The sequence below is a fragment of the Paenibacillus sp. J23TS9 genome, assembly GCF_018403225.1.
GTDB lineage: Bacteria > Bacillota > Bacilli > Paenibacillales > Paenibacillaceae > Paenibacillus_AQ.
This window is the reverse complement of record NZ_BOSG01000002.1, coordinates 1-115343: the sequence shown is the minus strand read 5'-3', so window position 1 is coordinate 115343 and position 115343 is coordinate 1. Positions and strand designations below refer to the sequence as shown.

Here is a 115343-nt window from a genome sequence, read left to right as displayed (position 1 = left end):
CATTTTCATTAAGGATTTTTCTAATTGCCCCGTATATTCAGCTTTGAACCGCGGCAGCTGGAATTCACCGGATGCATGGTCAAACCGTCCCTGCCAGGATGATGGATCCTGAAGGATCTGTTCCATCAGGATGTCCGGCGATTGCCCCTTAGCGGGGAGTACAATCAGCATGTTCAAACGCCCATCACCGTAAGGAAGGCGGATGGCCTGTGCTTTGGGTGTTTCTTTATATTCGAACATGCCGCCTTGCATCATCATAGGAATCTTTTGAACGGAGCCGTCTGGCCGGGTAAAGGAGCCTTCCCGGGTATTCTGCGGATTAAAGGGGGTTTGCCAGGCGCCATTAAAATAGACTGCATTCAGTAATATAGCCAGCGTTGAGGGATCGGGTACTTGATCGAGAATGGAAGGGATCTTGCCATTGGTATGCTTGTTAACCCATCCGTTGATCTCTTTCAGCGTTTTTTCCTTTTGAAAATCGACTGCCTGAATTTCGGCGTGATAGCTGTTTTGAGCCGATTGCATAAATATGTCCTTGATCTCCAAGCCACTGCGGTACCAGATGGAGTTGGCTGTGTTCAAGCGGACGCCTGAGCCGGCATCCTCCAGAAGCGTCTGTAGCGTACGCCCGGAGGCGTTTACCTGTTCCTTGCTGAAGCCTTCCAGTCCGAGTGTGTGAGCCATTTCTTTGGAAGTTTTCCCGCTGCTGCCGTTATAAGCTAACACTAAAGCGGTAAAAATACTGTAGGGTGAGAGGATGATGTTTTCTCCACTCTCCGCGGATTGTGCCAGTTCATGGTGGAGCTGAAGGCCAAACTTATTTTGTGCTTGAATGATAGCAGGATCAAGCTTGTCCGCGATCCGCTTCCGTTCATCCTGGGAGAGAACGGGTATATTTTTTTCATTGGCGGAAGAGCCCAGCCAAGGGCCGGAGCAGGCAGATATCAGCAGCAGCGAAGTGCAAAGCAGGATGGATTTGTACCCTCTTTTGGCAGTCATGATCATTCACGCCTCCTGTCTTTTCACATGATATTCATAGACGCTTCCAGATAATAGGATGTTGCACTTCGAAAATCCAAACCTGATTTGATTCTACCTGAACAGGAACGGTATAATGAAGATAGAAGTCAACTAAACTGACCAATTTTTAACTTTTACTCACAGCAAGGAGTTGTACGACTTATGCCCAAAACACCCCGTCGACATCAAGACGATTTGGCATCATTGTTTTCGCTCGCCTTCAGTTCCCTCAGTCAGGAGCTTCACCAGCGGCTGAATGAGCTTGGATTCGGAGACATCCGGCCTATGCACGGTTTTCTGTTCCAGGGGCTGATTCCGGACGGGGCCACGGCAAAAACGTTGGTTGATCTTTTGGGTATATCCAAGCAGGCGGTAAGCCAGATGCTGGACTACCTGGAGGATCGCGGTTATGTAATAAGAAAGCCCCATCCCTCGGACGGGAGAGGCAAGCTGGTTGTGCTTACAGAGCGTGGTTGGGCACTGATCAAAGCCAAGGAAGGTATTTATACGAAAATCGAACACCGGTGGGGAGAGATCATAGGTCCTGACCACTTGAATATGATACGTTCTGATTTGAAACAGATTATTCAAAGCATAAGCGAAGGGGATCTGTCGCAAAAGCTGCGGCCAACGTGGTAGACCAATCCTCTACGTACCCTTATCCATTTATATTTTTATAATCTTAAAAAAGGATCGAATAACACATGGAACCTTCCTTAATCTTAAAAGCATTGTCCAATGAGACACGCCGCCAGATTTTGTTCTGGCTGAAACATCCGGAAGACTACTTCGATGAAACGCCTTATCTGGAGCAGGGACTCACGCTTAAAATCGGTGCCTGTGTGAGTGATATACAGGAACAATCCGGAATGGCCCAATCCGTTGTCTCCAGTTATTTATTAATGATGCAGAAGGCGGGACTGCTGGAAGCAGAACGGGTGGGCAAATGGACCTTTTACCGGCGGAACGAGAAAACGATTCAGGACTTTGCCGAATATATTCGAAACGAACTGTAGGAAAAATGCTCATCTGACTTTGCAGCATACCGGGAATATGATGAACTTGAAAAAGGAGGAAACTCCTTTTTTTTGCGTCTTAATATTTACATATCTAGATAATTAGATGTATAATGGCGAAGGTTAAACGCTGATCATCATTTAAACATGGAAGGAGGGCAAGTAAGGACGAGATATGGTTTGCTGTTCTAACAAATCTAAATATATAGATATATAAATATGAAATGATATAGATACAGATTGGAGAGAGAGTTCCATGAAAAAAAACAGCCCGCTGCTTATCATCATTCTGGCTTTGGGGGTATTCGGCATCATCACGACCGAGATGGGAATCGTAGGTGTTTTACCGCAGATAACACAAAAATTCAATATCTCAACTGCGCAGGCGGGACTTCTGGTGAGTGTTTTTGCTCTGGTTGTTGCCGTTTCAGGCCCCTTTGTAACGCTGCTCGCCTCCGGAATGAACAGGAAGGTTATCTTAAGCCTGTCGGTTCTTATATTCGCAATGTCCAATATCTTTTATGCCCTGACCGGCCGGTTTGAGGTGTTGATGGTCTTTCGCATTATTCCCGCCATTTTCCATCCGGTCTTTTTCTCGATTGCGCTTGTCACGGCGGCACAGCTTGTTTCACCGGAAAAAAGCGGCCAGGCGGTGACAAAGGTTTTTGCCGGCATCACCGTTGGTTTTGCGTTCGGCGTTCCGCTGACTTCCTATCTGGCGGAGCAGATTTCGTTGGAGGCGGCTTTTCTCTTCGCAGCTGCCGTGAACGCGATCGCCTTCGCGGGGATTCTGATCCTGCTGCCATCGATGCCGGTCCAGGAGAAAATGTCTTACGGCAAGCAGCTTGGCATCCTGCGGAAGCCTGCCGTGTGGCTGAATATTGCTGCGGTTTCCTGCATTTTCGCGGCGATGTTTTCGGTTTACAGCTACTTTGCTGAATATCTTGGACAAGTTACGCATATGAGCGGTTCATGGATCAGCGTGATGCTGATGGTATTTGGCGTGATTATGATTGTCGGCAACTTCCTGTTCGGCGGCTCGCTGCAAAAGAATATGATCAGAACCGTTGTGGCTTTCCCGCTGCTCTATCTCGTCATCTACCTGCTTATTTATGCGCTGGGCACTTCTTTTGTCCCGATGCTGTTCGTGGTATTTCTATGGGGAATGATTCATTCCGGAGGTCTCATTGTCAGCCAAACCTGGCTTATGACAGAGGTGAATGAGGCGCCGGAGTTTGGCAACAGCCTGTTCGTATCCTTTTCAAATCTTGGCATTACGCTGGGATCATCCCTCGGCGGCTGGATCATTTCCCGGCTTGGCATCCACCAGCTGATCTGGGGCGGAATGCTATTTGCAGCGCTGGCCTTCGTGTTGATTCTGGTCAAGTTGAAAATATACACCACCAGTATGGGGCAGGTTCATCATCATTAACTTATTTTCTCCAGGAAATTAGGGTGTCTACGTGCCACTTTTATCTCAGGAGATGAGTCAGAGCGATCATGGTAAGCAGACCAAAAATGAATGAAAAGGTGGAAGCCCGCTCATTGCCATCACCATGGCTTTCGGGAATGAGTTCTTTATAGACAACGAACAGCATGGCGCCTGCCGCGAAGGCGAGACCGTAAGGAACAATGGCGCTGAAGCTTTCGGTAAACTCCAGTCCGACCCAGCAGGCTGCAAGCTCCAGTATACCGGTAAGCGTAGCCAAAAGCAGGGCGGTACGCCTGCGTAATCCATGGGTAATGAGAAACAATGCCGTCAGGAATCCTTCGGGTATATTTTGCAGACCGATGCTTAAAGCGACGATTGTACCGAGTTCCTGATTGCTGCTTCCATAGCTGACTCCTACGGATAATCCTTCCGGCAAATTATGAAGCGCCATCGCGGAGAGGAACAGCAGAGAGCTAGTCCGGCTATTGTCAATATCCTGGGCCGAATGCTTTAAATCCTGATGGGGAATCAGCAGCTCCAGAAGGGTAAGGATAACCGTTCCCAGCAGCGTGCCGATCGTGAGAATCCATAGGTTGGACAATTTTAACGCTGACGGGATCAGGCCATAAGTCGAAGCGGCGACCATAATGCCTGCCGTAAACGCGAGCAGAATGTCTCTCCCCCGGTGTGTCACGTTGGAGAACATCAGCGCCGGCAGGGCACCTAGTGCTGTGCATATCGAGGTGGCCAAGCTTCCAAGTATAATAGTGTTCATGGGTCCTCCTGTTAAAAAGAAATCGGCGCATCACGAATCCTGTTTGTACCAAAATATGTTCAAGCTCTGCTCACTATTCGCAAAACTATTCCCAAGAGGTTTAATCGGTATATGGCCGGACCTTGATTTACGAGTAAATGCAAAAAGGACCGCCCTTCAGCCTGGCTGGCTGAAGAGCGGTCCTTTTTCGCTTATTTTTTCTTGATTTTAATGCTTTCGATCTTCACCGTTTCCGTTGGTTTGCTTTGCTCGCCTGTGTCAGGGTTTGTTTCAACCGGTGTTGCGGCAATTTTCTTCACGACGTCCATTCCATCCGTTACTTTACCAAAGATGGTGTAGTTTGGCTGCTGATTCAGTGAGGTGCTGTCTTCACCTGTGCAGATGAAGAACTGGCTGCCGTTCGTATTCGCTCCGGCATTGGCCATGGCTACGATGCCTGGCTCATATTTGTAGCTTGTTTTCTCATCCTCGAAGGTATATCCCGGACCGCCAGCACCGGTTCCCGTCGGGTCGCCAGTTTGAACCATGAACGATTCAATAATGCGGTGGAATATCACATCATCGTAGAAGCCTTCCTTAGACAAGAATACGAAGTTGTTAACCGTCTTCGGGGCGTCTTTGGCGAAGAGCTCAATGGTGAACGAGCCTTTGGATGTCTTGACCTCAGCCTCGTAGGTCTTGCTTGTGTCAATCTCCATCTTCGGCGCGCTTGTCCAGCTTTTGGCCTCCGCCGACTTTTCTTCTTTTTTGCCGCAGCCGCCGAGCGCGAGCGCAGCTACGATCATGATCATGAGTGGAAGGTAAGCTTTTTTGAATTTCATGAAATCCATGTTCACTCCTTTATGCAATCTTATCCCATCATATCGATTTTCCGCAGTAAAATCTAGCTTGTGTCAGAAACAGCCCCGGCATACGATTCAGGGACGGGCTTTTCCGAATCTATTGAAACTTCTCGCGGCCAAACACGTTTAAAAGGTAATGCATGTAAAAATTGACGTGGAGGGGATGCGGATGTTTGAAGCGGCGAATGCTCGTCTGACTGAACTGAAGGAGAGCATGAGAAATAAAGAGAGATGGGGGAAGCGTCTTCAGGAGCTGGAAGCCGAGCTCAATCAACGTGAGCAGGAAGCGGATGGATGGAAGAAGCGTCTGGCGGATGAAGAGAAAGATGTGGATCGCTTAACCGGAACCTCCTTATCCGGGCTATTCTTCGGTCTGATCGGCAAAAAGGAAGAGAAGCTGGAGCGTGAGCAGCTGGAGGTACTGGAGGCAAAAGCCAAGTATGATGCGGCGGTACGTGCTGTTGAAGATATAAGAAAGCAATGCGGGGAAACGCAGAAGCTGCTTCAGGATGTACGCTATTCGGATATAGAATATGAGCGTATTTTGCAGGAAAAGGAAAGAATTATACTGCAGCAGAACGGTGAATTGGCAGAGCTTTCGGAGCAGCAGACAGATCTGGCGATACAATTAAAAGAGATGCAGGAAGCGGTACAGGCCGGTCATTACGTGCTTCATGATCTGGAAGAAGCGAGAGACCACCTTCATTCAGCACGTAACTGGGGTACCTATGACATGCTTGGCGGGGGAATGATATCGACGCATATCAAGCATAACAATATAGATGAAGCAATGGATTACATCCATGACGCGGAGGCCAGCCTGCGCAGGTTCGGAAAAGAGCTGCAGGATGTGCAGCAAAGTCTTTCCATAGAGATCGACATCGGAAACTTCCTTCGTTTCTCAGACTACTTTTTTGACGGCTTTATTTCCGATTGGATGGTGCAGGGCCGGATCAACGAGACTCTTTCGAAGGTGGAAGATAAGCTGGATGCAGTCAAACAGATGGTCAGGCAGCTGGAGAAGGAGTACCGGATGATGGAATCGCGTCTGACGGATATAAAGCGAAGATATGAATTGATCATTGAGCGCGCAGAGTGATGTCCTCCTAAATCATGGAAATGATACTTTAGCCGCATGACCCAGCCAGGATCGGGCTTTATAATTAATTCTTAATACCTAACCACATGGGATGAACCGAACAATTATCGAAAGGAGCTGAGGTTTTATGAGTTTTTTTGACAAGCTGAAGTCAGGCGTGGCCGAAGCGGGCAACAAGGCCAAGATTGCGGTGGAAGTAAACCGTCTCAAGATGCAGAATTCCAGCAAGCAAAAGGAGATTGAGCAGGAATACCAGCATATCGGCAAAATGGTGTTTGATTCGCTGGAGCGGGAGAGCATGTGCAGCCCCGAGCAGCTGCAGCCGATGGTTGATCGGATTGTGCAGCTTCAGGACGAGATTCAGCTGAACCTGCATCAAATCAATGTCATTGCAGATGAGAAGAAATGCACCTGCGGCCATACGGTTCCGGTTGCTGCGAGATTTTGTCCGGAATGCGGACATCAGTTTATCGAGATTGAAAAACAGGAGGGGGATGTGTAGTGCAGCAATTTTCCGTGGTTTTGCAGGAGACTAGAAAATGGTTTCAGTCCTTCAGACTGTACGGCGTGCTGGCTCCATTCGAGCTTCACCTGTTGTTTGGGGCCCTGGGGATCCAGTTCTTGCATGAACTGCTGTACGCCATTCTCCCGTACTCCTCCCACCATGCACTGAATGTCATTTTTGTGACGATTCCGCTGCTTCTGATCGCTCTTTACGCGTTTTGGATCGGAGCGTGGATGACGCTGGTGTCCGGAAATGTCAAATACCTGCCGTATGCGCTATGGATCAACGCCTTTGTTATTTTGTTCCCATTCAATAACATCGGACTTGGCGGTTTGGTCGGCGCATTGGTTTACGTAGGTCTTGGATATGTTTTGTTTAGATATACGGCTTCCGCTTATGCTAATGTCAACCACTCCGGACGTGAGACACATAGATTTTAAGCTTTAATCCATAACCAACATACATAATGTAGCGTGCATAAAAAAGCCGGGAAGACAGTCTTCCCGGCTTTTGTTCATTTATATTGAATCAGTGCTGCCTCATCCAAACAGTCATTTCACCACGGGAGCGGTTGCTCCAGGCAAAGTAAGGGATCGCCGTTAGCGGTACGTTCTCCCTGCAGAAGCCTTGTGTAGTGTAGAGTAATTGGTCATCGCCTGATGGGTAGACGCTGCGCGTTCCGATACCAGTTAATATGGAGACACCACCCAAGAGATGCTCAGCGAATTGGACATGAAACCGGGCATCACTTGGAATGGTGATATCCTGAAGGTTAGCTCCGTTATCCTCTTCTTCTAAGCAGTAAATGACCGGACCCCGCTGAAGGGCAACCTTGCCGGCATTGGCTCTGAGCTGAGGGTGGGCATGAATATGTTCTACTGGCATATCCAAATTTAACTCGATGCGATCACCGGTTTGCCATTCCCTGCGAAGTTTGACATATCCATTTTCGTGATTGGAGGCGTTGGCAGGCACGTTGTTTACGCGGATTTCGGCCTGTTTGCACCAACTTGGAATGCGAACGGCTACTGTAAACTCGATCTGTTCTGCTGATGTCACTTCTATAGTGACTTGACCGTCCCACGGATAGTTTGTTTGCTGCGACAATCGGACTTGCTTCCCACTCAGGGTCGCATCTAGCGTACTTCCTATATATTGATGGACATATATTTCCTGGTCATCGTCTTGATGGGAGTAGATGTACTGGCCTAATGAGGCAAGAAGCCGGGCAATATTAGGCGGACAGCATGCGCAGCCAAACCACGGCTGCCTTGTGACCTTGACTGAATTCATATCGTTGCGGAAATCGGCTGCTTGGGGCCATACCTCCAATGGATTTACATAAAAATAGCTTTTACCATCCAGTGAAATGCCGCTAAGAACGCCGTTGAAAAGGGCGAGTTCAATAACGTCGGCGTACTGCCGATCTTTTTCGATTTGCAGCATACGATGCCCCCAGAACATCAGTCCGATAGCAGCGCATGTCTCCGTATAAGCCCGGTCATTCGGCAGGTCGAAGGGAATCGTAAAACGTTCCTCATATGCAGACGAGCCGATGCCGCCAGTGACATACATTTTACGGTGAACCGTATCTCTCCAGAGCTCCTTACAAGCATTCATCAGCTCCTCGTCGCTGTATTCCGCTGCCAAATCCGCCATAGCACTATACAGATAGACAGCTCTAACGGAATGGCCTTCCGCCGTTTGCTGCTGGCGAACGGGCAGATGTGCCTGAAAGTAATCATAAATGCGTTTCTTTTGATTTGGCTTGTCTCTGGAAAGATCACCGGCTTCAATTCTTTCCTGGGCTTCGAGATCGAAGAAGTGGGGCTGCTGACCGCGCTCATCGACGAAGAACTTGCTTAATTCCATATAAGCTTTATTACCTGTAGCATGTGCCAGCTTGACCAGTGCGAGTTCAATTTCGGGGTGACCATCATATCCGCGCTTCTGCCCTTCTTCCTTGCCGAAAACTTCGGCAATATAGTCAGCATACCGGCTCATAATATCGAGAAACTTCGTTTTGCCTGTGGCCTCATAATAGGAGACCGCTGCTTCCATCAAATGGCCGGCACAATAGAGCTCATGATTATCGCGAAGATTTGTCCAGCGCTTACCCGGTTCCTTTACCGTATAGTACGTGTTGAGGTATCCATCAGGCTGCTGCGCGCGTTCCAGCAGGTCGATTACTTCGTCGGCAATTTGAACCAGCTGCGGATCTTGCGTGACCGAGAGGACAAAGCCGACAGTCTCCAGCCATTTGCCGAGATCGCTGTCTTGAAATACCATCCCGTAATATTCGCCATCTGCTTCTTTGGCAGCGAGGCGGAAATTTTCAATCGTGTGACTTGGTTCGGCGTCTGGTATGTTATCGTTTAGAGCATCCCACTGGTAAGGAACGACTGTCTCAATCACACCCAGCTGTCTAGGTGACCAGAAGGTGTCATGAATACGCACTTGCTTGATCGATGCGGGCAGCATGGACTGCTTTAAAAGAGGGCTTGTTCTTTCCATAAGTAACGATCTTCCCTTCGATTTTGGAGTTATTCACCTTTTAATCCCGATAGAGTTACGCCTTTGATAAAGAAATCCTGAGCAAGCAGGAAAATGATGATGAGCGGAATAATCGTAATGACGGTGCCTGCCATTAGCACAGGCCAATCCGTGGAATACATGCCCTGCATGGAAGCGAGACCGAGAGGAAGCGTCATTTTATTCTGCGTGTTGATATAAACGAGAGGAGCCAAAAAATCATTCCAGGAACCCATGAAGACAAATACGCCCAGTGTGGCCATGGCGGGTTTGGATAGCGGAACAAAAATTCGCCAATACATTCCGAATGGTGTACAGCCGTCCATTTTTGCGGCATCCTCCAAGGCTGAGGGGACCGTCAAAAAGAACTGCCTAAGCAGAAATGTACCGAAAGCGGACACGAGTGCAGGAAGAATTAGTGACCAGTGGGTATCGACCAGATTGTAGTGCCTCATGACGATAAAATTCGGTATCATCATGACCTGCGCTGGTACCATCATCGTAGCCAAATATAGCCCAAAGAGTGGATCGCGACCTCTAAAGCGCAGCCGAGAGAACACAAATCCGGCCAGGGAGCTTGTAATCAGCTGCGCGATCACGATAATAATCGTAATTTTGAGACTGTTCAAAAAGTAGATGCTGAATGGAAAACGGTCTGAAATATGCAAATAATTGACCCAGCGGATTTCTTGGCCAAACAGCTTCGGCGGGAACACAAACACTTCGCTCAGCTGCTTTAGGGACGTGCTGACCGTCCATAGAAAGGGTAAGATCATGGTCACCGCTCCGGCCAATAACACCAGGTGAGCGGTGATGTTCAGCACGGTCTGCTTTTTCATCGTTCTGCCCCCTCTTAATAAGCGCTCCGTTTTTTCTGATACCAGAACTGGATAACCGTTACGATAAACATCATGAAGAACAGCACATAGGCCATCGCGCTCGCATAACCCATATTGAAATATTTAAAGGCATTTTCATACAGATAATGGACGATGACCGAGGTAGAACGGGCCGGACCGCCCTGAGTCATTAAGAAGACGGTATCGAACACTTGAAATGAGCCGATAAAGGACATTACGGTGACAAAGAAAGTGGTTGGAGAAAGCAGCGGCACGGTGACATACCAAAACTTATGATGCCATCTGGCCCCGTCCAGCTCCGCGGCCTCATAGTAACTTTCGGAAATCCCCTGCAGGCCGGCCAGAAAGATTAGCATATTGAAACCGACATTTTTCCAGATACTTGTTAGAATGACAGCCGGCATGGCCCAAGAGGTGCTGGTTAGCCAATTCGGACCTGCAATGCCAAGCATGCCAAGAAAGTAGTTGAGCAGGCCATACTCCGGGTTGTATATAAACTGCCATACGACGGCTACGGCTACCATGGAAGAGACAACCGGGAGAAAATAGGCGGCCCTGTAAAACTTCTTGAAACGGATATCACGGTCCAGCGCAACAGCTAGCAGCAGGGAAATGACCATGCCGAGAGGAACGGAAACACCGGCAAAGTAGATCGTGTTCCAAAATACCTTGATAAATGTTTCATCCTTGACCAGGTTGGCATAGTTATCCACGCCTACCCATTTGACCGGTGACAGCATATCCCAGGATGTGAAGCTGAGCATGAAGGAGCCAAGTACAGGAATCAGCGTGAAGGCCAAGAATCCTAAAATATTCGGCAGCAGGAGCAGCAGCGCCCATGCGCCGTCTTTTTGAAACCATTTACGGAGTGTGGAGGTTAAGCCGGCTTGTTTGGCTGCAGCGTATATTGCTTCATTGCCTGCCAGACCGGAGTGATTCTCGGTATTCATAGGATCACCTCTCATAGTTTGGAGCCTCTGATTATCGCTACAATTTCATACCATTCTTTTTATTTGGCGAGCTCTTTGTTGGAGCGGTTTTCTATGTTTTTCAGCGTGTCGTCGACGCTTTGGCCGGAATACCACAGCTTATCCGTTTCTTCTGTGATAATGTCATTAACTATGTTTTTAGTGATCATCGGAAAAGGATAGACTTCGGCGTTTGAGAAGTAAGGGAGCAGCTCTTTAAAGCCCGCCGGGTGAACCTTATCATTAAACCATTTATTGACGCCTTCTTCGGTATACAGCGACTTGCGGTTGGGCATCCATAATCCCTCTTTGATGTTGGAGATTTGGTACTCCTCTGAGGATAAGAATTTCAGCAGCTCCCAAGCTTCTTCAGGATGGGCTGTTTTAGCTGAAGCAGCATGAACATGCGCTTGCCCCGTCGTTTTGGCATCCTTAAATGTAGGCAAAGCGGCTACGCCAACAGGGAAGCCCATCGTAGCAAGCTCTTGAAGCGCCCAGGAGCCGTCTGCCACCATGGCGACCTTACCGGTCTGCAGCATCTGATTTGCCTTCATACCCACGCTCTCCAGCGTCTTGGCTGTAGGGGATGCGCCGTCTTTAACTCTAAGATCGAGAATATTTTGCATGACCTGTTTAACTTCAGGAGTGTTGATATTCATTTTTGAGTAGTCATTGCTGAACAACATGCCTCCGTTGGACAATATCTCAGAGGTGCCTACATAGAAATTTTCAAATCCGAATGCGCCGTATTGTACGACCTTGCTGCCATCTTTAACCGTAAGCCTCTTGGCTGTATCGACAAATTGATCCCATGTCCACGCTTTAGCCGGGTCACTCGGGGGATAAGCCATTCCAGTTTTGTCAAATACATCCTTGTTATAGTAAAGTACAGGGGAAACGATACAGCTGCTCACACCGAAGATTTTTCCGTCGATGTTCATGATTTGAGCGGAGGAAGGAATGAAATCGTCGAGCGACATATCCTTTTCGAAGTTATCCGTCAAATCCAGGAGTACATTCCGTTTCTGGAATGACCGGTATTCGGTCGCTCCAAGAAAGAAGACATCCGGGGCAGCGTTTCCGGCCAGCATAGTCAGCAATTTTTGCGGATATTGTGTGTTGGGCACAGGCTGGTAGTCCACTTTGATGTTTGGATGCTCCTGCATAAAATGTTCCAAGCCCTTTTTGACGGATTGGGTTTCCAGGGGGCTTGCTTCCCAGCCCATAAACTTCAAAGTAACGACTTCCCCGGCATTTTCTTGAGACGGCGTAGTACCTGCATTTGAGTTCGAGCAAGCAGTAAATAGGAGCGAGCTTAGTATCATGGTCGAAACAATACGTAGCTTTTTCATCCCGATAGACCCTCCTTCACAAGTTAAAGTACCTGACCAATACGCTTCGCAAAGAGACTATAATTGCGTTTACAAAAAATATATTAGCATCTGATATACGGGTTGTAAGTAGCGGTTAAGCCACATTAGGTGGACAGATTCGATATATATAAAAGCGCTGTCAAAATTCAGTGTTTTCTGACATGATGATAGATTTGAGTGGAATTCCAGATAATCATGGAGAGAGGGGAGGGACCGGATGTACTACTTGAAGGCGAATATTGAAAAGCCTGTGGAATTTGTGTCCGGGGGAGTGTTTGTGTCCAACATTCCCTGGGCGCATAGCGAGAGAGTTTTGGACTCTTTTGAAATTATTATCGGGATCAGTAAGTGCCTCTATATTTCACAAGGAAATACGGAGTACGAGGTCAGGTCCGGCGATGTGCTATTGCTGCTACCTGGAGAGATTCATCAGGGGTATCGAATGTGCGAGAGCGGAGTATCCTTCTTTTGGTTTCATTTCATTACAGACGGAGACTATGAATTGTTGGATGACGAGCAGCTGGCAGGTGAGCTGTCCAAGCTTAACAAGCCGGACTCGACCAAGTATTTTTCAGAAGTATGTATTCCGCTTTATTATGCACCGTCCTCTGTAGAGCGGGTAAACATCCTATTTCAGCAGCTGCAGCATGTGGTTAATTCACATTACTATACGCAGCAAGCGGCTTGCTACATCACGACGTCTCTCTTGATTGAATTGTCGGAGCAAATGATAACCGATTATTACAATTCATCCAAGCTGCCTGAGGGCGACAAGATTATATCCGAAATGATTGAATGGATACGGATTCATATGAAGGAGGAGATTTCCGTTTCCGATGTGGCGGATAAGTTCCTGTACAACAAAGATTATTTGTCTCGATTTTTCAAGAAGAAGACAGGCTACCATCTGCAGGAATACATACATCTGATGAAAATGTCCAAGGCAAAGGATTTGTTGACCCGCAGCTCAATGAGCATAAGGAGCATAGCGGAGTTTGTAGGCTTTCATGACGAGAAATATTTTATGAGACTGTTTAAAAAATATGAAAATATGACTCCAACCGAGTACCGGCATGCCTTTTATAAAATCCATATGAACGACCATTGACAGGTGGACAATTTCGTATTTTTCATGGACGAACTCGATACCGTGTAGGAAAAGATTAGGGCAAAGAAATAGGAGGGCTTTCGCCCTCCATGTTCTCTACTCTGCGGATCAGTCCTTCCATTCCACACGGCGGAGCAAACCATGCTTCATCAGTGCTAACACAAAATCCGTATAATAGGCTTTGCGAACGATGGCACCATATTCGTGGTTTTTGTAAATATAGAAAAGCGCATCCGTGTAGATATCATTATCTTCAAAGTAGCGTCGTATTTCTTTTAGACGACCCAGATAGGGATCTTCCTGAAGCAGGTGAATCCGAAACTCGACATCCTCTTCATTAATGGTCTCCGTTATGATAGCAACATCCTCGTTGCAGCGATAGGTCAGCATGCTGGCGCCTCCATTTCGATGAATTGACATATTCCCCACTTACTTCATTTATCACATTAAATAACGTAAATATACATAGCCGCTAGCTAGAATAACGGACAAAATCATAATGGGAAAACCATATTTCATAAATGTCGTGAATTTCAGCGTATATCCCTCTTTGGCCGCCATGCCGGCAACGATCAGATTCGCGCTGGCACCAATCAGTGTACCGTTTCCGCCGAGGCATGCACCAAGCGCGAGACTCCACCATAAGGGCTCCAGATTGCTTACGCCCATGCTACCCATATCCTGAATCATTGGAATCATCGTTGCAACAAACGGGATGTTGTCGATGAAGGCGGAGGCGATCGCGCTCAGCCATAGAATCAGCATGGAGGTCGAGGTCACATTGCCTCCGGTGAGCGCAACCGCCTTTTCAGCCAGTGTGGCGATCACTCCCGTTTCGATGAGGCCGCCTACGAGTATGAACAATCCAATAAAGAAGAAAATCGTAGGCCACTCTACCTTGGCGAATGCTTCCTCAAGCATATGCTCTCCGGTCAGCAGCAGAAGCAGGAAAGCTCCAGCCAGAGCCACCGTGGCGGATTCAATGTGAACGAGCTGATGGATGAAGAATCCGAAAATCGTAAGTCCAAGTACGGTCAGGCACTTGGTCAGCAGCTTACGGTCTGTCAAAAGCTCCTTCTCGTCCAGATCCATAATGCTCTGCATCAGCTCAGGCGTTGTTTTGATCTGTTTGCGGAAGAGAAAAATGAAAATCGGGATCAGAAGGGCAAGGATAACCAGCGCAATTGGCATCAGGTTTTGAATGAAGGCCATAAACGTTAATTCCTTGACGGCACTGCCGATCATAATGTTCGGCGGATCGCCAATCAAGGTTGCTGTACCGCCGACATTGGAAGCAATAATTTGCGTGATCAGAAACGGGATCGGATTGACCCGCAGTTGGCGTGTAATACTAAAGGTAACGGGCACCATCAGCAGTACAGTGGTTACATTGTCCAGAAATGCAGACCCAACCGCAGTGAGCAGCATGAGGACAAGCAGGATGGCCAGCGGCCGCCCCTTGGCTTTTTTTGCGGCCCAGATGGCGACAAACTTGAATAGTCCCGTTTCCGCCGTGATGTTGACAATGATCATCATCCCGATCAAGAGACCGAGTGTATTGAAATCGATATGATGGATAGCTTTTTCCTGGCTTACAATTCCGAGAATCACCATCAGCGCCCCGCCAATCATGGCGACGATCGTGCGGTGGATTTTCTCCGAAATAATCAGTGCATAAGCAATTAAAAAGATAGCAATAGCCAAAATCGTTTGTTGTTCCATAATTTCCTCCCCGTAATGTTCTTCGTTGCGGTCCGTCATGTCATTAGATTTAGCATTATATCAAGTTCTAATTCCTCCTTTAATTCCAGGAGAAGCTTGCCACATGCGGACCTCAAGAAGGACGAGAAGGCAAAAAAAGACAAAAGGAGCCCGCACGTGGCAGGCTCCTCCGAATGTTGTCTATGCGATTTGAAATAACTTGCCCCAATGTGAAAGGGGAACATGAAAAATGGTTTACAATAATTATAAAGTGTTCACACCGACTTGTAAAGGATAGTCGAACTCTAACGGGAAAGGAGACGGATATGAACAAAAAGTGGTGGAAAGAAAGCGTAGTGTACCAAATTTATCCGATCAGCTTCATGGATGCGAATGGCGACGGAATTGGTGATTTGCGGGGAATCATGTCGAAGCTGGATTATCTGAAGGAGCTTGGTGTAGATGTACTTTGGATTTGTCCCATCTACAAATCGCCGAATCATGATAACGGCTATGACATCTGTGATTACCAGGACATCATGAAGGAATTCGGAACGATGGATGATTTTGATCGGCTGCTTAGAGAAGCGCATATGCGCGGCCTGAAAATCATGATGGACCTGGTGTTAAATCATACCTCGGACGAGCATCCGTGGTTTATTGAATCGCGGGCTTCGGAGGACAATCCGAAACGGGATTTTTATATTTGGCGCAAGGGCAAAAACGGTGGACCCCCGAACAACTGGGAATCCTACTTCAGCGGCTCCGTCTGGCAGTATGACGAAACGACGGATGAATATTACCTTCATCTCTACTCCAAGCATCAGCCTGATCTGAACTGGGAAAATGAGAAGGTCATCGACAGCATGCATGAGATGGTGGAATGGTGGTTGAAAAAAGGGGTCGACGGCTTCCGTTTTGACGCGATAGCTCATATCGTGAAGGCTGTAGGGCTGCCGGATGGAGAGAATCCGAACCATCTGCCGACGGTACGCGCTTATGAGCTGTTTTCCAATCTGGAAAACGTGCATACCCTGCTAAACAATCTCTATGAGCGTGTCTTATTCCATTACGATATCATGACTGTGGGTGAAACCTCCGGCCTTGGCCCGGAGCAGGCGCTCAGCTATGTGGGCGACACCCGTAATGAGCTGAACATGGTGTTCCAATTTGAGCATATGCAGCTGGATGCGGCATCCGGGGGTTCGGGAAAATGGAATATGCGTCCATGGAATTTGCTTGAGCTGAAGAAGGTCATGAGCAATTGGCAGACGGTTCTGCATGACCAGGGATGGAATGCCAACTACTGGTGCAACCATGATCAGCCGCGTTCGGTTTCACGTTTTGGGGATGACAATAAATATCGTGTGGAGTCGGCAAAAATGCTGGGGACCTTCATTCATATGCTTGAGGGAACGCCGTATATTTATCAGGGCGAAGAAATTGGGATGACGAACATTGCCTTTCAGTCCATCGATGATTACCGGGATGTGGAGACGCTCAATTTCTATGAGGAACAAATGAACCAAGGCGTTCCGGAAGAGCAGATCATGGAGGTCATTTGGAAAAAAAGCAGGGATAATGCCAGAACGCCGATGCAGTGGAACAAGAGCGAAGAAGCAGGCTTTACAAAAGGTACCCCTTGGATCAGAGTGAATTCGAACTATCCGTTGATCAACGTGGAGGATGCCTTGAAGGATCCGGATTCCATTTACTATTATTACAAGAAGCTGATTGCCCTGCGCAAGGAGCATGAAGTCATTGTGTATGGGAAATATGAGCTCCTGCTTCCGCTGGACACTCAAATCTATGCCTTTACCCGTACCCTCGGAGATGTTTGCCTGCTGGTTATACTCAACTTTTTTGGAGAGGAGCCGGAGTTGAACCTCCCGAGCAGCCTGCATCTTGCATCGAAAGAGCTGTTGATCTCCAATTATCCTGTCAAAGGCGATGATGATCTCAGTAAAACGGCCCGGCTTCGCCCTTATGAATCCAGGGTGTACATGCTGAAAGCATAAAGGCTTGACAGGAGTTAAAAATATTGTTAAATTTACCTCATCCTAAACCAAGGGAGAGATTTTGATGACGGTGGTAGTTCTTAACTAATCAAATTCCATAACAGATCGCAGGAAAGACACAGGGTAAGTATGCCTATGAAGGCAGCTTTATTTTCTTATGTCCTTTCCAGCAGATTCAAAAAGCATGGCTGCATTTTACGATATGGCCTGTGCTAATTTGCTCTGCACGATCTTGGAAATAGTTAAGAACACGCGAAGCATCAAACGGCACCTTGGCTGCTGTTTCTTTCTTTGTTAACTCTAAGGCATCTTCTTCGGCTGAAGTCCGAAAACGATGGCCTTTTGAAAACCGTGCTCTTGCAGCACGGTTTTTTTGCGTTTAACAAAGGGATTGAAACTTGCAGGAGCACAGGGGACAGGGAATCGCGTATGCATTCTTTGTCCCTTTTTTGCGTTTTTTTGCACATGAAAAGAAAAAAAGGAGGTTCATGAAACTCATGGACAACATAACGATGAGCATGCTGGAGTATGACAAATTAAAGGAGAGGCTGCTTGAATACGCAGTATCTTACGCAGGCAGGAAGCATATTGAGGACCTGGTGCCGGGAAGCCACCTGAGGGCCATAGAATCCGCACTTCTGGAAACCGCGGAAGCCAAGGCTCTCCTGGATAAGGGAGCAAGCGTACCGCTGCCTTCACTTGAGGGCATTGAGCATATCACCTCGCTGCTGCATACGGGGTATCTGTTCTCAGAGCAGGATTTCGCGGCCGTGCAGATCTTCTTACACAGCTGCAGCCAGCTTAGAAAGTATATGGCCGGGAAAAGGGAGATTGCACCAACGGTCAGCAGCTACGCATCATCTATGGAGGAGCTGCCGCGCCTGAAGAGTGAGATTGAGCGCTGTATCCGGTTTGGCAAAGTGGATGATCAGGCCAGCAAGCAGCTGGAGAAGGTCCGCAAAAAAATTGCCGTTATCAAGGAGCGGATTCAGAAAAAAATGAGCGCGATCCTGTCGCGGCACGGCTCGATTCTGCAGGAGCATCTGGTCAGTGTGCGCGGCGGACGTTATGTCGTACCGGTGAAGAGGGAATACCACAAGCAAATCAAGGGAGCGGTGCTCGATCAATCGACCAGTGGCCAGACGGTATTTGTCGAGCCGGAGGAAATATCCCTGCTTCAAACGGAGCTCGGCATGCTGGAGGCTGATGAGGCGCGGGAGGAAGGTGTGGTGCTGAGCATGCTGACAGGCATGCTGGAAGCATCAAGTAACGAACTTCAGCTGAACATCGACATTACGGGAAACTATGATTTTATATTTGCCAAAGCCAAATACGGACGCTCCATTGGGGGTAGGTCTGTTCAATTAAACGCTGATGGACTGATCCGGCTCCGCGGTGCGAAGCATCCTCTGATGCTGAAAACGATGGTGCCGCTTTATCTGGAAATGGGGAAAGGTTACCGTTCCCTGATTATTACCGGACCCAATACCGGCGGCAAAACCGTAGCGTTAAAAACGCTCGGGCTGCTGACGCTGATGGTTCAGTCGGGGTTGCTCGTGCCTGTGGAAGACGGGAGCATATTCGCCGTATTCGGCAATGTCATGACAGCGATTGGGGACGGCCAGAGCATAGAGCAGTCGCTCAGCACATTTTCAGCCCAAATCCGCAGATTGATCGCTATGGTGGATGCTGCTGACCGGTCTACGCTGCTTCTTATTGATGAGCTTGCGGCAGGTACGGATCCGGGTGAGGGAATGTCCCTTTCCATCGCAATTCTCGAGGAGCTTAACGGGCGTGGTGCGATGATGATGGTGACGACCCATTTTAACGAGCTGAAGGGCTTTGCTTCCCGCACCCCGGGCTTTCAGAATGCGCGAATGGAATTCGATGTCGACACACTGGAGCCCATGTACCGCTTGACGATCGGCGAATCGGGCCAAAGCTATGCGATTGAAATTGCCACGAAGCTGGGCATGCCTTCCGGAATTATCGGACGGTCACGGCATATTTTGCAGAGTCATAAGCCGCAGCTGGCTGTAGCGATGCCGGAGATTGCTCCTGAACTAGGCATGCGCTCGGATGAACCACAGGAGGAAGCCGAACCGCTGGATCATGCCGGACTAAGACATCCGAATTCCGGAGGGAAGAACAATGATCGCCAATCTGAAAACGGGAAAAGGAAGAATTCTCTGAAAGACGGCATGGAATCTGAGCCAGAGAATAATCCCAAGAAAGCCAGGTTTGAGATTGGAGATGCGGTATATGTCAGCTCCGTGGGCCGGGTTGGCATCATCTATCAAGAGGAAGATGCGAAAGGCATGGTCGGCGTAATGATTCAGAAGCAGAAGCTGAAGATCAACCGGAAACGGCTGAAGCCGTATATTGAAAAAGGGAACCTATATCCTGACGATTACGACTTCGACATTATCTTTGAGAGCAAGGAGAACCGCAAGAAGAGCAAATTGATGCAGCGGAAGCATGTGGAGGGGCTGAGCATCATCCGTAACCCGGACGATAACTAGATACAAGAAAAGCAGGGAGGCATCTGGATACAGACTGTTTCTCTGCCTTTTAAAAATTGCGTTTATAGCCGGATTAAAGCGGTTGAATTCTGATGGAGCGGGTAAAGAAAAGATAAGAATTCCTATATCTTGCGCCATAGTGTATCGAATAGAGAATTCCAATGCGACTTGAGCTTATTTACTAATCATCGATTTTTAAAACATTTTTAGATATATAGGCTTAATTAAAGGCAGATGGAGGGAAATCAATGTATGAAACCCGAAGAAATGGACCGTAAGCTGGAGCCAGTCATTCAAAGGTTGTCAGAGCAGGATGTACTGAGCCCATACAACGATGCTACCAGTGACAGAATTCATGAGAGCAAGGAAAAAATGCAGCAGTGGACCAAAGAGGATTATCTGAATTCGCAGCAAAAGGTGGACCGCATTAATCAGGAATTAACGGAAGCGATCAGGGGAGGAGAATCGCCGGAGAGCCCGCGGGTTCAGGATATTATCCGTCAGCACTATGAATCCATGACGCAGTATTATACGCCTACGGCTGATGTATACCGGGGGCTTGGAGAGCTTTATGTCGAGCAGCCCGAATATAAGAAGCTGTTTGATTCGTATCATCCCCGCCTTGCGCGTTTCCTTTGTGAGGCGATGAGGTTCTTTGCTGATCATAAACTGAAATGAAGCGTATGCATAAAAAAAGAAGGCCTTCTGACTGCAGCAGAAGACCAATCCATTGAAGGAATTAGAAAAATATTACATTTTTTCACTGATGATTTGGGCAAACTGCTCCAGAAACTGGCGCTCATCATGATCGAAACGTCCCTTAAGCGGACTATCGATATCGAGCACACCGAGCAGCTGCTCATTTTTTATGAGCGGAATGACGATTTCGCTGTTGGACGCCGCATCACAGGCAATATGTCCTGGAAAATCATGCACGTCATCGACAACGAGCGTTCTGCGCTCTGCTGCTGCTGTACCGCACACGCCGCGGCTCATTGGAATACGGATACAGGCAGGAAGGCCTTGAAAAGGACCCAATACCAGCTCGTGTCCGTCGTAGAGATAAAAGCCGACCCAGTTAATATCCGGCAGGAAGCTGTTCAGCAGCGCTGAAGCATTAGCCAGATTGGCGATGGAGCTGGGTTCATCGTGAATGAGAGATTTCAGTTGTTCCAGAACGGTTGTGAACTGCTCGCCCCGGTTTCCTTCATAAGGAAGTGCTTGAAACATCATACTCCACCCTTTCTTTTAACCGATGGTTAATTATTAAAGATAGTATACAGGATTATCGCCTGCGTCAAGCAAAAGATGTGCCCTTCATGTGGAACGCGGAGGGAGGAAAGATTGTTTCCTAATCCTAGAACCAGGGTAAACAAAGGGTGACGAGCAAAGACGAAGGCTAGAAGGTAAGCCATCACGGGAGGGAGAGAGGCAGCATGCGTGCAGATATGCAAAACTTATTTATGGGAATCCATATGCTTTACCATGCCCACACAAAGGATTTGACTGTGAGGGATATGGAGCCGGAACTGGAGCGTCACGGATACAAGGTTGGTGAGCGTGAAGTGAAAAAGGAGCTTGAGCACCTGACTGAACTGAATTTCCTGACCGCGCACGGTGACGAGTACAGCCTGACGGGAACCGGGATTGAGGAGTTCAAGGATATCCAGGTCATGCTGAAGGAGCTGTGCGGTGAGGTACTGGAACCCGTGGAGCAAAGCGAGAAGGAAAGAACGGAAGCCTGATCCAATACGGCATGCCATTTGACATCTTAGAAGGAGCGTAAAGTTATGATAAAAAGGATAGTAATGACGGGTTTGGTTGCAAACATAAGTCTTAATCCGCAGGCGTTCGCTTCCGGTACGGCGGTGTCAGGAGCCAAACAAGCAGCACACGGAACCTGGTACTGGCTAGTATACAGCGCGGCGATTCTTTTGTTCGGCTTTACCATCTATATCATGTCAGGGGCACGGATGAAGCGGCGGGTGAACATGCTGAGGGTTGCCCTCCAGACAGAACTCGATATGGTTAACAGTCTCTTGTCCGAGAAGTATTCATCGGATTTGACCGAACCAAGAGCAGGACATCTACAGGAAAGCCGTATCCAGCAGTTGAATGAGCTGAAGTCCAGGCTGTTGGCAGATCTTAAAGAGCTGAATCGCAGTAACGTTTCCGTATTTAATCTGGTAGCCCTAAGCAGCATCGCCAAACGTTTCACTGCAGAGAAAAGATCGATCCGGGCGCAGCTTCAGGCGCAGAATGGATGAGCGCCGTAATCCGATTCATAATCATATACAATGAATAACCCCCATGGAAAGCTGAAAGAAGCTTCTGCCCAGGGGGTTATTTTTTCTTGAGCGAATATATCTGGATAACTAAGTATTGGGCGCCTCCGTCAGGCTGAGACCGACAAACTCTGCCTCTTCCTGCCATAACCGCTCGGGGATAGGCTCAATCGAATTTACAGGGCTGCTCCGGCAAGAAAGGGCTTCTCGCATAAACTCCTTTACCGATTGCTTATACAGACCGGGATTGGTGTCAATGGCAAAGCCATGGGCTGCCCCTTCGATCAATAGCAGCTGCTTAAGGCCGGATTTGGCCTCGTATAGATCCTCACTCATTTCTGGCGGGATATAATGATCCCCCGTGCCGTGTATGAACATAGCAGGAATGCTGCTGCCTTTTACAGAGCGGATGGGACTCACCTGTTCAAGCATAAAACCTGCTTTCCTGCGCATTTTTGCATTTACTAATGGAAGGAAAAGAGCTGCCGGAAGATGGTTCAGCCGCTGTATCTGATGGTGCATAAGACGTGTCAGATCCGAATAAGGACAATCAGCTATAACAAATTTAACCACGGGATCGGGAAGTGACAAATATTCCAGTATCGTGCCACCGCCAAGGGAAACCCCGTGCAGTCCGATAATGCAGTTATGGCCGTAGGTGCTGGTTATATATCCGAGCCATGCTGCTACATCATGCTTTTCATGATAGCCGTAAGTTGTATACTTGCCTTCGCTTTTCCCGTGACGGCGCTGATCAATCAGCAGCAGATTAAAGTCTTCCTCAAGGAACATTTCCATGAAGGGGATCGATGCGGGCAGAGAAGTGGTATATCCATGCACGAGGATCATCCATTTTGCCGAGGTCTGTTTTGCCTTGACCACAACTCCGTTCAGACGAAGAGCATCATGGCTCGTAATCTGCACTTCTTCTTTCGGCAGCGGTTCATAGAATTCCCGAAGGCGGGCTCCTGCCCGTTCCAGCGCTTCAAAGGTCTGCTGGTGGTTTAAGCCCTTCATTTGCGTCATTTGTACGAAAGCGTATTGGGTAATACCTGCGGCCGCAAGCGCGGCAGCCGCCACAATAAGGACGGGAATCCACCAATCCATTTCCATTCAACCCCCAAGCTGATGCAAATTCAATAGCGCTTAGTATATACAGGAATATCCAGATTTAACCGCCATTCTTGCGCCTTGATCCGAATGTTTGAATAAATTCCGACGAATGCGGAGGAGGCACCCAAAGCGGGTGAGAACCGCTCCCTATTGTATAGCCTTTCAAAGAGTAAGATGCTAGAATAAAGTAGAAGAGAAGTGCTTTGTCACTGACCATAGAGAAAGAACTAAAGAGATTATGCCAAGGCGCCTCAAACTTTAGTTCGAAGAAAGGAGAGGGCTCGCAATCTATGAAAACGAAGAAAAAGCCGGTGAATAAGGCGGCACAGATGAAAGCCCAGCGGGAACAGCAGGAAAAGCGCATGAAGAGGGTCATTTGGATCACGGCTGCATGCATTGTGGTGCTTGTTGTGCTGCTGCTGGTTATTAAGCCCAATTCGGCCAAGGGAGACTTTGACTACAGCGCACTGCCTGTGATGGGCAATCCGGACGCACCGGTCAAAATTGTGGAGATGGGCGATTACAAATGTCCAAGCTGCCAGTACTTTACGCAGGAAATTTCTCCGCAGCTGCAGAAGGATTACATTGATACGGGTAAGGTTGCCCTGTATTTCATGAATTATCTCATTATCAGTCCGGACGCGGATTCCAATACCGCTGCTCTGGCTGCGCAATCCGTGTTCCATCAGAACAAGGATGAGTTCTGGAAGTATTATGATGCGATCTACAAAAATCAGGGTGATGAGAGCACCGAGTGGGCAACACCGGATTTCCTGGTCAATCTCGCCAAAACTGAAAATATCAACGTCGATTATGACAAGCTTCGCAAGGATATCGATGAAGGAACCTATCAAAAAGAAGTCGACAGCCACAACGAAACAGCGAAAAGCCTGCATGTCATGAGCACGCCGACCTTGTTCGTCAATGGGGAGAAGGCTCCGGAAAAGGCCTCCATGGACTACACCGAGTTGAAGCCGTACATTGAGAAAAAATTGGCTGATCAAAATACAAAGTAAAGATGTAAGGATAAGATCCTGAATAAAAAGGAGTTTTAAGCGATGGAAGGCAATCGTTTCTTGGCGTCTATTCGCCCGTATGCCCTATACATGGCATGGATTGTATCCATCGTGGCTGTGGGCGGAAGCTTGTACTTAAGCGAAATCATGCATTATGAGCCCTGCAAGCTGTGCTGGCTTCAGCGGATTTTTATGTATCCGCAGGTTATCCTGCTGGGGATCGCAAGCTACAAGAACGACCGAAAAATCATTCCCTACGCCATGACACTCAGTATTATTGGGGGCTTCATCTCCATTTATCATTATGCAGAGCAGAAAATACCGGCTCTTGCCAAGGCACTTCCATGTACGGTTGGCATACCCTGCGACTTTGATTACCTGAATTGGTTCGGATTCATTACGATCCCGCTTTTGGCACTGATTGCTTTCATACTTATTGTTTGTCTGCTCATCGCCGGACGCGAAACAGTGGAGGAAGTTCAAGAAGCATAATGTTCTTTAAAGCGCTTGTCCCGGTACATGCCAAGCTTACGGCTGAATGGGACAAGCGCTTTTTTCATGAGATATCGGAAGCGGCTTGATCATAGGATGCACCCGGGTGTACAGTGAATGTAATTTTGTTTGGTTAGAAGAGGAGGAGTGAACATCATGCCGTACAAATGCGGAGGAGAGATTCCGAGGCTTGCGGGAGACCGCGTTAAGCTGCGCCCCCTAGCTTTGAATGATGCGTTGCTCATGTTCGAATGCTGGTCCGACCCTGAAGTGCGCCTCTATTCGGATCTTCCCGAGATGCAGGATGCGGCCGCGGCAGCTGAAATGATCCAGATTCTTAATAGTCTGTCCCTGACCGAAGAGGGTCTCAGATGGGGCATTGAAGCAGAGGACGGCACGCTGATCGGCAGCTGTGGCATGAACTGGTGGCAGTTGGAGGGAGCTTACCGTGGGGAGATTGGCTGCGAACTGGCCCGGCCATACTGGGGAAAGGGATATATGCGCGAAGCGGTGAAGGTTATCCTTGGCTATTCTTTTGACATGATGGGGCTAAACCGTCTTGAAGCGCTGACCGATCCCCGCAATGTACGTGCCGGCCGGCTCTTTGAATCCCTCGGTTTTAAGCTGGAAGGAATGCTGAGACAATATAGGCATACGGACAGCGGTTTCGTAGATGCCAACCTGCATGCGCTGCTGCGTGATGAATGGGAAGCTTCTGACAGATCATGAAAGCTGCAGTTGTTTTAGGAGGAAGAGAATGATCATTGCCTATCAACAAGGAACATCACAACTGCATCGCACGGACCCGCTTAGCAAGCTGGTATTGCTGTTTTGCATTGCGCTGCTGACCATGAGGCTGCAATCCTCGCTGGGCCAGGCGCTGCTGCTGGGAATCGTTTTGCTGATGGCCCGCTGGGCCGGCAGAATGCCATGGAAAAAACAGGCGAAAGCACTTGCTTTACTGGCGGGCTTCGCAGTTCCTTATTTTCTGGTGACCCTGTTAACTGTGCCGGGTGAGCATGTGATGATGCAATGGGGGCCAATGCGTCTGACACAGGAAGCCTTCGATACGGCCGGCTCGGTCACGCTCCGTATGTTCACCGTGTTTTTATCCTCATACGTATTTATGTTCACGACGGATCCGCGTGATATGGTGATATCGTTAACTAGACGGCTGCGGATTCCTTACCGCTTCGCTTTTGGTTTGTCGATGGCGCTGACGTTTCTCCCGCTGCTTGAAGAGGAAGGCAAAAGCATTTCTGCAGCCCATCAGGTAAGAGGCCATGGGAAGGCCGCCGGCATCCGGGGCAGAGTGGAGTGGTGGCGAACTTTCACATCGGCAGTGATGCATAATGCGGTAAGAAGGATTCAACAGACTGCGGGTGCGATGGAAGCCAAAGGCTTCGGGGCCTTTCCGGATCGGACGTTTTTACGGGAAAGCATGCCTATACGAAAAGGCCAATGGCTTGCATGGATCGCTGTATTGTTAACTGCAGGAATGTGGTGGTATATCCATATTGTTAACCTTTAATATGAATATTAGTTGACGGTTATAACTTGAGAATGCAAAATAACAGGGAGAGCTTTAGCGGATATGAAGGAGCAGCTCAGCTGCTTTCTTCTGCGTAAAAGCTCATCCTTTTTTTAATGTTTAGGAGTTGACATGAGATGGAAACCTCATCACAATCTAAGAGACGTTACCCTACCTTCACCACACTGGATATTGTGCTTATGGCTATGCTGGCTACAGCCAATGCTGTCATGACTTTTTATTTGTCCTATATCAATAAAATGCTGAACAGCCTGGGCGGCCCTGTAGCAACATCAACCATCGTCGGTTTGTACATGGTATACGGCCTGCTCGCATATTACATTATACGCAAGCCCGGTACGGCAGCCATTACATATGGAATCGGCGGAGCCATCCAGTGCTTTGTAGGGAATACTTATGGGATTGCCGCCGCGATCGTGGCGGCGCTGTGCTACATGGTTGTGGCGGAAGCTGTATTCGCGCTTGCACGCTATAAACGCTGGGGCACGGGCATGATGATGCTCGCCGGAGGAGTCATGGTTCCTTTGTGGTTCCTGTGCGCAGCCAATATGTTTGGTTATACGGCGTGGAGCGGGCAGGTGCTTGCCCTTACGCTGGTCATGCGTCTCTTAAGCGGTATCGTACTTTGCGGTTTACTGACCAAGGTGCTCGGAGACATGCTGCAGCGAAGCGGACTCCTGCGGCGGTTTGCCATTGGAGGAAAGAGAGCAGAGCATGCAAAAGGTATCCATTAAATGTTCAAATCTATCATATTATTACGATGACGAGCGGGAACCGGCGCTGCAAGGGCTGTCACTGACCATTCCGGAAGGGGAATGGACGGCGGTTATCGGCCCGGGCGGCAGCGGCAAATCCACGTTGTGCCAGCTGCTGAGCGGATATTTGCCGCGAAGCGGCGGTGGCACAAGAGAAGGTAACCTTGAAATGGCCGGGCTTGATCCGGCCATGGCTGAAATTGCGGACATTGCGCAGCTATGCGGGCTTGTCTTCCAGGACCCTGATGCCCAGCTGGTACAGGGGACACCCCAGGATGAAGCGGCCTTTGGCCCGGAGAATCTGCGGGTGCCTCCGCCGGAGATCGAGCGGCGGGTAGAGGAGGTGCTGGCGGCGGTGAATCTGGAAGAACGCCGCCATTCCCCGGTGCGCGAGCTGTCCGGCGGACAGCGCCAGCGCACGGCCATCGCCGCGGTTCTGGCGCTGCGCCCCCGCATCGTCGTGTTCGACGATGCGTCGGCAAGCCTTGATCCCGCGGCGCAGGAGCAGTTCGTGCAGCTTTGCCGCAAGCTGCACGAGGAGGGCCGGACGCTGATTACCGCGTCCGGCCGGTTCGACGATGCCGCGCGCTCCGCAGGGCGCGTCATCGTCCTGGATGGCGGCCGTGTCCTATTGGACGGGCCGCCGCTGGAACTGCTGCGCACGAGCCGGGACCGGCTTGCGCAGCTTGGGCTGCTGCCCCCATGGGAGGGGGCAGTCCTTCCTGCGGGTCCCCGCCACAAGGCGGACCCGCCTGCGCCGGCGGCGTCTGCACATATGACGCCGCCCCGGGCTGCCGCTGATTCCGGCAGCCTCCTCAAGGTCGACCGGCTGAGCTATGCCTATGCCGGCGGTTCACCGGCGCTTCACGAAGTCAGCTTCTCCATGAAGCCGGGCGAGTGGGGCATCATTACCGGTGAGAACGGCTCAGGCAAAACAACGCTGACCCGTCTTTTGATGGGACTGCTTCCGGTGCCGCCGGGAGCAGTTTATTGGGAAGACAAGGATATGGCCGCATGGCGTGTCCAGCAGCGGGCGGAAAGAATCGGTTATGTTTTTCAGCAGCCGGAGCATCAATTCGTCGCCCATACGGTGTGGGATGAGCTGGTGTATGGTCTCGGACGGAAGAATGGCCGCGTTAAAGTGCTGGATTCCGGGGAGCGCGAAGCAGCGGAAGCACTGCTTCAGACCGCAGGGCTCGGGGAACGGCGTACCGTATCTCCATACCTGCTCAGCCAGGGGGAGAAGAAGCTGCTCAGCATCATCGGCCAATTTATTCATCCGAAGGCGCTCTATATTTTGGATGAGCCGACCTCCGGCATTGATTACGGCGCAGCAGCCAAGGTCCTGCAGCTCTGCCGCGAGAAGACGGCGGCGGGTTCGGCTGTACTGATGATCACACATGATCCCGCCTTGGTAGAAGGTGAAGCAGCATTTATGCTGAAGCTTCATCTCCGGGCGGCGGCTGATTACATGAGACTTGAGAAAAAGGAATACTTCCGCCCTTAAGTCCCGCCTCGTCATTCAAGAAAGGAATCAAATATCTGTGAATCCTGGTGTTAATCATCCTCAGCGCAAATTTATTCTGATCGGAATTTTGGTTTCAACCTTCCTGTCGGCTATCGAAGGAACGGTAACGGGTCCGGCTGGACCCGCGATCATCAGCAGCTTTGGAGGTATGAAGCTGCTGAGCTGGATTTTTACGGCATTTTTGCTGACCATGGCTGTTTCAACCCCGGTTTTCGGGAAAATCAGCGATTTATATGGCCGTAAGCCAGTATTTCAGATCGGTTCGCTGCTGTTCGTGATTGGCTCGCTGCTATGCAGCTTTTCGCAGAACATGGAGCAGTTAATTATATTTCGGGCCATTCAGGGGATTGGCGCAGGTGCCATCGTGCCGGTGACCTTTACGATCATCGGAGATGTATACCGAATTGAGGAACGTGCCAAAATCCAGGGCATGATCAGCTCGGTATGGGGGATTTCCTCGCTGATCGGACCGCTGGTTGGCGGTTATTTTGTTGACTATCTGAACTGGCGCTGGATTTTTGGCTTTAATGTTCCGTTTGGCTTCATCTCCATGTGGCTTATTGCCCGCTATTTTCATGAAAGCCGTGAGAAACGGGAGAAAACACAAATCGATGTGGCCGGAGCGGCGACTTTCACGATTGGTATGACGGCGCTGCTGTTTGCCTTGGCAACAGGCGGACAATATTTCAGCTGGAGCTCACCGATGCTGATCGGCTGCTTCATTCTGGCGGTCGTGCTTCTGGTTGCTTTTATCTTCATCGAGAACCGTGCTGCTGAGCCGATGCTGCCTCTGAAACTATTTCGCATCCGCGACATCTCGGTGTCGACAGTGGCAAGCATTCTGACCAGCGCCCTGCTGATCGGTCTGACCACGTATACGCCGCTTTGGATTCAGGGAGTCATGGGCAAAAATGCGACGATGTCCGGCCTGACGATGGCACCGATGTCGATCGGATGGCTTTTCGGCTCTGTGTTCGGAAGCCGGCTTATCCTGACTGCGGGTTCCCGTAAGACCACCGTAATCGGACTTGCCGGTATAGTGATCGGCGCTGCCGGGCTCGCCTTTATTACGGGCTCGACGCCGCATTATATTCTGCTGATCTATACCTTTATCTACGGAGTGGGATTTGGTTATTCGACGACCGTGTTCACGATCATCGCCCAATCCTCCGTCGGCTATTCACTGAGAGGAGCTTCTACGGCGCTCAATACCTTTGTGCGTTCCTTGGGCCAGACGATCGGTGTTGCCGTGTTCGGAACCTTCATCAACCTCAGCATTGCGAACCGGATTGCCCGTCAGCCGGGGCTTGAGGATGTAAAGCAGGAGGAAGTGAACCAGCTGTTGACCCCGGAAGGAAGCGCCAGCATGCCGCAGGAGCTGTGGAACCAGCTGAAGCAGATTCTGGAGGGAAGCATTCATTCGTTATATGTGGTGATGGCAGTCATCGCGGTCATCAGCCTCATTTCTGTCTTGGCGCTGCGTAATACAGTGCCTGCGTCCGAAGAAGAGGAACTGGCAGAAAAGGCTTAGCCCGTACCCGCGGGATTTTGAACAAAAAGGACACCCCGGTTTTCGATAACCGTGAGGGTGTCCTTTTTTTGTTACCGACTATTCACTTCCGCAGGGAAGGCGTCAGCCTTTCTGCCTGCATCCCCAGTTTTTTCAGCAAATCAATCAGCTCGGCCTTTTCCTCATCGCTCAAACCGCTGAAGGCATGATGAATCCGTTCGGTATATTTGGGATATAAATCGTTCATCAATGCCTCGCCGACCGGTGTCAGCTCCGCATAAATCACGCGGCGGTCGTTTGGGCAGGGACGGCGGTGGATATATCCGCGCTCCTCAAGCCTGTCAATCACATAGGTGACATTGCCGCTCTGCAGCAGAAGCTTGGAGCCGATCTGCTGGATCGGCTGTGAGCCTTTGTAATAGAGTACCTCCATGACCGCAAAGGCGGTTGGGTTAAAGCCTTCGATTTTACTGTTGATGACGGCATGCTCGTTGATGCTTTTGAAGCTTTTGGCGAACACCCGGTACAGGTGCAGAGACAACTGGGCATCACGTTCCTGTGGATGAATCATGATTATTCCCGCCTTTATATTCATTTACTGCTGCCGTGTTAAGAATGTTGGATTCATGCCGTATATTTGAGATGGAATTGATAATCCCCATATTTGTATCCTTATCATAGCGCTTGGCCTATATGAAAAACATGTGATTTGTCACATTCCATCGGCTTTGAAAAATTAAAATTTGTAGTAAATTTCATCCCGGGGGTTGAAGATTCAATCGGTCTCGGGGCTGATGGAAGAAAAGCTCATTTTTTTTACGATATAAGAAAGAAAAAGCTTGAAGGAGTGGCCGGAAATGTCGGGAAACACCGTAAGAAATAAGGAAGCTCTGATGCGTAACCGCCCGTATATGATGCTGATGGGAGCCCAGCTGATTTCAGACCTGGGAGATTGGCTGCTGATGCTTGCCTTGATTACGATGGTAGGCTTAAGGATGAATGCAACGCCATGGGAAATTACGATGATTTCGCTGTGCATGGCAGTACCTATGATGCTCGGGGGACCTTTCGGCGGCTATCTTAGCGATAGGGTGAACCGCAAGCTCTTGATGATGATCTCGGATGTAGCCCGGTTTGCCATTGTCGGGGCACTGCTGTTCGCAGATTCCCTGTGGCAAATCTATATCATTCTTGTCTTGAAAGGGATGATGGCGGTCTTATTTTCGCCAGCAAAAAGTGGTAAAGTGAAAGAACTGGTTCCATCCTCTCAAATGAATCAGGCTGTGTCGATCAGCTCGGGGATTGAACAAGTTACGAAAATTATCGGCCCTGCTCTTGGTGGTGTGCTTGTAACGTTGATCGGAATCAAATTTTGCTTTGTATTGGATGCGTTGTCTTATCTGCTGTCCGCTGTACTGCTGCTGGGCGTTCCAGGGCATGCGAAGTCAGCAGGGGAGGAAAAGACGGAGGCGCTGAAAACGGATGAAAAGATCTCCTTTTGGAAAGAGATGGGGGCGGGTGTGCAGCTGATCGGAAGCATACCGATCCTTGCGGCCAGCGTGGTGACTATTTTCATGATGCTGATGGTCGTTACGATTGCCGACTCGCAGGTCGTCGTCCTGTTCCGTGGAATTCCGGGCGTTTCTGAAAATCTGCTGGGCTGGTGCATGGGGGCAAGCGGTTTGGGTACGCTGGTGGCTGCACTCATTGCAGGTAAAAGCAAATGGAATCCACTCGCCAAGATTGGACTTGGAACAGCCATCACCGGTGTTGTATTCGGCTTGGCTGCGGTTGTCGTTACCCTGGCCGGTGCAAGCAGCTGGACATATGCCGTATTGTTTGCTTCCTTCTTCTTCGCGGGATTTGGTGCAGGCTGGACTTATATTCCGTTCTCGGCCTTACTGCAGCAGCGGACACCGGTATCGTTAACCGGACGTGTATTTGGTGCAGTCAACAGTTTGAACAGTACAGCGGTCATCCTCGGACCTGTTATCGGTGGTGCGCTGGTGACCTCCTATGGAGCGGTGCCTGCGTTCATCATTTCAGGCTCATTGACGGCTATAATCGGGCTCTTACTGCTTGCCGGACGACGCGTGATTGAACGCAAGGATGAGCTTGCAGCTGCATCCGTTGCTGCACGGGTACAAGGGCGGGCAGCCACCGGGGTTTAGTCAACCGGCGCGGAACTTATTATTTTGATCTAATGGCAGGGGTGTTGGAATGGAAGCGGGAAGCAGCGAAGCAGCACTGTTGGACGTATTTATTGAAGAAGCGGGGTACGAGGAAGGTCATCCGCGTATCCGTGATATCGCATTTCAGGTTCATGCCGGAGAGCTCTTAGGGCTGATTGGCCCGAATGGAGCCGGAAAGAGCACCACGATCAAGACGCTGCTCGGCCTGCTGAAACATGCAAAGGCCCGTGTTTCCTTGGGTGGCAGCTCCAAAAGGTATGCCTATGTTCCGGAGCAGCCGGTTTTTCATGATGATTTAACGCTATGGGAGCATATGGATCTGGCAGCAGCCGTGTATGGCCTGGATTATGAGTCCTTTAGCCGGGATGCGGACAGGCTTCTTCGCCAGTTTGGCATGGAAGAGGTTAAGAATGATCTTCCTGGCGGGTTCTCCAAGGGAATGAAGCAGAAAATGATGCTAATGCTCGGTTTCTTAAGCAAGCCGGATGTATATATCGTAGACGAGCCTTTCATCGGACTGGATCCACGCGCGACTAAAGATTTTTTGAGGCTTCTGGACGAAGAGCGCAGCCGCGGCGCAGCTGTACTGATGTCAACGCATGTGCTGGACACGGCAGAAAAAATTTGCGACAGGTTCGTTATGATTTCCTTCGGAAAGACGGTTGTAGAAGGGACGCTTGCGGATATCCGCGAAAGCGCCGGACTTCCCGGGGCATCGCTGTTTGACTGCTTCGATTCGCTTGCATGAGGAGTGAATACCAGGGCAACGGCGGATAACAGAAGGAAAGGACGAAGATATGAGCGGCCGAAAGAATGAAGGATATCTATTTCCAAATCCAGCAAGCCTGTTCAGGCGGAGACTGAAGAGCCACTTTAAAGAAGTAGCGGCTGTTCTGCGTTCGGTAGCCGACGATTGGACAGTGTTCCTGTACATACTCATACCTGGATTGCTTCTGGGTGGCAGGCTCTATTATGGTCTATGGAAGGAGCCGCTACCGGATTGGTCCGGACAGCTTCCATTTACGTTAGTGCCGGTGCTGCTCATGCTTATTGCTTCCATCGGGGGCATTCTTCTGCTGGTTCGGGAGGGGGATGTGCTGTTTGTAGTACAGCGGCAGGCTTGGCTTCAAGGAATCATGCTCCGTGGCAGCCTGTATAGCATGGCTTCGGCAGCAATAAAAACGGCTGTCTGTTATCTGCTTCTGCTTCCGTTTTTGATCAGACAGTTTCATGAAGATAGCTTGTTTGCCGTATGTTTGCTTTTCTTTACCCTTGCTTTTGAATGGGTTCTGATGTGGTCCAAACATCTGATCAGAGTCCAGACGGGCGGATGGCGTAGACGCTTGCTGTATGTTCCGTTCGTCTTAATTCCGGCAATTCTGTATGTAATATGCAGCTTGATTTTTAGAGCGCATCCTATTTTTCTTGGTTTTGGGGCGATGATCTTGGTTGCTGTAAGCCTGCTCCTCATCCAAGTAAGACTCCGTCTCCGGGGGACATTCATGAATGATGTGCAGGAGGATTTGGCCAAACGGACAAACTTGACGAGCCTTGTTTTGAGTCAGGCTGTGGACAAACCGCGCCGGATCCGCAGGAAAACCTGGATATTTCGCCGATCCCGGCCTGTATTCCGTTCTGTAAGGACTTCCAAGAGAATGGCAGGTGCGATGATCAAAGCCTTAGTGCGTCATCCGGGGCAGAGAAAGCTCTATCTGCAATTCGCGGCCGTTAGCACGATGGTTCTCCTGCTGCCTATTCCATTAGGGATTAAGGCCATGGTGTTCGTTGCACTTGAGGCGCTGCTGGTTTATTGGCTATTTCTGCAATGGTTCAACTTCCGGGAGGACGCTTTTGTTTCACTGCTGCCATGGCCGGATGATAAGAGCCTTCAGGCTGGGATTCTGGCGGTCCGGACACTGCTGCTTCCGTTCGCGGTCTGGACATCGGCCATTTTACTGTTTACTGGAGTAACCCTCTGGCTTGCAATTATTGGCTTCATCCCCCTAGCCGCTGTCATTGGATGGACTGTTCCTCAGGTTATGCGCCTGTTCATGCTGAATAAAGAATATTAAAAGAAGGCCCGGATTTCACTCGTGAAATCCGGGCCTTCAATATAAGCGTCATATTAACTATCAGTTGGATGGGACATTTGCGCCGCATGCATACCGGCCGTATAGCCCGTGGAAAAGGCTGCCGTGATATTGTATCCTCCGGTATAGCCGTGAATATCCAGAATCTCTCCACAGAAAAAGAGACCCGGCATCAGCTTCGACTCCATCGTTTTCGGGTTGATTTCCTTCAGATTGACACCGCCTCCGGTGACAAAAGCTTCCTCGATCGATTTGGTACCGGTGACATGAATAACGAACTTCTTCAGCACATCCACAAAGGTGGACCACTGCTGCTTTGGCAGATGGGCGAAAGTGGCGTCGCCGTCCAGCTCGGCCCGGTTCATGAGCAGCGGCAGCATACGTTCCGGAACGGTGCCCTTGAGCACGTTTTTGATGGCCTTCTTGGGCTCATCAGCCAGCTTTTCACGCAAAATGCGTTCCAGTTCATGAGGAGGCGTATCGGGAAATAAATCCACTGCCATTTCCACTTCATTGACCTTGAATTTATTTTTCACCTGACGGATAAACTGGCTGCACCGCAGGGCAATTGGGCCGGAGAGCCCGAAATGGGTAAATATCATATCTCCGCGGTGTCCAATGATCTTCTTGCCTTTCGGATTCCATACTGACAGCTCGACATCACGAAGAGACAAGCCCTGAAGCTCTTTGGCTGCGATCCAGCTTTCACGGGATACGATGGGCACCTCGGTAGGATATAACTCCGTAATGGTATGTCCAGCGGCTTGTGCCCACGGATAACCGTCACCAGTCGATCCTGTATGGGGCACCGATTTGCCGCCCGTGGCGAGAATAACACCGGATGAGCGGTATGCTGCTCCAGATGCAAGCTTTATGCCTGAGGCCTGTCCATGTTCATAAAGCACTTCCGCTACAGGAGTATCCGTTTTGATCTGCACGCCAAGCCTCCGGACTTCTCCCACGAGCGTGTTAACCACACTGGCTGCCTTATCGGATACTGGGAACATTCTGCCGTTGTCCTCTTCCTTCAGAGCAATACCCAAGCCTTCAAAAAAACTCATGATATCACGATTGTTAAAATGCTGAAAAGCACTGTATAAAAAACGGCCGTTGCCTGGAATGTGGGCAATCAGCTCCTCGGTTTCTTTGGCATTGGTCACATTGCAGCGGCCGCCTCCCGAGATGCCGAGCTTGCGACCAAGCTTGCTTCCCTTATCCAGAAGCAGGACCGAGGCGCCGTTTTTGGCTGCTGCGATGCAGGCCATGAGACCCGCAGATCCGCCTCCAACGACAATGACATCATATTCTTTCACGTTTTTCTCTCCTTCTAACCGATGACCCCCGTATCCGCGTTTTAATTGTACCTTTTTAGGATATATCAGGGTATATTGTAATATAGTGTAGGCTGTGATTTAATCAACATGTACATCACTTTTTTACAGTTAATTTATTTTTGTCGCTATTTCCTGCAGAATCAGATATGCCCAAGTGTCATCCAAGTGAATGGATCTGTATAGGCTGCCCGGATGGGGAGGAGGGACTTGCGATTATTATTGCGCTGAAAAATATTATAACACAGGTGCTCATGGCGGGTTCATTTGCGTTTTTGTTCCCGCTTAGTCTGGATAAGTATGTCCGCGCGCTCAGGCGAAAGAGGAAGCTCGATCCTACAGGCTTCGAATTTGTTATCATTATATCCAGTGCTTTGAGCATTTTGCTGTGCTCGGTGTTTTCCACCTCGCTGTTTCATCTGATTCCCCTTAATCTAGGCATATTGCCGCTATTTATCGGCATGCTCTATGGAGGATACAAAAGCGGACTTCCTTTGGCAGGAATGTACCTGCTATGTGATTATTTTTTAAACGAACGATGGTCTTTATCCGGACTCTTTTTGCATACCGGTTTGCCGTTATACCCCTTGCTTGTTCTAATGTCCCCTCAATTTAGGAAGGGAACGCTCACTGATAAAGTCAATAAGCTGTGGATGTGTCTCCTACCCGCCATGCTCCTCATCACTGCATCCCCTATTATTGAAGATCCTAATTTAAGCTTTTCCGATACGGGCTCTTTGCTTTTAATTTTGTTTTATATCATGGTAAGCGTTTTTGCTGGCGGCGCACTCATTTATGTAATTGAATTTGCTTTAGAGAAGCTGCTGCTGAAGGAACAGATCAAGGGCATCTCCGAAAAGTACCTCCGCGAGGAAGAGAAGCTCCAGCAAGTGATGGATGTGGCGCCCCTGTGCATGGTATCCGTAGATAACAGCGGTAATGTTACCAGCATTAACGAAATGATGATGAATTTATTCAAAAGCCGGGAGCCTGAGCTGACCAAAAATGATATTCTCGGGCATCCGCTGAGCCCATTTGTCGATATGATGGAGAAGGATTATATCAGCTACCGGATTGCTCAAGCCTTGAAAGGCATCAAGATGAATAATGAGCTGATAAGGATTGGTTCGCAGATCCACTATACGAGTACCTCGCCGCTTACGAACGGTTATACCGGTGAAATACTTGGAGCGGTTCTGGTCATTCAGGATATCACTGAGCTGGAAAGACTGCGGAGCGAACTGGGGAATGTGGAAAGGCTCAGCCTGGTCGGACAGATGGCAGCCAGCATCACGCATGAAATCCGTAACCCGATGGCTGTGGTGCGCGGTTTTCTTCAGCTGATGAAGGAAAAGAGTCCGGAATCGCTTGACCATTATTACCGGATTGTCATGGAGGAGCTGGATCGCGCGAACGGCATCATCAATGACTTTCTATCCCTTGCTCAAAACCGGATATCCGAAAAAGAGCAGTGGCATCTGCACCAGATTATCAATGATCTCAGCCCACTGCTGTGGGCGGATGCGAATTTGCGTGGACAAACCATTGAGTTGATGCTGGATGAGCGTGTGCCGAAGCTGAATTTGAACGCCAAGGAAATCAAGCAGCTGCTGCTGAATCTCGCCCGTAACGGAATGGAGGCGATGGAAGAGAAGGGGAAGCTTATCCTGCAAACATGTCTTGTAGAGAAGGAGCAAATCGTGGAACTGATCGTTATGGATACGGGCGTGGGGATGTCCAAAAGCCGCCTGGAGCGGCTGTTTGAACCCTTTTTTACGACCAAAGCCAAAGGGACGGGGCTGGGTCTTGCCCTATGTCTCAGTATCGTGGAGCGGCATGGCGGCAAGATAAAGGTTGAATCGGAGGAAGGTCAAGGTACAACGTTTATCATTCGGCTTCCGTTAGCCGATTCCTGAGTCAGCGCGTGCTGCAGAGTTTCCCGTTCCATTGATGTCTCTTGATTTCAGGGTTTATGAAGGTATAATATTATCTGTACGCAGTATAAAATGAACTAAAGACGGATTGCTTTAGCTCAATTTATAATATTTGATATTTTGCAGATTAGGAGTGATAAGAAATGTCTATGTCTTTTGACAGATATATGAAGGATATGATTCAACCGATGCGAGATGAGCTTACGAGTCTCGGGATCAAGGAGCTCAGAACTCCAGAGGAAGTAGAAACGCATCTGTTGGATGCTCCAGGCACCACCCTGGTAGTTGTCAACTCGGTATGCGGATGTGCAGCTGGACAATGCCGTCCTGGTGTTTCCCTGGCATTGCAAAATGATTTGGTGCCTGACAATCTGTTCACAGTATTCGCCGGACAGGACAAAGAAGCTACGGCAAAAGCCAGAGAATATTTTGCACCGTATCCTCCGTCTTCTCCTTCCATCGCAGTACTGAAGGATGGGGAGCTTGTTCATTTCATTGAACGTCATCAGATCGAAGATCGTTCGGCTCAAGAAATTGCCGAGGATCTAACTGAAGCGTTTGACCGTGTGTGCCGTTAATAGGCACAGCACGTTACATAATGCCCCGTATAATCGGATAACCGATCTATGCGGGGTTTTCTGTTTAAGTAATGGTAGAGAGCCTTGAAGGGCAATCTAATTTCATATATAAGCCAAGTATCATGAGAAGAGGTGTTTTGGATGAGCCTGCAAGAAGAAATTATTGCAGCCTTGGGCGTAAAGCCGGTCATTGATGAAGAGGCAGAGGTTAGAAAAAGAGTGGACTTCCTGAAATCCTACGTGAAGAATGCCGGGGCAAAGGGACTTCTGATCGCTATAAGCGGGGGTCTTGATAGTGCTGTCGTTGCAGGTTTATGCAAACGGGCAACGGATGAATTGACAAAGGAAAACGGCGATGAATTTATGACGCTGGGGGTTTACCAGCCCTACGGCACGCAGGACGATATCGAACATAGCTACGCCGTGGCCAAAGCCTTTGATCTGAAGCATACTGCCGAGACCAATATCGAGGATACCGTAACCGAGATTGCGCTCGAAGTCGAGCAGGGGCTTAAGCACATGGGGGTGCACCGTCATATTACGCCGCAGGGCAAAGGCAATGTCAAAGCCAGAACCCGAATGGTGATGCAGTATGCACTTGCTTTTGAATTGAATCTGCTGGTGGTGGGTACGGATCATGCTTCCGAGGCGATTACCGGCTTCTACACCAAGTGGGGTGACGGTGCCGTTGACATCACACCGATGAGCACCTTGAACAAACGTCAGGTCCGCCAATTGGCAAGATACCTGGGTGTTCCGAAGGAAATCCTGGACAAGGCACCAACCGCGGGGCTTTGGGAGGGACAGACCGACGAGAAGGAGCTGGGCATCTCCTATGATGAGAACAGCGACTACCTCGAGGGTAAAGAAGTCGACGCAGCCACGAAGGAACGTCTGGAAAGCTACTACAAGCGAACAGCGCATAAGCGGAATTCGATTCCGGGGATATAGAAAATGAATAAACGGGCAGTCAAGGGTTCAACCTTGCTGCCCGTTTTTAGTTTGTGAACAAGTAACAACAGCGATGGAGCAATATCTGACCGCGCAGCGTCTGCAAGAGAATGAAAGGTAGTCCTTGCGTTTAGGCCATCCCTTTGGAAGAACCGGAGACCTGCGGCAATGCTGGCTCTTTTTTCAGGCTCAGGATCAGCCATACGCAGTGCAGAAGCAGGATCACCAGGATGACATAATCCCATACGGAGACAGAACGGCCGTCCTGGCCGAGAAACTGGATCAAGTTATGTATAAAGTGGTAGATAATTAATGGAATGATATTTTTATTCTTAACGATGAGTAAGGCTAGGGCAGCACCTGTGAGCAGAGCGTAGACAAGCTGTACGATAGTGTCCTCGGCGCTTTGTCCGGACAGTATGTTAAGGACATGCGTGACTGAGAACAGCAGGCTGGAGGCGACGATTGCGGCAGTGATGCTCTTTTTCCGAAGAAGAATGTGCAGGATCAGTCCCCGGTATACCGTTTCTTCCACGAAACCGACCATCAGGGTAAAGAAAACAAAGAACAGGGCTTCTTGAAGCGTAAAGCTTCTAAATCCATTGAAAGCAATGCAAATCAGCGTGAGCACGAGCGGTAGATAATAGATCCAGTTCTGCCGGGGAATCTCGGTGAGCGGCCGGAAGCCGTAGCGTCCCCAGCTCTTCTTCAAGGTTACATAAAGAATCAGCACAATGGAAATCGGGATAAAGGCAATCAGAACAGGCGCAGTGTAGCTCAATTCCTTGATGGTGGCATACGCTCCGGCGATGAACATCGCAACGAGGATAAGCAGCTCAATGATGACAACGCTTAAAACGGGACGCCTTTCCGTAAATGGGATCTTGCTAAGGTTTGTTTGCGTGGCCGGTACCTTCATGATTAAGATCAGCTCCTTTAATTAATTGCTCAACATATTCTTTTTCCATCTGAAAAAAACGCTTGCCGTACGATAACACCGATACTCTGTAGTAATGCTTCTGCGGGTCCGGAATCTCAGCCAGCTCACCTGCAACAATCTGCTCGACTGCCTGCAGACGGCCGATTTCCTGGTTCAGCTTGTGATGGTATTCGGTAAGGCGTTGGATCCGGGCTGCTTCATCCAGATAATCGTAAAAAAAGACTCTTACTAAAAATTCGTTGCGGCTGAGCGTAAGCGGTGCACCAAGCCATTCCATAAAGGTGTTCTTGCCTTCAGGCAGGAGGGAGTAGATTTTTTTGTTCTTGCTGCTGTCTTCCTCTTCGGTAACGGATACCCATGCCTTGTCAGTAAGGCGTTTTAGCGCGGGGTATAAACTGCCAAAGCTGGCCTTGTAAAACATGCCGATGGACAGGTCGATGGTCTTTTTCATGTCATAGCCACTCATGCTACCTTCCATCAGCAGCCCTAAAAGGATGTATTCAAGCATTGGATCCACCTCGTATGTATCGATTTGATATATCGTTTCGATGTATAATATAACGAATGAATATAAAATGGTCAATACTATTTTTACAAATATTTCTTCCGATCCCAGATCGAAATATTATAGACATCACTCGCATCACGGGATTTCTCCTGCTACAATAAGGTTTGAATGTTTGGAAGGATGGTGTGGTGCATTGATTCACGGAATCGGGCATGATGTGCTGGAAATCAAACGGCTTTCGCTCCTGTTGAGCGGGCAGCTCGGGTATCGGTTTATGGAACGGGTGCTCACGGAGAAAGAGCGGGAGGAAGCCAGAAAAAGAGGCGGAAAGCTGACTGAATTCGTAGCCGGCCGTTTTGCCGCCAAAGAATCGATTTCCAAGGCTTTCGGCTGCGGAATCGGCAGTATCATCGGCTTTGGCGACATGGAGATTTTGCCGGATTCCTTGGGCAGGCCCATTGCCGTCCTAAGCTCGGGAGCATGGGAACGCCTTAAGCTTCCAGGTGAACCGGAGTATATTATACATTTGACCATATCTCACCAGACTGAGCTGGCTTCAGCGTTTGCAGTCATTGAAAGAATCGTTAAATAGCTTACAGAGAGAAAGCCGGAAGGATTTGAAAGAGCCTTATGAATCAAACAGAGCAAAAAAAGTTTTTTAGCCAGCATTTGCTGGAATGGTATATGCGTAATAAAAGAGATCTGCCGTGGCGCCGTCACCGCAATCCATACTATATTTGGGTATCAGAAATCATGCTGCAGCAGACACGTGTGGATACTGTTATTCCTTATTTTCATCGATTTATTGAAAGGTTCCCAACCGTCGAGGATTTGGCGGATGCACCAGAGCAGGATGTGCTGAAGTGCTGGGAAGGCCTCGGATATTATTCACGTGCGCGAAATCTTCAGGCAGCGGCCAAACAGGTGAAGGAGCTTCATGGCGGACAAGTACCGGATGACAAGCAATCGGTATTTGCCTTGAAGGGGGTTGGCCCATATACGGCTGGGGCAGTGCTGAGCATCGCATTCAACAAGCCTGAGCCGGCGGTGGACGGCAATGTCATGCGGGTATTGTCACGCTACTTTCTGATTGAAGAAGACATCATGAAGGGAAGTACCCGGTCATTTATGGAGGGGCTGGTCGTAGAGCTTATCCCTGAGGGCCGCGCTTCCGATTTCAATCAGGCGCTGATGGAGCTTGGAGCGCTGGTGTGCACGCCGAAATCGCCGCACTGCCTGACTTGCCCGGTAATGGAGCACTGTTCCGCCCGGCTCGAAGGAGTCGAGGAATCGCTGCCGGTGAAGACCAAAGCAAAGCCGCCGCGTCCTGAATTTCGGGTGGTGGCTCTGGTGGAAGGATCGGGAGAGCATGCGGGCAAAGTACTGATCCGCCAGCGTCCGCAAGAAGGCCTGCTGGCCCGGATGTGGGAGCTTCCGCATGTGCAGGTTCCGCAAAGCCGAAGCGGCCGGCTGCCGGATGAACCGGCGATGGATATCCTGGCAGGCGCGCTGCTGGAAGAAGGAATCACAGCGAGACCAACGGGATATATGATGGATGCCGAGCATACATTCAGCCATATTCATTGGAATCTGCAGGTTTACAGCTGCCGTGAAGAGGAGCTTCCTTTAGTGGCGGAGACAAAGGCGGTCTATACACTGGAGCATGAGGTGAAGGATGATGGACCCATCCATCGCTGGATTCTTGAAGAGGATATGGCCCGGTATGCCTTCCCGAATGTGTTTCTAAAAATCATCCGTGAGTACTTTAATGGGAAGCAGACCGCTGAATAAGATCATGAACATGAAAAAAGAACCGTCCAATATGGACGGTTCTCTTTGTTCTGCCGAGCCTTACGCTCAGAAAATCACCTTACGGTTGAACGATTCCCTGGTAACGTTTGCTGACAGCATCCCAGTTTACAACGTTCCAGAAAGCAGCGATGTAATCAGGGCGTTTGTTTTGATATTTGAGGTAGTAAGCATGCTCCCATACGTCAAGGCCCAGAACCGCAGTTTGGCCGTCCATGATTGGGTTGTCTTGGTTAGGTGTGCTGGTAACAGCCAGCTTGCCGTCTTTGTTCACAACGAGCCAAGCCCAGCCGCTGCCGAAACGGGTAGTAGCCGCTTTGGCGAAGTCTTCTTTAAATTTATCGAGACCGCCAAGATCACTGTCGATAGCTTGTGCCAGCAGGCCGCTTGGTGCGCCGCCGCCGTTTGGTCCGATGATTTCCCAGAAAAGGGAGTGGTTCGCATGTCCGCCACCGTTGTTGCGAACGGCTGTACGGATGCCTTCAGGCACGCTGTCGAGGTTCGACAGAAGCTCGTCGAGGCTTTTATTTTGCAGTTCAGGAGCGCTTTCCAAAGCTGCATTCAAATTGGTTACATACGTGTTATGGTGACGATCGTGGTGGATCTCCATTGTCTGTGCGTCGATATGAGGCTCGAGCGCATTGTTAGGGTAAGGAAGTGCTGGTAATTGAAATGCCATGATAAATACCTCCTGTAAATGTTTTTTTAAAGGAGTTTTTGCTGGGCAAAAGCATCCTTTTTGACCGGATTATGTAGCAGTAATGCATCCAAATACAATTAAACCGTATTTTTTCAATTAAATCAACATTTATGTTTATAAAGTCAACCTAGGTCTGTACGGTCTTACATAATCCGTATTATCCATTACCCTTTCCCCGAGTTTTTATGCGTCCAAAAATCACCATTATATGGTTATTTGACTGATATTACAATGAAAACGCTTGCTATAAAGCGCTTTCAAAAGAAAATGCGTGTTTTTTAAAGAAAACTATGGTTTAATGAATGATAAAGAAGGAATTTAACGGTTTTTGTCGTAATATTTATTCTGGATTATAATGAGAGCGTCTAGCGACGAGCTTTCGCAGAAGACAGACCGCTTAAAGCGGAAGTTTTCCTTGCGATATAAGGATGAGAACTTTTCGAAGCATATAATTTCTTATATTTTAAGGGGAGCTTGATCTTCCAAGGATCCAAACAAGCTGACGAAAAAGGGAGATTTAAGACATGCATGTTCGTTCCTTTCAGTTAAGTGATTGTTCCAGTGTCACTGAGTTGATGCAGGTTGCCTTGTCCGAAGAGTGTTACCGGAATACGATGGGACCGTTCTCCAGGCAGCTTTCCTGGGATTCGGAATTGATTATGGTTGCAGAGGAAGACGATGAAATTGTGGGGGCCTTGATCGGAACGATCGAGCACAACCACGGCTGTTACTACAGGATTGCCGTTCATCCCGACTACCGCCGCCAAGGAATTGGCAAAGCATTGGTCGCGGCTATGGAACAGCGTTTCCAGGTTCGCAAGGTGAGCCGTATTATGATTGCCGGAGATGAGCATAACAAAGCCGCTCTGCCGCTTTACGAAGCGATGGGCTACGGCGCTAACAAGATTTTGGAAGCCTTTCAAAAGCTTAGTATTATTAGTCCCCAGCACTAATACGTATGCAGTAACAAATGGACCCAAGTTGATACAAATTATAAACTTCTTGCCGGTCTCAATCAAATGAACACATACAAAATCATAGAAACTTCTAAGATGGACAAGCTATCATTATTGTCAAAAAACAATATTTTCTATATTGAGCATATCTTTACTGCCGTTGCAAAACTGCGAAAGATATGCTTTTCTGTATATAAGGGGATTTTTTTATAAATGAGGTGTAGGATGAATCAAGTTCAACAGCATGAACCCGGACGCTCGGGGACACTTCCGGCAGACAAGCCGGTGACCGAGCCGAAACAGCGCAGTCTTTCCTCCGAGGTGTGGGACTGGGCTAAAACGATCGTCATCGCTTTTGTAATCATGATGCTGCTTAATTTATTTGTCTTCAATCTGTCGATGGTCAAGGGGCAATCCATGCAGCCAACGCTGTACGAGAAGGAAAGGCTGTTTATTGATAAAATCGTGTATGATTTCAAATCGCCCAGCAGGGGCGAAATTGTTGTGCTGCGCGATCCGAGCGATGGACCGGATAAAAAGGAATTTCTGGTCAAACGGGTTATCGGCATTCCCGGTGATATTGTCGAAGTGAAGGATCACAAGCTCTATGTGAACGGTCAGATGCAGGTCGAGCCTTATACGGAAGTGGAGATCCAAGATCCGGATTTTGGACCGCTCAAGTTGGACAAGGATCACTACTTTGTAATGGGAGATAACCGGCATGCGGGCGCCAGCAAGGACAGCCGCTCTTTTGGCAGTGTTACCGCCAAAGCTATTGTCGGCAGGGCAGAATTCATTTTCTGGCCGGTATCCCAGATTAAAGGCTTATAACAAACGTTATCAAGGCTGAAAAGGAGGCGCGAGCTTTTTGACAAACATGAAAAACTCCGCTTATGCTCCTCCGACTTCCCCTTGGGAGCAGCTGAAGCGTGAAATTAAAGAGGCTACGGCGAGTTTTGGCATTGACGAAATCGGCTTTGCCTCCGCAGATCCCTTTGTATCATTGAAAGCCATATTGCAAAATCACCGTGAACTCGGTTATGAGTCCGGCTTTGAAGAACCTGATCTGGATAAACGTGTTACCCCCGCACTACCTTCCGCGGAGCCCGCCTCTCTCATATCTATCGCTGTCGCCTATTCTTCCAAAATGACTGATGCTCCCAAAAATGAGCCGGGCAAGTATCGGGGCGTTTTGTCGCGCTCATCATGGGGCAAGGACTATCATCAGGTACTGCGCGAGGCGATGGGCAAGCTGGAGGCTTTTATCCGGGAGAGGGTGCCTGAGGCTGTGCTGGAGAGCATGGTGGATACAGGCGCGCTTGTAGACCGGGCTGTTGCGGAACGTGCCGGTATCGGCTTTAGCGGAAAAAACTGCTGCATCATTTCTCCGAAATGGGGCTCCTGGATCTTTCTTGGGGAAATGGTAACGAATATTCCTTTTCCTCCAGATACGCCGGTGACGGAGGATTGCGGGGACTGTACGCTATGCATTGACGCTTGTCCAACAGGGGCTCTGGTAGGACCCGGGCAGCTGAATGCCCAGCGCTGTATCTCCTTCCTGACGCAGACGAAAGGCTTCCTTACGGATGAGATTATGCGCAAGATCGGCAACCGTTTGTACGGCTGCGATACCTGTCAGGTGATCTGTCCGAAAAATAAGGGGAAGCACTGGACGCATCATGAGGATTTACTGCCAGACCCGGATAAGGACAGACCGCTTCTGCTGCCGATTCTGGATCTAAGCAACCGTGAATTTAAGGAGAAGTTCGGGGAAAGCGCCGCCGCATGGCGGGGCAGAAAACCAATCCAGCGCAATGCGGTGATTGCGCTCGGAAATTACAAGGATACATCTGCGGTGCCCAAACTGGGTGAGGTACTGCTGAAAGACCCACGGCCGGAGCTGCGGGGAACCGCAGCCTGGTCGCTGGGACGCATAGGAGGCGAAGAGGCATTGAACATCATGAATAAAGCCATAGCTGAAGAGCAGGACGAGAAGGTCAGAGAAATGCTCGGGGAAGCGAAGGAACAACTTCAATCGCAAACGAAAGCGAACACAGCAGAAACGGTAAGCGAAGCACCAGGATTTTCACCTACTCTCAGCGGAGAGCCGGAAACGATTTATTACGATGAAATGCAGTCCAAGATTGGACCGTTAACATTATGCTCCACAGATAAAGGGCTCTGCCTGATCGAGTTCGGCAGCTTTAGCGTGAAGGAAGCTGTCCTGCAAAAATGGTCCCGCACCTGGTGCGGCGGTGGTGAATTCGAACATGACGACGGTCGTCTTGCTGAGGCCAAACGGCAGCTCGGAGAATACTTCGCCGGGCAGCGCACGGAGTTTGATCTGGCGCTGGATTTGCGCGGAACACCTTTTCAGCTTCAGGTTTGGACGACTCTTGCCGATATTCCATATGGAGAGATCCGTTCTTACGGAGTTGTAGCGGAAGAGATCAAGAGACCGAAAGCCATCAGAGCGGTCGCCGGAGCCATTAATAAAAATCCGGTTCCGGTCATCATTCCCTGCCACCGGGTACTTGAAAGCGACGGAAGCCTGACAGGCTTCCGTGGAGGTCTTGAAACCAAGCGCCTGCTTCTGAGCCTGGAGGGTTCACTTCCCGAAAGAAATACGCGGATTGAAGAGTAAAGCGGTGAAGAGCTGTCCGGCTTTCGCATCAGCCGCTGAAAATCGGGGGAAGAATCATGAGGTATATAAGCATTGACAACGTAGAGCCCGGACAATTCTTAGGCAAAACCATATATTCCGGCAACGGTACTGTGCTCTTGTCTGCAGGCGTCCAGCTGACGGTGTACATGATCAACACATTAAACCGGATTGGCGTCACGATGGTATATATTCAGGATCCGCTGTTTGACGATGTGGATACGGATGACATGCTCAGCGAGGCGACCAAGCAGGGGATCATTCAAGAGATGTACAACGCTTTTGAGGTGGTGCGTTCCGGAAAGGACTGGAACATCCAATTGATTGGAAGCAGTGTAGAGAGTCTTTTGGAAGATGTGATGAGCAACAAGGAAATGCTGGTTCAGCTGACTGATATACGGACGACAGACAACAGTGAGTACATTCATGCGATGAATGTTTGTCTGCTGTCTGCTGTGATGGGTATCAATATGGGGCTTAATTACCAGCAGCTGAAGGAACTTGCAACAGGTGCGCTGATGCATGATATCGGGAAAAGCGGCATGAGTGAAGAAGATGATATTTTACCCGGACTCAAATCCCATCATACGTGGAGAGGGTTCGAAAAGCTTAAGAATAAAAGAGATTTTAGTCTCTTGGTTGCCCATGTGGCCTTGCAGCATCACGAACGGATCGATGGCTTGGGCCTTCCGCGTGGACTGACAGGTGATGAGATTCATCTGTATGCCAAAATCGTATCGGCCGCGGACACGTATGACCGGCTGATCCATCCGTTACTTCCGAAATCAAAAAACCTGCTGCCGCATGAGGCCTGTGAGGAAATGATGGCCATGTCGGAGAAGCAGCTGGATTACGAGGTATTGATACAGTTCAACCGGATGGTTTCGATCTATCCCAACGGAGCTGCCGTCCGGCTGTCAACCAAAGAAACGGGCGTTGTTGTGAATCAGCATCGCGGTCTTCCGGGCCGTCCGGTGGTAAGAATCGTACGCGGCGAGGCAAGCCATCTTGACGTCAAGGAGCTGGATTTGGCGCAGGAAACTACCGTTTTTATAGAGGCTGTTTTAATGTAGAAATCCATTTGCTAGCCACACGGGTACATGCTATGATAGTTTCGTGTTGCTAAGCACACAAAGTATTGATCTATAAATATGAGGTGGCGGAAAATGCAATATGTCATTCCTGTGGTTACGCTGATTGTCGGCTTAATCGGCGGTTTTTTTATCGGCGTGTTTTATTTGCGCAAGCAAATGGAGAAAATGCAAAGTGATCCACAAATGCTGCAAAAAATGGCCAAACAGATGGGGTATAATTTGAATGGTCGCCAAATGCAAAAAGCCCAGCAAATGATGAAAAACCAGCAGAATACGGGTAAAAAAGGGCAAGGCGGCGGCAAACGCAAGTAAGGTAAGGATATTTCAATAATAGAAATCAGTAGGTCACGAGAGGAGGACGTGCCGTGGCTGGCGTTAAAGATTACGCAAATACCAAGGTTCAGCAAAATCGTGAACAAGTCGAGCATCATATAGAGCAGATATTGAAATTGATCGGAGAGGATACGCAGCGGGAAGGACTTCTGGAAACTCCTGCGCGTGTTGCCCGGATGTATGAGGAAATTTTTGCGGGATATGAGGTGGACCCAAGGGATGTACTGGGCGTTACCTTTGATGAAAATCATGAAGAGCTGGTTATTGTCAAGGATATCGTTTATTACAGCCAATGCGAACATCATATGGCGCCTTTCTTCGGTAAGGTCCATATCGGCTACATCCCAAGCGGCAAAATTGCCGGTCTCAGCAAGCTGGCTCGTCTGGTCGAAGCAGTGACCCGCCGTTTGCAGGTTCAGGAGCGAATTACATCGCAAATCGCCGACATTATGGTCGACGTTCTGGAGCCTCACGGTGTTATGGTTGTTGTGGAGGGTGAGCATCTGTGCATGTGCGCCCGTGGTGTGAAGAAGCCGGGAAGCAAAACGGTAACTTCCGGAGTACGAGGCATTTTCCGCGAGGATCCTGCGTCCAGAGCTGAATTTCTGTCTTTAATTAAAGGTTGATCGGTATAGAAGAGGCATCCCTGGAGGGTTGATATCAACCCTCCAGGGATGCCTCTTTTTTGTGTCCCGAATCACGGTTTGCTTTTCACCAACGGCGCATTATCAATGTCCTTCTGTTCCGCCAGCTTCACGTTGCCCAGAAAGGTTGAAACTCGGCGCAGATACTCACGGGGATGCTCGCGGAAAATAAGTTCATGGTGGCTGCCTTTGACAATCCATACATCGGAGTAGGGATTCGTCTGGTTAGCTGCCAATTTTTCAGCGATTGGGTAAGGAGCCTTTTCATCCTCTGTACCATGCACAAAAAAGATCGGGAATGGATAATCCTCCTTTTTGACCTGCTGATACGGAATTTGATGCAGGCTGGTTCCGTTCAGCACGGGAAATAGCAGCTCTAATATTTCGAGCGACGGATGCCGCGGCAAATCGATTTGGTTTTTGATATTATGATACAGCGTATCCGGTTCCAGCAGGAAGCTGCTGTCCAGAATCATTGCGTCGACATCTTTCGTCTGCAGTCCAGCTTGAAGAGCTGTGCCTGCTCCCATGGAGAATCCCCATACCACAATCTGTTTAGCGCCCCGCTTTTTGGCCAGCTCAATCGCTCCGAGCAGCTGCTGTGACTCCACCTTGCCGCCCGTGGCCACCGCCTTGCTGTTCTGTGATGCAAACCCGTAATCAAACATGATTACGTTGAAATTCATCCGGTGGGCATAATGGGCCAAATCATACATCGGAATCCATGTTTCCTCACGATTGGCACCATATCCATGACTGAATACAATCGTTTTCTTTGACCCGGCAGAGGGAATGTACCAGCCCTGAATCATCCGACTACCGTCAAGCGCGGGGAAAGTGACATTCTCATAAGACATATGCTTGGCTTGCATCGGATTGGAATAGAGCGGAGCCACTGTCGGATTTGAGAGCACCCAGGCGATATACGCATGCAGCGCGATGAAACAGAAGATCAGAAAGAACAGAACCGATAGCAGTAAAGCTACCAGTATATGCTTAACGCGTATGAGCCGCGGAGTCAGCGGTATGGGTGTTTCAGTCAGGGGGCGAGATATTTGGGCGTCATTTCGTGTTGCCATGTTCATGCTTGCCCCTCCTTTAAGGATTACTATTATAGTTTAGCTTCTAAGCAACGAATGGGAAACAGATAAAATTTTACTCTATATCCTATGCTGTGGGACGCCTAAAGTCAATCAGCCTGGCCTATTTGTTATTGAATTGTAATAGAGGGCTGGTTTAGCCTTCTCTATATGAACAGATTTTGCGAAAAAGTAGACTTTAGACGCTGAATTTCTTATAATTATTGTAACCATGTTTCATGTGGTGAAACATTAGGAGGGGCGGGAGCAAGGAATGGAAGACCGCAAATTGACCGTACGCGCCGTCGAGCGCGCACTTGATATATTGATGTGTTTTACCAGGAACAGTGAGCTTGGACTGACTGAAATTGCCGGGCAGATCCACCTTCATAAAAGCACGGTGCATCGTCTGATGACGACGCTTGAAGAGAGAGGTTTCGTGATCCGGGATGCGGCAACGGAAAAGTACCGCTTGGGTCTGAAAGTCTGGGAGTTGTCGACTCATCTGTCCAAGAGCGATGATCCTGCCGTGCTGCTCCTTCCGGCGATGGAACGACTGCGTGACCGGCTTGGAGAGACAGTGAGCCTGTATTTGCGGGACGGAAAGGACCGTCTGCGGATTCAGGCAGTTCAGAGCAACCAGGCGATCCGTCGTGTGGCTCAGGTCGGAGCAAGACTTCCCTTGTATGTAGGCGCATCCAGCAAGGTGCTGGTAGCCTTTGCCACACAGGAGGACCAGCAGGAGCTGTTTCAGGATCCCGAGTGGCCGGATATGTCTGACCCGGATGCATATCTCCAGATGCTGGAGGAGATTCGTGAACAGGGCTACGCTACGAGCTTTGAGGAGCGTGAACCGGGCGCGGCCGCGGTGGCCGTGCCAATCGTGAACAGAAGCGGGGTTGTCGCTGCTGCTTTGTCCGTATCCGGGCCTGTCGGGCGGATTTCAACCGATACGCTCCATGAATTTGCGCCTGTGCTGAAGGAAGCTGCCCGTGAGATGGGCATGATGATATAAACGAATGAAGCCCGCTAAGCCGTGAAGTACGGCTTAGCGGGCTTTATTTTCAACATACTCGGTGCACTGCAAAGAAACGAGGTGGTCTCCCCGCATACTGTCTGGAGCCAGAACTATCTTTCAATATTTTCTTCAAACCAGCGCACGATATGACTGAGGCGTCTGGTGCGAAGATGAGGGTTGCCGCTTCTGGACAGATTATGGTCTGCGCCCGGGAAGCGGATCAATTGAGTTTTCTTACCGAGCCGCTTCAAGGCAACAAACATTTGCTCACCCTGCTCAATAGGACAGCGCATGTCCTGCTCGCCATGGAGAATGAGGAGCGGTGTGTTTACATTTTTCACATAGGCCAGAGGTGAATGCTTCCACAGCTTTTCAAGATCATCCCATGCGTTACCCCAGATTTGATCCTCGGTGAAGTGATATCCGATATCGCTTACGCCGTAGAACGAAAGCCAATTCGAGATAGAACGCTGAGTGACAGCAGCCTGGAAGCGGTCCGTATGTCCAACGATCCAGTTGGTCATAAAGCCGCCGTAGCTGCCCCCGGTTACGCCCAGACGGGAGCCGTCCACATACGTGTAGGTTTCCAGCACATAGTCCGTGAAATCCATTAGATCCTGATAATCGCGTCCGCCGTAGTCTCCACGAACCGTGTTGACATGGTCCTGGCCGTAGCCGTGTCCGCCGCGCGGATTCGTATAGAATACAGCAAAGCCCGCTGCGGCAAGCAGCTGGAATTCATGCATGAACGTATGACCGTACATGACCTGCGGACCGCCGTGGATTTCGAGAACGCCAGGGACCTTGGAGCCTTCCTGGAAGCCGGTTGGCTTCATGATCCATCCCTGCATCGGCCAGCCGTCGCCAGCCCGGAATTGGAACTCCTCCGGCTCGCTGAGCTCAAGCTCGCTCCAAAGCTCTTGATTGCACTCGGTCAGGCGGGTTTCCGTACCGCTGGCCAGCTCCATCCGGAACAGATCCCCTGGATGCAACGGATCAGCTGCTGCGAATATTAAACCGCCATTTGGCGTCAGGGCGAATTGGTAGATTTCGCGGTCACCGCCGGCAATGATCTCAAAGTCCGAGCCATTCAGGGCAAAGCGAGCGATTTCCACACGGCCATTTTGGCTGACCTGGATATAAACGGACTGTTTATCCTGGCTGTATACAGGCGGTGTTCCGGCACCGGAGCGCATGTCGCTGACGCAGCTGTGGCCGATCTGAATGTCCAGATCCGTGTAGAGGGCTCGGTATTCGCCGCCAACGGCCGGAATGAGATAGATGCGGGTCAGTGTGGCATAACCGCAGGACATATCGTCAGCGAGCATCAGAATAGACTGGCCGTCAGGTGTGTAGCCGACATATCCGATGCTGATTTTACCGTCTGTAAGCTGGCGGGCTGCGCTGCCTTCGCGGTCGGTAACGTACAAATCGTTCGTTGGTCTAAGATCAGGGTCGGTAATATCCTCGGTAGGAAGCTCCGCTGTATAAGCAATTTGGGCACCGTCAGGCGACCAAGCGAAGGAGCCGACATCAAATGCTCCCGAAGTAATCTGTTTGCTGCTTTTTGCCGCGATATCAAAAACGAATAAATGAGTTCTGCGGCTGCCCATCAGGCCGGTTCCGTCAGCTTTATAGCGGATACGGTCGATAATTTTCTCTTCAGGCAGTTTTGGTTCATCTTTGGCTGCGTTTGTCTCTTCTATTTCATCAGGCGCTTCCGCCTTAAGCAGCAGGGCTGTTCCATCAGGCGACCACTTGTATGCGCTTACGCCGTGTTTAAGCTCGGTAACGGCCTGTGCTTCACCACCATGTGCAGGCAGCAGCCATACTTGGCGAGCGTCACCCTTTTTACGGAGAAAAGCGAGGTGCGAACCGTCCGGAGACCACTGCGGGGTTCCATCCTGCTCACCTGCGGTAAATGGAACATCACCGCTGCCATCCGGATGAATCAGACGGATCTGGGTTATATATCCGCCATGCTTGGTGTTGACTGATTTGAGTATGTACGCAGTCGCACCGTTTTCAGGAGAAACTGCCGGGTCACTAACCCATTGCATACGATGCAGATCCTCGGCTGTCATCACGCGTTTTTCACTCATTGAAATAGACCTCCCATAGAAAAAATAAACAATAGCTTGTGTTCATTATCCCAGAGACTGGATGGTAAATCCATCCCGAGCGGATGAAGCCGGGGGTATAAAGCGTTATTTATTCTTTATTTACGCTTCTGAATCCAGGCGGCAATATCAGAGATGAGTTCAGAAGATACATTGGAGGGCTTCACATATTCTGCTCCGGTAGAAATACCATCATAGTTTGCAAGCAGATGGTTCATATGCGGATAAGATTTGAATTCGACGCCGCTGCGGTCTTTCAGAGCGCTTTCCCACTGTGTAAATTGTTTCATTGTTACCTGCCAGTCATTTTCTCCCTGAAGGATCAGCATCGGTGTATGCTGCTTTTGTGCGAGAGCGGTTGGCTTGTAGTTCTTCTGCTCAAACCACCAGTAGGCAGGGGAGAGCGGGAAATTCTCAGGCATATGGTCCACCGTATACTGCGGATCATTAACAAGATTGGCAATGCCGGTCCAGACAGCTGCCTGCTGTTCATATGGAGTCGTGTCCTGGCCCAATTCTTTGATGCGTGCCACCAGCTCCTGCTGCTGTTCGATCAGGGTATCCGTAAAACTCGAACCCGGGCCGGAGAGCAGAATGGCGCCGGCAATATCATGATCCTGATCGGCATCGATAATTAGCGGCATGACAAAGCCGCCTTGGCTGTGACCGGCAACAAAGACATGCTCCGCGTCTATCTTCAGTGATTGTTTCAGCAGTTTGACTGCGGATATGGCGTCGTTCACGGTTTCCTTTTTCAGCGTTAACTTGGGATCACCTGCGATCTTAAACGTATGCTCATACGTCACCTTGTCATAGCGCAGGACTGCAATCCCTTTTGCAGCCAGGCCAACGGCCAAATCTCGGAGCGGCTTGGCGGCTCCGATAGAGCTGTCGCGGTCCTGAGGGCCGGAACCGTGAACAAGGACGACCGCAGGGAACGGACCATCGCCTAGAGGCAAGGTCAGGGTACCTGGCAGTGCGAGGTCCCCAGTTCCAATACGTATCTCTTGTTCGGTATAGACTGCAGGATTGTCATACGCAGGCTTTTGGTATCCTGCGGCGCTGGCAGGGGTGATAAGCATATCATCCACCAATCCGCTGGTGCTCAGCCGGAGTGTGATGTTCAGAGGGATCTGGCCCATTTGCACGGAGTAGTTTACGTTATGATGAACTGCGTTGTCTTGTTCCGTTTTGAGAGTCTTGCCAGATTCAGCTTTGCCGTACAACTGCTCATAATTGCTCCACAGCATATTCAGAGCTTGCACCGGCAGGGCTTTTTTGAGCGTAGGGCTCATATCATCAGCGGCTTTCGTGCCATTGCCGGCTTGGAGCTCCTTGAAGAAGGAATCTGCCTTGTTATCTGAATCGGGTGAATCACTCAAGCTGCCACTGCTGGCTGAGGCTTCCCCAAATATGCCGGGTAGAAAAGCCGCGGGGACCAATGTTCTTCCAGCAACGAGGCGGACGGAGCCGCCTACCTGTACGGTTTTGCCGTTGAGTACGCCTTGATTCCCGCCCGGAGTAATAACCAGTGTCTGGTCGCCCTTATTCAGCGTGATGGTATGAGCAGACTGATCCCACTGAATCTGTACATTAAGCTTTTCGGCAATGTCACGTACGGGGGTATAGGATGTTTCCTCCTGGGAGTCCGAAGCTGCAGCAACTGCTGGTATGGAGAGGGCAAGAACGAGAGAAGCAGCTGCCGCCTTGTTGATTTTTGAAGGCTTTTTCATGATATAAAATCCTCCTCGAGAGACGTTTAAGGTCTCTTTTATTTTTCCTATCCTGCAACTTCACTTCAGGGAAAGTATATTACCCTGCAAAAAAGCCAACGGCAGTGATCACAAGCAACGTAATTACAAATACCATCCAGGCCGTAGGACGGGCGAAGTTCACTGTCCAGCCGATCCCCATCCGTTTTTCTACAAACAGGGCCGGGTCACCGGGATTAAAATAGATGAAGCCCAGCTTCCAGAAGCGGTCATCGCCGAAGGCGGAGGTGCCCGTACTCAATGGATGCCCGATGCGACGGCCTCCCTGGCCTGTGGTAAAGGAGAGGATCAAAGCCATAACGACGATCAGAGAGGGCATCAGCAGCGTAACTAGCAATACGATGCTTGCATGCAGTTCAAATATCATATTCAGCTGGACAAACGAAAGCAGAAGCACCATCATCATGGCGGCCACTGCGCAGAACATGGACCATCTGAGACGGAAGACGGCATTCCGCTGAACCGATTGTTCCGGGTGATCCGGATTGATCTGCTGTTTGCTTTTGAGAATCATCCGGTTGATGAATATAAAGAGGGCAATCATGACCAGCTGCATCAGGTTGGGTCCCAGCACGGTCCGGATGGACTTGGCGGCGGAACGGGTCACCTCACCCTGCCAATCGAACTTCATGGGAAGATTGGCAGGGAAACGGTCGTAATATACGAGCGCCAGAATGGTACTGATCAGCATAACGCCAAGATGAAGCACATACCATTTGTTTGAAATCGTCATTTTGCGGCTGCGGAATTTCGTATCAATCGCAATTTTGCCAGTTTTCAATGTGGCCGGAGGCAAGGATGATTTCACTTTTTTCATCTTCAGATAATATGTCAGATTGATAACTGCGGAACAAACGATCACTACAGTGATATATGACGACAGGACGTATGCCAGGCCTTTTTCGTCAGTTCCCAGCAGGACGAGCAGGCATGCCAGAAGCAGCAGGGTATAGAGGATGCCGCTGATCCAGGCGTATTGCTTCCGCATCTGGCGGAGCTGCGGACTGTGGTACATCTCCTCGCTGACCGATATGCCGAAGCTAACCGTTTCCCTGCTGAGAAATGGCATGGCAATCATTGTGATGGAGATGGGGATGAACATGACAACAGTCATTAAAGCGGATATCCAGAACATTACGCATTCTCCTTTTCACCGTGTAAAATGTCATCATAAAGCGATTCTACGATTTGGAGCAGGCGCTCTTTGTCCATGCTCCGGCAGATGGACTCAGCGATCATCGGTCTGAGCTGTTCGGCCTGCTTTTGTTCATACTCGGGGGTTATGCCAGGCATGCCCTCCGGATTAACAACGACTCCTTTTTGCCGGTGTATTTGAATAAAACCTTCCTGCTTCAGCAATGTGTAAGCCTTGTTAATGGTATGCAGGTTGACGCCGATATCCGAAGCCAGGCTCCGCACGGAGGGCAGGTCTTCTCCCGGCTTGAGTTCACCGCCGGCAATGCCTTCAATTATCTGGTTCATCAGCTGCGTATATATGGGGAGATCTGACTGCATATCCAGACGGATGATCATAGGACGGTCCTTCTTTCAGCAATAAATTTTAATGATTGATCTGTTATACTACAAATATAACAGATAGAACGATATCATGTAAATAGACAAAAGATGCGCGTACATAAAAAAAGAGCGACTGCCAAATGCAGACGCTCTTTTACAATATGAATCTTATGGGTGGAAGGGGGGCCACTCATAAGGAGGGATATGTGCGCTTCATCTTTTCGTTAACGCTTTTGATTTAATTTCTCCGTAAGAACCTCTTTGAAGGTCAATGGCTTATCGATGGAGTTATCCTTCTTCTGCACTGCAGTGACCTGGGGTCTTGGATAGGCATGGTGAAAGGGCATCATTTGCGGAACGTTCATCAATTTCTCTCCTCCTCTTGCAGGTCCTCTAATTCTTCGTCCTTAAAGCTTATGTATGCAGTAGCGTGATCTTGTTGATCGGCTCTTATTTTCTTTACCCGCCTCATTCTTTTCTTAAACGGAATATCTGGATTTTGGGAGAATGGTCATGTGATTTTAGGGCTGATGGATGAGTATAGGACCGAAGATCCAGCTCCGGAAAAAAGGATATTGCTACGACACTTTATGTCATACCGCATGCCATATAATGGTCATGTAACCAGGAACAATTATTGAAATGAGGTTGAAAAAACAATGGCAAAAACCAAAAGAGGACGTATTCTCTGGAGTCTCCCATCCAGAGGCCGAGGAACATGTCCCGTTTGTGACAGTAAACGGATCAAGCTGCTGTATACGCGTACCACTACGGACGGTTCATCGCTCAAGGTATGCAAGAAATGTTTTAATGCCGTTCAAGAGAGAGTCGATGCTGCGACAGTTTATGGTAAAGACTGAAGGTCCGGTACCGGAGCCAAGTTCCAGCATGAGCTGGTAAGTATCGGGTGTAAAAAAATGGCTTGAATCCCAAGGCCTGCAGATGCTTCAATAGAAGCTGCAGGGTTCCAAGTACGATAGGAGGGCGGCCGACATATGAGCAACATGCATAGAATTCACTGGTTTGACCAGCGGATCAGGGAAGGGCATTATCCGAGCAGCAAGGATATTGCCCTCCAGTTTGAAATATCCAGGAGGCAGGCGCAGCGGGATATCGAGTACCTGGCGGTCTCCCTGCGGGCTCCGCTTCTCTACATAGCCAAGCACCGCGGTTACTGCTACGAAGATAAAACATATGTGCTGCCGCATTTATATATGACGGAAGAAGAGAAGGAAGTACTGAAGTTTTTGGCGCGGAAATACGGCCAGTTCAGCAGTGATCACCCATCCAGTGTTCAACGGGTCGCGCATCTGCTCAGCAGGTTTACAGGAGAGGAAAAACCGGAAACGCTAAACCGCCTGCCGGTATTTGAGGCGAATCCACGCCTGATTCAATACAGCGGACAGCTCTCGTTTGCCATTTCACACAAGAGGATCGTACATATCCACTACAGGCATGAGGCCCAGGAAAGCCGTCTGGATATTTGTCCGGTGCAGCTGGTTTCCAAATATAATGCCGATTATGTCGCAGCCTGCAACAGTACAGACGGTAGCAGGCAGCAGCTCTTCAGGCTGGACAGCATTGTGAGCTTGCATGTGACTGCCCATGTTTTCGATGCAGCAGAAGAGCCGGAGGGTACCTGTGAGCATCCTGGACTTCCAGCCATAAAGCCTTTTACGGCAAGACTCAAGCTGGATACAGGACTTCAAGGAAACACATGGAATGGATATCCTGCACGGCCTGCGGGCGAGCTTCTTTATGATATTGAATTTTATGACGCCGATTCGTTCATGCAGCAGCTTCTGCATGAACCATGGCGGAGGCTGGATTCGCCCAGATGGCTGAAGGTAAAGCTGCAGGCTCGGTGTGAGCAGGTATTGAGATGCTTAAATGGAGAGGAGGAGCCGTCTTGTCTAACGTGATTCTTCATGATCTGGTCATGAAAAGAGAATCGAAGACTTTTACAGATAGTATGTATGCGATTCTTACTGCAGCAGGGCTATTTACGGGGCCTAAGTATATGCTCTCCGCACTGAGCGGTATGGCCTTTATATTCACGGTACACGAACGGCTGCGGCCGCACTCCGTTACGGCATACGGACAATGGGGGACGGTTCATAAACGCGCTGCCGACAGCCTAGGGGTATTTACGGTAACGGATGCAGGCCGGACAAGGCATCCTACTTTTCAGAGCTATCAACAGGATGCTGTTCAATGGATTAAATCGAGCCTTGACCAAGGAATCGGAGCGATTTACTGGATTCCTGAATTCGGAGTCATTTACGGTTACGATGATGATGATCGAATTTTTTATGTGCAGGATGGTAGCTCCGGGGAAAGCGGGATTGTGCTGTATGATAATTTCGGGCTGAATTTCACGCCTTTTTGGTATGCGCAGATTTTTGGGGGAAAGGTGAAGATTCCGGCCGAAGATATGGTGCTTGAAGCAATCCGTATGGCACTGGATGACTGGGAAGCTCCTTATTCAGTGTTACCGGATCGCAGCATTGCTTCCGGGAGAATGGCCTACTCGTATTTGATCCAGGCGCTGGAGCAAGGAGATTATGATGCGTATGGGGCGGTTTATATTTTAGATACATACCGGGGCTCCAGAAGGGAGATCATGCTATTTTTGCGTGAAGCAAGATTGTTTTTTCCTGAATTGGAAGAAGCGCTCATGATGTATGAACAACTTGCAGATTTATCCACAGGCTTGGAGTCATGGATCAGCTGTGGTTCCGAGAACAGAGCAATTAACCGCAGCGATATCCCTTCTCTGGTTGAAATGCTGACAGAGGCTAAAGAATTGGAGGAGCATGCGATGCGTACTTTTCGTAGTATTTCGGGACGGTATCCGGATTTGAACCGTTCAACGGTTCCCCGGTGGGGGCTTAGTTCCGCAAGGTAAGGCAAATAGGGGGAGAAGATATGGGGAAAATGCTGCTTAGGGGATTGCACATGACAATCGATTCCAGATCCTATATCGACGCAATGCATGCAGTTCTGGCTTATTCAGGGTTAACGTCGTATTCCAAGGCGGTATTGTCCGGAATGACCGTAACCGGCTTCCGGTTCGTGGTCAATCGGCGGCTAACCTCTGAATCGGCAACCGCATACAACTGGATGGCTGAAAATTTCCTTGCTGCGGATTTTGTAGGTGTGACGGCTTCACAATCTGCAGGTTTTTCATTTCAACCAACCTTTCCGTTGTATCAAAATCAGGCGTTATTCGATGTGAAGGCTTCGATTGATCGGGGGATCGGAGCGGTATTCTGGAAGGAACGTTTCGTGATTGCCACTGGCTATGATGATGATGAGGGAATGCTTTATTATGATGATGGTGCCGGTCTTGGTACGCAGCGGATACCGTATGGAGAGTTTGGAATCAACCGTTCTCCTTACTGGTACTACCAGGTATTTGAAGGGCGGATTAAGCTGGACCCCGTTGAAGTATATAAGGAATCGCTCGTGCAGGCTGTATACAAGTGGGAAACGCATGATATCATGCTGCCTGAAATCGAATATGCCTGCGGGTCGGAAGCCTATGAAGCCATCAAGCAGGCATTAATAAACCATGACTTCGAGCCGCGTCAGGCTTATGAAACTTTCCGGTGTTATGCAGCTGCCAAGGGGGATATCAGTGAGTATATGGATATTTTGCAATCCTTCTGGCCTGAGCTTGGTGCTGCAGCGGAAGCTTACCGTGAGGCAGCGATTTCTTTTCATGCGGTGGCAGAGATGATGACCGAGCATGGATGCTTAACGGAATTAACAGATGAGCTGCGTATCCAAAGTCTTGTTCACTTGTTTGATGGAGCGCAGCGTGCGGAGCAACGGGCAATCGACCACATCAAAACGTTTATGCAAGAGCGGATCGACAACCGTTTTGATAACATTGGCTTGCGATAGACAGACAACAAAAAAAGGCGCTTCTTGAGCCACTTCCATGGCTCAGGAACGCCTTTTTCTATTTGAATCGTAATTCTTTAGACGGATTATTGATTAGCGATCATTTGACGAAGCACCGTTTGCAGAATACCACCGTTGTGGTAGTAGTCCACATCCACCATGCTGTCCAGACGCGCAGTTACCGGGAATTCGAACTTCGTACCGTCTTCGCGGATTGCCATAACGGTCAGGTTTTCACCTGGCTTCACGTCATTGCTCAGTCCAACGATATCGAAGGTTTCTCTGCCGGTCAGACCGAGGCTCTTCCAGCCATGGCCTTCCTGGAACTGCAGTGGGAGAACGCCCATGCCAACCAGGTTACTGCGGTGGATACGCTCGAAGCTCTCAGCGATAACCGCTTTGACGCCGAGGAGGAAAGTACCTTTTGCTGCCCAGTCACGGGAGCTTCCTGTACCGTATTCCTTGCCTGCGATCACGACGAGGTTGCGGTCACCATTTTGATACTTCATGGAAGCATCGTAAATGGACATCACTTCATCCGTAGGCAGGTAAGTGGTTACGCCACCTTCGGTTCCAGGGGCAACCTGGTTACGGATCCGGATGTTGGCGAATGTGCCGCGCATCATCACTTCATGGTTACCACGACGGGAACCGTAAGAGTTAAAGTCTTTGCGCTCTACGCCATGCTCTTTCAGGTAGAGACCTGCAGGGCTGGTTGGCGAGATGTTGCCGGCAGGAGAAATATGGTCCGTGGTTACGGAATCTCCCAGAAGGGCAAGTACGTTTGCGTCTTTGACATCCTTGATGTCGTTCAGCTCGGTGCCCAGGTTTTCGAAGAACGGAGGGTTTTGGATATAAGTGGAGTTTTCATCCCACTCATACAATTCGCCCTCCGGAACCGGAATCGCGTTCCAGCGTTCATTGGCCGTAAATACGTTCGCATATTTCTGACGGAACATTTCCGCGTTCAGGGACAAGCTGATCGCTTCTTTGATTTCTTCGGAAGATGGCCAGATATCTTTCAGATATACAGGCTCGCCCTGTTGGTCATGACCGATCGGATCGTTTTGCAGATCGATGTTTACGGTTCCTGCCAGCGCATATGCAACCACGAGTGGAGGCGAAGCCAGGTAGTTGGCTTTAACCTGTGCATGGACGCGGCCTTCAAAGTTACGGTTACCGGACAGAACGGCAGCTACCGTCATGTCGTTGTCAGCAATTGCCTGGCTGACTTCATCCGGCAGCGGACCGGAGTTACCGATACATGTCGCACAGCCGTAGCCGGCTACATAGAAGCCGAGAGCTTCCAGGGAATGCAGCAAATCAGCTTTTTTCAGGTACTCGGTCACAACCAGAGAGCCTGGTGTCAAGCTGGTCTTCACATAGCCAGGAACAGTCAGACCACGTTCAACCGCTTTTTTGGCCAGGAGACCTGCGCCCAGCATAACGCTCGGATTGGAAGTATTGGTACAGCTTGTAATTGCCGCGATCACGACCGCGCCCGTACCCATTTCACTGGTAGATCCGTTTTTATGCTTAACGGTTACTTTTTCTTCGATTTTGGCATCACTCAGACCGTATCCGCCTTTTTCAATCGGTGTACGGACGATGTCATTGAAGGCATGCTTCATGTTCGTCAGCTCAATGCGGTCCTGCGGACGTTTAGGTCCTGCAAGGCTCGGTACAACGGAAGCCAGATCGAGTTCGATAACATCCGTAAACTCAGGATCTTCTGTGTTTGCTGTACGGAACATGTTTTGTGCTTTGTAGTAAGCTTCAACCAGCTCGATTTGCTCATCGGAGCGGCCGGTGTTGCGCAGGTAAGCCAGCGTTTCGCTGTCAACCGGGAAGAAGCCGATGGTTGCGCCGTATTCCGGTGCCATATTTGCTACGGTCGCGCGGTCTGCCAGACTGATGTTGGAAAGGCCAGGGCCGAAGAATTCTACGAATTTACCGACAACGCCTTTTTTGCGCAGCAATTCTGTAACCGTCAGCGCAAGGTCAGTTGCTGTCGAGCCTTCAGTCAGGCTGCCTGTCAGCTTGAAGCCGATAACATCAGGCGTTACGAAGTACAGCGGTTGTCCGAGCATGCCTGCTTCGGCTTCGATACCACCTACACCCCAGCCCACAACGCCAAGACCGTTGATCATGGTCGTATGGGAGTCCGTACCTACGAGGGAGTCAGGGTAAACGACGGTTTCACCGTCAATGGTTTTGGTTGCTGCAACAGATGCGAGATACTCCAGGTTAACCTGGTGAACGATACCCGTAGCTGGCGGCACCGCACGGAAGTTGTTGAATGCGGTTTGAGCCCAGCGCAGGAAGCGGTAACGTTCCTCGTTGCGTTCGAATTCAACTTCCATGTTATAGTTCAGCGCTTCGCCATTGCCAAACGCATCGACCATAACGGAGTGGTCAATCACGAGATCAACCGGTACGAGCGGGTTGATACTCTTCGGATCCCCGCCGGATTTCTTCACGGTGTCGCGCATTGCTGCAAGGTCTACAACGACCGGTACGCCGGTAAAGTCCTGGAGGACAATACGTGCAGGAATGAAAGGAATTTCCTTGTTGTGGTCAAGACCTTCGTTCCATTTAGCCAATTGGTTAACATGCTCCTCGGTAATCGCACGTCCGTCGAATTGACGAATTGCTGCTTCCAAAAGTACTTTAATGGAGAATGGGAGTTTGGAAATGCTGCCGAGTCCTTGTTCTTCTAGAGCCTGCAGGCTGTTGTAGCGGTAGCTTTTGCCGCCGACTTCCAGACTGCGGACGGTATTAAACTGATCCTTTGCTGTCATACATGTACCTCCTTGAGAATGTGATCTGATGAACATTTCAGGTGAGGATGGCTTGGGTGATGAGCGATAAGGGCAATCACTTTGCCGTTCCTTGTTTCACTAGATGAAACATAATTTCAAAATAGTGAGGTTTGCTTTAAGTATACCGTTTACAAGCCGTAGAGTAAAGAACTTTTTGAGTCTATTTATATGAAACGAAAGGATGGATTTCTGTACCGGGAAGAATGCCTCCAAGGTGCTCAAATCCTTGCGGTGCCAATGGTTTTGGAACACAGAACCACTGCATATATTCTTTCCTTGATGCCTCCTGTATAAAACCTTAAATCAACTGCAGTTCATAGCGGCTCGTTTATTTTCATATATGTATAAATAAGAAGCTGTTTGACCACTGGGATGGACGATCTTTAGGGGTTAAATGGCTGCCAGTAACGGAAATGAGAGGGGAATAGAGCGGATGGATAAGGAATGGAAACAGACACTCTACACCTATGTGAATCAATATAACCAGCTCCAAATTGATTACAGATCCCAGCATGCACAGCAGGTCGTCACCGATCCGTCATACCTGATGGCCAGGGCAGAACGTTCCTCCAGACTCTCACAGTGGTATGAGGAGCGGGGAGCGCGCCCCCTGCGCAGTGAAACACGGGCCAAGCTGCAGCGGACCATTCGCGATACGCCGGATGAGGCGGTCATTGATGTGCAATTGTATGTGCAGCTTTTTTATGAAAAAGGCGGCGTCAACCACATGGAGGAAATGATTCAGAGGGAGCGCCTTACCCTGATCCGCGACGGGGATGATTGGGTAATCGTTTCCGTAGAGCATCTTTCCCCCGAAAAGCATCCGGTGGCAGCCGGTGCCAACGCTCCCGGAGGACCGCAGGACTATGCTTATCATTCGCATAACAGCAGTCCGCAGCCGTATTTGAACTCTTACATCCTGCAGGGGGGCGGAACAGGCCGAAAGTCGATCAAGTACCGGCGGGAGGAAGCCGCTGCATACGCTGATAAATGGTGGAATGCCTATAATCCGGAATTTGCCGAATTCGATGTGGATTGCACGAGTTATGTCTCGCAATGTCTCTTTGCAGGGGATGCGCCAATCAACTATACTGGTAAAAGAGAAGCGGGCTGGTGGTACAAAGGATATGTGGGCGGCAAGGAATGGTGGAGCTACAGCTGGGCTGTCTCGAACGCATTGGCCAGATACCTTACGGCAAGCACATGGGGAATCCGTGGTGAAATTGTGGAGCGTCCCGAACAGCTGATGCTGGGCGATGTCATTTTCTATGACTGGGATGGGGATGGTTCCTTCCAGCATTCGACAATTGTGACCGCTTTCGATGCTGGCGGACAGCCGCTCGTGAACGCACATACGGTCAGCAGTAAACACCGTTATTGGGATTATAAGGATTCCTATGCTTGGACCGAAAATACCGTATACCGTTTTTTGCATATTCCGGACTACTTCTAGAGCGTTATAATGGTTAAAGAGTACGACAGCAGGAGCAGCCTGCAATACAGTGAAAAAGAGAGAGGTTAGGCATGGGGAACAACAAAACAACCGTAGGCCTTGTATACGGCGGCAAATCAGGCGAACACGAGGTATCGCTGCAGACGGCTTTTGCGGTCATGAACGCCTTTGATTATGATAAATACGAGCTGATTCCGTTCTACATCACGAAACAGGGGGAGTGGAAAAAGGGCAGCACACTTTCCGCACCGCTCGAAAAGCTGGAGAAGCTGAAGCTGGAGCATGACAGTGAAGGAACCGAAGGAGCGCTCAGCGCTATTTTCAGCCGTTTGTACGGCGGAGATGCGACGGTCGATCTGATGTTTCCGCTTCTTCACGGGACATTTGGCGAAGACGGGACGATCCAGGGCCTGTTTGAAATGGCAAATGTGCCGTATGTAGGCGCAGGGGTGCTGGCATCCGCGGCCGGTATGGATAAGGTCGTGATGAAAAAGCTGTTCGCACAGGCGGGCCTTCCGCAATGCGGCTTCAGCTACTTTACCAAACCTCAATGGGAACGTAACAGCTTTAATCTGATCATGGGCGTGGAGGATGACTTGGGCTACCCATGTTTCGTCAAACCGGCCAATCTTGGATCAAGCGTCGGGATTTCCAAGGCCAAAAACCGTGAGGAACTAGAGCGTGCGGTTGAAGTTGCCTTCCGTTATGATGTGAAGGTTATTGTGGAGGAATTCGTGGATGCGCGCGAAGTAGAGGTCGCTGTTCTAGGCAATCAGGAACCAATGGCTTCCGTACCGGGTGAAATCGTATCCTCTGCTGATTATTATGATTATGCGGCGAAATATACCGATGGTCAGTCGGAGATGGTGATTCCGGCAGCAGTGGATTCAGAAGTGGCGGACCGTCTGCGTGAATCGGCCCTTATTGCATTCCAAGCCATTGAAGGCAGCGGCATTACGCGGGCGGATTTCTTCCTGCGTAAATCCGACGGCGCAATATTAATTAATGAAGTCAATACGATGCCGGGCTTTACGCCTTACAGCATGTATCCGCTGCTGTGGCGGGAGACGGGTCTCAGCTACCGGGCTCTGCTGGACCGGATGATTGAGCTGGCTCTGGAGCGTTATGAAAGCAAGCAGGCACTCAGTTATACAAACGAACCGTAACCATAGCGTTTTAAGATAGCAGTATTCAGGAGGTGTCCGGCCGGCTCAGCAAGAGGCCGGGCATCTTTTCATAAAGGATTTGCAAAAATTGCTGAATATGAGAAGGAGGTGCCATAGATGGGGTTTCAAACCGAATTCAATTCTGTTTGCAAGTTCAAGAGCGAGCAGGAGCTGTATGAGCTCATGGAATACGGGCGCGGCAAAATGGTCAAGCAGGGCTTTCGCGTGTTTCCTACAGGCCAAAAGGTCATCGCTTATACGCCGGATAATGCTGCAGTAGCCATCGTCAAAATCGTAGGCTGCATAGCGGAAATTAATTTTCAGGGTCAGGAAGTCACCGAGGTTGAGATGGAGCTGATCCGCAAGCTGAACGAAGAGGAATCGCGGATCCAGACGGATTTGGCTTATGAGATGTTTTTTGGGGAACATAATCCTTAAGGTGTTACTAACTTGAGACCATAAGGAGTAGAGAAATCATGATCGTCAGGTTCGGCTATGTCGCAATGTCTATGCTTATCAAGGACTCGTCTCCATCCAAAACGATGACGATGGCGAGCTTCAGCAAGTTGAGTGACCGGGAAGCAGCGGTTCGCAAGCTGGAGCGGATTGCGGAAGGGAATTTGCATAATACGCTCCGGCTGCTGAAGCATAATAATGGTAATGACATTCAGCTGTACCGGTTCTCATCCAAGTTGATTCCTCTGGCCACGCATGATGATTTAAGGGACTGGGATCCGTTTGTTGCGCTGAAGGAGGCTTTTGCCGAGGTCGGGCGGTATGTCCGTGATCATGAGATGAGGGTGTCTTTTCATCCGGATCATTTCACCGTGCTCAGTACGCCCCGGCAGGAGGTTCTGAAGAATTCTATCCGTGACCTTCGTTATCATGTGAAAATGCTTAAGGCCATGGGGCTGAATGCAACTGCCAAGAACAATATTCACATCGGTGGAGCCTATAAGGACAAGCTTTCCGCAGCTGGACGGTTCAAGGAGCATTTTGCCGGACTCGATCCTGATATTCAGGAACGTCTTACCCTTGAAAATGACGATAAAACCTTCACAGCTGTTGAGACCCTAGAGGTATGTAAGTCGACCGGACTGCCGATGGTGCTGGATATTCATCATCACTGGGTGAATAATGATGGCGAGAAGGCGTGGGAGTTATGGCCTGAAATTTTGCAGACCTGGAATGGATCGCTCGCTCAAGCCGATGCTGATTCAGACAAGCCGCTGCCGCCCAAGATACATATTTCCAGCCCGAAAAGCGAAAGCGATCCGCGCAGTCATGCCGATCTGGTTGATCCCGGTCCTTTGCTTTCGTTTCTGCGTGAAATCGCCGGCAGTACAACTGCGGTTGACGTGATGATTGAGGCCAAGAGCAAGGACGTCGCCTTGTTTAATCTGATGAAACGTTTAGCTGATTATTCTCAGGATGGCGTCAAAGTTCTGGATGGAGCGAGTGTGGAAATCTCGGGCTGATCCGCAACAAGGACGGCTAAGTTTCAGTTTGCCGGAAGGATGCCCCCGAGGCGGCTGTGGTTTTTGCCTTCAGCTGCCAATTTGGGCGAAACTTTAAATCTTTCATTACGTATATTTTTAGAAGAATTAAATTTAAAAGAATGGGGCTTATAAGGAGCCCGGGTAGATGTTGACGATAACACAGAAAGTAGAGTGAGCGCTTTGAACCAAGAGGATAAGACTCCTTATGTCGTGACGAGCAAAAGCTATACCGCTGTGGCGATAAATGCCGCTTCCAAGGCGGGTGAATGGATTAAAAGCAGATTGGGTACCGTAACACAATTAAATACCAAATCCGCTGTGAGTGACCTGGTGACGGAAGTGGACAAGGGAGCGGAGCAAATGATCCGCAAGCTGATCTTCACCCATTTTCCGGATCACGCGCTTCTCGGTGAGGAGGGCGTGGAGCCTGGACCGGAAGCTTCCGCCCAAGCGCTTGAGAAAGTTGCGGATGAAGAGTATTTGTGGATTGTAGATCCCGTTGATGGAACCACCAATTTTGTGCATGGTTTCCCGTTCTTTTCCGTTTCTATTGCACTTGCACATAAGGGTGAGATCATTGTCGGCGTGATCTATGACCCTTCACGAGATGAGATGTTTGTAGCCGAGAAGGGAAAAGGAGCCTATGTTCATGGCAAACGCATGAATGTATCCAGTGAGACTGAACTGAGCCAAAGTTTGTTAGCTACCGGTTTCCCGGTGGGGCGCGACACGACGCTTCCGGTTAATATGGCTGGTCTTGCACATCTGGCACCCAAGGTTCGCAATATCCGTTCGGGGGGCTCGGCAGCGCTGCATCTGGCATACGTGGCCGCAGGCCGGTTGACTGGTTTCTGGGAAATCGGACTTAATTCCTGGGATATCGCCGCAGGAGCGCTGATGGTAACGGAATCCGGCGGACAAATCACCGATACGATAGGCAGCCCATATTCCCTCGGTGTACGTCATATTGCCGCAACAAACGGAGCTGTACATGCAGAGCTGGTGCAGGCTTTGAAAGAGGCTGCTGCCACCGGACTTGAAGAAAAGTAACGGAATCGTACATTTGTATGGTACCGTTTCAATCCGCATAACACAGGGTAAACATATCGCACGGCGCCCACGGGCGCTGTTCAATCGCAAAGGAGTGTCTGGCAATGAGTGAAAATCACGACTTGGAGCGACAGCTCAGTGAGATGCTAACCGAAGGCGAGATGGAAGATCTGCAAAACCGCAAGGATCAGGAGCGGGAGCTCATCTCACCCCGATATGAAGTGCGGATTCAGACCCAATTGGATCCGATTGTGGAAGAAACATGGAAATACCGCAGCATGGCACGCGAGCTGGATGACCGTTATGACCGCTATCTGGACAAAACAAAGCACGCGGGCACGGAGTCCAAACCAACAGATGAATAAAAATGTAATCTAAATAAGCAAAGCCTTTATGAAGCGCAAGTGATGCGATTTCATGAAGGCTTTTTTTAGTGCCGTAATAATTTCAACCTTAAATCGAAATATTGTCTCCTCAAAATTTGCTGCCCTCTCCGGTAGACTAAATCTTGTAAACGTCAAACCTATTTTCGAGAGGGGTAAAGAGCAATGAAACGAGGTAAGAAATGGCCAATGCTGCTGCTATCGCTGATGCTGACGGCATCACTCGCCGCATGTGGAGGAAAGAGCAGTACGCAGGACACCCAGACTCCTGAGAAGACGACAGATAATACAACCACGCAAACCGAAGATACAAAGAAGGATTCCGGCGAAAAGGTGGAGCTGAGCTTCTGGTCGCTTGGCACAACCAACTATGAGGAGCTTGGCAAAGAATACACCAAAGAGCATCCAAATGTAACGATTAAATTTCAAAATACCTCCGACCAGACCGCTCACCATAACAATCTGACTACTGCGCTGTCCGCAGGCTCGGGTGCGCCTGACATCTTCATGCTTGAAATCGGCTTCATGGAGCGCTTTATCGGCGCCGAGGATAAATTTTATAACCTGAATGATTTAGGGGCTAAAGATATTGCCGGCAACTATCTGGACTGGAAATGGAAACAGGGTTCTTCCAAGGACGGCAGCTTCCAGATCGGTCTTCCGACAGATATTGGTCCGACCGTTGTATACTACCGCACGGATCTCGCTGAGAAAGCCGGACTTCCAACCGAACCGGATGCGTTTGGCAAAGAAATCGATACATGGGATAAATTCGCCGCTGTGGCGAAGCAGTTCAAGGACAAGACAGGCAAACCGTTTGCTGACCTGACCGATCTGGTCTATAACGGTATCCGCGACCAATCCGAAGGTGAAATCTACTTCAGCAAAGAGGACGGCTCCTTCATCGGCGATAAAAACCCGCAGGTGAAGAAAGCATTTGACTTTACGGTCAAAGGAATCCAGGAAGGCTGGATCGGCAACACGCTGCTATGGTCTCCTGAATGGGGCCAAGCAACGAATGACGGTGGATTCGACGTTATGCTCGGCCCGGCATGGATGGCAGGCAACATCAAGAGCAACGGTCCGGACTCCTCAGGCAAATGGAGAATTACCCAGCTTCCTGAAGGTGCTGGCAACTGGGGCGGTTCGTTCCTGACGCTGCCGAAGCAGGGTAAGCATTCGAAGGAAGCCTACGAATTCATTTCCTGGCTGGACGACAAGGAGAATCAGCTTGAATCATTTAAGACAAAAGGTCTGATGCCTTCCATTCCTGCTCTGTATACGGATGAAGCCTTCACAGGCTTTAAAGATGATTTCTTTGGCGGCCAGGCAACGGCTGTTGAATATGGTAAAGCTGCACAACGCGTAAAACCTGTATACTATGGCCCGCTGCATGACCAAGTTGACACCTTCTTCAAGGATGCGCTCAAGAACGTTCTCGAGAAAAAGGCAGACCCGGCGAAGGAATGGGACGCGGCCGTTGAGAAGGCGAAGACGCTCGCAGCGCGTAGTTAATAAGGATACATCTAACGTGAGATGAGTGGTAAGCCAGTATCATCCCGAATCCGCAGGTTGGAGGGCAGCCGCCCTCTCCGGCGGATTCGGATTATTCCCTATACTTCATGGAGGTGCGTCATGGCAGAACCCGTAACCGCTGTACAAACCGTTTCAGCAGGCAAGCGGCCTTTCTGGACTGAACAAAGGCGGAGCCGGTTAACGGCCTACACGTTTATATCGCCCTTTTTTATTTTGTTTGCCATCTTTGGCTTGTACCCGATCTTTTTTACGATTTACTTATCCTTTTTCAAGTGGGATGCGCTTGGACCGATGAAATATGTCGGTATGAAAAACTATGATCTGGTCACCAGTGACCCGATGTTTTGGACTTCATTCACGAACACGCTCATTATGGGCGTCATGGGAACAATCCCGCAGCTGATCATCGCGCTGTTGCTGGCCGTCATGCTGAATTCAGCCATGACCCGTTTCAAGAAAACGTTCCGGGTCCTCTTTTTCATGCCCAATATTACTTCGATTGTGGCTGTTACCCTCGTGTTCAGTACGCTGTTCGGCAATAACGGCATGGTCAACTGGCTGCTGCATCAGTTTGGAATGGAGAGCATGGCCTTTAACTCCGGCTGGTGGGGCGTTAAGATCGCTATCTCCACCATGGTGATGTGGCGCTGGACGGGCTACAACGCCATTATCTTCTTATCCGGTCTTCAAAGCATACCTTTGGACTTGTATGAGGCGGCACGCATCGACGGCGCAAACCGGCGTCAGCAGCTGGCCTTTATCACGCTGCCGCTCCTGAAGCCGTTCATCGTTTTCGTAACATTGATCTCGACCATCGGTTCACTGCAGCTCTTTACGGAGCCTTATGTGTATCTTGGACAATCGGGAACAGGCTCCACACGTCAGGAAGGCATTACCATGGTAACCTATCTGTACAGTGAAGCATTCCGCAATGGCTTCTTCGGTACAGCAGCGGCTACGGCCGTGATGCTGTTTATCATCACCATCATTTTCTCCATGATCAATATGTGGGTATCGGGCCGTATGGAAGGCGACACAGGAGGTGGCAAGGCATGAGTTCGAATTCTTGGGCTGGCTCCTCCAGAGCACCTGGCGATGCCGGGTTTATCAGCAAAACAGTATTCTATATCCTGCTTATTATCGGAGCGCTGGCATCCATATTCCCGTTCTACTGGATGTTTGTCATTGCGACGAATGACCGCGGCGCCGTATTCCATATTCCGCCTTTGCTGACGATTGGCGGCGAGTTCTTCAATAACTTTCAGCGCGTACTGGAGCGGACGGATTTCTTCAGGGCACTGTTTAACTCCCTGTTCGTGTCGTCCATGGTGACGATTTCCGTAGTTTTCTTCTGTACGCTAGCGGGTTACGCTTTTGCTAAATATGAGTTTCCGTTTAAAACGGCTTTATTTTACTTTGTCATCGCGACATTGTTTGTACCTTCCCAGCTGAGCGTGCTGCCAACGTATATCATTATGGCGAAGCTGCACTGGATCGACACTTACCGGGCATTGATCGTGCCAGCGATGGTGAATGCCTTCGGTATCTTTTGGATGAGACAATATGTGTCCACGGCGGTGCACTCGGAGCTGATTGAATCCGGAAGGATTGACGGTGGCGGGCATTTCCGGATTTTCTGGAATATCGCTATTCCAGTCATTACACCGGCAATGGCGACGCTGGGCATCCTGAATTTCATGAATGTGTGGAATGACTTCTTCTGGCCTTTGGTGGTGCTGAAGAACAGCGAGCACTTCACGATTCAAATTGCGCTGCAGCAGCTATTTTCCAACCGCGACGGTCTGGACTACGGCATGATTATGTCCGCAACCTTCACAGCCACACTGCCGCTGCTCGTCGTATTCCTGCTGTTCAGCCGCTGGGTCATTGCCGGTCTGACCTCTGGTGCGATCAAAAGTTGAGCTGCTTCTTATTCTTTCGTTCCATCTATTTCATGCAAGGAATTATAAACATCATGAAGAATAATAGAGTAAAGTCACAGATCAGGGCGCAGGAGGACATGCGATGAAGCTCCGCCGTAAAATCTTGCTTGCTATTATTCTTCTTGTGTTTATACCCGTTATCGTAATGGGAGTGGTCTCTTATTATAATTTTTCGAGCGCGATGGAGAAGAAGTCGAATAACTTTTACTGGATATCTCTACTGGAGACGGACCGGAAGCTGAAGTTTGCGCTGAATGAGATTAACTCGATTTCCAATGCGGCGATCACGCAGCCGGCGATCCAGCAGGCATTAAAAAATCAAGACTCCATCATGACTTATGACCGCAAGCAGGAAATTAATAATTTGCTTATCAATCATCCGATGATTACTTCATTCAGTCTCTATTCGAAAACCAATCTCATCTATCAATACAATGCTCCTTTGTCTTACACCGATATGAAGCATCAGGTCTGGTTTGACGACATGCAAAAGGCAGAAGGCAGGCCGGTATGGTCTGGTCCGGGGGAGAATGGCTCTGCCGAGACTGGCAAGCCGGTCATGATTCATGCCCGCATCATCAAGGATTATTATTCGCTGGAGGATATCGGCTACCTCGTCATCTACGTGAAGCCTGATATTCTGGATCAGGTATTCTGGGAATCCGCCACGCTGAAGAGTGGTGATATACTGCTCGTCAATAAACAGGGCAGCATCGTATTCAATAAATCCGGCGGACATATTGGTGAGAAGGTGAATTTCCCCTTTTTATCGGATGGCTTCCATCAAGAGAAGGATTACTATGTAGACAGCTATCAGCATGAAAAGTCACTGATTACCTTTCTTCCATCACATAATGATCAGTGGTATCTGGTCGCCGTCACCCCGCTCAAGCTGATCCGCTCTGAATCCGTATCAATCCGGAACATTGCCGTGATTCTGGTGCTGTTCTCACTGCTGTCGGCCTTATGGTTCGACCAGTTTTTTATCCGGAGGCTTGTACGCAGCATTATCAGCGCGGTAAACGGCATGAAGCGGGTAAAGCAGGGGATCTTCGTGCCGATCCAGTCACATGTTGAGCGCTTTGACGAAACAGACCTGCTGATCGACGGCTTCAACCGTATGAGTCAGCAGATTCAAGAGCTTATCCAGCAGGTGGAGACGGAACAAACACGTAAAAAGGAAGCCGAGATGCAGGCGCTGGTCGCCCAGATCAACCCGCATTTTATATACAATTCGCTGGAATCCATCAATTCCATGGCCGTGCTGGCTGGCAACCGGGATATCAGTAAAATGGTCATCTCCCTAGGCAAGCTGCTGCGGATCAGCATCAGTGAGAATCATGAGCTTATTACTATGAATATGGAACTCGAGCATGTCCGCCATTATATGAATATACAAAAATACCGTTTCGAGGACCGCTTCGAATACGAGATCGACCTGCCTGAATCCCTGAAAAGCTTCATGACGCAAAAGCTGATTGTCCAGCCGATCGTTGAAAATGCCCTGTACCATGCGATCGAACCGATGGAGGAAAAGGGTTATATCCGAATTGTGGCGCAGGATGCCGGCAGTGACATCATCATCGATGTGACCGACAACGGTCCGGGATTCGATCAGACAACGCTTCTGCAACTGGGAGACGGGAACGCAAACGGCGTGAAGAAGTACCGCGACAGCGGCGTGGGATTGAAAAATGTGCATGAACGCCTCCGCATCCGGTTTGGCGGCCGCTACGGCATTTTCATATGCTCCTCTCCAGGCTTTGGGTCAACCGTCCGTATCAGGCTGCCCAAAATTATGCCATGAATTGACCAGCCGAGTGAGAAGGGGGAATAGGCCGTGAGGAAATTACGTATGAAAAAATGGCTGAACTGGAGCTGGGCTCTGCTGTATGCCGCGGTATTAACCGTCACCGTCACGCTGGTGGCAAGGGGCAACCATAATGCGATTGAAGAGGATACGACCGAGAAAATCACGCTCACCTTCCGCCATTTCTGGATAACGGAGCATGATCGGCCTATGCTGAATATTTTCGAGGATATCGTCCGTCAGTACGAGAGCTCCCATCCCAATGTGAAGGTCAATTTTGAGGGGATGGACCAGACGATTCACCGGGAGCAGAAGCTGAAGAGCGAAATGGTAACCGGTACACCACCGGATATGTTCGTACTGTTTGGCGGGGCTGAGATCGAGCCATATATCCGTTCGAATCGTCTGATGGATCTGACGGATTTTGTGAAGAGCAACCATCTGGAGAAGGAATTCAAGGACCTGCAGCTATGGACCTTTAACAACCGGATTTATGGTCTGCCGATTGAAGGCAACGCCGAGCCGCTTTACGTGAATACGAGTATCTTCAATAAGCTGGGGCTGGCACTCCCCGAAACGATCGGCCAGCTGAATGAGGCGGTAGAGGTGCTGAAGAAGAATGGATATACTCCGTTTGCGCTCGGTAATGAGGATCGCTGGCCTGCTGCAGTATTCGCCCATTATCTGATGGACCGTTACAGCAATCCGCAGACGATTGATGATATCGTTCAGGGGAAGAGCGGGGCAGCCTTCCAGAACAGCGGGTATTTAAAGGCATTTCAGCAGCTTGAGGAATGGGGCAGAGAAGGAGCCTTCGGCCCATCTCCCAATGACCTATCTACAGAAGAGGCTATCGACCTGTTCACGCACGGAAAGGCTGCGATGTATTTGAACGGGAACTGGGACATCACATTGTTTCACAATGAGAAGGCTCCTTCTGATTTTCAAAATGAGGTGGGGGTCATTCCATTTCCGGCCCTGTATCCAGGTGGAGAGAGAGCTATTGCCGGGGGATATACCTTCGGGATCGGGCTCTCATCTAATTTGACCGAGGCGCAGAAGAAGGCAGCATTTGAGCTGATGCAGGTCTTTTATTCCAAGGACGTGCAGAAGCAGATCGTTTATGAAGGTCTTCGAATTCCATCGATGAGGATCCATTTCGACGCAGAGAAGACAGGTCCGATTTTTACACAGGTTACTGGCCTTATGGAACAGAATCCGCAGACCTTTGTGCCGTATGACAATATATTGTCGCCTGAAGTGAAGAGATCGTTTCTGGCCGTTGTTGAAGAAATGATAAATCGTCAAATCACGGCCAAGGATGCGCTTGATAGAATGGACGATGCCCTGAAACAATACTGGAACCTGCGGCGCAGCTCCACCGTGAAATGAACAGGGGGTAAGAAGATGGGAGTATCAGCCAAATATAAAGTCATTCTCGTGGATGACGAGCCGATGATCCTGCGCAGCCTACAGGCTGCCATCGACTGGGAGGGGCTGGGACTAGAAGTCGCCGGAACTGCCAGAAACGGGGAAGGTGCGCTGAAGCTCATCGGTGAGCACTCACCGGATATGGTTATCAGCGATATCCGTATGCCCGGGATGGATGGCATTGCGCTGATGAAGGAAGTACTGACAGGCAATCCGAAACGGGTCTTTATCGTCATCAGCGGCTACGGTGAGTTTGAGTATGCGCGTGAGGCACTTCGGCAGGGAGCCTTCGATTATATGCTGAAGCCCATTGATCACGATGAACTGACCGGCATGCTCCAGCGGGCTGCTGCGCATCTGGATGCCCAGACCGAGAACGACAAGCTGCTTCATTCCGTGCATGTGTTGTCGGTAATGGCGCGGGAGCGAATGTTTTCGGAGTGGATTGAAGGCAATGACCGGCCGCTCACGTATATGCAGTGGATGGAGAATAGTGAACTGGAGCAGGAATATTTTATGGCCGTCGTGCAGCTGGACCATTTTCTGCGCCTGAATGAGCAGTGGCTCATGGATGAGAAGCGTCTATGGCTATTTGCCATCCGCAATATTTTGGAGGAATGGTCCCTGCAGCATGGTGGATTGACGGTGTTCCCTTTTCACAGCGGCGAATGGATTATCCTTTTGCCAAAAAATCTTAAGCCGGAAAAAGCTAAGCTTGGCAACGATCTGATCTACCAGATCAAAAGGTATTCCAAGCTGAGCTGCTCTGTGGGTATCAGCCGCAGCAGCAAAGGGATCGGGCAGCTGAGCATGGCGTATCAGAGTGCTACACGAGCACTTTATCAACGCTTTTATTCCGAGCAGGAAGGGGTATTCATCGACCAGGGTGATATGGGAAATGAACCGCAGCCTGCAGAAATGAAATACCCCAAACATCTGGAAGCCGCGCTTATGGAAAGTGTCCGAACGCTGGATTCGCAGCGGATGGCTTCGCTTTTTGATGAGCTGAAGTTGTATATTGAGCAGCATGCTTTTGCCAAGGAGGCGGCGGAGCGGCTGCTTGTGGAAATTGCGGTTGTCCTCTACAGGCATCTGGAATATGCGAACCTGCTTGCCGAATGGCCGCTGGATGGCCTGATTCAGGATCTGCATGAAGCGGGAAATCTGAATGAACTGATCGGAATGTTGAAAAGAGCCTTCGCGCGGCAGATGAATGAGAGCCTCCGCAGTCAGGTGAAGGAGGACGGTCATTCGCTGATCGAAAAGGCGAAGGCTTATATTACGAACCATTATCACAAGGATCTGAGCATGGAAGAGGTTGCAGAAGTGGTGGACCTGAGCATCAGCCATTTCTGCACGCTGTTCAAGCAAATGTCCGGCTATACCTTCCTTGAATATCTGACCCAGTGCCGGATGGAGAAGGCCAAGTATATACTGAAGAATACAAGCGTCAAGGTGTATCAGATTGCACCGCTGGTCGGATACCAGGACGCGAAATATTTCACGCAGGTGTTCAAGAAAGCGACGGGACGCACGCCATCCGAATTTCGCGAAGAAACGGGTTAACCCTTCTAACAGAAGATGGTAAAATAGAGAGAGCCCTGTACCTGAAGGTACGAAGGGCTTTCATTTGTGATAAGGAGTGATGGAATGCTGAATTCTTTTAAAAAGTACATATCTGCTGTTTCCGCAGCGGTGGTGATGTCCTCCATGCTGCTTGGGGCTGCATCGGCTGCGCCGGATGTGCAAACGGCCGGTAAGGAGCCGTACCGTATTGTGGCGTTAGGCGACTCACTGACGGTGGGCTATGAACCAGGTAAGAGTGAGACGGAGCGGCCATACGGGTTCGTCGACCGATTGCAGGAGCAGGGACTGCTGCATGGAAATACATCCACAGTGAATGTGGGGATTGCCGGTCTGAAGAGCGGCGGGCTTCAGAACTTCGTGGAAGCGGTGAAGAAGGGCCAGGCAATCACGGCTGATGAAATCCAGCCGAATCTGATAGACCCGCGCACACCGCAGATCGGCGCCGCGGCAGCGCAGACCCAATCGGATCTTACCGCTGCAGACGCGATTACCATTACCATCGGTGGAAACGACATGTCAGAGCTGCTTAATACGGCGGGCAAGCTGAGCGAAACTGAACTGCAAACCCGCGTTGAACAGCTGTTCAAGCTGTACACGGACAGCATGGATGCGGTCGTTGCCGATCTGCATGAGCTGAACCCGGATGCCCTGATTGTCGTTGCGGATCAATACCAGCCGATGCCGGAAATTGCAGACAGTGCGCTCTATCCGAAGCTCGGGAAGGTGGCTGAATCATTTACCGGCGTGATCGATAAGATGGCAGCGGACTTTGGAACGAAGGGCATGAATGTCAAGGTAGCACATGTCGCCAAGGAATTCATCGGCGGGGAAGGCACAATGACTCATATCATCAAGGATCGCGATATTCACCCGAACCAGCTTGGCTATGAGGCGATGGCCAAAGTGTTCTCCGAAGTCATTTGGGGAAGCTATACCAAGCTTGCGGTGCATGAAGCAGGAACACCGATGGGGATTTTCGTTCAAGGGAAAGAGCTGAACACTCCATATAAGCCGGTGATCCGCCAGAACCTCAACTTCGTGGCGATCAAAGACATCGTTGATGCGATCGGCGCCACATCGAAGTGGGATAACAAAACATCCAGCGCCACGATTACCCATGATGGCCACACGGTCGTTATTACCATCGGCTCCAAGTCGGTAACCGTAGACGGCAAGGCAGTGCCTGTTGACGCAGCGGCTTTCCTGAACAAGGTGGGCAAGGAATCGAAGACGTACGTACCGATCGCGGTGCTGGCGTCAGGCCTAGGATTTGATGTTCAATACGTACCGAACCTGAGAACAGCATTTATTAATCCATAATATAAGCAGTTCAGAGAAAAATAAAAAACCAGCTGCTCCAAAGGTCTGCGAGGCCGATGGACAGCTGGTTTTTTTGCATTCCGTTGATATGAATAAAAGTGGAGGAGGGCATATTCCCATCCTCCTAACACATCTAAAGCTGGATTAACTGACCGGAACCATCGGCCGCTGCAATTCACGCTCCTTAATGCTCACTGGTTATGGGAAAGTAGTTCATCTTCATGGCCTCGCGTACCTCGTTCATCGTCTGGCGCGCAACCTTCCGAGCCTTCGCGGTGCCGGCCATAAGCATATCATCGATATCTTTGGGGCGCTGCTTGTATCGTTCACGCCGTTCACGGATGGGCTGCAGGACATCTTCGACGGCTTCCGTAATCATCGCTTTGCAGGCGGTGCAGCCGATGGTGCCCTTGATGCAGTTCTCCCGGATTTCTCCGCTGCCCTCTTTGCGGAAAATACAGTGGTAGCCGTATATGGTGCAGACTTCGGGATGGCCGGGATCGGTCTTGTGGATACGCGCGGGATCGGTTTTGGCCCTTCGGATCTGTGCGTTAACTTCTGCGGAGGAGGCATCAAGGGAGATGGCATTGCCAAGGCTTTTGCTCATTTTGCTGCCGCCATCCAGCCCCTCCAGCCGCTCGCCGACGAGAATTTGCGGCTCAACAAGCACGGGTGCGTAGAGCTCGTTGAAGCGGCGTACGATTTTACGAGTCTGTTCGATATGGGGGATTTGATCCTCGCCGGCCGGAACGAGGGACGCTTTGCAGAACGTAATGTCTGCGGCCTGGCTGACCGGGTAGCCGAGAAAGCCGTAATACAGATCGTCATACCCGCGTTCCTGGGCTTCATGCTTCACCGTGGGATTATGCCGCAGCGAGCTTACAGTGACAAACATGGAATAAAAAATAGTTAGCTCAGCAATTTCCGGTACCATGGATTGCACGAAAATCGTTGCGCGCTCCGGGTCGATCCCGGCGGATAGGTAGTCCAGCGCCACCTGGCGCACACTTTGGGAGAGCAGGCCGGGGTTGTGAAAATGAGTCGTCAAAGCCTGCACATCGGCCAGCATAATATAAGTCTTATACTGCTGCTGGAGCTGTACCCGGCTCCGCAAGCTGCCGACGTAATGGCCAAGATGAAGCTTTCCGGTTGTCCGATCTCCGGTCAGCACAATGTCCTGCTTTGATTGAATAGATATTGTCATTGGTATTCCTCCAGTTTTTTAAATGGTTGTGTGTTCCTTCGCCTCGCCACCACCAGCCGTCATCCATGGCCATCACCTCCTGTTCTTGAGCACAAAAAAGCTCCGTCCTGTGAAAAGCGATTGCCGGAAGTTTTCACTCCGGTACAACACTTTCCAAGGACGAAGCTGTAAGCTTCGCGGTGCCACCTTGATTGGCCGCCATTTTCGGAAGAAATGCAGCCCTGCTCAACAGGTACGGATTCAGCCCTTAATCCACGGTCCTCCTCGATACCCTGCCCCGGTTAACGGTGGGGACATGCCGCCTATCCTACTAATCACCACGGTCATCATGGCTTTGTTCAGACGGGTCACTCCGAAGCCCACTTCCGCGCACGTCGTCACCGGCTTGCACCACCCGCCGGCTCTCTGAAGACGTTCTGTCCACGTACTCTTCTTCATCATCATGAATATGGGAATTATTGTAACGCATATGGTTGCAAAAGGGAATAGGCGTGATTCTTGCCCGCATAGGAGAATCCGTACAAATGCACATAAAAGGCTGAGCGCTGCACATTTGGCGCCGATTTTCTTTTCGCTATGCTGGAAGCAGGAGCGTTAGCCGCCCCATAGAGCAGAGGAGACAGGGCTGACGCTTCCCATTGATGGGAAGGGGAGAGGAAGAATGGCAAAAGTCGCTGACAAGTACTTTAAAGTGGATCCCTGGTCGGTTGTGGAGGAAGGGTTTGATCCGGAACGAAACCGGGTGTCCGAATCCATTTTCGCGCTGGGGAATGAATATATGGGTGTCCGCGGGTATCCGGAGGAAGGATACGGCGGAGACACGCTGCTGGGCAGTTATTTTAACGGACTATACGAAGAAATGCCGGTACAGGGCCATTATCGCGGCACCATCCGTTCCTTGCGTTTCATGGTCAATGCCGTGGACTGGCTGTACACGCGGATTACGGTGGACGGTGAGCAGCTCGATCTGGCTCAAAGCCGTTTTTCCGAATTCCGGCGCGTGCTCGATTTCCGCAAGGGGACGGTGCAGCGGGAACTGGTATGGCATGTGAAGGATGGGAAAGAACTCGCCATCCGCTTCGAACGTCTGGTGAGCATGACCAGATCCCATGTCGGAGCGCAGCGGATGACCCTTACGCCGCTTAATTTTTCGGGCACGGTGCAGATCCGCTCCGGGCTTGATTTCAATACGCTGCATGAGGATCAAGGGCGCGGGTTCTGGTCCGTGGTTCGCCGGGAACAGGGCGGGAGCGGCGCAGCGATGCTCGGCAGAACGGCCAACACGGGCAATCGCCTGTTCTCCTCTTTTACGCTCCATACGCAGGGGGCGGAGGTTGTCCGCTCGGAACCGGTGGAGCAGGAGCATCTGGCAGGTACCGAGCTGACGCTTCAAGTGGAGCAAGGGCAGGCGGCGGTTGTGGATAAGGTGGCCGTGAACGCCGCATTCGTCACCAGCGAAGAACCGGATGCCGCTGTATGGGATGAAGGGCAGGTGCTGCTGGGACAAACGGCAGAAGCGAGTTACGACGAATTAAGCCGTGAGCAGGCGGCGTACTGGGAAGAAATCTGGCGGACCTCGGACATCCGGATCGAAGGCGATCCCGAGAACCAGCAGGGCATTCGTTTTTGCATATTCCAAATGTACCAGACGTACCACGGCGACAATCCGGGCTTCAACATCGGCGCGAAGGGGCTGACGGGCGAAGCCTACCGGGGCCTGGCATTCTGGGATACGGAGACGTACTGCCTGCCGTTTTATCTGTTCAACAATCCGAAAGCAGCGAAAAGCCTGCTGGAATTCCGCTACCGTTCCCTGGAGCATGCGAAGCAGCGTGCCCGCGAGGTCGATTGCGAGGGGGCTTTCTACCCGATTGCGACCATCGACGGAACTGAGAGCTGCGATTTGTGGCAGCATTCCAATCTTCAGCTGCATGTAGGCACCGCGGTTGCCTACGGCCTGTGGCACTACGACCGCATCGTATCCGACAAGGCCTTCTTGTACGAAAAAGGGGCTGAAATGCTGGTCGAAATCAGCCGTTTCTATGCGACACGCGGGCAGTGGGGGCAAAAGAGCGGACAATACGGTTATTTTGGCGTCATGGGACCGGACGAATTCCAGCTCATGGTGAACAACAACTGCTATATCAACCTGATGGCGAAAAAGCTGTTCGAATATACGCGATCCGTGCTCGAAGAAATGAAGACAGCAGCGCCAGCGGCGCTGAAAGCCGTCACGGCAAAAACGGGGCTGCGTGACGAAGAGCTTGAGAACTGGGCCCGGCTGGCCGAGTACATGAAAATCCCGTACGACGAGGAGACCGGCATTTACGAGGAGCATGACGGATTCTTCGACATGCCGCATATCGATATCCATTCGATCCCAGTGACGGAATTTCCGCTGTATTCCCATTGGTCGTATGACCGGCTGTACCGCTACGACATGATCAAACAGCCGGATGTGCTGATGTTCATGTTCCTGTACAACAGCGAGTATACAGCCGAGGCAAAGCGGACGAATTACGAGTATTACGAGCCGCGCTGCATTCATGAATCCTCGCTGTCCCCGTCGATCCATTCCATCCTGGCGGCGGAGATCGGACGCCATGAGGAAGCCTACCATTTCTTCGAGTTTGCGACGAGACTCGATCTGGACAACTATAACCGGAACACCCGGGAAGGGCTTCACACGACCTCTATCGCGGCTGCATGGATGAACATCGTCTACGGATTCGGAGGCCTCCGCTCCGACGGCGAGGGTCTGGCGCTTGCGCCGTCCATTCCGCAAGTGTGGGATGAATACAGCTTTAACATGACCTATCGGGGCAGCGTCCTGGAGATTAAAGCTGACCAGCAGCGCGTGCGCGTACGCGTTACCGAGGGAGACAGCGTGGTCATTCGGTTATACGGTGAGGACGCCGAGATCAGCATGGCAGGCGTGGAAGTGCCGATGCCGCAGTCAGCCGTCAAGGCAGGCAATTAACGGCAAGCAACGGCGGAAACAATCGAATGGAAGCTTAGCAGAGATGGCGAGATCAATTACTGATGAATAGGGGTAGGTGTTTCATGAGCTGGATCGTTAGGGAAGAAGGCTTTGATCCGCAGCGGATAACCAATCACGGCAGCAAATTCATGACGGGCAACGGATACATGGGCTACCGCGGCACGCTGGATGAATTCTCACAAGAGCAGCTGACCGCGGTGACACTGGCCGGCGTGTACGATCAGGTCGGCACGAAATGGCGGGAGCCCGTGAATGCGCCGAACGGCCTTCGAACGAGGTTATACGCGGATGGGGCTGAATTGAATGTGCTAAGCGCATCCGTGGAAAAGCATATGCAGGAGCTGGATATCGCGCGCGGACTCCACAGCCGGGAGACGGTGTATCTTACAGGAAGCGGTACCCGGATCACCTTCCGATCGGAGCGGTTTGTCAGCATGGATCAGCTGCATCTGATCGTGAACCGTTTCACCGTACACAGCGATCAAGACGTTCAGCTGACGTTGGAAACCGGCATTGACGGAGCGGTATGGGATATCAACGGCCCTCATTTGAAGGAAACACAGTACGCTTCCCATGAGGGAACGCTGACGGCGGCAGCCAGCACACAGGAATTGGGGATTCGGGTGGCTGTTGCGGAATGCCTTGAGGGGCCGCAAGCAAGCGATCAGGAGATGGAGGCATCAGAGAACGGAATTGTCCACCGGATTCAGCTGTCGCTTCAGGCAGGAGCCTCGCAGGAATGGGTCAAATATGTATCCGTATATACCAGCCTGGATGAAGTCGATGACGCGCTGGCTGCTGCGGTATCCGCTAGCCGCCAGGCTCAAGCGGCCGGCTATGCGTCCCTGTTGAAGGCGCATGAAGAGATATGGGAGCAGCATTGGACTCTGTCGGATGTCGTGATCGAAGGGGACGACGAGGCCCAGCTTGCGCTCCGGTACAGCATTTATCAGCTGCTCATTATTGCGCCCGCGGCTTCGGAGAAGGTTTCGATTCCGGCGCGGGGGCTATCCGGCCAGGTGTATAAGGGAGCGGTATTTTGGGACACGGAAATGTTCATGCTCCCCTTCTTTCTCTACACCCAGCCGCAGGTAGCCAGAAATATTATGCTGTACCGCAAGCATACGCTGGACGGTGCGAGAAGGAAGGCAGCCGAATACGGATTTGGCGGCGCCTATTATGCTTGGGAAAGCCAGGACAGTGGCGACGATGCCTGCACGCTGTTCAATATCACGGACGTGTTCACCGGTCGCCCGATGCGGACGTACTTCCGCGACAAGCAGATTCATATCAGCTGTGACGTTGCCCACGGCATCTGGGAGTACTACAAGCTGACGGGCGATAGCCGGTTTCTTCTGGACGGCGGGGCGGAGGTCATCTGGGAATGCGCGCGTTTCCTGTATTCCTATGCCTGCTATTATCCGCTGAAGGAGCGGTATGAGCTGCTGGATGTGACGGGCCCGGATGAGTATCATGAGCGCGTTCATAACAATGCCTTCACGAACTATATGGCTCGCCATACGTTGCGAATGGCCGTGCGCATGATGGATGAACTGGCGGAGCAGGCTCCGGCGCTTCATGCCGAGCTTACACGCGAGCGCAAGGGCGTACCGGGAATGGACGAAATCCGGGAGATTGCGGAACGTCTGTATGTACCGCAGCCCGACGAGCATACCGGTGTCATTGAGCAATTCGACAGATACCATCAGCTCGAGGATGTCAGCCTTCAGGTGCTAAAATCGCGCATCCTGCAGCCGAACGAGTATTTGGGTGGCGGCAGCGGCATTGCGACGACGACGCAGATCATCAAGCAGGCCGACGTGGTCCTGCTGATGCATTTGTTCAAGGATGAATTTGCGCCGGAGATCAAGAAAGCCAATTGGGAATTCTACGAGCCGCGCACCGAGCATGGCTCAAGCCTGAGCCCCTGCGTGTATGCGCTGGTCGCCTCCGACATCGGCATGCCGGATTGGGCGTATCCGTACTTCAAACGGACGGCGACCATCGATTTGACCGGGGATTCCAAGCAGTATGTGGGCGATTTGTACATTGGGGGCACGCACCCTGCGGCCAACGGCGGCGCATGGATGGCGGCGGTGCTCGGTTTTGGCGGACTGCAGGCGGACGAGAAGGAGGTCCGGCTGAATCCGTCGCTTCCAGCCGCATGGTCCGCGCTGGCGTTTAAGATCCACGTCCGGGGGCACGCTTTTGACATCCGGATCACGAAGGAGGATGTCCGGGTGACATCTCTGGCGACGGGCGGAGCGGAGCAGGCTTTCCGCATTCAGGAAGGCGCGGCGAGCGTCAGTCCGGGCCAAACCGTTAGGTTCAGCCTGAATGGACGGGTATCGGCGGGCAGTTAACCAACAACTTTAGAAAGCGGAGGATTAGACATGCTGGAGCATATGAAAGGCGCTATTTTCGATCTGGACGGCGTGATCGTCGATACGGCCAAATACCATTTCCTCGCTTGGCGCGAGCTGGCGAAGGAGCTGGGATTCGAGTTTACGGAGGAGCATAATGAACGGCTGAAGGGCGTCAGCCGGATGGAATCGCTGCGAATTCTGCTTGAGATCGGCGGCATGCAGGCTACGGAAACGGAGCAGCTGCGCATGGCGCAGGAAAAAAACGACCGCTACGTGAAGTACATTTCGCAGCTGGATGAGTCGGAGCTGCTTCCGGGCGTAAGAACGTATCTGACCGGGCTCAGGGAGCGGGGTGTCGGGATCGCGCTTGGCTCGGCCAGCAAAAATGCGGAATTCATCCTGGAGCGGCTTCAGATCGCCTCCCTGTTCGATGCGGTGATCGACGGCAACAAGGTGTCCAAGGCCAAGCCCGACCCGGAGGTATTTGTGAAGGGATGCGAGGCTTTGGGGCTTGATCCTTCTCATTGTGTCGTATTCGAGGATGCGGCTGCCGGCGTGCAGGCGGGCAAGGCTGCGGGCTGCGGCGTTGTCGGCATCGGCCGTCCCGAGATTCTCAGCGAAGCGGACCGGGTCATTTCCGGACTGATCGATTTGGTGAAATAAAGCGATTCTTTAAACTTCTTTATTTTTTGTTGAGAAATATTAAAGACCTTAAGGCTATCCTTAACCATGTAAGCAAAATCGCATGTTAAGGGAGAATCCGTTATGAATTCTTATAATCATGTTCCGCACGATAGGAGCCGATCCGGAAGACACCAAGCCGGTTCCGGCCCGGCCGATCCCAATCATTCCATACGCATGGCGGTCAAGCTGGGTTTGATCCTGGTGTTTATCGTTTATTTATATGTCCTTGTGAAGATCATTTTGTTCAAATTCGGAGGCTCGAGCCCCGGTTTTTACCTGCGGCAGCTGACCGAGAGCGTCATGCATCCGGAGCGTATCCTGCAGCGTCTGCGGCTGATGAGCAATCTAGTGCCGATGCATGAGATTACCGGGAATATTCACAATCTCAGAAGTCCGTCCGGCTTCATCAACTTTTTCGGAAACATCGCCGCTTTCATGCCGCTCGGCTTCCTGCTGCCGCTGGTCTGCGGATTTCGGTCCATGCCGGCGCTGAAGGTGCTGCTGATTTCTTTCGGAGTCAGCCTGGCGCTGGAAACGGCGCAGCTGCTGCTGTTTATCGGAACCTTTGACGTCGATGACCTGATCATGAATACGGCAGGAGGCGTGCTGGGATATGGGGTGCTTCGGGTGCTGCAAGCTACTGCGGCGCCTGATATCCAAATGAGGGAAAGCGAGCATCATGGCGAATCGGAGCATGGTTCTCTGTCCCGTTAAAAAAAGCATGATAAAGAAAAAGGCGGCCGCGAGCCGCTTTTTTCTTTTTTTGCGTTCCTTTTCCGACAAAAAATATACTGGCAAGCCGGAAAAAATGCCTTACACTAGAGTTCCGGAGTGACATTTCCTGTAAAGCACAAATAAGATTGGCGCTCCGGATCTTACAAATGCCCATGATTACCGTAGAGATGCACATACTTGCGTTATTTTAGAACTGCTATATTGAAAGAAGCCGGAGGTGTTTATGGCGAATGAAGCTTCAGAACCCGTTTACGAAAATGAACGTCAAGCAGCAGCTGATCCTGCTTTTTCTTGTTCTCGTGATTCCGCTTTTCATCCTGAACGCCTATGGCAACAACAAAGCGGGGCAAATCTTGAAGCGGCATGTGACCAACGCGTATATCGAGCTGAACAAGCAAAATTTCAAGCTGATCAGCAGGGATATCGAAACGATCAACAAGGTGACGTCCACCGTTTTTCAAAATTCCATGATCCAGCAGCTTAGCACGACCAAAGACGAGAACATTCTCGCCAGGGTGAAGAACTATGAAAAGATTGAAGTCATGCTGAATACATATTCGCAGGAGACCGATGAGAGGGAGCCGCTGTATTATTCGCTTTACGTGTACGATCCGGACAACGCTTTCTTTTTCGCGCCTTATTATCCGGAATCCAAAAAGTCGGGCATGTATTTTTTCTCGGATGAGAAGGAGAGGCCGGAGTGGTTCGATGAAGCCGTATCCCATAAGGGGAACGGTTATTTGAAGCTGACGGATCATCTCTCGCCTCCCGTTAAAGGGCAGAAGGATCAAAAGACGCTTCTGTACGTGCGTGCGATCAACAATATCTACAAAGGCGGGACGATCGGCGTTCTGGCCGTATCGAACGTGGACGCCAGAATCGGCGAATCCTTAAAAACGGTTTCGCTTCCCGAAGGCGAGCTCTATTTTACGGATTGGAAAAACCATATTCTGACGACGACGGAAACAGGTAGAGAAGGCGTGCTGGAGCTGCCGCCGGAGCTGGATCCCGGCAGATCGGCCATCGGTGTGAAGGACGTCATCACGAAGGATTTCATTTATGTTGCCGATTATAATTATGTGCTTCAGCAGAAGCTGATCTACAAGGTGCCCGTCAAAGCGCTGCTTCAGCAGCAAAACGAAATCAAACGGGTCATTCTGGTCATTTCGATCGCTTATTTTATCGTCGGATTGATTATTATTTTGTATTTCTGGCGATCGCTCATGACGCCGCTCCAGAAGCTTGTCTTCTTCGTACGCAGGTATGAACCCGGTAACATCGTGCCTCAGACCCCGTACAGGAAGCGCAGCGACGAGGTCAGCGTGCTGATCTCGACGATCTATGACATGGCACGCAGGCTGAATGATCTCATTCATTATAAATACAACATGGATTTGAAGCAGAAGGAAACGCAGCTTTCGCTTCTGTACCAGCAGATTAATCCGCATCTCTTGTACAATACGCTGGAGAGCATCTACTGGAAAAGCACGATGGAGGGGAATACCGTTTCCGCCGACATGATCAAGGATTTATCCAAATTGATGAAAATCAGTCTCAGCCGCGGCCGGGAGCTGATTACGCTGGAGGAGGAGCTTGAGCATGCCACGGCTTATATCAAGCTGCAGCAGAACCGCTACGACTATGCCTTCCGCGTAGAAATGGACATTCCCGAGCATCTGTATTCGGTCAACATACCGAAAATCACGCTGCAGCCTCTGATAGAAAACGGGATCATTCATGGCATTAAAAATATGGGTGAGGACGGGGAAATCCGGATTATTGCCGAAGAGAGCCAGGGTGTGCTGTACATCCGCATTTCCGACAACGGTTTCAAGAACGTCGACTATGATGCGATCCGCAAGGTGCTTAGCAATGACTCGTCGAATTCGCCGACGGGCTACGGCATCCGAAACATTCATCAGCGCCTGCAGCTGCATTACGGACCTGAATACGGACTGGCCTATGAAGGGCGGACCGAAGGGGGAACGACAGTAACGGTATCGCTGCTGATCACCCGGCAGGACGATTAAAGGGAGGAACGAGAGACATGTACAACATTTTAGTCGTGGATGACGAACCGTTGATTTGCAAAGGTCTGGCAGGGCTATTGAATGCTTCGGGACTCGGCATCGGCAAAATCATTACCGCCACGAGCGGCGAAGAAGCGCTGGATTACATCCGGATGGAGAATATCGATCTGCTCATAACGGACATCCAGATGGGGGAAATGAACGGCATCGAGCTGATGCACCAGGCGAAGATCGTCAAGCCTTGGGTGCAGACCATCATCATATCCGCCCATGAAACCTTTCAATATGCGCAGATGGCGATCCGCCTGGGCGCGCGTGATTATTTGATCAAGCCGCTCAATAGCGAGCAGTTCCTGGACTCGGTCCGCAGCGTGCTGCTGAAAATGGATAAACCGCTGCCCCGCACGGAAGAGGTGCTTTCGGCCGGGCACGAGGATTTCCGCATGGAGGAGCCGCAGCCGGAATCCAGCAAGCCGCTGAACCGGCTGCTCGCCGAGACGGTAGAACATCCGGATGGGCCTTATCCCATGCAATCGTATTATGAAAATATCGGGATTACAGGACCTTATTTCGCCGTGATTAAGGTTAAACTGGCGCTGATCGCGGCAAACGGCGAGAGCCCGTTCCCGGAGAAGGATATCCCGCTCATGCAGTATGCTTCGCTCAATATTATCAAGGAGCTGCTGGATCAGGAGCTGAACGCGCAGGTGTTCTATGCGCCGGACCGCAGCATCAATATACTTGTCCAGTGGAGTGAAGCGGAGTATGCGGAGCAGCATTCGAACCGGATCAGCCAGCTCGAGATGATCAGCCGGAGCATGCACCATCATATAGGCAAGTATTTGAAAATCGAGTGCACGGTCGGCATCAGCCAGATTTTAAAAGGCCTGCAGTTCGTAAACGTACTAAGCAGGCAGGCCGACAAGGCGATGATTTGGACTAGCGAACACGGCGATTACCATGTCTTTTACTACGGGGATTTCAGCTGGCATAACTACGCCCGCGACCCGAACGCCGAGGAGCTATCGACCCAAAGCAACCGGATCGTGGAGCAGGCGAAGAGCTATATCGAAGAAAACTACAGCCAAAAGGGACTCACCATTCATGAGGTTGCCAAACGGAATCATGTCAGTCCGAACTATTTGAGCTACCTTTTCAAGAAGATTACCGGTTTCAATCTCTGGGAATACGTGGTCAAGCTGCGGATGGAGGAGAGCCGGTCGCTGCTGCTGCATACCGATCTGCGCCGCTACGAGATTGCCGAGCGGGTCGGCTACGAGTCGCCGGAGCATTTCAGCAAGATTTTTAAAAAGTATTACGGGGTCAGCCCGAGCGACCTCAAAAAATAGAAGAAGTAAGATCAACCATCATTCGCATAGAACTAGACATGTTCCAAGGCATCCTCCTTTTCTACAATGAAACTAAGCTTGAATTCAACAAGGAATGAGGGAGAAAAATGGGGGAGCCAGGAGCAGTGCTGCAGCCGGTTATAGAGAACAAATCGCCCAAGAGAAAAGGACGCTATACAAAGCACTTTTGGGGATATATGTTTCTGCTGCCGGCTGTTGTGATTTTCATTTTGTTTTTATGGGTGCCGATTGCCAAAGGGGCTTTGTACAGTTTCTACAGTATCGACTTTGTTAAGGGCAACACGTTCGTCGGACTGGACAACTATGTACGGGTGTTTCATGATCCCGATGTGTGGACGGCGGTTAAAAATACGCTCTATTACATGCTGCTGACGATGATCATGGGATTCTGGGTGCCGATCGTCGCCTCGATCGCGATTTCGGAGCTGCGCAGATTCCAGGGCATTGCGCGCATCGCCGCGTATCTGCCTTTCGTTGTTCCGGGCGTGGTGCTGTACGGCATGTGGAGATGGATGTATGATCCGGTCGGTCCGATCAACGGGCTGCTGAGCTCGCTCGGCGTCGACCCGGTTTCGTTTATTTCAGACAGCAAATGGTCGATGATCGCAATCGTATTTATGGAGACATGGCAGCAGTTCGGCTCGGCGATGCTGATCTATCTGGCCGGCGTGCTCAGTATTCCGCGGGATTGGTACGAAGCGGCCGAGATCGACGGGGCAGGGGTGTGGAACCGCATCCGGTATATCACGCTTCCGTCCTTGCGCAGCTTGATCGTTTTGATGCTTATTTTGCAGGTGATCGGCACTTCGCAGTCTTACCAGTCGCAGCTCGCACTGCTTGACGGCGGACCGAATAACGCGACCATGACCTATTCGCTTCTGATCGTGAGATACGCTTTTACGCGTCTGGATTACGGCACGGCCACGGCGCTTGGCATGCTGATGTTCGTCGTGCTCAGCCTTGTAGGGCTGCTTCAATACAAGCTGAACAAGGAGGAATACTGATATGAGCAAGCAGCATGAACGCGGCATCCTGTCGGATTCCGATCTGAAAAAGCCTTTAAACCGGGTCGTGTACGGCATCATGCTTTTGTGCATCCTCGTTATGATCGTCACGATGCTGTATCCGATTCTGATGACGATGTTCAACGGCTTGAAGACCAACCAGGAAGTGAACACGTTCCCGCCTCATTTCTTCCCGGAGACTTGGAACTGGAGCAACTTTAAGGAAGGCTGGGAGTATATCAACCTGCCGATGTTTCTGAAGAACACGATATTCGTTTTCGTCGGCAACCTGCTCATGACGATTTTCGTGCTCGGTCTGGCCTCCTTCAGCATTTCGCGCCTGAAGGTACCGTATTACCGGGCGATCTACTTTTTTATTCTGATGACCTTGTTTATTCCGGCCTCAAGCTACATGATTCCAAACTTCGTTAACCTGAAGGACCTGGGGCTGCTGAACACCTTCTGGGCGTTTTGGCTCCCGGCAGGGGCAAGCGCATATTACTTCCTGTTGATGAAGAACTTTTTCGATGGCATCCATCCGGAGATTTTCGAGGCGGCGCGCATCGACGGAGCATCCGAGATCACGAGCTATGTCCGCATCGCGGTTCCGCTGTCGGTACCGATCTTCGCGACGCTGGCGATCTTTATTTTCTCGGGGGCGTGGAATGACTGGTTTTGGCCTTCCCTGGTGCTCCACAGCGAGGAGAAATACACCTTGGCGACCGCCATCTACAAATATGTCATCAATGCCCGCAGCATGGACAACAGCATCAAATTCACGATCCTGTTCATGGTCATGGTACCGCCGATTCTCGTCTTTCTGGTATTCCAACGGTTTATCATGCGCAGCGTGAACCTGTCTGCGGTAAAAGGGTAGCCCGATGTCAACATCGTAGGCCTGCACACGAAGGCCATAAGATTACACATCGTGTGATAACGTTTCCTCTCTTATGATGAAAGAGTAACAACACTTAATAGCGAAAAGGGGAGTTTCAATGCGTAAGATTTCAATGGTGCTCGTCAGTCTCGTGCTTTCCGCTTCAATGCTGGCTGCGTGCGGCGGCAACAAGACGGCGGAGGACCCTAAACCGGCCGATAATCAAGGATCGCAAGGCACGACCGATACGGGTAACAAATCCGAAGAGCCTGCCCAAACGGATGATATTACCACGAAAAAAGTCACCATCAAGATCCACTACCCGCTGCCTGACCAAAAAGAAGCCAGAGCGCAGGAAGATGATAAAATCAAACGCTTCAACGAAAAATATCCGAACGTGACGATCGTCAAGGACGACTGGCAGTACAATGTCAACGAAATCGGTATTAAAATGGCCTCGAATGAAGCGCCGACGTTCTACAATACCTTCGCAACGGAGGCCCAAATGCTCGTGGAGCATGGCTGGGTAGCCGACCTCAGCGACCTGTACAACAGCTGGGAATACAAGGACGAGATGAACCCGCTCCTGCAGAACCAGTTTATCGTTGACGGCAAAGTGTACGGCATCACGCAAAACGGCTACGTGACGTCCACGGTCATCAACAAAGGGCTGCTGGATGCCAAGCAGGTTCCGATGCCGGATATGGACTGGACTTGGGACGATATGTACAACGTGGCCAAAGGCGCGACCGATGCCAAAAAAGGCATTTCCGGTATTGCTCCAATGGGTAAAGGCAATGAATCCGGCTGGAACTGGACGAACTTCCTGTTCGAAGCCGGCGGAGAAATCCAAAAGAACGAAAACGGCAAATATACGGCAACCTTTAATTCCGATGCAGGCATTAAAGCGCTCGACTTCTATAAGAAGCTGAGATGGGAAGCCAATGCCATTCCTCAAGACTGGGCGCTTGGATGGGGCGATGCCCTGAACGCGTTCCAGCAAGGACGTACGGCAATGGTCATCGCGGGAGCGTATGATATTATTGATTCTGCGCTGAACCAAGGCGGCCTGAAGCCGGAGAACGTGATTGCGTATCCGATGCCAGCTGCGGAAAAAGGCGGCAAGCACATCGGTATTCTCGGCGGAAACTATCTGGTAATCAACCCGAATGCTTCGAAGGATGAACAGGAAATCGCGTTCCGCTATATTACGTTCGACTACTTCACCGACAAGGGTATTGAAGCGCTGGATGCCAACATCCAAGAGCGTAAGGACAAAAACAAATACTATGTGCCTGCTCCGCTGAACTACTTCAGCGACAATTCCGAATACGCGACTAAAGTGAATGCCATCTACGACAAATACGACAACGTATACCGTTACGACGCCAAGATGCTGAGCCTGATTGACGGCAAGCCTGAGGCACAGTACGGCACGCAGGATTACTACGGCGCGATGTCCAACGTCGTGCAGGAGTCCTTCTCGAAGAAAGGCACGGATTCCAAAGCGCAGCTCGACGCAACGGCCAAAACCGTGCAAACGAAGTTTTTTGACAATATCAAAGCTGCGAAATAATCGTTAGGGTGTTAAGAAAAGGCTCCTCAAAGTCAGAGACGACTTTGAGGAGCCTTTGTTTGTATGCAAAATGATCAATTTGCACCCGAGTAGCGGAGGGAATGAACGATTGCGGAGAAGCGGAGCGGTCGGCTAAGAGCTTTTCGAAGGAAAGCTGCATCGGAAGCATACGCTGTCATCGGATTATACCCATAAATAATCTTTAAAAAGAATCCGATGACAACAGCGATCGAAACAACGTTCATTCCCGGAGCGTCCTGCAGAACGTGTGCATGCTCCTTTATTAATTTAAGTGAATTTTCATTCTGCACGAAGCAGCGAAGAGGACGAAGCAATTCCGAACAAGCGTTAGCGGTCGCCTTTGTCCCCAAGATATCTACCTATTAATAATAAATTCATGATACCTTGGGGCAACAGCGATGGCAGGAATGCTTCGTTCGCGGAACGCCGGCTAACAAAAAAGGAACTGCCTCAGACCGATCGGCCTTTGAGACAGTTCCTTTTATTTATAGCAAAATTATAACTGTTTGGCTTCGCTTTTTGATTACTTACGTTCCTTGCCCATCTCGCGGAACGACTCCTCCGCAGCGGCAAGCGTCGCGTCGACATCCTCATCGGTATGCGCCGTTGTCAGGAACCAGGCTTCATACTTGGAAGGCGCCAGATTGATATTCCGGTCGAGCATGTGGCGGAAGAATGCAGCAAAAGCCTCACCGTCCGTATCCTGCGCTTCTTCATAATTGGTGACCGGATGATCGCAGAAATGTGTGGACAGGGAACCGCGGATACGGTTAATGGTCAGTGCCACGCCGTGACGGTCAGCGGAAGCTTGAAGTCCATCGGCAAGCTTAATGGCAAGCCGGTTCATTTCTTCGTAGACGCCTTCGCCTTGAAGGACTTCCAGGCAAGCAATGCCGGCAGCGATGGAAGCCGGGTTGCCGGCCATGGTTCCAGCCTGGTAAGCCGGGCCGAGTGGAGCAACCTGTTCCATAACCTCTTTGCTGCCGCCATAAGCACCGATCGGCAGTCCGCCGCCGATGATTTTACCAAGGGCGGTCAGATCAGGCTTGATCGCCTCATGGTTGTCCAAACCGGCAAAGGTTTGGGTAGAGCCATAATGGAATCGGAATGCGGTGATCACTTCGTCATAAATCACGAGTGACCCGTTATCATGTGTCATTTGGCAAAGGCCTTCGAGGAAGCCCTTTGCAGGCATAACCATACCGAAGTTGCCGACAATCGGCTCCACCATGACAGCAGCGACATCGTCGCCCCATTTGGTCAGAGCCGCTTGAAGGGCTTCGAGGTCATTGAATGGAACCGTAATGACTTCCTGGGCGATGCTTGTTGGTATCCCGGCGCTGTCCGGAATGCCAAGCGTGGAAGGACCTGAACCGGCAGCTACCAGCACCAGATCAGAGTGGCCGTGGTAGCAGCCTGCGAATTTGATGATCTTGTTTCGTTTGGTAAAAGCGCGTGCAACACGGATGGTCGTCATTACGGCCTCCGTGCCGGAATTGACAAAACGGACCTTGTCCATGGAAGGAATGGCTTCCTTCAGCATTTTGGCAAGCTTGATCTCAAGCTCTGTTGGTGTACCATACAGCGTGCCGTTTGCAGCTGCTTGTGTAATGGCTGCCGTAATATGAGGATGGGCATGTCCAGTGATGATTGGGCCGTAAGCAGCCAGATAATCTATATAGCGGTTATCATCCTCATCCCAGAAATAGGCTCCGTTTGCCCGCTTCATAAATACAGGCGCCCCGCCGCCTACCGCCTTGAATGAGCGGGAAGGGCTGTTGACGCCTCCGACGATGTGCTGTAATGCTTCTTGGTAAAGCTGTTCAGAACGTGAACGATTCATGTTGATTCAACTTCCTTTCCTCATTAAAAGCAGGCGGGCAGCCTTAATTGCTGCCCGTACTGCTATTTTTGCTTCCGGACGAAGTGTCCTGGGTAGTTGTGCTGTTTGTTTCGGATTCGGTTTTACCATCGCTTGAGACCGGTACCGGCGCCGGTTTGTTGAAGATATCCTTAATATAATCCTTCAGCGCCGTCTCACTCGATACAGTCAATACAGCCGCGCCGCCAATGGTTTTCTCTTTCAGGAGCTTCATCGGAGGAATCTGCTCACTGCTGGCCATCTGGCTCTTGTAGCCGACTGTTGCCAGCTTCCACATATCGTTGACCGACAAGTTGGTGTCAATATACGGACTGACGCCTTCCAGAATATCGGGAAGCTTCATGATGGAAGTAGTGGACTGCATTTTCTCGGCAACAGCCTTCAAAAAGGCGCGCTGCCGCTCGGTACGGGTGAAGTCAGAGGTAGCATCATGACGGAAGCGCACATATTGGAGCGCAGTGTTGCCATCCAGATGCTGATTGCCCTGCTTCAAATTGATATCATACTCATGCTTATCCGCGTCGCTCGGATAGTACATATCCTTTTCAACATAGAAATCGACGCCACCGACTGCGTCTACAAGCTTGATAAAGCCCTGGAAATCGGTGTAGACATAGTACTGGATTTGAATACCGAGCAGGTCGCCAACGGCTTTCATGGCCGTGTTCGGACCATGAGTAATCGCGGTGTTGATGCGATCCTTCCCGTGTTCTGGAATATCCGTGTACGTATCGCGCAGAATAGAGAACAGATTAATCCGCTTTTTGACGGGATCAAGCGAAGCAACCATCATGCTGTCGGATCTCGGAACTTCACCTTCTTTGAGACCCCGCGCGTCTACGCCCATGAGGAGAATGTTAACAGGCTCGGTACCTTCCCATTTGGGAGGATCGGGAACCTTGACTTCGACGGGGGTTACGTTTTTGAATGGAGAGGCTTCTCCGGTTTTTTGCAGGCCTTGCAAACCACTATAAATCGAAGTGAAATAATATACCGCGTAGCCGATCACAGCTACCAAAATGATGGCTATAATCCACAATATCGTTTTCTTCCTTGAGGTCATTCCTTCTCTTCCTTTCAATTATCCTGATAAAGGAGCTTGTTGTCTGTTTCGACATTTGTAGGTTAAGGATTCATTTATTATAATTTTTTTTGTGGATACAATCAATTTTACGTTAGCATCCAGCATCTATCCATTGTCGAAAGGAGACGAATGAATCATGACAGAGATGGTTATCGGGCAAGAGGTGCCTGACTTTACGCTTCCCGCATCGAATGGAGAAGAAGTCACGCTAAGCAGCTATCGCGGCCGTAAAGTCGTATTGTATTTTTATCCGAAAGATATGACGCCGAGCTGCACGCAGGAGGCCTGCAGCTTCCGTGATTCCCATCATATATTGGAAGAAAAGGGGGTTGCCCTCCTGGGTGTAAGCCCCGATCCCGTTAAATCCCACGGTAAATTCACAGATAAGTACGAACTGCCTTTTCTCCTGCTGTCAGATGAGGAACACAAAGTCAGTGAGCTGTATGGCGTATGGCAGCTCAAAAAGATGTACGGACGCGAGTATGAGGGAATTGTCCGCTCTACTTTCCTTATTGATGAGGATGGGAAACTCCTGAAAGAATGGAGAAAAGTTAAAGTAGCAGGACATACCGAAGACATTTTGTCCGCTCTTTAATCCATGTAGCGAGAAAATGGTAATTCCCGGTGGCTTTCCTTAATAAGGAAGGCTGCCGGGTTTTTTCGCGTTTACAGCTCATCCTGATAGGCATCTCAAAGTGTTCGTACAATTCATTAAGTTAGAATCTTTGAATTAAATACTGTGAAAATATAATGAAAATGGATGTAAATATAGCAAAAATGATTTTACAACTTAGAATATTCGAAGTATAATATTGTTTATCTGCTTTTTGAAGAGGAGCTATGTGAATTGAATCATCAGCATGACATTACGGTAGATATGTTACTTGATGTATATAGTGAGCTATCCAAAAAAATGACTGGTCAGCGTATTCGTGCTTTAACGGACCATCTGCGCGAGCATGAAATGTCTTTGAACCAGTTTTTTATTCTGAACATTATTGAACGCGACGGAGCATGCCTATCGAATCATTTGGCCCGCGAACTGAAACTGAAAGCGGCGTCGATTACCTACCTGGTGGATTCACTTGAGAAGAGAGGGCTTGTTGAACGGCTTGAGAATCCGAGCGACCTTCGCAGCCATTTGATCACCATTACGGAAAAAGGACATGAAGTCTCCTCCTACCCATTCGAGCAGTCCTTGGCCGCTGATTTCTTCAGCACGCTGAGCCAGGATGATATAGAAGTTCTCTATGTGATGATGCGCATTATGAACCGTAAGTTACATTCACAATCATCAAAAGAATAGGGAGTGTGGTATTTTGAAAAAATTATTGAAGGTGAAGTTTGCCTGGTTTCCCGTGTGGTCCACAGCTGTGCTCATGCTCTGCATGATCTGTGTATATCTGCCGGTCTTCAGTGGGTCAACGCAAAAATTAACCGATTTTCCACTGATTGTCGTGAATGAGGATCAAGGTATACCATCAATGAACCTGGGCCAAAAGATGATGGATAATCTGGTTGAAAGGCAGAACGGACATTCCTTTAAATGGACGATCGAATCCAGTAAGGAAAAGGCCCTTGAGGAAATAAAAAATAACAAGGCGTACGGTGCGCTCGTGATCCCGTCTAACTATTCTGCCTCGCTAGCCCAGCTGCAAAAGACACTGATGACCGGCGAAGCCGGAGGAAAGGCAGTTAATCTCGAGGTGCTGCTGAACGAAGGCGGCGGGCAGATGGCAACTTCCGTGGCTTCCAATGCGCTAGGAACAGTAGCCACATCGGCTTCGACCGGTATCAGCAACGAAATCAAGGCAAGCATGATGAAGCAAGGAATACAGGTGTCACCTCAGGCGACATCGCTTCTGGATGCTCCGGTACAGGCAACAACGGCCAATGTGCTTGGTTTACCTGCCAATGTTAATAAAGGCATGACACCTTTTATGATCGTGCTGATCTCGTCCATTAGCGGCTTGATGGGTGCCAATATGATACATGGCTATTTGGGTAAAATTGCCGAAGGCATGGCCCGCAAAGGCCATCCGCTCAGCTCGGCAAAGCTGCTGCTTACGGAATTGCTGATGGGTATGATTCTGGCTGTGCTGGTCACTTCCGCACTGCTTACCTTTGTGTTTGGTATCTTCGGTAGTGCGCATACGGCAAGCATCTGGAGAATCTATCTTTTCATGCTTTTATGCTGCCTCACCATGTACTTCTTATTCAAAATGATCAGCTTGTTTCTGGGTAAATGGGGGATGCTGGCGATGTTCCCAATTAACATTCTGGGTATCTTTGCAAGTGGTGGTGCCATTCCATTAACTACGCTGCCGGATTTCCACCGTGTCTTCAGCTCTTTTCTGCCGACCCGTTACATGGTTGACGGTATGCGTGCTTTGTTCTACTATCATGGGCATATGCAGGCAGGCCTCGGAACGGCGCTCAAATATATCGTAACGTATTTCATTATGTTCCTGTTTGTTTGTGCTGCCATGGTTATCATGGCACATCATAAGGATAAGAAGGGCAAGTCGAAACAAGAGGGAGAACCTCAGCAAGGAGCCAGTCACGGTCAGGAAATGGGCCTGCTAGCGGCAGAATAATTAAGCTTTCATAGAAATAGGTTAGATGGGAAGCCGGCGCGTCTTTCTTCGCAAATGAATGCGGAGAAGGGCGCCGGCTTTCTTTGTTTGCAATGTGGCGTATAACGTTAATCTGATGTAAGAAAAATGAAATGTGTTAAAACCCTTACATGGATTTATGAAATAACTATGCAAAAACATATGTAAATTTATTCTTATATTTATATTGACATGAAAACATGTTGGCATTAAACTAATTCGTATGCGAAATATTAGGACATGGAATTGATTAAGAAACAGGGTGAGTTGGTTTTGGATTCGCAGGATCACATTCTAGAGTTGTTGTACTCTTTTCGCCAAGTGCATCTGAGCTTTTACCAATTGTTTTGGAAGGATGCGGGGACGCTTGGAACCACCTGGATTCAATATCTAGTGCTGCGAACACTCCGTGATCATCCGGATATCGGACTCACAGAGCTGGCAGATTTCATTCTTATAGGAAACAGCACGACCAGCGGTGTCGTGGATCGGCTTGTTAAGGCGGGGATGGTTGAACGCAAACGCTCCGAGACAGACCGAAGATCCATCACGCTGAGGAACACAGAGGAAGGGGATGAATTGCGAAAGCGCACAGAAGAAACATGCAGTGACTATCTGGATCCGCTCTTACTTATCCGAGAAGAGGACCGACGTCATTTGCTCGACACACATCAACAGATTATCGACATATTATCACATAAAGGGAGAGAGAGAAGTACATTATGAATAGCAGCCAAGCTCAGTCTATAGAGCATATTAAGAAAGGGCCGATTATCGCCGCATTGCTCATCGGCGCTTTTGTAGCGTTTCTGAATCAGACGCTTATGAATGTTGCCCTGCCTAAGATTATGGATGATCTTGGAATTCAAGCTAACACGGGACAATGGCTTACCACAGGCTATATGTTGGTCAATGGTGTTTTGATTCCTGTCACCGCATTTTTGATTGCAAGGTTTACAACAAGGCAGTTATTTATTTCGGCTATGTCGTTGTTCTCGATAGGAACGTTGATATGCGCCTTATCGCCGTCCTTTGCCATACTAATGATTGGCCGTTTGATTCAAGCCGGTGGTGCAGGTATTCTGATGCCGCTGATGACGGTTGTATTCCTGAACATCTTCCCGATTGAGAAACGCGGATCGGCTATGGGCATGATGGGGATTGCCATGATTTTGGCACCAGCGATTGGGCCTACATTGTCCGGTTATGTTGTTGAACATCATTCTTGGCGTATCCTGTTCTATATCATTTTGCCTTTTGCCGTCATTGCAACCTTAATCGGTATTTTCTTCTTGAAAAACGTAACCAAGGTAACTAAGCCGAGATTCGATGCGATCTCTGTCATCCTGTCTACGATCGGTTTTGGTGGACTTCTGTATGGATTCAGTGACGCAGGTACCGACGGCTGGAACAGCCCGCGGGTCATTTGGACGCTCGTTATCGGTACAGTGGCTCTAATAGCTTTCGTATGGAAACAGCTGTTGTCCAAGGCTCCTATGCTTGAATTCCGAATTTTTAAATATAATATGTTTACGCTGACGACGATCATTAACGTGATTGTAACGATGGCCATGTACGCAGGTATGATTTTAATGCCGCTGTTCCTGCAGAACATTCGTATGTTTACACCGATGGAGTCCGGCTTGATGATGCTTCCGGGTGCTATTCTGATGGGGATTATGTCCCCGATCACGGGAGCTATATTCGATAAAATCGGTGCCAGATGGCTATCTGTCATCGGTCTTTTGATCACGGTCGCAATGACCTATGAATTCAGTCAGTTGACCGTAGATACGTCGTATTCGCATATGATGATCATTTATACGGTCCGCATGTTTGGTATGTCACTCATGATGATGCCAATCCAGACCGCCGGTCTGAATCAGCTGCCGCGAAGTATGAATGCGCATGGTACAGCAATGTCCAATACGCTGCGTACGATCTCCGGTTCCATTGGTACAGCGATTCTGGTAACCGTAATGACCTCTCAAACGAAGCATTATGTAACCGAGGGTATTAAAGCCGGCGCTGCCAAAGCGACCGATCAGGCGCAAATGGGTGCGTTGACTGCACAATCCATGGTTCACGGCATTAACGATGCATTTAATATTGCTACATGGTTGAGTGTTGCTGCGTTGATTCTGGCCTTCTTTATCAAGAAGACGAAGCCGGAAGAGGAAAACCTGAAGACTGAAATGCAAAAAGTGGGCGGAGCCGTAAACGCCGAAGGTTAATGAAAAGATATCCTTTTATATATGTTTACACCTAAAAAGACGCACCTGCGAACAGCGGGTGCGTCTTTTCTCTATTTTTATAACATTTAATTTTGGCGTGTTTTGGATACCGGCTTGGCCTTTAGCTTGCGCATGATCTTGGAGAACAGCAAAGAATTTCTGTATCGGTAGATCAGTAAGATCAGAGCGAGCAGGATAATGGCGCCAACCACCCATATCGAGTATTTCTCCACGGTATGAAAAACCAGATTCCACTGTGGCCCGAACAGCTTGCCGATGCTTAAGAACAGAACGACCCACAGAAGCGCCCCACTATATGCGTACAAGGCGAACTTGCGAAAGGAAAGGTTGATCATCCCGGCAAAATATCCGGTGAAATGACGTACGCCTGGAATGAAATAACCAAGGAAAACCAAGCTTTGACCGTATTTGTTGAACCACTTTTGCGCGCGTTCAAGCTTGTGCTCAGACAGCAGCACCCATTTTCCATAACGTTGAATGAAAGGCAGCCCTGCCTTTAGGCCAATAAAATACGTTATCGTAATGCCGATGGTTGTGCCAAGGAATGCGAGTATGAGCAGCCAGCCAAAATGCAATTTTCCCGCATAGGAGAGATAACCCGCATACGCCATCGTAGTTTCCCCGGGAAAGGGGAGCGCGATGAACTCCAGTACCAGTCCAAAAAATAATACGACATAGCCGTAATCGCCAAACAATAGCTGTATCCACTTCAGTAGTTCCAACGGACTCACTCCAAACCAGATCCAAGTTGTGCTTGCCTCTTTGCATTAAAAAGTACAGACTCAAAGTCTATTTTCAAGCCTTCCACCATATAATCTACCAGAAAGCAGAATTCATAGAAATAGTGGAGGTATTCGTCATGTTTAAAAGGTTATTTGATAGCAAAAAAAGAGCGGCTTGCTGTGGACTTTCAGTGCTGTTGTTTATGCTCTTTTCATTTTTCGGAGAAGGCTCGTTTCCTTGGCCTCCACAACCGGCAGATGCGAAAGCTCCGGAACTGTCGGCGAGTCAGCAGCAGGTTGAACTGCTGTATTCATCATCATCTCCCACAATCAAACCTGTATCAGCTGCAAGCGGCAAAACGGTCTACCTTACGTTTGACGATGGACCGAGTGCATTAACCGGCGAGGTACTTGATATTTTGAAAAAAAATAATATACATGCGACCTTCTTCGTGCTTGGTGAGCAGGTCAAGCGTTACCCTGAGCTGCTGCAGCGCATTTTTGAAGAAGGACATGCCATTGGCAATCATACGTACGATCATAATTATACCGAACTTTATCGCGGATTTCCTGTCTTCTGGGATCAGATTAAGAAAACGGAAGAAGAGATAAGCCGGATTACCGGTGTTCGTCCGCAATTGGTCAGAGCACCAGGGGGGACAGCCGGGCACTTCGATGATACTTATTTTAGTCTATTAAAGCAAGGAGGATACATCGTTACCGATTGGAATGTGGACAGCGGTGATTCCAAGCGCCGGGGAGTGCCTGCTTCTGAAATTATAAAAGGTGCGGAAACACCGGTAAAATCGGATAAGGTTGTGCTGCTGATGCATGACGGAAGCGGTCATGGCGAGAGCGTGAAGGCACTGCCGAAGATCATATCCTGGTATAAGGCAAAGGGCTATCAGTTTGGAATTCTTTCTCCGGAGGAAGAGCCTGTGCAGTTCAAGGTGAATGACAAGGCAAGACAGCTGAAGCGGAGCGCGCCAAGCGGGGAATGGGTTCAGTCGCATGTGGCCGGCAATGCCGCTTTGTTTGAGAATGATAAACCTCTCCGGCTCGAAGTGGGGCCGCAGGAGACGACGCTGCAGCCAGGGGAATACTTGTACGAGAACGGGCATTACTTGGTACCTGTACGCGCAGTAGCAGAAAGACTCGGTGGAACGGCCGCCTGGAATGCCAAAACGCAGACCGTGGATATAACCCTTTTGGCGGATACAGATACCACGCTGCAGATCGATACGAAATCCGGACTACTGTCTGTAATGGTATTGGGTAAGAAGCAGACAGGGCATTCTACGGCGGTAAAAAATATGAATGATTCGGTGTGGGTCCCGGTCCGTGATCTCTTTGATAATGCGGGGTATCAACATATTGCTGCTTCAGAGAACGGTGAGGAACGACGGATCAAGGTATTCTAATCTCATAATCTATTGAAATCCGAAATATAAGATGTCTACTTCCTTCCAATTATGGAGAGACTTAATTTCATAGATTCCTTTGAGGAACTAAACTCCAAAATGAATCGGAGGTTATGAAATTGTCTACTCCTTCTATACAACATCAGGACTTTGCTCCTGAACTGCTGGAGCGGGTGATCGCCCGTGTAGGAACTGTTATGGTCGGCAAAGAAGCACAGATCCGGCTCGCGCTCATGTCCATGCTGTGCGGCGGACATATTCTGCTTGAAGATATGCCAGGTGTGGGCAAAACCATGCTTGTCCGTACGCTTGCTGCCTGCCTTGGAGCTAGCTTCGGCCGTATTCAATTCACCTATGATTTGATGCCGGCGGATGTGACCGGAACCTCGGTGTACCGCCAGCACAGCGGCACCTTCGAATTCCGCCCGGGTCCCATGATGTCGAATCTAGTGCTGGCTGATGAGCTGAACCGTGCTTCGCCGCGGACACAGTCGGCGCTGCTGGAGGCGATGGAGGAACGCAGAATTACCGTGGATGGCAGCACCTATCCGCTTCCACGCCCGTTCCTGCTCCTGGCAACCCAGAACCCGCTGCAATTTGAGGGAACCTACCGGCTTCCCGAAGCGCAGCTGGATCGATTCCTTATGCGAATTCAGCTCGGATATCCCGAGCCGGATCAGGAGATGGAGCTCCTCTCGCGGATGCAGGGTGTACATCCACTTGAACGGATCAAGCCGGTTATGCTGGCAGAGGAAATGGAAAAAATGCAACGTGAGGTGAAGGGAATCTTCGTGGATGATTCCATCAAGCTAATGCTCGTGCAGACTGCAGACGCTTCGAGACGCCATTCCAAGCTGCAGCTTGGAATGAGCCCGCGTGGAACGCTGGCCTGGATGCAAGCCTCGCAGGCAGCCGCCTATATGTCGGGGCGGAGCTATGTCATTCCCGATGATATTAAACATACGGCGGTTCCGGTCCTGGCGCACAGACTGCTGCTCAGCCATGAGGCATTGCTAGGCGGCATGCAAAGCGAGGATATCGTGCTTGAGCTGCTGTCACGCCTGACCATGCCGATGGCCCCCCGCAAAGGAGCGAGGATATGAAGAAGCGGATTGCTGAGTGGACTGGTGGAGTTGTCGTGCTTGGCTTACTGGCTGCTCTGTACCTCTGGCATGGGGGAGCATCCGCACTCTATATGCTGCTGCTTGCGGGACTCATTATCACTTCCGGAGTGTTGATGCAGGGGTTGGGACCACATCGTATCATCGTGAAACGTCATTTATCCGAGTCCGTCATAGCGGCGGGGGATACTGCCGTTATGCAGGTACAGGTGGAGTTCCGTTCTTTCCTACCTGTGCCATGGCTTGCCGTAGAGGACTATTATACCGGGGGAAGCAGCCGGCAAATTCTTTTTCCGGGATTCCGGCGCAATTTGGCATACAGCTGTGAACTCCGCAGTCTGCCACGTGGAGTCTATTCCTTCGATGCCTGCCTGCTGGAATGGGGCGGGCTGTTCGGCTGGTTTAAAGGGGGGCGGATGCAGAGAGCAGAAGGGCGTCTGCTCGTTCTTCCGAAGCCGCTGCCGATCGGAAACGCTTTGGAGTTGCCGACCGCTGTATCGAAAGCCTCACAGCAGCCCGTAAGGATGACAGAACAGAGGCATGGCACCAAAGGTCCTGAGGTCAGGGAATACATTCATTCTGATCCGCTGAACCGTATTCATTGGAAAAGCACCGCAAAGCACGGTACTCTCCAAACGTATATGCCGGAGGATGAACGGGATCCGTTTTGTCTGGTTATTCTGGACCGCTCGCTTCAAGGATATATTTCAAATAGTGATACAGAGGAGGCGCGGCAGGAGAAAGGGGAGCAATCTTTTGAAAAGGCCGTATCGGCAGCCTCCGGAATTTTAGGTGAAATGATGCGGGCAGGGGCAAGAGGCAGTCTTGTGTGTGGAGTGCAGGACATGCTGGCTAACAGTTTGACGGCCGCGGGTGGAGTGGAGGCCAACAACCGCGACGCTTATACCCGCATGCTTGCATCATTGTCTCCGATTAAGCTGGCCGAGGGACCACAGCTCTCGTCACTGCTGGAAGAAAGCTCGAAGAAGATGGTACCGGGTACACGTGTGATCGTTGTTACCGGTATGTTGGACAAGCAGGTGGCCGATGCCGCCGGAAGATTGATGTCTCAAGGCATGCAGGTCGATTTCTACTGCACAGCAATATATGGGGATCGCAGGAATCCGGATGGAGGTAAAAGGGTCAAACAAGCGGGAAGCAGTTCTTCTTTTGCCTTGGCGGTTCATTTATCCCGGATGGGGGCAGGAGTATTTGCTGTCAATCAGGAGTCGGCTGTAAGAATCGGCTTGGTAGATACGTCTCCTCAAGGGGAGGGGGCGATCTAGATGGAGAATGGAAAAGATCCGCTTCTGTACCGGATATGGATTTCTCTGCCTTTAATGGGGTTATTCATGGAATGGCTGATACCATTAAAGCCCCTTAATATAATGTCTGTCAGCAGGGAATGGTTCGGAGCCATGTATGTATTTACCGGACTTCTGCTTCTGCTCGGCGTGTTTTGCCTCAGATGGATCTTATCGCTGCCGATCTATGGGATATTCACATTGGGCGTATGGGCATATGTCATACGGCAGAGTGGGGAAGAGTTCGGAATCTTGTCCTCTCTTTCCTTGATTTGGCGGGATGCGGGACTGCTCGTCTCCACCGGAGAGTTCTCCATGATGAGTCAGGAATCGCGTATACTGGTCCTCATGATCGGCTGGGCCCTGCTGGTCTATTCGGTTCAGTCACTGGCGCTGCTCCGGAGCAGTGTCCTGCTTTTCGCAGCAGCAACGCTGCTGTATTTGTTCTGTCTTGAAACACTGCTGAATCTTCCCGTATATGGTGACATCATACGTACCAGCGCTTTGATTCTTATGCTGCAGGGGATGGTTCATCTCTCGCGGCTCAGAGAAAGCGGGAAATCCCATGCGATTCCCAAATCGATGTACAGTATATGGGGGTTCTCGCTCGCAGCAGCCGTACTCCTCCTGGTTGCAGGGGGCTGGGCCGGGGGAAGCTTAACGCAGCCGAAGCCTACGGCCCGTATCTCTTTGCAGCAAGCTGCAGAGCGTATCGCGGACTGGGTTAGGACAGGTTACAACGGCGGTGAAGCAGAGGCGGTTACGGGATATAATTTATCCGGTGCAGAGGAGGATATGGGACTTCCACTCCATCAGGGGAATCGGATCTATTTTACGGCCGAAACCCCGGTTGCTACTTACTGGCGCGGGGAAACCTTCAGCGAATATAACGGCAGAAAATGGTCAGAGCCTGAAGGAGATGTGAAGACGGGGTATGCACCCGGGGTAATTACAGGACAAGCGGAAAATGCAGCAGCCGGACTCAAGACAGTCACACAGCAAATTACATTTGAACAGCCGCTTCTGCAAAGCTTTCCGCTGTTTGGCGGCGGCATGGTTGCAGAAATTTTGGACCTGCAGCTAGCATCGGCAGGGACCGCCTTACCCGCGGCAATTGAGCGAAATAGCGAGGCGGGAACGGTAAAGGTGATGCTGGACAGGGGTCAGCCGCAGGTGGAAGGGTACACGGTAAAGGTGAATATCGCTGACGCAGATGCGAAGCGCCTAAGCCGTGAATCCGGTGCAGATCCGCAGTCTGTCCTAGCACGATATTTGCAGCTTCCGGGTGAGCTCCCGCAGCGGGTGGAAAATCTGGCTGATGAGATTACGAAGAATGCTGCAAACCGCTACGAGCAGGTAGAAGCGGTGAAAAGTTATCTGAAGGAGCATGAAAGCTATACGCTGGAAACGAGAGTGCCGCCCGAGGGTCAGGAATTTGTAGATGATTTTCTGTTCGAGACCCATGCAGGATACTGCAACCATTTTTCAACCGCAATGACGGTACTTCTTCGCAGTGAGGGCATCCCTGCACGATATGTGAAGGGATTTGCTCCAGGCAAGCAGGACTTGAGTCAACCTGGACGTTATCAGGTCAGCGAAGGTGATGCGCATTCCTGGGTTGAGGTGTATTTTCCGGAATCGGGCTGGGTTCCTTTTGATCCTACACCTGGATTTACGCTCTCCAGCAGCTTGTCACAGCCCGACTCTGCTTTGCATCAAATGTCCGCAGCTGGAAGTGATGTATTTAAGAGAATATCAGGCTTGGCTGTAAAAGGACTGTTCAGCACAATGGATTTCATTTGGAGCAAAAAACTTTTATTAGCAGCCATAGTGTTTCTGGCAGGTATGCTTGCGCTTATGACCATTCAGTTCATGCCGTGGCTACGGTTCATGCCGATCTGGTTCAGGCTTCATGGAACACGGCAGCATTTCCCCTGCAGAGATGAGCTTCTACGGAGCGCCCGTCCGGTTTGGGCAGCTTTAGCCCGCCGATTTGGTGCTATGCCAACTGGCATTACGGTCAGAGAATATGTAAATGCCCTCCCCGTTGAAAAAGAAGATTTACGCATGATGTTGTACGATTTTGCCGCCGATTGGGAAAGGATAGCATATGATGAAGGTCCGATGGATCGGGGGAGATGTATCGCTTACATGCGCCGCTGCTTGCGGATCTCCAAAAAAGTGGCATAAGCTTACTGCCCCGGTTTTCTTGACGGTATGATTTATCGTTGCGTATAATTAATTTCAACAATTGAGGGAGGCACGTTATGAACAAGCCAAATGAAATCATCGTTGTCCTGGATTTCGGGGGACAATACAACCAACTTATTGCACGACGCATTCGCGATTTGGGAGTTTACAGCGAACTGCTGCCGTTTAATACACCTGTCGAGAAGATCCGTGAGCTTTCTCCGAAAGGGATCGTTTTTTCCGGAGGACCTTCAAGCGTATATGCTGAGAACGCACCCCATGTGGATCCGGCGGTTTATGAACTGGGCGTGCCGATCTTCGGTATTTGCTACGGCATGCAGCTGATGGCTCAGCAGCTGAATGGTAAAGTCGAGCGCGCGGCCAAACGCGAGTACGGCAAAGCCGACCTGGAATTTGCTCCGGGCACGACTTTGACCAAAGGTCTGGAAGACAAGCAAACCGTATGGATGAGCCACGGGGATCATGTTGTAGAGCTGCCGGAAGGCTTTAAGCTGGATGCGGGAACGGAATCGGCTCCGATTGCGGCGATGAGCAATGCGGACAAGCAGCTTTATGCGGTTCAGTTCCATCCGGAAGTGCGCCACTCTGTAAACGGTAATGAAATGATCCGTAACTTCCTGTACGAAGTGTGTCATTGCGATGGCAATTGGACTATGGAAACCTTCATTGATGACGCGATTCGCGATATCCGCGATCAGGTTGGTGACCGTAAGGTACTGTGCGCATTGAGCGGCGGCGTGGATTCTTCCGTTGTGGCGATGCTGATTCACAAAGCGATTGGCGATCAGCTGACTTGTATGTTCATCGATCACGGTCTGCTGCGCAAAGGCGAAGCAGAGAGTGTTATGGAAACCTTCGTGGGCAAATTTGATATGAAAGTTGTCAAAATCGATGCGCGCGATCGTTTCCTCGGCAAGCTGGCCGGCGTAGAGGACCCTGAGAAAAAACGCAAAATCATCGGTAACGAGTTCATTTATGTATTTGATGAAGAATCTGCTAAATTTGATGATTTTGATTTCCTCGCCCAAGGTACGCTGTATACGGATATCGTAGAAAGCGGCACGGCAACGGCTCAAACGATCAAATCTCACCACAATGTGGGCGGATTGCCTGAAGACATGAAGTTCAAGCTTATCGAGCCTTTGAAAACCTTGTTTAAGGACGAAGTGCGCAAGGTCGGCGCAGAATGCGGTCTTCCGGAAGAAATTGTATGGCGTCAGCCATTCCCAGGCCCTGGACTTGCTATTCGTGTTCTGGGTGAAGTAACTGAGGACAAGCTTACCATCGTACGTGACTCTGACTACATTTTGCGTGAAGAGATTGCCAAGGCTGGCCTCGACCGTGAAATCTGGCAGTACTTTACAGCCCTTCCGAACATGAAGAGTGTCGGCGTTATGGGAGATGCACGTACTTACTCGTACACCGTAGGCATCCGTGCCGTAACCTCCATCGACGGCATGACCGCCGACTGGGCGCGCATCCCTTGGGATGTGCTTGAGAAAATTTCCGTTCGTATCGTCAACGAGGTCGATAACGTTAACCGCATCGTATATGATGTAACGTCCAAACCGCCTGCAACGATTGAGTGGGAGTAGAACCGAAGCTTTAACTGTTTGATACGAAATCCGTTTTCCTCTTCTGGAGGGGAACGGATTTTTTGGTATATATGAACACAAAAAGCTGCCCTTGCCGTAAATACGCGCCAGCGCAGCTTCTTGTATGTAAATCGACTCGGGACTCGGCTATCTGTTCTTATTCTTCAGATCATTCATTTTGAGAATTCTCAGCGACCGGGTCTTCGCCGGGATATTCTCTTCCCTCAGCCTCATGCAGCTCCAGATTTTCATTGCCGAACCGGCGCGGGCTATGCTGCCCCTTTCGCCATGGCGAGCTTTTGCCGATGGACTCGGCTTCCAGACTTGAACCGTAAGGCCCTTCCGGGAATTCTTCTGCAACCAGATCATTGTGCTGCGACTGTACGGTGGAAACATCATTGTTTTCGATACCGTTATCCGGTGTATACATGCTTGGAGCACCTTCCTTTCTTTTAGAGTAATGTCTCCATTTCGTTGATTTTTATAATTTCATTCCTTATCTCTTTACGTATATCGTATATAATGAGTCTAAGTACCATCACTTCTGAGAGGGGGAAAGTTAAAGCGTGCAAACCATTGAATCGCTTGAAACACCTTGCATTCTGATTGATGAAAGTGTCGTGCTGCGCAATTTGGATAACATGGCGAACTGTGCCGCCCGCAACCAAGTAAAACTCCGTCCGCATATCAAAACGCATAAAATTCCGGAGTTTGCCTTGAGCCAGGTTGCAAAAGGGGCTTCTGGCATTACGGCTGCGAAGGTTGGGGAAGCCGAGATTATGGCTGAACACGGAATAGACGATATTTTTATTGCTTATCCGGTGGTATCTCCGGCCAAGATCAGAAGGGTCATCGCGCTGGCGGAAAAAATCCATGTGATTGTCGGTGTGGAAAGTATTGAAGGAGCGAAAATTCTCTCCAGGGAAGCCGTGGATGCGGGCGTCACGCTTTCCGTGAGACTCGAAGTAGATACAGGCCTTGCACGAACCGGGGTGGCTCCGGATAAGGCCGTTGAACTGGCGAAGGAGATTGCTGCACTGCCGGGACTCGACTTAAGCGGCATTTTCACTTTTAAAGGTGCTGTCTTTGAAGGAGCAGGTACGCTGGATCTGGAAGCTGCGGGCCAGGAGGAAGGACGCATCATGGTTGAGACGGCTGACAAGCTGCGTGCCTGCGGCATTGCAATCCGCGACGTCAGTGTCGGCTCCACCCCTACAGCCCCGTATGCGGCCGCAGTCGAAGGCGTAACGGAAATACGTCCGGGTACCTATATCTTTTATGACCGTATGCTCGCCGTAATGGGAGCCTGCTCCAAGGAAGATTGGGCAGCGAGGGTTCGGGTCACTGTTGTAAGCGTTCCCGCTGAAGACCGGATCGTTGTGGACGGCGGCAGCAAAACCTTCGCGACCGACGTACAGCCGGGGCAGCATCCGCTGCATCTGAAGGGCTTTGGCGAGATTATAGGCCATCCTGACGCCGTATTCGAGAAAATGAATGAAGAGCATGGCATGATCCGCACGAGTGGCCCTCATGGCCTCCATGTCGGAGATACCCTTGAAATTGTACCGAATCATATTTGTCCTACAATTAACCTGCATAACGAAGTGTATGTAACGCAAGAAGGCGTAATCCGGGCCGTACCTGTCTTGGCAAGAGGGAAGCTGGCCTAGGGAAGTGGGGGGACCAACATGCTCGACATTATTATTGAAAATGGAAGACTTGTGGATGGAACGGGAAACCCATGGTATTTTGGACAGCTTGGCATTAAGGACGGTATGATAACCCACGTGGGCAGAACCGATGATGAAGCACTAGAGCGGATGGATGCAAAAGGGCAGGTGGTGGCACCTGGATTTATCGATGGACACTGCCACTCCGATCTGCTGATTTTGGACCAGCCCGAAAGTGAGTTTAAAACGCAGCAGGGTGTGACGACAGAAGTCGTAGGCAACTGCGGTCTTGCTCCGGCGCCTTATTTCAAAGACAGGGCTGCCGAGCTAAAGAGTTATATTGAGCCTGTGATAGGACGCACCGATTGGCCTTGGCCATGGGAGAATATCGAGGAGTATCTGCAGCATCTCGCAAAGTCACCCGCATCTGAAAATGTCTCCACGTATGTGGCGCATGGCGCTCTGCGCATCTCGGTGATGGGCTTTGCGAACCGTCCGGCTACGAAGGAAGAGATGAACCGGATGAAGCAGCTTCTGGAGAATGGGCTGAAGGCTGGCGCGATCGGCCTGTCCATCGGACTTCTCTATGCACCGGGCAGTTATACGCCAAAAGAAGAGCTTGCGGAAATATGCAAGGTGGTATCAGCATACGGTGGACTCTTCTCTACCCATATTCGCGGGGAGGGCAATAATCTACTGGCATCGGTCCGTGAGGTCATCTGGATTGCTGAGCAAAGCGGTGTATCCCTGCATGTCAGCCATCTAAAGGCAGCGGGACGCATCAACTGGGGCCAAACCCAGGACGCGATTGCATTGATCGATGAGGCGAGAAGCCGGGGAATGGATGTTACCTGTGATGTGTATCCGTATTCCGCGGGGTCAACCACGCTCACAACCGTACTGCCGCCATGGGTGCTTGAGGGTGGTATCAACGCTACTCTAGAGAGGATTGCGGACCCGTCCATACGAGAGAAGATCAAGCATGAGCTGCGGGAGGAGCAGACGACCTGGGATAACCTGGTTTGCTCAACGGGTTGGCAGAGCGTATATGTGTCCTCCGTCCCATCTGCTGCGGGTAAATTGCTGGAAGGCAAGCATATTCAGGAGATCAGCGAATTATGGGGTATGGATCCGGAAGACACTGCCCTGGAACTGCTGGCCAGAGAACATGGACAGGTGTCCATTGTCTATTTTCATATGTCGGAAGAGGATGTGCGCGAAGTCATCCGCTATGATTATTCCCTGATCGCATCGGATAGCCTAGGCTGTGTCACCGGCAAGCCGCATCCGCGTTCTTACGGTACATTCCCAAGATTGTTCGCGGAATACGTCCGCAAGCACAAGATACTTACCCTGGAGCAGGCCGTACGCAAAGTAACCTCTTTTCCTGCACAACGCTTCAAACTAGGCAAAAGGGGTCTGCTTGTACCGGGCTATGCGGCAGATATCGTCATTTTTGATCCGTCGACGATCTCCGACACGGCTACATACCAGGATCCGATCCGCTATCCTGATGGGATTTCGGCGGTGCTCGTTAATGGCCGAAAGACCATGGAGCAGCATCAGCACACTCATGAACGTCCTGGCGTATTTATTCCCGTGCAGCACTGCTGCAGGCATTAAAGAGGCTGCGAGCCTAGAGACAACCCAATTTAAGGAGATGACTAAACATGGCTAAAATTGAAAAAGTTCTTGAAGAAAAAGGTATCGTTCTAGAGAAGGTGCCCGTACCCGTGGCGGAATACGTTCCGGCCAAAACCGTAGGGAACCTGGTGTATACCTCCGGTAATGACTGCCGCATCAATGGTATTCTGAAATACACAGGTAAAGTGGGAAGTGATCTGACGGTTGAGCAGGGCTATGATGCTGCGCGGCAGGTCATGATCAATCTGATTTCGGTGCTCAAAGAACATCTGGGTGATCTGGACCGTGTGAAGCAGGTCGTTAAAATGCTGGCATTTGTTAATTCCGCAGACGGTTTTGTTGAGCAGCCATATGTGATTAACGGGGCATCCGAGCTGCTGGTTGAGGTTTTTGGCGAAAAAGGCAAGCATGCGCGCTCGGCTATTTCAGCCAATGAATTGCCTTTTAATACACCGGTAGAGATTGAATTAATCGTAGAAATCGAATAGATGCGAAGGAAATGCACTAATTCCGAACGTTAAGCATATCCATATGTTTGAATATTCGTTTTTTCTATTGACAATTTTCTTCTGCCTCCCTAGAATAAATGATGTGAGAAACGACAATAAATAAGATTTTTTTCGTATAATCCCGGGAATTGGCCTGGGAGTTTCTACGAGATCACCGTAATGATCTGGCTACGAAAAGAAGAGATGACGGATAACAAGTCTGTGCTTGGTACACCTTATTTCATAGGGACATCTAAACGCATGCGCGAAATCCGGACGAACTCTCTTTCTTTTATGCATAATGCCTGCGGATCGATGACGGTCTGCGGGCTTTTTTGTCGTCCTGACTCAATTTTCTAAGGGGGATTCAGTAAAAATGGAGCGTTTCTTTAAGTTAAAGGAACACGGAACGAATGTAAGAACAGAGATTATTGCCGGCCTGACCACCTTTATGGCAATGGCGTACATCCTTTTCGTCAACGGATTGTTTCTAGGGGAGAATGGTGCAGGTATTCCGAACTCTGGCGTGTTTTTCGCTACAGCTGTCGGAGCGGGTCTGGTTACGATCCTCATGGGATTGTTTGTTAATATTCCGATTGCATTGGCACCAGGGATGGGGCTTAACGCTTACTTTATGACCGTGGTACTGAGCTCGAATGGTACGATTACATGGCAGGCTGCACTGGGTGCGGTTTTTATCTCCGGTATCATTTTCATCATTCTGACTGTGACGAAGGTTCGCCAAATGCTGCTTGTGGCAGTTCCTCAAAACTTGAAAAGCGCCATTACGGTTGGTATCGGATTGTTTATCGCCGTGGTTGGCTTCAAACTGAGCAATCTGATCTCCATTTCGGTGAATCCAGGTACGGATGCGAGCAAACCAATTGGCGGAGCAAGCTTCAACCTGATGCTTAGCGATTTCTTTTCACATAAAGATGCCCTTCTTGCCCTGATCGGTCTTTTGTTTATCGCGGTATTGATGGTGCTTCGTGTCAAAGGTGCTCTTCTGATCGGCATCGTGGTGACAACTCTGATCGGTATTCCGATGGGAGTAACGGATCTTAGCGGACTTACTCATGCGAACTGGCTTCCTTCCTTCTCCAATCTGGCTGTAGGGCAGTTGGACCTGAAAGGTGCACTTCACATCGGTCTGTTTGATATCGTATTTATCTTTACTTTTGTTGAATTGTTCGACACTTTCGGTACATTGGTAGGTACAGCTACTCGTGCGGGTCTGATGAAGGACAAAGAGAAGAGCGAAAAAATGATCGGGAAAGCCATGCTCGTTGACGCGGTTGGCGTCAGTGCGGGTGCGGTTCTCGGTACAAGTACCGTTACTTCTTTTGTAGAAAGTGCCGCAGGGGTAGAAGCAGGCGGACGTACAGGTCTGACAGCAGTAACAACTGGCGTGTTGTTCATTCTATCCCTGTTTATCGCTCCACTGGCACTGGTTGTTCCTTCGGCAGCCACAGCTCCGGCACTAATTATTGTTGGTGTCCTGATGATGAGCCAGGTCCGTAACATTGAGTGGGATGATTTCTTTGCAGCCTTCCCAGCGTTCCTGACGATCGTTCTGATGCCTTTCACAGGTGGTATCGCCAACGGTATCTCCGCTGGTATCATATCTTATGTGATTCTGGGTATCTTCTCTAACTTGGTGACCAAGCGCAAAGTTAAAATTCATTGGTTAATGTGGGTGCTCGCCTTGATCGTTATCTTCCGTTTCGTTTTCCTGGGTACGGAATAACTTATATACGGAATAACTTATAATAGAAGAAGAAGGGTCGTGTTTCTCTCCATAAGAGAGGAAGACGGCCTTTTTGTTTATTGTAAGAAAAGATGGGGATAATGAATGTGACCAACTTTTTTCAATAAAAGTGTTGCATTATTTCTGGGCGCATGGTATATTCTATTTCCGGCCAAGAAAACACGATAAAGTGAATTCTTATCAAGCGAAAATGCTTCAAAAAAAGATTTTAAAAAAAAGCTTGCATAAAACGGTCGAAGATGTTATACTATAAAAGTTGTCGCCGAGAAACACTTCGGCGTTGAACGAAAGAATTTGATCTTTGAAAACTGAACAACGAGTGAGATACAGGCTTTGCTTGCAAGGTCGACCGCGAAGCAAATTGGTTCAAGCCTTCTGGCTGAATGATTTGTTGAGCAAAACAATGAGATTATATCTCGTCAGTTTCAAAATGAGCTATCAACTTTCTTGGAGAGTTTGATCCTGGCTCAGGACGAACGCTGGCGGCGTGCCTAATACATGCAAGTCGAGCGGAGTTGATGAGAAGCTTGCTTCT

103 protein-coding genes, 1 rRNA gene, 1 riboswitch and 1 other annotated feature (1 of these 106 running past the window's edge) are annotated in these 115343 nt (G+C 50.1%); of the genes, 75 read left to right on the top strand and 29 right to left on the bottom strand.

Annotation, left to right across the window (positions count from 1 at the left end; all coding sequences use genetic code 11):
- Window positions 1–999 carry the 5' portion of a serpin family protein gene (locus KJS65_RS16100; RefSeq protein ID WP_213650934.1) on the bottom strand. It extends 273 nt beyond the left edge of the window, so only the first 999 of its 1272 coding nucleotides appear in the window; the start codon lies at window positions 997–999; its stop codon lies off the left edge, out of view.
- A gap of 183 nt (window positions 1000–1182) precedes the next feature.
- Here KJS65_RS16100 and KJS65_RS16095 point away from each other — a divergent pair, with 183 nt between their 5' ends.
- From KJS65_RS16095 to KJS65_RS16085, 3 genes are all read left to right on the top strand, one after another.
- A complete protein-coding gene (locus KJS65_RS16095) occupies window positions 1183–1659 on the top strand; it encodes a MarR family winged helix-turn-helix transcriptional regulator (RefSeq protein WP_213650933.1) in 477 nt (158 codons plus the stop codon).
- Window positions 1660–1724: 65 nt separating this feature from the next.
- Window positions 1725–2036: an ArsR/SmtB family transcription factor gene (locus tag KJS65_RS16090; protein ID WP_213650932.1), complete on the top strand. Its 312-nt coding sequence runs from the start codon at window positions 1725–1727 to the stop codon at window positions 2034–2036.
- Between the two features lie 256 nt (window positions 2037–2292).
- The gene (locus KJS65_RS16085) at window positions 2293–3468 is read left to right on the top strand and encodes an MFS transporter (protein WP_213650931.1); all 1176 of its coding nucleotides are present in this window, start codon (window positions 2293–2295) and stop codon (window positions 3466–3468) included.
- Window positions 3469–3508: 40 nt separating this feature from the next.
- Here the strand turns inward: KJS65_RS16085 and KJS65_RS16080 are convergent, their stop codons facing one another.
- Both KJS65_RS16080 and KJS65_RS16075 read right to left on the bottom strand, forming a co-directional pair.
- Window positions 3509–4243 (bottom strand): ZIP family metal transporter, encoded by a 735-nt coding sequence (locus KJS65_RS16080; RefSeq protein ID WP_213650930.1) that lies wholly within the window; start codon window positions 4241–4243, stop codon window positions 3509–3511.
- 191 nt (window positions 4244–4434) lie between these two features.
- A complete protein-coding gene (locus KJS65_RS16075) occupies window positions 4435–5064 on the bottom strand; it encodes a peptidylprolyl isomerase (RefSeq protein WP_136608110.1) in 630 nt (209 codons plus the stop codon).
- Between the two features lie 190 nt (window positions 5065–5254).
- On the opposite strand from KJS65_RS16075, the gene KJS65_RS16070 reads away from it, so the two are divergent.
- The 3 genes from KJS65_RS16070 to KJS65_RS16060 all read left to right on the top strand — a co-directional run bounded on the left by KJS65_RS16070 (window position 5255) and on the right by KJS65_RS16060 (window position 7129).
- Window positions 5255–6184: a hypothetical protein gene (locus KJS65_RS16070; RefSeq protein WP_213650929.1), complete on the top strand. Its 930-nt coding sequence runs from the start codon at window positions 5255–5257 to the stop codon at window positions 6182–6184.
- Between the two features lie 127 nt (window positions 6185–6311).
- A complete protein-coding gene (locus KJS65_RS16065; RefSeq protein WP_213650928.1) occupies window positions 6312–6686 on the top strand; it encodes a zinc ribbon domain-containing protein in 375 nt (124 codons plus the stop codon).
- On the top strand, window positions 6686–7129 hold the full coding sequence (locus tag KJS65_RS16060) for a hypothetical protein (RefSeq protein WP_213650927.1): 444 nt from the start codon (window positions 6686–6688) through the stop codon (window positions 7127–7129). The genes KJS65_RS16065 and KJS65_RS16060 overlap by 1 nt, the downstream gene beginning before the upstream one ends.
- 88 nt (window positions 7130–7217) lie before the next feature.
- On the opposite strand, the gene KJS65_RS16055 is transcribed toward KJS65_RS16060, so the two are convergent.
- The 4 genes from KJS65_RS16055 to KJS65_RS16040 are packed head-to-tail and all read right to left on the bottom strand — an operon-like array spanning window position 7218 to window position 12401.
- Entirely contained in the window at window positions 7218–9203 is a 1986-nt protein-coding gene (locus KJS65_RS16055; protein ID WP_244864593.1) for a glycoside hydrolase family 127 protein, read from the bottom strand.
- A gap of 29 nt (window positions 9204–9232) precedes the next feature.
- Complete coding sequence (locus KJS65_RS16050) at window positions 9233–10060, bottom strand: carbohydrate ABC transporter permease (protein WP_213650926.1); 828 nt, start codon at window positions 10058–10060, stop codon at window positions 9233–9235.
- Window positions 10061–10074: 14 nt separating this feature from the next.
- Window positions 10075–11031, bottom strand: a complete 957-nt coding sequence (locus KJS65_RS16045; protein ID WP_213650925.1) for a carbohydrate ABC transporter permease — start codon at window positions 11029–11031, stop codon at window positions 10075–10077.
- A 59-nt stretch (window positions 11032–11090) separates the two neighbouring features.
- Window positions 11091–12401, bottom strand: coding sequence for an ABC transporter substrate-binding protein (locus KJS65_RS16040; protein WP_213650924.1), 1311 nt, complete (start codon window positions 12399–12401; stop codon window positions 11091–11093).
- A gap of 238 nt (window positions 12402–12639) precedes the next feature.
- On the opposite strand from KJS65_RS16040, the gene KJS65_RS16035 reads away from it, so the two are divergent.
- Window positions 12640–13530: an AraC family transcriptional regulator gene (locus KJS65_RS16035; protein ID WP_213650923.1), complete on the top strand. Its 891-nt coding sequence runs from the start codon at window positions 12640–12642 to the stop codon at window positions 13528–13530.
- 108 nt (window positions 13531–13638) lie between these two features.
- Here the strand turns inward: KJS65_RS16035 and KJS65_RS16030 are convergent, their stop codons facing one another.
- Together KJS65_RS16030 and KJS65_RS16025 are read right to left on the bottom strand one after the other, a co-directional pair.
- Complete coding sequence (locus tag KJS65_RS16030) at window positions 13639–13920, bottom strand: hypothetical protein (RefSeq protein WP_213650922.1); 282 nt, start codon at window positions 13918–13920, stop codon at window positions 13639–13641.
- Between the two features lie 51 nt (window positions 13921–13971).
- Window positions 13972–15252: an ArsB/NhaD family transporter gene (locus tag KJS65_RS16025; protein ID WP_213650921.1), complete on the bottom strand. Its 1281-nt coding sequence runs from the start codon at window positions 15250–15252 to the stop codon at window positions 13972–13974.
- Window positions 15253–15557: 305 nt separating this feature from the next.
- Here KJS65_RS16025 and KJS65_RS16020 point away from each other — a divergent pair, with 305 nt between their 5' ends.
- The 3 genes from KJS65_RS16020 (at window position 15558) to KJS65_RS16010 (ending at window position 20449) form a co-directional block, all read left to right on the top strand.
- Window positions 15558–17249 (top strand): glycoside hydrolase family 13 protein, encoded by a 1692-nt coding sequence (locus KJS65_RS16020; protein ID WP_213650920.1) that lies wholly within the window; start codon window positions 15558–15560, stop codon window positions 17247–17249.
- Between the two features lie 497 nt (window positions 17250–17746).
- Window positions 17747–19771, top strand: coding sequence for an endonuclease MutS2 (locus KJS65_RS16015; RefSeq protein WP_213650919.1), 2025 nt, complete (start codon window positions 17747–17749; stop codon window positions 19769–19771).
- Window positions 19772–20023: 252 nt separating this feature from the next.
- Complete coding sequence (locus KJS65_RS16010; RefSeq protein ID WP_213650918.1) at window positions 20024–20449, top strand: TipAS antibiotic-recognition domain-containing protein; 426 nt, start codon at window positions 20024–20026, stop codon at window positions 20447–20449.
- A 72-nt stretch (window positions 20450–20521) separates the two neighbouring features.
- On the opposite strand, the gene KJS65_RS16005 is transcribed toward KJS65_RS16010, so the two are convergent.
- Window positions 20522–21001 (bottom strand): GAF domain-containing protein, encoded by a 480-nt coding sequence (locus KJS65_RS16005; RefSeq protein ID WP_213651348.1) that lies wholly within the window; start codon window positions 20999–21001, stop codon window positions 20522–20524.
- A 206-nt stretch (window positions 21002–21207) separates the two neighbouring features.
- On the opposite strand from KJS65_RS16005, the gene KJS65_RS16000 reads away from it, so the two are divergent.
- Complete coding sequence (locus KJS65_RS16000; RefSeq protein WP_213650917.1) at window positions 21208–21516, top strand: hypothetical protein; 309 nt, start codon at window positions 21208–21210, stop codon at window positions 21514–21516.
- 45 nt (window positions 21517–21561) lie between these two features.
- On the top strand, window positions 21562–22038 hold the full coding sequence (locus KJS65_RS15995; RefSeq protein ID WP_213650916.1) for a hypothetical protein: 477 nt from the start codon (window positions 21562–21564) through the stop codon (window positions 22036–22038).
- Window positions 22039–22146: 108 nt separating this feature from the next.
- On the opposite strand, the gene KJS65_RS15990 is transcribed toward KJS65_RS15995, so the two are convergent.
- Entirely contained in the window at window positions 22147–23163 is a 1017-nt protein-coding gene (locus KJS65_RS15990) for an alpha/beta hydrolase (protein WP_213650915.1), read from the bottom strand.
- A gap of 296 nt (window positions 23164–23459) precedes the next feature.
- Between KJS65_RS15990 and KJS65_RS15985 the strand changes: the two genes are divergently transcribed.
- From KJS65_RS15985 to KJS65_RS15955, 7 genes are all read left to right on the top strand, one after another.
- A complete protein-coding gene (locus KJS65_RS15985) occupies window positions 23460–24185 on the top strand; it encodes a DsbA family protein (RefSeq protein ID WP_213650914.1) in 726 nt (241 codons plus the stop codon).
- A gap of 42 nt (window positions 24186–24227) precedes the next feature.
- A complete protein-coding gene (locus KJS65_RS15980) occupies window positions 24228–24677 on the top strand; it encodes a disulfide oxidoreductase (RefSeq protein WP_213650913.1) in 450 nt (149 codons plus the stop codon).
- Window positions 24678–24833: 156 nt separating this feature from the next.
- The gene (locus KJS65_RS15975; RefSeq protein WP_213650912.1) at window positions 24834–25406 is read left to right on the top strand and encodes a GNAT family N-acetyltransferase; all 573 of its coding nucleotides are present in this window, start codon (window positions 24834–24836) and stop codon (window positions 25404–25406) included.
- Window positions 25407–25434: 28 nt separating this feature from the next.
- Complete coding sequence (locus KJS65_RS15970; protein WP_213650911.1) at window positions 25435–26208, top strand: energy-coupling factor transporter transmembrane component T family protein; 774 nt, start codon at window positions 25435–25437, stop codon at window positions 26206–26208.
- Window positions 26209–26345: 137 nt separating this feature from the next.
- Window positions 26346–26963: an ECF transporter S component gene (locus KJS65_RS15965; protein ID WP_213650910.1), complete on the top strand. Its 618-nt coding sequence runs from the start codon at window positions 26346–26348 to the stop codon at window positions 26961–26963.
- Window positions 26944–28491, top strand: coding sequence for an ABC transporter ATP-binding protein (locus KJS65_RS15960; RefSeq protein ID WP_213650909.1), 1548 nt, complete (start codon window positions 26944–26946; stop codon window positions 28489–28491). Before KJS65_RS15965 ends, KJS65_RS15960 begins: the two co-directional genes overlap by 20 nt.
- Before the next feature lie 37 nt (window positions 28492–28528).
- Entirely contained in the window at window positions 28529–30043 is a 1515-nt protein-coding gene (locus KJS65_RS15955; protein ID WP_213650908.1) for an MDR family MFS transporter, read from the top strand.
- An 82-nt stretch (window positions 30044–30125) separates the two neighbouring features.
- Here KJS65_RS15955 and KJS65_RS15950 read toward each other — a convergent pair whose 3' ends face one another.
- A complete protein-coding gene (locus KJS65_RS15950; protein WP_213650907.1) occupies window positions 30126–30593 on the bottom strand; it encodes a MarR family winged helix-turn-helix transcriptional regulator in 468 nt (155 codons plus the stop codon).
- Window positions 30594–30879: 286 nt separating this feature from the next.
- Between KJS65_RS15950 and KJS65_RS15945 the strand changes: the two genes are divergently transcribed.
- Genes KJS65_RS15945 through KJS65_RS15935 form a run of 3 tightly spaced genes read left to right on the top strand, consistent with a single transcriptional unit; the run spans window position 30880 to window position 34286 of the window.
- Entirely contained in the window at window positions 30880–32193 is a 1314-nt protein-coding gene (locus tag KJS65_RS15945; RefSeq protein WP_213650906.1) for an MFS transporter, read from the top strand.
- Window positions 32194–32242: 49 nt separating this feature from the next.
- The gene (locus KJS65_RS15940) at window positions 32243–32962 is read left to right on the top strand and encodes an ABC transporter ATP-binding protein (protein ID WP_213650905.1); all 720 of its coding nucleotides are present in this window, start codon (window positions 32243–32245) and stop codon (window positions 32960–32962) included.
- A 49-nt stretch (window positions 32963–33011) separates the two neighbouring features.
- Entirely contained in the window at window positions 33012–34286 is a 1275-nt protein-coding gene (locus tag KJS65_RS15935; protein ID WP_213650904.1) for an ABC transporter permease, read from the top strand.
- Window positions 34287–34339: 53 nt separating this feature from the next.
- Here the strand turns inward: KJS65_RS15935 and KJS65_RS15930 are convergent, their stop codons facing one another.
- Window positions 34340–35617: a BaiN/RdsA family NAD(P)/FAD-dependent oxidoreductase gene (locus tag KJS65_RS15930; RefSeq protein WP_213650903.1), complete on the bottom strand. Its 1278-nt coding sequence runs from the start codon at window positions 35615–35617 to the stop codon at window positions 34340–34342.
- A gap of 167 nt (window positions 35618–35784) precedes the next feature.
- Between KJS65_RS15930 and KJS65_RS15925 the strand changes: the two genes are divergently transcribed.
- The 3 genes from KJS65_RS15925 to nadE all read left to right on the top strand — a co-directional run bounded on the left by KJS65_RS15925 (window position 35785) and on the right by nadE (window position 39098).
- Window positions 35785–37551, top strand: a complete 1767-nt coding sequence (locus tag KJS65_RS15925; RefSeq protein WP_213650902.1) for a two-component system sensor histidine kinase NtrB — start codon at window positions 35785–35787, stop codon at window positions 37549–37551.
- A 161-nt stretch (window positions 37552–37712) separates the two neighbouring features.
- Window positions 37713–38147, top strand: coding sequence for a BrxA/BrxB family bacilliredoxin (locus KJS65_RS15920; protein WP_136608881.1), 435 nt, complete (start codon window positions 37713–37715; stop codon window positions 38145–38147).
- Window positions 38148–38288: 141 nt separating this feature from the next.
- Window positions 38289–39098: an ammonia-dependent NAD(+) synthetase gene (nadE, locus tag KJS65_RS15915; RefSeq protein ID WP_213650901.1), complete on the top strand. Its 810-nt coding sequence runs from the start codon at window positions 38289–38291 to the stop codon at window positions 39096–39098.
- Between the two features lie 130 nt (window positions 39099–39228).
- Here nadE and KJS65_RS15910 read toward each other — a convergent pair whose 3' ends face one another.
- Complete coding sequence (locus KJS65_RS15910; RefSeq protein WP_213650900.1) at window positions 39229–40017, bottom strand: CPBP family intramembrane glutamic endopeptidase; 789 nt, start codon at window positions 40015–40017, stop codon at window positions 39229–39231.
- On the bottom strand, window positions 39986–40546 hold the full coding sequence (locus tag KJS65_RS15905) for a PadR family transcriptional regulator (protein WP_213650899.1): 561 nt from the start codon (window positions 40544–40546) through the stop codon (window positions 39986–39988). Before KJS65_RS15905 ends, KJS65_RS15910 begins: the two co-directional genes overlap by 32 nt.
- 193 nt (window positions 40547–40739) lie before the next feature.
- Between KJS65_RS15905 and acpS the strand changes: the two genes are divergently transcribed.
- Together acpS and mutY are read left to right on the top strand one after the other, a co-directional pair.
- Window positions 40740–41138, top strand: coding sequence for a holo-ACP synthase (gene acpS / locus KJS65_RS15900; protein WP_213650898.1), 399 nt, complete (start codon window positions 40740–40742; stop codon window positions 41136–41138).
- 38 nt (window positions 41139–41176) lie between these two features.
- Window positions 41177–42337 carry an A/G-specific adenine glycosylase gene (mutY, locus tag KJS65_RS15895; RefSeq protein ID WP_213650897.1) on the top strand — a complete coding sequence of 387 codons (1161 nt, stop codon included), beginning with the start codon at window positions 41177–41179 and terminating at the stop codon, window positions 42335–42337.
- A gap of 79 nt (window positions 42338–42416) precedes the next feature.
- On the opposite strand, the gene KJS65_RS15890 is transcribed toward mutY, so the two are convergent.
- Window positions 42417–43034 carry a superoxide dismutase gene (locus tag KJS65_RS15890; RefSeq protein WP_213650896.1) on the bottom strand — a complete coding sequence of 206 codons (618 nt, stop codon included), beginning with the start codon at window positions 43032–43034 and terminating at the stop codon, window positions 42417–42419.
- A gap of 545 nt (window positions 43035–43579) precedes the next feature.
- Here KJS65_RS15890 and KJS65_RS15885 point away from each other — a divergent pair.
- The 6 genes from KJS65_RS15885 (at window position 43580) to folE (ending at window position 48726) form a co-directional block, all read left to right on the top strand.
- A complete protein-coding gene (locus KJS65_RS15885; RefSeq protein ID WP_213650895.1) occupies window positions 43580–44008 on the top strand; it encodes a GNAT family N-acetyltransferase in 429 nt (142 codons plus the stop codon).
- Window positions 44009–44236: 228 nt separating this feature from the next.
- Entirely contained in the window at window positions 44237–44842 is a 606-nt protein-coding gene (lepB, locus tag KJS65_RS15880; RefSeq protein ID WP_213650894.1) for a signal peptidase I, read from the top strand.
- 46 nt (window positions 44843–44888) lie between these two features.
- On the top strand, window positions 44889–46655 hold the full coding sequence (gene queG, locus KJS65_RS15875; RefSeq protein WP_213651347.1) for a tRNA epoxyqueuosine(34) reductase QueG: 1767 nt from the start codon (window positions 44889–44891) through the stop codon (window positions 46653–46655).
- 56 nt (window positions 46656–46711) lie between these two features.
- Window positions 46712–47746, top strand: coding sequence for an HD-GYP domain-containing protein (locus KJS65_RS15870; RefSeq protein WP_213650893.1), 1035 nt, complete (start codon window positions 46712–46714; stop codon window positions 47744–47746).
- Between the two features lie 93 nt (window positions 47747–47839).
- Entirely contained in the window at window positions 47840–48079 is a 240-nt protein-coding gene (locus KJS65_RS15865) for a YneF family protein (protein WP_136608871.1), read from the top strand.
- A 53-nt stretch (window positions 48080–48132) separates the two neighbouring features.
- The gene (gene folE / locus KJS65_RS15860) at window positions 48133–48726 is read left to right on the top strand and encodes a GTP cyclohydrolase I FolE (RefSeq protein WP_213650892.1); all 594 of its coding nucleotides are present in this window, start codon (window positions 48133–48135) and stop codon (window positions 48724–48726) included.
- 71 nt (window positions 48727–48797) lie between these two features.
- On the opposite strand, the gene KJS65_RS15855 is transcribed toward folE, so the two are convergent.
- A complete protein-coding gene (locus KJS65_RS15855; RefSeq protein ID WP_213650891.1) occupies window positions 48798–49829 on the bottom strand; it encodes an alpha/beta hydrolase in 1032 nt (343 codons plus the stop codon).
- 268 nt (window positions 49830–50097) lie between these two features.
- Between KJS65_RS15855 and KJS65_RS15850 the strand changes: the two genes are divergently transcribed.
- Window positions 50098–50838 (top strand): IclR family transcriptional regulator, encoded by a 741-nt coding sequence (locus tag KJS65_RS15850; protein ID WP_213650890.1) that lies wholly within the window; start codon window positions 50098–50100, stop codon window positions 50836–50838.
- 113 nt (window positions 50839–50951) lie between these two features.
- Here KJS65_RS15850 and KJS65_RS15845 read toward each other — a convergent pair whose 3' ends face one another.
- The 5 genes from KJS65_RS15845 to KJS65_RS15825 all read right to left on the bottom strand — a co-directional run bounded on the left by KJS65_RS15845 (window position 50952) and on the right by KJS65_RS15825 (window position 56616).
- Window positions 50952–52943: an alpha/beta hydrolase family protein gene (locus KJS65_RS15845; protein ID WP_213650889.1), complete on the bottom strand. Its 1992-nt coding sequence runs from the start codon at window positions 52941–52943 to the stop codon at window positions 50952–50954.
- Between the two features lie 116 nt (window positions 52944–53059).
- Complete coding sequence (locus KJS65_RS15840) at window positions 53060–54694, bottom strand: alpha/beta fold hydrolase (RefSeq protein WP_213650888.1); 1635 nt, start codon at window positions 54692–54694, stop codon at window positions 53060–53062.
- A 79-nt stretch (window positions 54695–54773) separates the two neighbouring features.
- A complete protein-coding gene (locus KJS65_RS15835) occupies window positions 54774–55868 on the bottom strand; it encodes a DUF1648 domain-containing protein (protein ID WP_213650887.1) in 1095 nt (364 codons plus the stop codon).
- Window positions 55868–56266 carry a GntR family transcriptional regulator gene (locus tag KJS65_RS15830; RefSeq protein ID WP_213650886.1) on the bottom strand — a complete coding sequence of 133 codons (399 nt, stop codon included), beginning with the start codon at window positions 56264–56266 and terminating at the stop codon, window positions 55868–55870. Before KJS65_RS15830 ends, KJS65_RS15835 begins: the two co-directional genes overlap by 1 nt.
- A gap of 209 nt (window positions 56267–56475) precedes the next feature.
- Entirely contained in the window at window positions 56476–56616 is a 141-nt protein-coding gene (locus KJS65_RS15825) for a hypothetical protein (RefSeq protein WP_213650885.1), read from the bottom strand.
- Between the two features lie 294 nt (window positions 56617–56910).
- Between KJS65_RS15825 and KJS65_RS15820 the strand changes: the two genes are divergently transcribed.
- From KJS65_RS15820 to KJS65_RS15805, 4 genes are all read left to right on the top strand, one after another.
- Window positions 56911–57111 (top strand): hypothetical protein, encoded by a 201-nt coding sequence (locus tag KJS65_RS15820; protein WP_213650884.1) that lies wholly within the window; start codon window positions 56911–56913, stop codon window positions 57109–57111.
- Window positions 57112–57246: 135 nt separating this feature from the next.
- Window positions 57247–58173, top strand: a complete 927-nt coding sequence (locus tag KJS65_RS15815; RefSeq protein ID WP_213650883.1) for a helix-turn-helix transcriptional regulator — start codon at window positions 57247–57249, stop codon at window positions 58171–58173.
- Window positions 58170–59159, top strand: a complete 990-nt coding sequence (locus tag KJS65_RS15810) for a BtrH N-terminal domain-containing protein (RefSeq protein ID WP_244864629.1) — start codon at window positions 58170–58172, stop codon at window positions 59157–59159. Before KJS65_RS15815 ends, KJS65_RS15810 begins: the two co-directional genes overlap by 4 nt.
- Window positions 59160–59179: 20 nt before the next feature.
- Entirely contained in the window at window positions 59180–60160 is a 981-nt protein-coding gene (locus tag KJS65_RS15805; RefSeq protein WP_213650881.1) for a hypothetical protein, read from the top strand.
- Window positions 60161–60246: 86 nt separating this feature from the next.
- On the opposite strand, the gene acnA is transcribed toward KJS65_RS15805, so the two are convergent.
- The gene (gene acnA, locus KJS65_RS15800; RefSeq protein WP_213650880.1) at window positions 60247–62961 is read right to left on the bottom strand and encodes an aconitate hydratase AcnA; all 2715 of its coding nucleotides are present in this window, start codon (window positions 62959–62961) and stop codon (window positions 60247–60249) included.
- 454 nt (window positions 62962–63415) lie between these two features.
- Here acnA and KJS65_RS15795 point away from each other — a divergent pair, with 454 nt between their 5' ends.
- The 13 genes from KJS65_RS15795 to KJS65_RS15735 all read left to right on the top strand — a co-directional run bounded on the left by KJS65_RS15795 (window position 63416) and on the right by KJS65_RS15735 (window position 78160).
- Complete coding sequence (locus KJS65_RS15795) at window positions 63416–64435, top strand: amidase domain-containing protein (protein ID WP_213650879.1); 1020 nt, start codon at window positions 63416–63418, stop codon at window positions 64433–64435.
- 71 nt (window positions 64436–64506) lie between these two features.
- Window positions 64507–65601, top strand: coding sequence for a D-alanine--D-alanine ligase (locus KJS65_RS15790; RefSeq protein WP_213650878.1), 1095 nt, complete (start codon window positions 64507–64509; stop codon window positions 65599–65601).
- Between the two features lie 117 nt (window positions 65602–65718).
- A complete protein-coding gene (locus KJS65_RS15785; protein ID WP_213650877.1) occupies window positions 65719–66039 on the top strand; it encodes a hypothetical protein in 321 nt (106 codons plus the stop codon).
- 38 nt (window positions 66040–66077) lie between these two features.
- Window positions 66078–67079, top strand: a complete 1002-nt coding sequence (gene uvsE, locus KJS65_RS15780; RefSeq protein ID WP_213650876.1) for a UV DNA damage repair endonuclease UvsE — start codon at window positions 66078–66080, stop codon at window positions 67077–67079.
- Between the two features lie 201 nt (window positions 67080–67280).
- On the top strand, window positions 67281–68150 hold the full coding sequence (locus KJS65_RS15775; RefSeq protein WP_213650875.1) for an inositol monophosphatase family protein: 870 nt from the start codon (window positions 67281–67283) through the stop codon (window positions 68148–68150).
- A gap of 104 nt (window positions 68151–68254) precedes the next feature.
- A complete protein-coding gene (locus KJS65_RS15770; protein WP_213650874.1) occupies window positions 68255–68515 on the top strand; it encodes a hypothetical protein in 261 nt (86 codons plus the stop codon).
- Between the two features lie 183 nt (window positions 68516–68698).
- Window positions 68699–70048, top strand: coding sequence for an ABC transporter substrate-binding protein (locus tag KJS65_RS15765; protein ID WP_213650873.1), 1350 nt, complete (start codon window positions 68699–68701; stop codon window positions 70046–70048).
- A gap of 120 nt (window positions 70049–70168) precedes the next feature.
- Window positions 70169–71125: a carbohydrate ABC transporter permease gene (locus KJS65_RS15760; protein WP_136608853.1), complete on the top strand. Its 957-nt coding sequence runs from the start codon at window positions 70169–70171 to the stop codon at window positions 71123–71125.
- On the top strand, window positions 71122–71991 hold the full coding sequence (locus tag KJS65_RS15755) for a carbohydrate ABC transporter permease (protein ID WP_136608852.1): 870 nt from the start codon (window positions 71122–71124) through the stop codon (window positions 71989–71991). The genes KJS65_RS15760 and KJS65_RS15755 overlap by 4 nt, the downstream gene beginning before the upstream one ends.
- A 103-nt stretch (window positions 71992–72094) precedes the next feature.
- Window positions 72095–73819: a sensor histidine kinase gene (locus KJS65_RS15750; RefSeq protein ID WP_213650872.1), complete on the top strand. Its 1725-nt coding sequence runs from the start codon at window positions 72095–72097 to the stop codon at window positions 73817–73819.
- Window positions 73820–73867: 48 nt separating this feature from the next.
- Window positions 73868–75214: an ABC transporter substrate-binding protein gene (locus KJS65_RS15745; RefSeq protein ID WP_136608952.1), complete on the top strand. Its 1347-nt coding sequence runs from the start codon at window positions 73868–73870 to the stop codon at window positions 75212–75214.
- Between the two features lie 15 nt (window positions 75215–75229).
- Window positions 75230–76819, top strand: coding sequence for a response regulator (locus tag KJS65_RS15740; protein ID WP_213650871.1), 1590 nt, complete (start codon window positions 75230–75232; stop codon window positions 76817–76819).
- A gap of 84 nt (window positions 76820–76903) precedes the next feature.
- Entirely contained in the window at window positions 76904–78160 is a 1257-nt protein-coding gene (locus KJS65_RS15735; RefSeq protein ID WP_213650870.1) for an SGNH/GDSL hydrolase family protein, read from the top strand.
- 184 nt (window positions 78161–78344) lie between these two features.
- Here the strand turns inward: KJS65_RS15735 and trpS are convergent, their stop codons facing one another.
- On the bottom strand, window positions 78345–79364 hold the full coding sequence (gene trpS, locus KJS65_RS15730; RefSeq protein ID WP_213650869.1) for a tryptophan--tRNA ligase: 1020 nt from the start codon (window positions 79362–79364) through the stop codon (window positions 78345–78347).
- Window positions 79365–79516: 152 nt separating this feature from the next.
- Window positions 79517–79814, bottom strand: a binding site (T-box leader).
- A gap of 211 nt (window positions 79815–80025) precedes the next feature.
- On the opposite strand from trpS, the gene KJS65_RS15725 reads away from it, so the two are divergent.
- The 9 genes from KJS65_RS15725 to KJS65_RS15685 all read left to right on the top strand — a co-directional run bounded on the left by KJS65_RS15725 (window position 80026) and on the right by KJS65_RS15685 (window position 93007).
- Window positions 80026–82344 (top strand): glycoside hydrolase family 65 protein, encoded by a 2319-nt coding sequence (locus KJS65_RS15725; RefSeq protein ID WP_213650868.1) that lies wholly within the window; start codon window positions 80026–80028, stop codon window positions 82342–82344.
- Window positions 82345–82427: 83 nt separating this feature from the next.
- Entirely contained in the window at window positions 82428–84728 is a 2301-nt protein-coding gene (locus KJS65_RS15720; RefSeq protein ID WP_213650867.1) for a glycoside hydrolase family 65 protein, read from the top strand.
- 30 nt (window positions 84729–84758) lie between these two features.
- Window positions 84759–85394 (top strand): beta-phosphoglucomutase, encoded by a 636-nt coding sequence (pgmB, locus tag KJS65_RS15715; RefSeq protein WP_213650866.1) that lies wholly within the window; start codon window positions 84759–84761, stop codon window positions 85392–85394.
- A 102-nt stretch (window positions 85395–85496) separates the two neighbouring features.
- Window positions 85497–86129, top strand: a complete 633-nt coding sequence (locus tag KJS65_RS15710) for a VanZ family protein (RefSeq protein WP_244864592.1) — start codon at window positions 85497–85499, stop codon at window positions 86127–86129.
- Between the two features lie 251 nt (window positions 86130–86380).
- Complete coding sequence (locus KJS65_RS15705; RefSeq protein WP_244864591.1) at window positions 86381–88180, top strand: sensor histidine kinase; 1800 nt, start codon at window positions 86381–86383, stop codon at window positions 88178–88180.
- A 17-nt stretch (window positions 88181–88197) separates the two neighbouring features.
- The gene (locus tag KJS65_RS15700; RefSeq protein WP_213650865.1) at window positions 88198–89529 is read left to right on the top strand and encodes a response regulator; all 1332 of its coding nucleotides are present in this window, start codon (window positions 88198–88200) and stop codon (window positions 89527–89529) included.
- A gap of 107 nt (window positions 89530–89636) precedes the next feature.
- Window positions 89637–90554 carry a carbohydrate ABC transporter permease gene (locus KJS65_RS15695; protein WP_244864590.1) on the top strand — a complete coding sequence of 306 codons (918 nt, stop codon included), beginning with the start codon at window positions 89637–89639 and terminating at the stop codon, window positions 90552–90554.
- 1 nt (window position 90555) lies between these two features.
- The gene (locus tag KJS65_RS15690) at window positions 90556–91431 is read left to right on the top strand and encodes a carbohydrate ABC transporter permease (protein ID WP_213650864.1); all 876 of its coding nucleotides are present in this window, start codon (window positions 90556–90558) and stop codon (window positions 91429–91431) included.
- A 118-nt stretch (window positions 91432–91549) separates the two neighbouring features.
- A complete protein-coding gene (locus KJS65_RS15685; RefSeq protein WP_213650863.1) occupies window positions 91550–93007 on the top strand; it encodes an ABC transporter substrate-binding protein in 1458 nt (485 codons plus the stop codon).
- 74 nt (window positions 93008–93081) lie between these two features.
- On the opposite strand, the gene KJS65_RS15680 is transcribed toward KJS65_RS15685, so the two are convergent.
- The 3 genes from KJS65_RS15680 to KJS65_RS15670 form a co-directional block, all read right to left on the bottom strand.
- Entirely contained in the window at window positions 93082–93252 is a 171-nt protein-coding gene (locus KJS65_RS15680) for a hypothetical protein (RefSeq protein ID WP_213650862.1), read from the bottom strand.
- Window positions 93253–93551: 299 nt separating this feature from the next.
- Complete coding sequence (locus KJS65_RS15675) at window positions 93552–94871, bottom strand: glutamate-1-semialdehyde 2,1-aminomutase (protein ID WP_280531330.1); 1320 nt, start codon at window positions 94869–94871, stop codon at window positions 93552–93554.
- A 43-nt stretch (window positions 94872–94914) separates the two neighbouring features.
- Window positions 94915–95973: an LCP family protein gene (locus KJS65_RS15670; protein ID WP_213650861.1), complete on the bottom strand. Its 1059-nt coding sequence runs from the start codon at window positions 95971–95973 to the stop codon at window positions 94915–94917.
- Window positions 95974–96130: 157 nt separating this feature from the next.
- Between KJS65_RS15670 and bcp the strand changes: the two genes are divergently transcribed.
- From bcp to KJS65_RS15645, 5 genes are all read left to right on the top strand, one after another.
- Window positions 96131–96589, top strand: coding sequence for a thioredoxin-dependent thiol peroxidase (gene bcp / locus KJS65_RS15665; RefSeq protein ID WP_213650860.1), 459 nt, complete (start codon window positions 96131–96133; stop codon window positions 96587–96589).
- A 252-nt stretch (window positions 96590–96841) separates the two neighbouring features.
- Window positions 96842–97300: a MarR family winged helix-turn-helix transcriptional regulator gene (locus tag KJS65_RS15660; RefSeq protein ID WP_213650859.1), complete on the top strand. Its 459-nt coding sequence runs from the start codon at window positions 96842–96844 to the stop codon at window positions 97298–97300.
- Window positions 97301–97313: 13 nt separating this feature from the next.
- Complete coding sequence (locus KJS65_RS15655) at window positions 97314–98591, top strand: ABC transporter permease (RefSeq protein WP_213650858.1); 1278 nt, start codon at window positions 97314–97316, stop codon at window positions 98589–98591.
- A gap of 264 nt (window positions 98592–98855) precedes the next feature.
- Complete coding sequence (locus tag KJS65_RS15650) at window positions 98856–99335, top strand: MarR family winged helix-turn-helix transcriptional regulator (protein WP_213650857.1); 480 nt, start codon at window positions 98856–98858, stop codon at window positions 99333–99335.
- Window positions 99332–100843 carry a DHA2 family efflux MFS transporter permease subunit gene (locus KJS65_RS15645; protein ID WP_213650856.1) on the top strand — a complete coding sequence of 504 codons (1512 nt, stop codon included), beginning with the start codon at window positions 99332–99334 and terminating at the stop codon, window positions 100841–100843. Before KJS65_RS15650 ends, KJS65_RS15645 begins: the two co-directional genes overlap by 4 nt.
- Before the next feature lie 86 nt (window positions 100844–100929).
- On the opposite strand, the gene KJS65_RS15640 is transcribed toward KJS65_RS15645, so the two are convergent.
- Complete coding sequence (locus KJS65_RS15640) at window positions 100930–101586, bottom strand: DedA family protein (RefSeq protein ID WP_213650855.1); 657 nt, start codon at window positions 101584–101586, stop codon at window positions 100930–100932.
- 137 nt (window positions 101587–101723) lie between these two features.
- Here KJS65_RS15640 and KJS65_RS15635 point away from each other — a divergent pair, with 137 nt between their 5' ends.
- The 5 genes from KJS65_RS15635 (at window position 101724) to guaA (ending at window position 109238) form a co-directional block, all read left to right on the top strand.
- Window positions 101724–103007: a polysaccharide deacetylase gene (locus KJS65_RS15635; protein WP_244864589.1), complete on the top strand. Its 1284-nt coding sequence runs from the start codon at window positions 101724–101726 to the stop codon at window positions 103005–103007.
- A gap of 113 nt (window positions 103008–103120) precedes the next feature.
- Window positions 103121–104110 carry an AAA family ATPase gene (locus KJS65_RS15630; RefSeq protein WP_213650854.1) on the top strand — a complete coding sequence of 330 codons (990 nt, stop codon included), beginning with the start codon at window positions 103121–103123 and terminating at the stop codon, window positions 104108–104110.
- The gene (locus tag KJS65_RS15625) at window positions 104107–105414 is read left to right on the top strand and encodes a DUF58 domain-containing protein (RefSeq protein WP_213650853.1); all 1308 of its coding nucleotides are present in this window, start codon (window positions 104107–104109) and stop codon (window positions 105412–105414) included. Before KJS65_RS15630 ends, KJS65_RS15625 begins: the two co-directional genes overlap by 4 nt.
- Entirely contained in the window at window positions 105415–107622 is a 2208-nt protein-coding gene (locus KJS65_RS15620; protein ID WP_213650852.1) for a transglutaminase TgpA family protein, read from the top strand.
- Between the two features lie 77 nt (window positions 107623–107699).
- The gene (guaA, locus tag KJS65_RS15615) at window positions 107700–109238 is read left to right on the top strand and encodes a glutamine-hydrolyzing GMP synthase (protein ID WP_213650851.1); all 1539 of its coding nucleotides are present in this window, start codon (window positions 107700–107702) and stop codon (window positions 109236–109238) included.
- Window positions 109239–109407: 169 nt separating this feature from the next.
- Here the strand turns inward: guaA and KJS65_RS15610 are convergent, their stop codons facing one another.
- The gene (locus KJS65_RS15610) at window positions 109408–109668 is read right to left on the bottom strand and encodes a hypothetical protein (RefSeq protein ID WP_213650850.1); all 261 of its coding nucleotides are present in this window, start codon (window positions 109666–109668) and stop codon (window positions 109408–109410) included.
- A gap of 136 nt (window positions 109669–109804) precedes the next feature.
- Here KJS65_RS15610 and KJS65_RS15605 point away from each other — a divergent pair, with 136 nt between their 5' ends.
- The 5 genes from KJS65_RS15605 to KJS65_RS15585 form a co-directional block, all read left to right on the top strand.
- On the top strand, window positions 109805–110908 hold the full coding sequence (locus KJS65_RS15605) for an alanine racemase (RefSeq protein WP_244864588.1): 1104 nt from the start codon (window positions 109805–109807) through the stop codon (window positions 110906–110908).
- Between the two features lie 18 nt (window positions 110909–110926).
- Window positions 110927–112531, top strand: coding sequence for an N-acyl-D-amino-acid deacylase family protein (locus tag KJS65_RS15600; protein WP_213650849.1), 1605 nt, complete (start codon window positions 110927–110929; stop codon window positions 112529–112531).
- 47 nt (window positions 112532–112578) lie between these two features.
- Window positions 112579–113040 carry a RidA family protein gene (locus tag KJS65_RS15595; RefSeq protein WP_213650848.1) on the top strand — a complete coding sequence of 154 codons (462 nt, stop codon included), beginning with the start codon at window positions 112579–112581 and terminating at the stop codon, window positions 113038–113040.
- Window positions 113041–113152: 112 nt separating this feature from the next.
- Window positions 113153–113252, top strand: a riboswitch (purine riboswitch).
- A gap of 164 nt (window positions 113253–113416) precedes the next feature.
- Window positions 113417–114787 (top strand): NCS2 family permease, encoded by a 1371-nt coding sequence (locus tag KJS65_RS15590; protein ID WP_136608828.1) that lies wholly within the window; start codon window positions 113417–113419, stop codon window positions 114785–114787.
- Window positions 114788–115252: 465 nt separating this feature from the next.
- Window positions 115253–115343: ribosomal RNA gene (locus tag KJS65_RS15585) — 16S ribosomal RNA — on the top strand; the annotation flags it as partial.

What these genes read in the sequence shown, in the direction of transcription:
- KJS65_RS16005 (WP_213651348.1), bottom strand. Translation starts at nt 21,001, where the DNA reads ATGTTTCAAGCACTTCCTTATGAAGGAAACCGGGGCGAGCAGTTCACA.
- KJS65_RS15985 (WP_213650914.1), top strand. Translation starts at nt 23,460, where the DNA reads ATGAAAACGAAGAAAAAGCCGGTGAATAAGGCGGCACAGATGAAAGCC.
- KJS65_RS15725 (WP_213650868.1), top strand. Translation starts at nt 80,026, where the DNA reads ATGGCAAAAGTCGCTGACAAGTACTTTAAAGTGGATCCCTGGTCGGTT.
- KJS65_RS15785 (WP_213650877.1), top strand. Translation starts at nt 65,719, where the DNA reads ATGGGGTTTCAAACCGAATTCAATTCTGTTTGCAAGTTCAAGAGCGAG.
- KJS65_RS15610 (WP_213650850.1), bottom strand. Translation starts at nt 109,668, where the DNA reads ATGTATACACCGGATAACGGTATCGAAAACAATGATGTTTCCACCGTA.
- KJS65_RS15980 (WP_213650913.1), top strand. Translation starts at nt 24,228, where the DNA reads ATGGAAGGCAATCGTTTCTTGGCGTCTATTCGCCCGTATGCCCTATAC.
- KJS65_RS16040 (WP_213650924.1), bottom strand. Translation starts at nt 12,401, where the DNA reads ATGAAAAAGCTACGTATTGTTTCGACCATGATACTAAGCTCGCTCCTA.
- KJS65_RS15840 (WP_213650888.1), bottom strand. Translation starts at nt 54,694, where the DNA reads ATGAAAAAGCCTTCAAAAATCAACAAGGCGGCAGCTGCTTCTCTCGTT.
- KJS65_RS15685 (WP_213650863.1), top strand. Translation starts at nt 91,550, where the DNA reads ATGCGTAAGATTTCAATGGTGCTCGTCAGTCTCGTGCTTTCCGCTTCA.
- KJS65_RS16025 (WP_213650921.1), bottom strand. Translation starts at nt 15,252, where the DNA reads ATGGAACAACAAACGATTTTGGCTATTGCTATCTTTTTAATTGCTTAT.
- KJS65_RS15720 (WP_213650867.1), top strand. Translation starts at nt 82,428, where the DNA reads ATGAGCTGGATCGTTAGGGAAGAAGGCTTTGATCCGCAGCGGATAACC.
- KJS65_RS16020 (WP_213650920.1), top strand. Translation starts at nt 15,558, where the DNA reads ATGAACAAAAAGTGGTGGAAAGAAAGCGTAGTGTACCAAATTTATCCG.
- KJS65_RS15970 (WP_213650911.1), top strand. Translation starts at nt 25,435, where the DNA reads ATGATCATTGCCTATCAACAAGGAACATCACAACTGCATCGCACGGAC.
- KJS65_RS16085 (WP_213650931.1), top strand. Translation starts at nt 2,293, where the DNA reads ATGAAAAAAAACAGCCCGCTGCTTATCATCATTCTGGCTTTGGGGGTA.
- KJS65_RS15850 (WP_213650890.1), top strand. Translation starts at nt 50,098, where the DNA reads ATGGAAGACCGCAAATTGACCGTACGCGCCGTCGAGCGCGCACTTGAT.
- KJS65_RS15625 (WP_213650853.1), top strand. Translation starts at nt 104,107, where the DNA reads ATGAAGAAGCGGATTGCTGAGTGGACTGGTGGAGTTGTCGTGCTTGGC.
- KJS65_RS16035 (WP_213650923.1), top strand. Translation starts at nt 12,640, where the DNA reads ATGTACTACTTGAAGGCGAATATTGAAAAGCCTGTGGAATTTGTGTCC.
- KJS65_RS16000 (WP_213650917.1), top strand. Translation starts at nt 21,208, where the DNA reads ATGCGTGCAGATATGCAAAACTTATTTATGGGAATCCATATGCTTTAC.
- KJS65_RS15865 (WP_136608871.1), top strand. Translation starts at nt 47,840, where the DNA reads ATGCAATATGTCATTCCTGTGGTTACGCTGATTGTCGGCTTAATCGGC.
- guaA (WP_213650851.1), top strand. Translation starts at nt 107,700, where the DNA reads ATGAACAAGCCAAATGAAATCATCGTTGTCCTGGATTTCGGGGGACAA.
- KJS65_RS15620 (WP_213650852.1), top strand. Translation starts at nt 105,415, where the DNA reads ATGGAGAATGGAAAAGATCCGCTTCTGTACCGGATATGGATTTCTCTG.
- KJS65_RS15935 (WP_213650904.1), top strand. Translation starts at nt 33,012, where the DNA reads ATGAGCGGCCGAAAGAATGAAGGATATCTATTTCCAAATCCAGCAAGC.
- KJS65_RS16075 (WP_136608110.1), bottom strand. Translation starts at nt 5,064, where the DNA reads ATGAAATTCAAAAAAGCTTACCTTCCACTCATGATCATGATCGTAGCT.
- nadE (WP_213650901.1), top strand. Translation starts at nt 38,289, where the DNA reads ATGAGCCTGCAAGAAGAAATTATTGCAGCCTTGGGCGTAAAGCCGGTC.
- KJS65_RS15600 (WP_213650849.1), top strand. Translation starts at nt 110,927, where the DNA reads ATGCTCGACATTATTATTGAAAATGGAAGACTTGTGGATGGAACGGGA.
- KJS65_RS15765 (WP_213650873.1), top strand. Translation starts at nt 68,699, where the DNA reads ATGAAACGAGGTAAGAAATGGCCAATGCTGCTGCTATCGCTGATGCTG.
- KJS65_RS15820 (WP_213650884.1), top strand. Translation starts at nt 56,911, where the DNA reads ATGGCAAAAACCAAAAGAGGACGTATTCTCTGGAGTCTCCCATCCAGA.
- trpS (WP_213650869.1), bottom strand. Translation starts at nt 79,364, where the DNA reads ATGACAATATCTATTCAATCAAAGCAGGACATTGTGCTGACCGGAGAT.
- KJS65_RS16095 (WP_213650933.1), top strand. Translation starts at nt 1,183, where the DNA reads ATGCCCAAAACACCCCGTCGACATCAAGACGATTTGGCATCATTGTTT.
- KJS65_RS15760 (WP_136608853.1), top strand. Translation starts at nt 70,169, where the DNA reads ATGGCAGAACCCGTAACCGCTGTACAAACCGTTTCAGCAGGCAAGCGG.
- KJS65_RS15890 (WP_213650896.1), bottom strand. Translation starts at nt 43,034, where the DNA reads ATGGCATTTCAATTACCAGCACTTCCTTACCCTAACAATGCGCTCGAG.
- KJS65_RS15905 (WP_213650899.1), bottom strand. Translation starts at nt 40,546, where the DNA reads ATGCTTGAATACATCCTTTTAGGGCTGCTGATGGAAGGTAGCATGAGT.
- KJS65_RS15975 (WP_213650912.1), top strand. Translation starts at nt 24,834, where the DNA reads ATGCCGTACAAATGCGGAGGAGAGATTCCGAGGCTTGCGGGAGACCGC.
- KJS65_RS15735 (WP_213650870.1), top strand. Translation starts at nt 76,904, where the DNA reads ATGCTGAATTCTTTTAAAAAGTACATATCTGCTGTTTCCGCAGCGGTG.
- KJS65_RS15885 (WP_213650895.1), top strand. Translation starts at nt 43,580, where the DNA reads ATGCATGTTCGTTCCTTTCAGTTAAGTGATTGTTCCAGTGTCACTGAG.
- KJS65_RS15920 (WP_136608881.1), top strand. Translation starts at nt 37,713, where the DNA reads ATGTCTATGTCTTTTGACAGATATATGAAGGATATGATTCAACCGATG.
- KJS65_RS15870 (WP_213650893.1), top strand. Translation starts at nt 46,712, where the DNA reads ATGAGGTATATAAGCATTGACAACGTAGAGCCCGGACAATTCTTAGGC.
- KJS65_RS16015 (WP_213650919.1), top strand. Translation starts at nt 17,747, where the DNA reads ATGGACAACATAACGATGAGCATGCTGGAGTATGACAAATTAAAGGAG.
- KJS65_RS15670 (WP_213650861.1), bottom strand. Translation starts at nt 95,973, where the DNA reads ATGACCTCAAGGAAGAAAACGATATTGTGGATTATAGCCATCATTTTG.
- KJS65_RS16065 (WP_213650928.1), top strand. Translation starts at nt 6,312, where the DNA reads ATGAGTTTTTTTGACAAGCTGAAGTCAGGCGTGGCCGAAGCGGGCAAC.
- KJS65_RS15690 (WP_213650864.1), top strand. Translation starts at nt 90,556, where the DNA reads ATGAGCAAGCAGCATGAACGCGGCATCCTGTCGGATTCCGATCTGAAA.
- KJS65_RS16090 (WP_213650932.1), top strand. Translation starts at nt 1,725, where the DNA reads ATGGAACCTTCCTTAATCTTAAAAGCATTGTCCAATGAGACACGCCGC.
- KJS65_RS16055 (WP_244864593.1), bottom strand. Translation starts at nt 9,203, where the DNA reads ATGGAAAGAACAAGCCCTCTTTTAAAGCAGTCCATGCTGCCCGCATCG.
- KJS65_RS16070 (WP_213650929.1), top strand. Translation starts at nt 5,255, where the DNA reads ATGTTTGAAGCGGCGAATGCTCGTCTGACTGAACTGAAGGAGAGCATG.
- pgmB (WP_213650866.1), top strand. Translation starts at nt 84,759, where the DNA reads ATGCTGGAGCATATGAAAGGCGCTATTTTCGATCTGGACGGCGTGATC.
- KJS65_RS15845 (WP_213650889.1), bottom strand. Translation starts at nt 52,943, where the DNA reads ATGAGTGAAAAACGCGTGATGACAGCCGAGGATCTGCATCGTATGCAA.
- KJS65_RS15990 (WP_213650915.1), bottom strand. Translation starts at nt 23,163, where the DNA reads ATGGATTGGTGGATTCCCGTCCTTATTGTGGCGGCTGCCGCGCTTGCG.
- KJS65_RS15940 (WP_213650905.1), top strand. Translation starts at nt 32,243, where the DNA reads ATGGAAGCGGGAAGCAGCGAAGCAGCACTGTTGGACGTATTTATTGAA.
- KJS65_RS15630 (WP_213650854.1), top strand. Translation starts at nt 103,121, where the DNA reads ATGAAATTGTCTACTCCTTCTATACAACATCAGGACTTTGCTCCTGAA.
- mutY (WP_213650897.1), top strand. Translation starts at nt 41,177, where the DNA reads ATGAATCAAACAGAGCAAAAAAAGTTTTTTAGCCAGCATTTGCTGGAA.
- KJS65_RS15790 (WP_213650878.1), top strand. Translation starts at nt 64,507, where the DNA reads ATGGGGAACAACAAAACAACCGTAGGCCTTGTATACGGCGGCAAATCA.
- KJS65_RS15710 (WP_244864592.1), top strand. Translation starts at nt 85,497, where the DNA reads ATGAATTCTTATAATCATGTTCCGCACGATAGGAGCCGATCCGGAAGA.
- uvsE (WP_213650876.1), top strand. Translation starts at nt 66,078, where the DNA reads ATGATCGTCAGGTTCGGCTATGTCGCAATGTCTATGCTTATCAAGGAC.
- KJS65_RS15755 (WP_136608852.1), top strand. Translation starts at nt 71,122, where the DNA reads ATGAGTTCGAATTCTTGGGCTGGCTCCTCCAGAGCACCTGGCGATGCC.
- KJS65_RS15695 (WP_244864590.1), top strand. Translation starts at nt 89,637, where the DNA reads ATGGGGGAGCCAGGAGCAGTGCTGCAGCCGGTTATAGAGAACAAATCG.
- KJS65_RS15815 (WP_213650883.1), top strand. Translation starts at nt 57,247, where the DNA reads ATGAGCAACATGCATAGAATTCACTGGTTTGACCAGCGGATCAGGGAA.
- lepB (WP_213650894.1), top strand. Translation starts at nt 44,237, where the DNA reads ATGAATCAAGTTCAACAGCATGAACCCGGACGCTCGGGGACACTTCCG.
- bcp (WP_213650860.1), top strand. Translation starts at nt 96,131, where the DNA reads ATGACAGAGATGGTTATCGGGCAAGAGGTGCCTGACTTTACGCTTCCC.
- KJS65_RS15910 (WP_213650900.1), bottom strand. Translation starts at nt 40,017, where the DNA reads ATGAAGGTACCGGCCACGCAAACAAACCTTAGCAAGATCCCATTTACG.
- KJS65_RS15595 (WP_213650848.1), top strand. Translation starts at nt 112,579, where the DNA reads ATGGCTAAAATTGAAAAAGTTCTTGAAGAAAAAGGTATCGTTCTAGAG.
- KJS65_RS15635 (WP_244864589.1), top strand. Translation starts at nt 101,724, where the DNA reads ATGTTTAAAAGGTTATTTGATAGCAAAAAAAGAGCGGCTTGCTGTGGA.
- KJS65_RS15805 (WP_213650881.1), top strand. Translation starts at nt 59,180, where the DNA reads ATGGGGAAAATGCTGCTTAGGGGATTGCACATGACAATCGATTCCAGA.
- KJS65_RS16080 (WP_213650930.1), bottom strand. Translation starts at nt 4,243, where the DNA reads ATGAACACTATTATACTTGGAAGCTTGGCCACCTCGATATGCACAGCA.
- acnA (WP_213650880.1), bottom strand. Translation starts at nt 62,961, where the DNA reads ATGACAGCAAAGGATCAGTTTAATACCGTCCGCAGTCTGGAAGTCGGC.
- KJS65_RS15705 (WP_244864591.1), top strand. Translation starts at nt 86,381, where the DNA reads ATGAAGCTTCAGAACCCGTTTACGAAAATGAACGTCAAGCAGCAGCTG.
- KJS65_RS16050 (WP_213650926.1), bottom strand. Translation starts at nt 10,060, where the DNA reads ATGAAAAAGCAGACCGTGCTGAACATCACCGCTCACCTGGTGTTATTG.
- KJS65_RS15950 (WP_213650907.1), bottom strand. Translation starts at nt 30,593, where the DNA reads ATGATTCATCCACAGGAACGTGATGCCCAGTTGTCTCTGCACCTGTAC.
- KJS65_RS16030 (WP_213650922.1), bottom strand. Translation starts at nt 13,920, where the DNA reads ATGCTGACCTATCGCTGCAACGAGGATGTTGCTATCATAACGGAGACC.
- KJS65_RS15960 (WP_213650909.1), top strand. Translation starts at nt 26,944, where the DNA reads ATGCAAAAGGTATCCATTAAATGTTCAAATCTATCATATTATTACGAT.
- KJS65_RS15590 (WP_136608828.1), top strand. Translation starts at nt 113,417, where the DNA reads ATGGAGCGTTTCTTTAAGTTAAAGGAACACGGAACGAATGTAAGAACA.
- KJS65_RS15675 (WP_280531330.1), bottom strand. Translation starts at nt 94,871, where the DNA reads ATGAATCGTTCACGTTCTGAACAGCTTTACCAAGAAGCATTACAGCAC.
- KJS65_RS15700 (WP_213650865.1), top strand. Translation starts at nt 88,198, where the DNA reads ATGTACAACATTTTAGTCGTGGATGACGAACCGTTGATTTGCAAAGGT.
- queG (WP_213651347.1), top strand. Translation starts at nt 44,889, where the DNA reads ATGAAAAACTCCGCTTATGCTCCTCCGACTTCCCCTTGGGAGCAGCTG.
- KJS65_RS16045 (WP_213650925.1), bottom strand. Translation starts at nt 11,031, where the DNA reads ATGAATACCGAGAATCACTCCGGTCTGGCAGGCAATGAAGCAATATAC.
- KJS65_RS15825 (WP_213650885.1), bottom strand. Translation starts at nt 56,616, where the DNA reads ATGAACGTTCCGCAAATGATGCCCTTTCACCATGCCTATCCAAGACCC.
- KJS65_RS15795 (WP_213650879.1), top strand. Translation starts at nt 63,416, where the DNA reads ATGGATAAGGAATGGAAACAGACACTCTACACCTATGTGAATCAATAT.
- KJS65_RS15770 (WP_213650874.1), top strand. Translation starts at nt 68,255, where the DNA reads ATGAGTGAAAATCACGACTTGGAGCGACAGCTCAGTGAGATGCTAACC.
- KJS65_RS15745 (WP_136608952.1), top strand. Translation starts at nt 73,868, where the DNA reads ATGAAAAAATGGCTGAACTGGAGCTGGGCTCTGCTGTATGCCGCGGTA.
- KJS65_RS15835 (WP_213650887.1), bottom strand. Translation starts at nt 55,868, where the DNA reads ATGTTCTGGATATCCGCTTTAATGACTGTTGTCATGTTCATCCCCATC.
- KJS65_RS15830 (WP_213650886.1), bottom strand. Translation starts at nt 56,266, where the DNA reads ATGATCATCCGTCTGGATATGCAGTCAGATCTCCCCATATATACGCAG.
- KJS65_RS15740 (WP_213650871.1), top strand. Translation starts at nt 75,230, where the DNA reads ATGGGAGTATCAGCCAAATATAAAGTCATTCTCGTGGATGACGAGCCG.
- KJS65_RS15945 (WP_213650906.1), top strand. Translation starts at nt 30,880, where the DNA reads ATGTCGGGAAACACCGTAAGAAATAAGGAAGCTCTGATGCGTAACCGC.
- KJS65_RS15995 (WP_213650916.1), top strand. Translation starts at nt 21,562, where the DNA reads ATGATAAAAAGGATAGTAATGACGGGTTTGGTTGCAAACATAAGTCTT.
- KJS65_RS15925 (WP_213650902.1), top strand. Translation starts at nt 35,785, where the DNA reads ATGCCCAAGTGTCATCCAAGTGAATGGATCTGTATAGGCTGCCCGGAT.
- KJS65_RS15855 (WP_213650891.1), bottom strand. Translation starts at nt 49,829, where the DNA reads ATGAACATGGCAACACGAAATGACGCCCAAATATCTCGCCCCCTGACT.
- KJS65_RS15750 (WP_213650872.1), top strand. Translation starts at nt 72,095, where the DNA reads ATGAAGCTCCGCCGTAAAATCTTGCTTGCTATTATTCTTCTTGTGTTT.
- KJS65_RS16010 (WP_213650918.1), top strand. Translation starts at nt 20,024, where the DNA reads ATGAAACCCGAAGAAATGGACCGTAAGCTGGAGCCAGTCATTCAAAGG.
- KJS65_RS15680 (WP_213650862.1), bottom strand. Translation starts at nt 93,252, where the DNA reads ATGAACGTTGTTTCGATCGCTGTTGTCATCGGATTCTTTTTAAAGATT.
- KJS65_RS15965 (WP_213650910.1), top strand. Translation starts at nt 26,346, where the DNA reads ATGGAAACCTCATCACAATCTAAGAGACGTTACCCTACCTTCACCACA.
- KJS65_RS15645 (WP_213650856.1), top strand. Translation starts at nt 99,332, where the DNA reads ATGAATAGCAGCCAAGCTCAGTCTATAGAGCATATTAAGAAAGGGCCG.